This window comes from Thioalkalivibrio sp. ALMg3, from assembly GCF_000381225.1.
Classification (GTDB): Bacteria; Pseudomonadota; Gammaproteobacteria; order Ectothiorhodospirales; family Ectothiorhodospiraceae; genus Thioalkalivibrio; species Thioalkalivibrio versutus.
On sequence record NZ_KB906222.1, the window covers coordinates 20,001 to 134,340 of the forward strand.

Annotated in this window: 106 protein-coding genes, 1 tRNA gene and 2 pseudogenes (2 of these 109 only partly in view); 51 read left to right on the plus strand and 58 right to left on the minus strand. The window is 66.2% G+C overall.

Translation table 11 applies throughout. The annotated features are described in order from the left end of the window. Positions 1-551: the start of a tyrosine--tRNA ligase gene (tyrS, locus tag F622_RS0105615; RefSeq protein WP_018169066.1), read on the minus strand. It extends 655 nt beyond the left edge of the window; only the first 551 of its 1,206 coding nucleotides appear in the window; its start codon is at positions 549-551; its stop codon lies beyond the left edge, outside the window. 141 nt (positions 552-692) lie between these two features. Here tyrS and F622_RS0105620 point away from each other — a divergent pair, with 141 nt between their 5' ends. After that, positions 693-1,829 carry an anhydro-N-acetylmuramic acid kinase gene (locus F622_RS0105620; protein WP_018649668.1) on the plus strand — a complete coding sequence of 379 codons (1,137 nt, stop codon included), beginning with the start codon at positions 693-695 and terminating at the stop codon, positions 1,827-1,829. 77 nt (positions 1,830-1,906) lie between these two features. Here the strand turns inward: F622_RS0105620 and erpA are convergent, their stop codons facing one another. The 4 genes from erpA to argC all read right to left on the minus strand — a co-directional run bounded on the left by erpA (position 1,907) and on the right by argC (position 4,612). Continuing rightward, positions 1,907-2,281, minus strand: coding sequence for an iron-sulfur cluster insertion protein ErpA (gene erpA / locus F622_RS0105625; RefSeq protein WP_018145294.1), 375 nt, complete (start codon positions 2,279-2,281; stop codon positions 1,907-1,909). Between the two features lie 57 nt (positions 2,282-2,338). Next, positions 2,339-2,773 (minus strand): polymer-forming cytoskeletal protein, encoded by a 435-nt coding sequence (locus F622_RS0105630; protein ID WP_018145293.1) that lies wholly within the window; start codon positions 2,771-2,773, stop codon positions 2,339-2,341. Further along, the gene (locus tag F622_RS0105635; protein WP_018175875.1) at positions 2,770-3,432 is read right to left on the minus strand and encodes a DUF6776 family protein; all 663 of its coding nucleotides are present in this window, start codon (positions 3,430-3,432) and stop codon (positions 2,770-2,772) included. The genes F622_RS0105630 and F622_RS0105635 overlap by 4 nt, the downstream gene beginning before the upstream one ends. Positions 3,433-3,556: 124 nt before the next feature. Further along, positions 3,557-4,612, minus strand: coding sequence for an N-acetyl-gamma-glutamyl-phosphate reductase (gene argC / locus F622_RS0105640; RefSeq protein ID WP_019571473.1), 1,056 nt, complete (start codon positions 4,610-4,612; stop codon positions 3,557-3,559). A gap of 96 nt (positions 4,613-4,708) precedes the next feature. Between argC and F622_RS0105645 the strand changes: the two genes are divergently transcribed. Continuing rightward, positions 4,709-5,224, plus strand: a complete 516-nt coding sequence (locus F622_RS0105645) for a peroxiredoxin (protein WP_018145290.1) — start codon at positions 4,709-4,711, stop codon at positions 5,222-5,224. A gap of 46 nt (positions 5,225-5,270) precedes the next feature. Then, positions 5,271-5,783 carry a CopD family protein gene (locus F622_RS0105650; RefSeq protein WP_019571474.1) on the plus strand — a complete coding sequence of 171 codons (513 nt, stop codon included), beginning with the start codon at positions 5,271-5,273 and terminating at the stop codon, positions 5,781-5,783. 47 nt (positions 5,784-5,830) lie between these two features. Here F622_RS0105650 and ptsP read toward each other — a convergent pair whose 3' ends face one another. Together ptsP and F622_RS0105660 are read right to left on the minus strand one after the other, a co-directional pair. After that, a complete protein-coding gene (gene ptsP, locus F622_RS0105655) occupies positions 5,831-8,098 on the minus strand; it encodes a phosphoenolpyruvate--protein phosphotransferase (RefSeq protein WP_018145288.1) in 2,268 nt (755 codons plus the stop codon). 20 nt (positions 8,099-8,118) lie between these two features. Then, positions 8,119-8,679: an RNA pyrophosphohydrolase gene (locus tag F622_RS0105660; RefSeq protein WP_018169060.1), complete on the minus strand. Its 561-nt coding sequence runs from the start codon at positions 8,677-8,679 to the stop codon at positions 8,119-8,121. Between the two features lie 164 nt (positions 8,680-8,843). On the opposite strand from F622_RS0105660, the gene F622_RS0105665 reads away from it, so the two are divergent. Continuing rightward, entirely contained in the window at positions 8,844-9,509 is a 666-nt protein-coding gene (locus tag F622_RS0105665) for an HAD family phosphatase (protein ID WP_019571475.1), read from the plus strand. A 294-nt stretch (positions 9,510-9,803) separates the two neighbouring features. Here F622_RS0105665 and F622_RS0105670 read toward each other — a convergent pair whose 3' ends face one another. Then, positions 9,804-10,250 carry a hypothetical protein gene (locus F622_RS0105670; protein WP_019571476.1) on the minus strand — a complete coding sequence of 149 codons (447 nt, stop codon included), beginning with the start codon at positions 10,248-10,250 and terminating at the stop codon, positions 9,804-9,806. A gap of 83 nt (positions 10,251-10,333) precedes the next feature. On the opposite strand from F622_RS0105670, the gene thiD reads away from it, so the two are divergent. The 10 genes from thiD to F622_RS0105720 all read left to right on the plus strand — a co-directional run bounded on the left by thiD (position 10,334) and on the right by F622_RS0105720 (position 22,679). Continuing rightward, positions 10,334-11,122: a bifunctional hydroxymethylpyrimidine kinase/phosphomethylpyrimidine kinase gene (thiD, locus tag F622_RS0105675; RefSeq protein ID WP_019571477.1), complete on the plus strand. Its 789-nt coding sequence runs from the start codon at positions 10,334-10,336 to the stop codon at positions 11,120-11,122. After that, complete coding sequence (gene thiE / locus F622_RS0105680) at positions 11,112-11,774, plus strand: thiamine phosphate synthase (RefSeq protein ID WP_019571478.1); 663 nt, start codon at positions 11,112-11,114, stop codon at positions 11,772-11,774. Before thiD ends, thiE begins: the two co-directional genes overlap by 11 nt. Before the next feature lie 23 nt (positions 11,775-11,797). Next, positions 11,798-13,417, plus strand: a complete 1,620-nt coding sequence (locus tag F622_RS0105685) for a class I SAM-dependent DNA methyltransferase (protein ID WP_019571479.1) — start codon at positions 11,798-11,800, stop codon at positions 13,415-13,417. A gap of 85 nt (positions 13,418-13,502) precedes the next feature. Then, positions 13,503-14,708 (plus strand): restriction endonuclease subunit S, encoded by a 1,206-nt coding sequence (locus F622_RS0105690; protein WP_196799426.1) that lies wholly within the window; start codon positions 13,503-13,505, stop codon positions 14,706-14,708. Further along, positions 14,698-15,420, plus strand: a complete 723-nt coding sequence (locus F622_RS0105695; RefSeq protein WP_019571481.1) for an abortive infection family protein — start codon at positions 14,698-14,700, stop codon at positions 15,418-15,420. Before F622_RS0105690 ends, F622_RS0105695 begins: the two co-directional genes overlap by 11 nt. Positions 15,421-15,433: 13 nt before the next feature. Further along, complete coding sequence (locus F622_RS0105700; RefSeq protein ID WP_019571482.1) at positions 15,434-16,666, plus strand: AAA family ATPase; 1,233 nt, start codon at positions 15,434-15,436, stop codon at positions 16,664-16,666. Then, entirely contained in the window at positions 16,663-17,283 is a 621-nt protein-coding gene (locus F622_RS0105705) for a DUF4276 family protein (RefSeq protein ID WP_019571483.1), read from the plus strand. The genes F622_RS0105700 and F622_RS0105705 overlap by 4 nt, the downstream gene beginning before the upstream one ends. Next, entirely contained in the window at positions 17,280-20,342 is a 3,063-nt protein-coding gene (locus F622_RS0105710; protein ID WP_019571484.1) for a type I restriction endonuclease subunit R, read from the plus strand. The genes F622_RS0105705 and F622_RS0105710 overlap by 4 nt, the downstream gene beginning before the upstream one ends. A 148-nt stretch (positions 20,343-20,490) precedes the next feature. Continuing rightward, positions 20,491-21,768 carry a glutamate-1-semialdehyde 2,1-aminomutase gene (gene hemL / locus F622_RS0105715; protein WP_018145282.1) on the plus strand — a complete coding sequence of 426 codons (1,278 nt, stop codon included), beginning with the start codon at positions 20,491-20,493 and terminating at the stop codon, positions 21,766-21,768. Between the two features lie 92 nt (positions 21,769-21,860). Then, a complete protein-coding gene (locus tag F622_RS0105720) occupies positions 21,861-22,679 on the plus strand; it encodes a sulfite exporter TauE/SafE family protein (protein ID WP_019571485.1) in 819 nt (272 codons plus the stop codon). Between the two features lie 1,000 nt (positions 22,680-23,679). On the opposite strand, the gene F622_RS0105725 is transcribed toward F622_RS0105720, so the two are convergent. The 13 genes and pseudogenes from F622_RS0105725 to aceE form a co-directional block, all read right to left on the minus strand. Continuing rightward, on the minus strand, positions 23,680-24,621 hold the full coding sequence (locus tag F622_RS0105725; RefSeq protein ID WP_019571486.1) for an AEC family transporter: 942 nt from the start codon (positions 24,619-24,621) through the stop codon (positions 23,680-23,682). A gap of 184 nt (positions 24,622-24,805) precedes the next feature. Continuing rightward, the gene (gene trxA, locus F622_RS0105730; RefSeq protein WP_018145279.1) at positions 24,806-25,192 is read right to left on the minus strand and encodes a thioredoxin; all 387 of its coding nucleotides are present in this window, start codon (positions 25,190-25,192) and stop codon (positions 24,806-24,808) included. Positions 25,193-25,248: 56 nt separating this feature from the next. Beyond that, positions 25,249-25,851 (minus strand): LON peptidase substrate-binding domain-containing protein, encoded by a 603-nt coding sequence (locus F622_RS0105735; RefSeq protein ID WP_019567639.1) that lies wholly within the window; start codon positions 25,849-25,851, stop codon positions 25,249-25,251. Further along, on the minus strand, positions 25,848-26,483 hold the full coding sequence (locus F622_RS0105740) for a flavin prenyltransferase UbiX (protein WP_018169050.1): 636 nt from the start codon (positions 26,481-26,483) through the stop codon (positions 25,848-25,850). The genes F622_RS0105735 and F622_RS0105740 overlap by 4 nt, the downstream gene beginning before the upstream one ends. Further along, entirely contained in the window at positions 26,480-27,877 is a 1,398-nt protein-coding gene (gene mpl / locus F622_RS0105745) for a UDP-N-acetylmuramate:L-alanyl-gamma-D-glutamyl-meso-diaminopimelate ligase (RefSeq protein ID WP_019571487.1), read from the minus strand. The genes F622_RS0105740 and mpl overlap by 4 nt, the downstream gene beginning before the upstream one ends. Further along, a complete protein-coding gene (locus F622_RS0105750; protein ID WP_019567636.1) occupies positions 27,874-28,398 on the minus strand; it encodes a hypothetical protein in 525 nt (174 codons plus the stop codon). Before F622_RS0105750 ends, mpl begins: the two co-directional genes overlap by 4 nt. Then, complete coding sequence (locus F622_RS0105755; protein WP_038096156.1) at positions 28,395-29,183, minus strand: VacJ family lipoprotein; 789 nt, start codon at positions 29,181-29,183, stop codon at positions 28,395-28,397. The genes F622_RS0105750 and F622_RS0105755 overlap by 4 nt, the downstream gene beginning before the upstream one ends. A gap of 42 nt (positions 29,184-29,225) precedes the next feature. After that, on the minus strand, positions 29,226-31,181 hold the full coding sequence (locus tag F622_RS0105760) for a diguanylate cyclase (protein WP_019571489.1): 1,956 nt from the start codon (positions 31,179-31,181) through the stop codon (positions 29,226-29,228). A 70-nt stretch (positions 31,182-31,251) separates the two neighbouring features. Continuing rightward, positions 31,252-32,475: an argininosuccinate synthase gene (locus tag F622_RS0105765; RefSeq protein ID WP_018169045.1), complete on the minus strand. Its 1,224-nt coding sequence runs from the start codon at positions 32,473-32,475 to the stop codon at positions 31,252-31,254. Positions 32,476-32,532: 57 nt separating this feature from the next. After that, the gene (locus tag F622_RS0105770; RefSeq protein WP_019571490.1) at positions 32,533-33,456 is read right to left on the minus strand and encodes an OmpA family protein; all 924 of its coding nucleotides are present in this window, start codon (positions 33,454-33,456) and stop codon (positions 32,533-32,535) included. 48 nt (positions 33,457-33,504) lie between these two features. After that, entirely contained in the window at positions 33,505-35,292 is a 1,788-nt protein-coding gene (gene lpdA, locus F622_RS0105775; protein ID WP_019571491.1) for a dihydrolipoyl dehydrogenase, read from the minus strand. A gap of 24 nt (positions 35,293-35,316) precedes the next feature. Then, positions 35,317-36,687 (minus strand): annotated as a pseudogene (aceF, locus tag F622_RS0105780) (dihydrolipoyllysine-residue acetyltransferase); the annotation flags it as partial. After that, on the minus strand, positions 36,683-39,346 hold the full coding sequence (aceE, locus tag F622_RS0105785; protein ID WP_019571493.1) for a pyruvate dehydrogenase (acetyl-transferring), homodimeric type: 2,664 nt from the start codon (positions 39,344-39,346) through the stop codon (positions 36,683-36,685). The pseudogene aceF and the gene aceE, both read right to left, overlap by 5 nt. Positions 39,347-39,643: 297 nt before the next feature. On the opposite strand from aceE, the gene rnt reads away from it, so the two are divergent. Next, positions 39,644-40,330: a ribonuclease T gene (gene rnt, locus F622_RS0105790; RefSeq protein WP_018145268.1), complete on the plus strand. Its 687-nt coding sequence runs from the start codon at positions 39,644-39,646 to the stop codon at positions 40,328-40,330. A gap of 92 nt (positions 40,331-40,422) precedes the next feature. Here the strand turns inward: rnt and grxD are convergent, their stop codons facing one another. The 9 genes from grxD to F622_RS0105835 all read right to left on the minus strand — a co-directional run bounded on the left by grxD (position 40,423) and on the right by F622_RS0105835 (position 47,989). Then, positions 40,423-40,752 (minus strand): Grx4 family monothiol glutaredoxin, encoded by a 330-nt coding sequence (gene grxD, locus F622_RS0105795; protein WP_018145267.1) that lies wholly within the window; start codon positions 40,750-40,752, stop codon positions 40,423-40,425. Positions 40,753-40,835: 83 nt separating this feature from the next. After that, positions 40,836-41,930, minus strand: coding sequence for a redox-regulated ATPase YchF (gene ychF, locus F622_RS0105800; RefSeq protein ID WP_019571494.1), 1,095 nt, complete (start codon positions 41,928-41,930; stop codon positions 40,836-40,838). Then, positions 41,927-42,556 (minus strand): aminoacyl-tRNA hydrolase, encoded by a 630-nt coding sequence (gene pth, locus F622_RS0105805; RefSeq protein WP_019571495.1) that lies wholly within the window; start codon positions 42,554-42,556, stop codon positions 41,927-41,929. The genes ychF and pth overlap by 4 nt, the downstream gene beginning before the upstream one ends. Positions 42,557-42,580: 24 nt before the next feature. After that, the gene (locus F622_RS0105810; protein ID WP_018169038.1) at positions 42,581-43,282 is read right to left on the minus strand and encodes a 50S ribosomal protein L25/general stress protein Ctc; all 702 of its coding nucleotides are present in this window, start codon (positions 43,280-43,282) and stop codon (positions 42,581-42,583) included. 139 nt (positions 43,283-43,421) lie between these two features. Further along, positions 43,422-44,360 carry a ribose-phosphate diphosphokinase gene (locus tag F622_RS0105815; protein ID WP_196799408.1) on the minus strand — a complete coding sequence of 313 codons (939 nt, stop codon included), beginning with the start codon at positions 44,358-44,360 and terminating at the stop codon, positions 43,422-43,424. Between the two features lie 145 nt (positions 44,361-44,505). After that, positions 44,506-44,580, minus strand: a tRNA-Gln gene (locus F622_RS0105820). Between the two features lie 120 nt (positions 44,581-44,700). Next, a complete protein-coding gene (ispE, locus tag F622_RS0105825) occupies positions 44,701-45,555 on the minus strand; it encodes a 4-(cytidine 5'-diphospho)-2-C-methyl-D-erythritol kinase (RefSeq protein ID WP_051074770.1) in 855 nt (284 codons plus the stop codon). Positions 45,556-45,581: 26 nt separating this feature from the next. Then, entirely contained in the window at positions 45,582-46,247 is a 666-nt protein-coding gene (gene lolB / locus F622_RS0105830) for a lipoprotein insertase outer membrane protein LolB (RefSeq protein ID WP_019567628.1), read from the minus strand. Then, on the minus strand, positions 46,244-47,989 hold the full coding sequence (locus F622_RS0105835; RefSeq protein WP_019571496.1) for a tetratricopeptide repeat protein: 1,746 nt from the start codon (positions 47,987-47,989) through the stop codon (positions 46,244-46,246). The genes lolB and F622_RS0105835 overlap by 4 nt, the downstream gene beginning before the upstream one ends. A 170-nt stretch (positions 47,990-48,159) precedes the next feature. On the opposite strand from F622_RS0105835, the gene hemA reads away from it, so the two are divergent. From hemA to prmC, 3 genes are read left to right on the plus strand one after another with little or no spacing between them, the layout of a single operon-like run. Next, positions 48,160-49,458, plus strand: a complete 1,299-nt coding sequence (hemA, locus tag F622_RS0105840) for a glutamyl-tRNA reductase (RefSeq protein WP_019571497.1) — start codon at positions 48,160-48,162, stop codon at positions 49,456-49,458. Then, on the plus strand, positions 49,455-50,540 hold the full coding sequence (gene prfA / locus F622_RS0105845; RefSeq protein ID WP_019571498.1) for a peptide chain release factor 1: 1,086 nt from the start codon (positions 49,455-49,457) through the stop codon (positions 50,538-50,540). Before hemA ends, prfA begins: the two co-directional genes overlap by 4 nt. Then, on the plus strand, positions 50,540-51,412 hold the full coding sequence (gene prmC / locus F622_RS0105850) for a peptide chain release factor N(5)-glutamine methyltransferase (RefSeq protein WP_019571499.1): 873 nt from the start codon (positions 50,540-50,542) through the stop codon (positions 51,410-51,412). Before prfA ends, prmC begins: the two co-directional genes overlap by 1 nt. A 299-nt stretch (positions 51,413-51,711) precedes the next feature. Here prmC and F622_RS0105855 read toward each other — a convergent pair whose 3' ends face one another. Together F622_RS0105855 and F622_RS0105860 are read right to left on the minus strand one after the other, a co-directional pair. Next, the gene (locus tag F622_RS0105855; RefSeq protein ID WP_231365739.1) at positions 51,712-52,926 is read right to left on the minus strand and encodes a hypothetical protein; all 1,215 of its coding nucleotides are present in this window, start codon (positions 52,924-52,926) and stop codon (positions 51,712-51,714) included. Positions 52,927-53,173: 247 nt separating this feature from the next. Beyond that, positions 53,174-53,524: a hypothetical protein gene (locus tag F622_RS0105860; protein WP_018649649.1), complete on the minus strand. Its 351-nt coding sequence runs from the start codon at positions 53,522-53,524 to the stop codon at positions 53,174-53,176. Positions 53,525-53,692: 168 nt separating this feature from the next. Between F622_RS0105860 and F622_RS0105865 the strand changes: the two genes are divergently transcribed. Further along, entirely contained in the window at positions 53,693-54,448 is a 756-nt protein-coding gene (locus F622_RS0105865; RefSeq protein ID WP_018169030.1) for a molybdopterin-synthase adenylyltransferase MoeB, read from the plus strand. 20 nt (positions 54,449-54,468) lie between these two features. Here the strand turns inward: F622_RS0105865 and F622_RS0105870 are convergent, their stop codons facing one another. The 5 genes from F622_RS0105870 to gatC form a co-directional block, all read right to left on the minus strand. Beyond that, the gene (locus F622_RS0105870) at positions 54,469-54,885 is read right to left on the minus strand and encodes a hypothetical protein (protein WP_018145252.1); all 417 of its coding nucleotides are present in this window, start codon (positions 54,883-54,885) and stop codon (positions 54,469-54,471) included. Between the two features lie 166 nt (positions 54,886-55,051). After that, complete coding sequence (hslO, locus tag F622_RS0105875; protein ID WP_018145251.1) at positions 55,052-55,948, minus strand: Hsp33 family molecular chaperone HslO; 897 nt, start codon at positions 55,946-55,948, stop codon at positions 55,052-55,054. 30 nt (positions 55,949-55,978) lie between these two features. Then, positions 55,979-57,412, minus strand: coding sequence for an Asp-tRNA(Asn)/Glu-tRNA(Gln) amidotransferase subunit GatB (gatB, locus tag F622_RS0105880; protein ID WP_018169029.1), 1,434 nt, complete (start codon positions 57,410-57,412; stop codon positions 55,979-55,981). Between the two features lie 11 nt (positions 57,413-57,423). After that, positions 57,424-58,878, minus strand: a complete 1,455-nt coding sequence (gene gatA / locus F622_RS0105885; RefSeq protein ID WP_018169028.1) for an Asp-tRNA(Asn)/Glu-tRNA(Gln) amidotransferase subunit GatA — start codon at positions 58,876-58,878, stop codon at positions 57,424-57,426. A gap of 62 nt (positions 58,879-58,940) precedes the next feature. Beyond that, a complete protein-coding gene (gene gatC, locus F622_RS0105890) occupies positions 58,941-59,228 on the minus strand; it encodes an Asp-tRNA(Asn)/Glu-tRNA(Gln) amidotransferase subunit GatC (RefSeq protein ID WP_018169027.1) in 288 nt (95 codons plus the stop codon). Between the two features lie 141 nt (positions 59,229-59,369). Between gatC and F622_RS0105895 the strand changes: the two genes are divergently transcribed. The 5 genes from F622_RS0105895 to rnd all read left to right on the plus strand — a co-directional run bounded on the left by F622_RS0105895 (position 59,370) and on the right by rnd (position 63,488). Next, the gene (locus F622_RS0105895) at positions 59,370-60,416 is read left to right on the plus strand and encodes a rod shape-determining protein (RefSeq protein WP_018142132.1); all 1,047 of its coding nucleotides are present in this window, start codon (positions 59,370-59,372) and stop codon (positions 60,414-60,416) included. Positions 60,417-60,527: 111 nt separating this feature from the next. After that, positions 60,528-61,475 (plus strand): rod shape-determining protein MreC, encoded by a 948-nt coding sequence (gene mreC, locus F622_RS0105900; RefSeq protein WP_018169026.1) that lies wholly within the window; start codon positions 60,528-60,530, stop codon positions 61,473-61,475. Further along, complete coding sequence (gene mreD / locus F622_RS0105905) at positions 61,472-61,963, plus strand: rod shape-determining protein MreD (RefSeq protein ID WP_018169025.1); 492 nt, start codon at positions 61,472-61,474, stop codon at positions 61,961-61,963. Before mreC ends, mreD begins: the two co-directional genes overlap by 4 nt. An 81-nt stretch (positions 61,964-62,044) precedes the next feature. Continuing rightward, complete coding sequence (locus F622_RS0105910) at positions 62,045-62,347, plus strand: DUF1244 domain-containing protein (RefSeq protein WP_018169024.1); 303 nt, start codon at positions 62,045-62,047, stop codon at positions 62,345-62,347. Continuing rightward, on the plus strand, positions 62,340-63,488 hold the full coding sequence (gene rnd, locus F622_RS0105915) for a ribonuclease D (protein ID WP_018169023.1): 1,149 nt from the start codon (positions 62,340-62,342) through the stop codon (positions 63,486-63,488). Before F622_RS0105910 ends, rnd begins: the two co-directional genes overlap by 8 nt. A 31-nt stretch (positions 63,489-63,519) precedes the next feature. On the opposite strand, the gene F622_RS0105920 is transcribed toward rnd, so the two are convergent. After that, positions 63,520-63,960, minus strand: coding sequence for a hypothetical protein (locus F622_RS0105920; RefSeq protein WP_018145243.1), 441 nt, complete (start codon positions 63,958-63,960; stop codon positions 63,520-63,522). Between the two features lie 215 nt (positions 63,961-64,175). Here F622_RS0105920 and F622_RS13765 point away from each other — a divergent pair, with 215 nt between their 5' ends. Next, on the plus strand, positions 64,176-64,634 hold the full coding sequence (locus F622_RS13765) for a SprT-like domain-containing protein (protein WP_231365740.1): 459 nt from the start codon (positions 64,176-64,178) through the stop codon (positions 64,632-64,634). Here the strand turns inward: F622_RS13765 and F622_RS0105925 are convergent. Beyond that, positions 64,605-65,903, minus strand: coding sequence for a 3-deoxy-D-manno-octulosonic acid transferase (locus F622_RS0105925; protein WP_019571500.1), 1,299 nt, complete (start codon positions 65,901-65,903; stop codon positions 64,605-64,607). The two genes, F622_RS13765 and F622_RS0105925, sit on opposite strands and share 30 nt — an antisense overlap. A 20-nt stretch (positions 65,904-65,923) precedes the next feature. Here F622_RS0105925 and lpxL point away from each other — a divergent pair, with 20 nt between their 5' ends. Next, complete coding sequence (gene lpxL, locus F622_RS0105930; protein ID WP_019571501.1) at positions 65,924-66,853, plus strand: LpxL/LpxP family Kdo(2)-lipid IV(A) lauroyl/palmitoleoyl acyltransferase; 930 nt, start codon at positions 65,924-65,926, stop codon at positions 66,851-66,853. Positions 66,854-66,866: 13 nt separating this feature from the next. On the opposite strand, the gene F622_RS0105935 is transcribed toward lpxL, so the two are convergent. The 4 genes and pseudogenes from F622_RS0105935 to F622_RS0105945 form a co-directional block, all read right to left on the minus strand. Next, a complete protein-coding gene (locus F622_RS0105935; protein WP_026331541.1) occupies positions 66,867-67,829 on the minus strand; it encodes a mitochondrial fission ELM1 family protein in 963 nt (320 codons plus the stop codon). 147 nt (positions 67,830-67,976) lie between these two features. Further along, entirely contained in the window at positions 67,977-68,816 is an 840-nt protein-coding gene (locus tag F622_RS13385; protein ID WP_231365741.1) for a glycosyltransferase, read from the minus strand. A gap of 52 nt (positions 68,817-68,868) precedes the next feature. Then, positions 68,869-69,120 (minus strand): annotated as a pseudogene (locus tag F622_RS14200) (glycosyltransferase); the annotation flags it as partial. 21 nt (positions 69,121-69,141) lie between these two features. Continuing rightward, positions 69,142-69,813, minus strand: coding sequence for a 2OG-Fe(II) oxygenase (locus tag F622_RS0105945; RefSeq protein WP_019571504.1), 672 nt, complete (start codon positions 69,811-69,813; stop codon positions 69,142-69,144). Between the two features lie 149 nt (positions 69,814-69,962). Between F622_RS0105945 and F622_RS0105950 the strand changes: the two genes are divergently transcribed. Beyond that, a complete protein-coding gene (locus tag F622_RS0105950; protein ID WP_019571505.1) occupies positions 69,963-70,781 on the plus strand; it encodes an FkbM family methyltransferase in 819 nt (272 codons plus the stop codon). Between the two features lie 48 nt (positions 70,782-70,829). Next, the gene (locus F622_RS0105955; protein WP_019571506.1) at positions 70,830-71,939 is read left to right on the plus strand and encodes a glycosyltransferase family 4 protein; all 1,110 of its coding nucleotides are present in this window, start codon (positions 70,830-70,832) and stop codon (positions 71,937-71,939) included. Here F622_RS0105955 and F622_RS0105960 read toward each other — a convergent pair. Continuing rightward, positions 71,915-73,126 (minus strand): O-antigen ligase family protein, encoded by a 1,212-nt coding sequence (locus tag F622_RS0105960; protein WP_155997106.1) that lies wholly within the window; start codon positions 73,124-73,126, stop codon positions 71,915-71,917. The two genes, F622_RS0105955 and F622_RS0105960, sit on opposite strands and share 25 nt — an antisense overlap. A 291-nt stretch (positions 73,127-73,417) precedes the next feature. On the opposite strand from F622_RS0105960, the gene F622_RS0105965 reads away from it, so the two are divergent. Continuing rightward, entirely contained in the window at positions 73,418-74,242 is an 825-nt protein-coding gene (locus tag F622_RS0105965) for a hypothetical protein (RefSeq protein WP_019571508.1), read from the plus strand. A gap of 54 nt (positions 74,243-74,296) precedes the next feature. Here F622_RS0105965 and F622_RS0105970 read toward each other — a convergent pair whose 3' ends face one another. From F622_RS0105970 to glnE, 3 genes are read right to left on the minus strand one after another with little or no spacing between them, the layout of a single operon-like run. After that, positions 74,297-74,521: a zinc-finger domain-containing protein gene (locus F622_RS0105970; protein WP_019567612.1), complete on the minus strand. Its 225-nt coding sequence runs from the start codon at positions 74,519-74,521 to the stop codon at positions 74,297-74,299. Positions 74,522-74,559: 38 nt separating this feature from the next. After that, positions 74,560-75,480: a branched-chain amino acid transaminase gene (locus tag F622_RS0105975; protein ID WP_018168999.1), complete on the minus strand. Its 921-nt coding sequence runs from the start codon at positions 75,478-75,480 to the stop codon at positions 74,560-74,562. A gap of 12 nt (positions 75,481-75,492) precedes the next feature. Then, on the minus strand, positions 75,493-78,420 hold the full coding sequence (gene glnE, locus F622_RS0105980; RefSeq protein ID WP_019571509.1) for a bifunctional [glutamate--ammonia ligase]-adenylyl-L-tyrosine phosphorylase/[glutamate--ammonia-ligase] adenylyltransferase: 2,928 nt from the start codon (positions 78,418-78,420) through the stop codon (positions 75,493-75,495). 148 nt (positions 78,421-78,568) lie between these two features. Here glnE and F622_RS0105985 point away from each other — a divergent pair, with 148 nt between their 5' ends. The 5 genes from F622_RS0105985 to F622_RS0106005 all read left to right on the plus strand — a co-directional run bounded on the left by F622_RS0105985 (position 78,569) and on the right by F622_RS0106005 (position 88,729). Beyond that, positions 78,569-79,606: a Fe(3+) ABC transporter substrate-binding protein gene (locus F622_RS0105985; protein WP_019571510.1), complete on the plus strand. Its 1,038-nt coding sequence runs from the start codon at positions 78,569-78,571 to the stop codon at positions 79,604-79,606. A gap of 203 nt (positions 79,607-79,809) precedes the next feature. Then, positions 79,810-81,576 carry an iron ABC transporter permease gene (locus F622_RS0105990; RefSeq protein WP_018145217.1) on the plus strand — a complete coding sequence of 589 codons (1,767 nt, stop codon included), beginning with the start codon at positions 79,810-79,812 and terminating at the stop codon, positions 81,574-81,576. Next, positions 81,573-82,682, plus strand: coding sequence for an ABC transporter ATP-binding protein (locus tag F622_RS0105995; protein WP_018649635.1), 1,110 nt, complete (start codon positions 81,573-81,575; stop codon positions 82,680-82,682). Before F622_RS0105990 ends, F622_RS0105995 begins: the two co-directional genes overlap by 4 nt. A gap of 75 nt (positions 82,683-82,757) precedes the next feature. After that, positions 82,758-84,581 (plus strand): autotransporter assembly complex family protein, encoded by a 1,824-nt coding sequence (locus tag F622_RS0106000; RefSeq protein ID WP_019562763.1) that lies wholly within the window; start codon positions 82,758-82,760, stop codon positions 84,579-84,581. A gap of 8 nt (positions 84,582-84,589) precedes the next feature. Beyond that, positions 84,590-88,729 (plus strand): translocation/assembly module TamB domain-containing protein, encoded by a 4,140-nt coding sequence (locus F622_RS0106005; protein WP_019571511.1) that lies wholly within the window; start codon positions 84,590-84,592, stop codon positions 88,727-88,729. A 300-nt stretch (positions 88,730-89,029) separates the two neighbouring features. Here the strand turns inward: F622_RS0106005 and F622_RS0106010 are convergent, their stop codons facing one another. The 5 genes from F622_RS0106010 to F622_RS0106030 form a co-directional block, all read right to left on the minus strand. Continuing rightward, positions 89,030-89,539, minus strand: coding sequence for a thioredoxin fold domain-containing protein (locus tag F622_RS0106010; protein ID WP_019571512.1), 510 nt, complete (start codon positions 89,537-89,539; stop codon positions 89,030-89,032). Between the two features lie 201 nt (positions 89,540-89,740). Next, positions 89,741-90,382, minus strand: a complete 642-nt coding sequence (locus F622_RS0106015; RefSeq protein WP_018168992.1) for an OmpA family protein — start codon at positions 90,380-90,382, stop codon at positions 89,741-89,743. Positions 90,383-90,831: 449 nt separating this feature from the next. After that, the gene (gene groL / locus F622_RS0106020; protein ID WP_018175630.1) at positions 90,832-92,496 is read right to left on the minus strand and encodes a chaperonin GroEL; all 1,665 of its coding nucleotides are present in this window, start codon (positions 92,494-92,496) and stop codon (positions 90,832-90,834) included. 51 nt (positions 92,497-92,547) lie between these two features. Beyond that, entirely contained in the window at positions 92,548-92,838 is a 291-nt protein-coding gene (gene groES, locus F622_RS0106025) for a co-chaperone GroES (RefSeq protein WP_018145210.1), read from the minus strand. 152 nt (positions 92,839-92,990) lie between these two features. After that, a complete protein-coding gene (locus F622_RS0106030; RefSeq protein ID WP_018168990.1) occupies positions 92,991-93,473 on the minus strand; it encodes an FxsA family protein in 483 nt (160 codons plus the stop codon). A gap of 207 nt (positions 93,474-93,680) precedes the next feature. Between F622_RS0106030 and F622_RS0106035 the strand changes: the two genes are divergently transcribed. The 7 genes from F622_RS0106035 (at position 93,681) to ubiA (ending at position 100,640) form a co-directional block, all read left to right on the plus strand. Continuing rightward, entirely contained in the window at positions 93,681-94,220 is a 540-nt protein-coding gene (locus F622_RS0106035) for a thioredoxin family protein (protein ID WP_018145208.1), read from the plus strand. A 36-nt stretch (positions 94,221-94,256) separates the two neighbouring features. Next, complete coding sequence (locus F622_RS0106040; RefSeq protein WP_019571513.1) at positions 94,257-95,633, plus strand: TolC family protein; 1,377 nt, start codon at positions 94,257-94,259, stop codon at positions 95,631-95,633. 38 nt (positions 95,634-95,671) lie between these two features. Beyond that, on the plus strand, positions 95,672-96,469 hold the full coding sequence (locus F622_RS0106045) for an efflux RND transporter periplasmic adaptor subunit (RefSeq protein WP_019571514.1): 798 nt from the start codon (positions 95,672-95,674) through the stop codon (positions 96,467-96,469). 3 nt (positions 96,470-96,472) lie between these two features. Continuing rightward, on the plus strand, positions 96,473-96,814 hold the full coding sequence (gene cutA, locus F622_RS0106050; protein ID WP_019571515.1) for a divalent-cation tolerance protein CutA: 342 nt from the start codon (positions 96,473-96,475) through the stop codon (positions 96,812-96,814). After that, the gene (gene dsbD, locus F622_RS0106055) at positions 96,802-99,120 is read left to right on the plus strand and encodes a protein-disulfide reductase DsbD (RefSeq protein ID WP_019571516.1); all 2,319 of its coding nucleotides are present in this window, start codon (positions 96,802-96,804) and stop codon (positions 99,118-99,120) included. The genes cutA and dsbD overlap by 13 nt, the downstream gene beginning before the upstream one ends. After that, positions 99,117-99,683 carry a TlpA disulfide reductase family protein gene (locus F622_RS0106060; protein ID WP_019571517.1) on the plus strand — a complete coding sequence of 189 codons (567 nt, stop codon included), beginning with the start codon at positions 99,117-99,119 and terminating at the stop codon, positions 99,681-99,683. Before dsbD ends, F622_RS0106060 begins: the two co-directional genes overlap by 4 nt. A gap of 87 nt (positions 99,684-99,770) precedes the next feature. Next, positions 99,771-100,640, plus strand: coding sequence for a 4-hydroxybenzoate octaprenyltransferase (gene ubiA, locus F622_RS0106065; RefSeq protein WP_018175637.1), 870 nt, complete (start codon positions 99,771-99,773; stop codon positions 100,638-100,640). 19 nt (positions 100,641-100,659) lie between these two features. Here ubiA and F622_RS0106070 read toward each other — a convergent pair whose 3' ends face one another. Then, positions 100,660-101,214, minus strand: coding sequence for a ComF family protein (locus tag F622_RS0106070; RefSeq protein WP_018168984.1), 555 nt, complete (start codon positions 101,212-101,214; stop codon positions 100,660-100,662). 240 nt (positions 101,215-101,454) lie between these two features. On the opposite strand from F622_RS0106070, the gene F622_RS0106075 reads away from it, so the two are divergent. The 4 genes from F622_RS0106075 to bioF are packed head-to-tail and all read left to right on the plus strand — an operon-like array spanning position 101,455 to position 104,848. Beyond that, positions 101,455-101,913: a hypothetical protein gene (locus tag F622_RS0106075; RefSeq protein WP_024327561.1), complete on the plus strand. Its 459-nt coding sequence runs from the start codon at positions 101,455-101,457 to the stop codon at positions 101,911-101,913. After that, a complete protein-coding gene (gene bioB, locus F622_RS0106080) occupies positions 101,910-102,905 on the plus strand; it encodes a biotin synthase BioB (protein WP_018168982.1) in 996 nt (331 codons plus the stop codon). Before F622_RS0106075 ends, bioB begins: the two co-directional genes overlap by 4 nt. Before the next feature lie 12 nt (positions 102,906-102,917). Continuing rightward, a complete protein-coding gene (locus tag F622_RS0106085) occupies positions 102,918-103,670 on the plus strand; it encodes a class I SAM-dependent methyltransferase (protein WP_019571518.1) in 753 nt (250 codons plus the stop codon). Next, complete coding sequence (bioF, locus tag F622_RS0106090; protein WP_019571519.1) at positions 103,667-104,848, plus strand: 8-amino-7-oxononanoate synthase; 1,182 nt, start codon at positions 103,667-103,669, stop codon at positions 104,846-104,848. The genes F622_RS0106085 and bioF overlap by 4 nt, the downstream gene beginning before the upstream one ends. A gap of 193 nt (positions 104,849-105,041) precedes the next feature. Here the strand turns inward: bioF and radC are convergent, their stop codons facing one another. Continuing rightward, positions 105,042-105,713 (minus strand): DNA repair protein RadC, encoded by a 672-nt coding sequence (gene radC, locus F622_RS14035; protein ID WP_019571520.1) that lies wholly within the window; start codon positions 105,711-105,713, stop codon positions 105,042-105,044. A gap of 57 nt (positions 105,714-105,770) precedes the next feature. Then, on the minus strand, positions 105,771-107,624 hold the full coding sequence (ilvD, locus tag F622_RS0106100) for a dihydroxy-acid dehydratase (RefSeq protein ID WP_019571521.1): 1,854 nt from the start codon (positions 107,622-107,624) through the stop codon (positions 105,771-105,773). Positions 107,625-107,705: 81 nt separating this feature from the next. Here ilvD and F622_RS0106105 point away from each other — a divergent pair, with 81 nt between their 5' ends. From F622_RS0106105 to argA, 3 genes are all read left to right on the plus strand, one after another. Further along, on the plus strand, positions 107,706-107,978 hold the full coding sequence (locus tag F622_RS0106105) for a heavy-metal-associated domain-containing protein (RefSeq protein ID WP_018145194.1): 273 nt from the start codon (positions 107,706-107,708) through the stop codon (positions 107,976-107,978). Positions 107,979-107,980: 2 nt separating this feature from the next. Further along, positions 107,981-108,454, plus strand: a complete 474-nt coding sequence (locus F622_RS0106110) for a DUF192 domain-containing protein (RefSeq protein ID WP_019571522.1) — start codon at positions 107,981-107,983, stop codon at positions 108,452-108,454. Positions 108,455-108,591: 137 nt separating this feature from the next. After that, positions 108,592-109,959: an amino-acid N-acetyltransferase gene (gene argA / locus F622_RS0106115; RefSeq protein ID WP_019571523.1), complete on the plus strand. Its 1,368-nt coding sequence runs from the start codon at positions 108,592-108,594 to the stop codon at positions 109,957-109,959. A 17-nt stretch (positions 109,960-109,976) separates the two neighbouring features. Here the strand turns inward: argA and dksA are convergent, their stop codons facing one another. Then, the gene (gene dksA, locus F622_RS0106120) at positions 109,977-110,399 is read right to left on the minus strand and encodes an RNA polymerase-binding protein DksA (RefSeq protein ID WP_019571524.1); all 423 of its coding nucleotides are present in this window, start codon (positions 110,397-110,399) and stop codon (positions 109,977-109,979) included. A 163-nt stretch (positions 110,400-110,562) separates the two neighbouring features. Between dksA and F622_RS0106125 the strand changes: the two genes are divergently transcribed. From F622_RS0106125 to murU, 3 genes are read left to right on the plus strand one after another with little or no spacing between them, the layout of a single operon-like run. Further along, the gene (locus F622_RS0106125) at positions 110,563-111,342 is read left to right on the plus strand and encodes a metallophosphoesterase (protein WP_018175645.1); all 780 of its coding nucleotides are present in this window, start codon (positions 110,563-110,565) and stop codon (positions 111,340-111,342) included. Beyond that, positions 111,339-112,334 carry an aminoglycoside phosphotransferase family protein gene (locus tag F622_RS0106130; RefSeq protein WP_019571525.1) on the plus strand — a complete coding sequence of 332 codons (996 nt, stop codon included), beginning with the start codon at positions 111,339-111,341 and terminating at the stop codon, positions 112,332-112,334. Before F622_RS0106125 ends, F622_RS0106130 begins: the two co-directional genes overlap by 4 nt. Positions 112,335-112,337: 3 nt before the next feature. Next, positions 112,338-113,012: an N-acetylmuramate alpha-1-phosphate uridylyltransferase MurU gene (gene murU / locus F622_RS0106135; RefSeq protein ID WP_026331545.1), complete on the plus strand. Its 675-nt coding sequence runs from the start codon at positions 112,338-112,340 to the stop codon at positions 113,010-113,012. A gap of 33 nt (positions 113,013-113,045) precedes the next feature. Here the strand turns inward: murU and F622_RS0106140 are convergent, their stop codons facing one another. Next, positions 113,046-113,534 (minus strand): DsrE family protein, encoded by a 489-nt coding sequence (locus F622_RS0106140; RefSeq protein WP_019571527.1) that lies wholly within the window; start codon positions 113,532-113,534, stop codon positions 113,046-113,048. Positions 113,535-113,555: 21 nt separating this feature from the next. Further along, on the minus strand, positions 113,556-114,340 hold the 3' portion of the coding sequence (locus F622_RS0106145) for a hypothetical protein (protein ID WP_018175649.1). 43 nt of this gene lie beyond the right edge of the window; only the last 785 of its 828 coding nucleotides appear in the window; its start codon lies beyond the right edge, outside the window; its stop codon occupies positions 113,556-113,558.

Below are 114,340 nucleotides of genomic sequence, written 5' to 3' on the forward strand. Positions count from 1 at the left end.
TCGATATCGGCCTTCAGCGCCACCGAGTCGTAGCCCTGGATGAGTGGATAGAGGAATTCGTGGATCGCGATCGGCTGATGCTGGGTGTAACGCTTGTGAAAGTCGTCGCGCTCGAGCATGCGCGCCACGGTCTGGCGCGAGGCGAGCTGGACCATGCCTGCGGCCCCTAGCGGCTCCATCCAGGTGGAATTGAAGACGACCTCGGTCCGCTCAGGGTCAAGAATGCGGAATACCTGCTCGCGGTAGGTTGCGGCGTTGCGCTCGATATCCTCGGCGGACAGCGGCGGACGCGTGGCGTTCTTGCCCGAGGGATCACCAATACGGCCGGTGAAATCGCCAATCAGGAACAGGATGTGGTGCCCCAGGTCCTGGAGCTGGCGCAGCTTGTTGATCAGCACCGTGTGCCCCAGATGCAGGTCCGGGGCGGTGGGATCGAATCCCGCCTTCACCCGGAGGGGGCGGCCACTCTTGAGGCGCTCGACAAGATCGTCCTCGAGCAGGATTTCATCGGTGCCGCGACGAATAACGGCCAGCTGGTCTTCGAGTTCCATGACGCCCCTTGGTCGAGATCAGAGACCGGCCGGGCTGGCCGGTCGCGCGCAAGGATACCGCGACCCCCGAACGGACGCGAAATGCCGCGGTGGTCCAGAATGGACGCCGACCCATGTAATGCGCGCGCGAGGATCACCACTATGACGGAACGCTTTATCGGGCTGATGTCCGGCACCAGCCGGGACGGCGTGGACGCCGTGCTGACAGAGATCCGCGAGACCGGGCCGGTACGCGTGGTGGATCACTGCCAGCTGGGGTACCCCGACGACCTCGCCCAGGAGCTGGCGACGGCGGCCACCACTGAAACCCTGCGCTACCGGCACCTGGGCGCGCTGGATGCGCGGCTCGGCATGCTGTTCGCCCGTACCGTGCAAGCCCTGCTGGACCAGACCGGTCTGGCGCCGACCGCGATCCGGGCGATCGGCAGTCACGGCCAGACCGTACACCACGCCCCCGACGCCGATCCGCCCTTCACCTGGCAGATCGGCGATCCCTTCCGCATCGCAGAGGCCACCGGCATCGACACCGTGGCGCAGTTCCGGCCGCGCGATATTGCTGCCGGCGGCGAGGGGGCACCACTGGCCTGCGGCTTTCACGCGACGCAGTTCGGATCCACGGACGAGACCCGCGCAGTCCTCAATCTAGGCGGCATCGCCAACATCACCTGGCTGCAGCCGGGTCAGCCCGTGATCGGCTTCGACTGCGGCCCGGCGAATACGCTGATGGACGACTGGAATCGGCGTCACCATCAGACGCCGTTCGATCATGACGGCGCATGGGCCCGCAGCGGCACGCCCGACCCCGAACTGCTGACCCGGCTGCTCCAGGATTCGTTCTTCCAGCGCCCTCCGCCAAAAAGCACCGGGCCCGAATACTTTTCGCCGGCCTGGCTGCGTGCCGGGGCTGGCGACCGCCTGGACCGAGCCCGGCCCGAGGACATTCAGGCCACCCTGGCAGAACTGACCGTGGAGGGCGTGCGGCACGCGCTGGAGCATCTGCACATGCAGCCGCCCGCCCGCTTGCTGGTGTGCGGCGGCGGCGCGCACAACCGCCACCTGATGAAGCGCCTCGCCAAGGCCCTGCCCGCGACCCTGGTGGAGACCACCGAACGCCATGGGGTCCCCCCACAGCAGGTGGAGGGTGCCGCCTTTGCCTGGCTGGCCGCGCGAACCCTGGCCGGCGAACCCGGCAACCTGCCGGAAGTGACCGGCGCGCGCGGCCCACGCGTACTCGGCTGCATCATCCCCGGCGGTCCCCGGACACCCGGGGGCCATTAACCCCGACCCTGAACAAAAAAGGGCCCGATCCGGAATCCCCGGATCGGGCCCTTTCTTAACCGCTTGTCAGCGTCTCTCTAGACCGAGAAGCTGGAACCGCAGCCGCAGGTCGTGGTGGCATTCGGATTGCGGATCACGAACTGCGCGCCCTCAAGACCTTCGCTGTAGTCGATCTCGGCACCCGCCAGATACTGGAAGCTCATCGGGTCGATCAGCAGGGTCACCCCACCATTCTCCACGAGGGTGTCGCCATCGCCGACGGTCTCGTCGAAGGTGAAGCCGTACTGAAAGCCGGAACAACCGCCCCCGCTGACGAATACGCGCAGCTTGAGGTTGTCGTTGTTCTCTTCCTCGATCAGCCCCTTCACCTTGGTGGCCGCGGCATCGGTAAAGATCAACGGGCTGGGCATTTCGATGTCCAGTTCCGCTTCGGACGTCATGGGCTCGGACATTCGGGGCCTCCTGTAATAATCATTTTCATTCACGCTACGGAAGACTGAGCCCCGGAGTCAAGAATGCTCATCTTCCGTGGGATTGGTCAGGGCCTGGGTCTCGCCCGTCCCCTCCAGCTCGCCCTCGAGGGGATGCTCCACCCGCTTGAGCAAGCCGTCGATCTGCGCGCCCTCTGCCATTTGCAGCACGGTGTAGTAGAGGTTACCGGCCAGACGGGCCGTCTCGCCAAGCTCCACGTGCTCTCCCACATGGACATCGCCACGCACCTCGCCGTTCATCAGCAGGTGCGGAACCGCGACATGGCCCTCGACCACGCCCCCACCCGCGACTACCAGAACGGCCGACGAATCGGTCGCGGCCCGGATATCCCCGATCACGCGGCCTTCGATATGCAGCCCGCCTCCAAACTCGATATCCCCGTGGACCACTGTATGGCGCCCCACCAGGGTATCCACTTTCCGCGCGCGGCGGCCTCGTTTGCGTCCCATCATTGCGTACTCTCCAGCAGGCGATCCCAGTCGGCCCATTCCGAAACCGGTTCAAGATCCTCGTCGTTCGCGGCGCTCGCCCTCAGCGTCAACCCTACCGGCTCGAAGCCCTCCGGAAGATGGATCCGGGCGCGCTGATTGCGCAACAACCGAAACCCCTCGACCAGGCGATCGTTCTCCAGCCCCAGCGCATCGGTCTCCAGGGTGGACAGCGCCTCTTCCCCCGTCGCATAGCCTTCGACCTCCAGCGCCCAGCGCAAATCCACCGAACGACTCAACCCCGGGCGGTAGAGCTGGAACACGACATCAAACACGCCCGACTGCCCCGTGCGCTGCAACTGCAGCGACCGGATGCCCAGGGCATCTGCACCCGCGCCCTCCGCAAGCCGCCGATAAAACGCCAGCTCCTCGCGCAACTCCAGCAACTCGGCCTCCTGGCGCTCGATATCGCCGGAGAAGGCCGCAAGCTCCGCGGTCTTCATTTCCAGCTGCTGCTCGGCGTGGCGGCGCGCCTCCTCGGCAGCCTGGCGCGCGGCGAGCGCCTGCTCCAGGTCATCCCGCAGGCCCTCGATACCGCGTTGCGCATCGACCGTGTCCCGTATGTCCTCGCGCCAGTTCTCCACCAGCCAGGCTCCGCCCGCCACCAACACCAGGATCAGCATCAGCAGCCCCGCGCGCCACCACCCGCCGCGGCGTCCCGACCCGCTGCGCCGCCGCGCGGGAATGCGCGGAATCCGGGGCAGACGTGGACGCGGGACACCCGTAGTCATGTGGCAGGCCAGGACATCAGGGGAAAACCGACAGCCCGTCCAGACCGGCTGTCTCGGCCTGGCCGAACATCAGGTTCATGTTCTGCACGGCCTGCCCGGCCGCGCCCTTCACCAGGTTGTCGATCACCGACAGCACCATCAGCCGTCCGGAGTGCGGCGGTTGCGCCAGCGCAATGCGACAAAGATTGGTACCGCGCACGCTGGCCGTTTGCGGATGAGCCCCCGGCGGCATCACATCCACGAACGGCTCGTCGCAATAGCGCTGCTCGAAACAGGCCTGCCAGTCCGCGTCCGCCACCTGCGGGCGCAGATAGAGCGTCGCGTGAATCCCGCGCGTCATCGGCACCAGATGCGGCTGGAAGATCAGTCCTACCGACCGCCCGGCCACGCCACTGAGCGTCTGGTGGATCTCCGGCCAATGCCGATGCCCGCCACTGGCATAGGCACGAAAGTCCTCCTGCACCTCGGCGAAAAGCCCACCGATTTGCGCCTTGCGCCCGGCCCCGCTGACACCGCTCTTGGCATCCGCGATCACGTCCGCGGGATCGACCAGACCGGCCTCCAGCAGAGGCAGCACCGCCAGCGACACCGCCGTGGGATAGCAACCCGGCACCGCGATCAGTCGCGCATCACGGATCTGCGCCCGGTTCAGTTCGGGCAGGCCGTACACGGCCTCGCCCAGATACTGCGGCGCACCATGCGCCTGTCCGTACCACTGCGCCCACAACTCGGGATCACGGATACGGAAATCCGCCGACAGATCGATGATGCGCGCGCCCCGCTCAAGCAGCGGCGCAGCCAGTCCGTGGGCCACCCCGTGCGGGGTGGCGAAAAAGACCACGTCGCACTCGCCCAGGGTCGCCTCGTCCGGGGCCTGGAAGACGGCATCCACCGCGCCGCGCAGGCTGGGGAACAAATCCGCCACGGGCGTGCCCGCCTCGCCGCGCGAGGTCACCACCTGAAGATCGGCCGCGGGATGCCGCGCCAGCAGGCGCAGGAGTTCCACTCCGGTGTAGCCGGTGGCCCCGACAACCCCGATGCGGATGGGTTTGCTGTTGGTTGCATTCGTCATGCTGCGGCATGATACCGCCTTGGCCGGAACCACGGAACGCACGCGGTTTCGGCCAGTCCACAAATGCAGGCTATTCGATCAACGGATCACACCCCTATGAGCAAAGTCAGGATCGACCGCAAGGCCATCTTCGGAGGCATCTTCATCATCGCGCTGGTCGCCGTCGCCGCGACCATCTGGTTGACCGACGACGGCATGCGCCCGGCACCCGCCTTCGCCGCCACCACCCTGGACGGCGAGCCGGTGGCCCTGGAAGACTACGAGGGCCGGCCGGTGATGATCTCCTTCTGGGCAACCAACTGCCCGTCCTGCATCCGCGAGATCCCGGAACTGATCCACCTGCACGACACCTACGCCGACAAGGGCTTCGAGCTGCTGGCGGTCGCGCTGTCCTACGACCCGATCAACCGCGTGGAGGCCATGCGCGAGGACCGCGGGATGCCCTACAAGGTCATCCACGACAGCGACGACGCCTTTTCACAGGCCTATGGCGGCGTGCGCCTGACGCCGACTACCTTCCTGATCTCGCCAAACGGCCGCATCGTCTACCAGAAGCTGGGCGACCCGGACTTCGAACAGATCGAACGCCACCTGGAACGCTGGCTCTCCTGAGCCGCCCCGCGCAGCGACACCGCACCCGCTTCCGAGAAGGACCTCCATGCAAGCCTATAACTGGTTCCTCAGCCTGCACGTGATCTTCATGGTCACCTGGTTCGCCGGGCTGTTCTATCTACCGCGCCTGTTCGTCTATCACGCGATGACCGAGGACGCCCTCGGTCACGAGCGCTTCAAGGTGATGGAGCGCAAGCTGTTCTACGGGATCATGACCCCCGGCGCGCTGATCACCATCCTTTTCGGCGTGATCATGCTGGTGGATCGCTCGTTCTATCTGGCCGAGCCGTGGATGCACTTCAAGCTGACGCTGATTGCCGTCCTGGTGGCCTATCACGTCTGGTGCGGCAAGATCGTGCACGACTTCCGCGATGACCTGAACCGACGCGATCACACCTGGTATCGCTGGTTCAACGAGATCCCGGTCCCGATCCTGGTGGGCGTGGTCGTGCTGGTGGTCAACCGCTCCATCGTGGATGCGCTCATCGCCATCGGCGTGGTACTGGGGATCTTCCTGCTGAGTGCGCTGATCGCACAGTGGCGGGCACGCCGCACCTGAGCTGCGCCCCTTGCCCCCCCCCTGCCGGCCACGGGTGAGCGCCGCGGTCAGGTCTTGCCGGCGCGCACCAGCCCGCCCAGTCCGGCCTGGACCAGGGCATTGTTCAGCAGCGACCGGATCTGATCGGCGTTCTCCAGCAGCCGGCACTGCGCCAGCAAGGCCTCGGCGCGGTCGGTGGAGAAACTGCGGATCACCCACTTCACCCGCGGGATCGAGGACACGCTGACGCTCAGGCTGTCGATCCCCATCCCCAGCAGCAGGATCACCGCGGCCGGGTCGGCTGCCATTTCCCCGCAGACACTGACCGGCTTGCCCGCCCGGTGCGAGCCGTCGGTAATCGTCTCCAGCGCGTGGATGCAGGCCGGGTGCAGGGTGTCATAGAGATGCGCCACGCGGGCGTTGTTGCGGTCCACCGCCAGCAGGTACTGCACCAGGTCGTTGGTACCCACGGACAGGAAGTCCACCCGCCGCGCGAGCATCTCCGACATGTACACCGCCGCCGGCACCTCGACCATCACCCCGATGCGCGGCATCGGGATGCGGAAACCCTCGTCCAGCAACTCTTCGCGCGCCCGGTTGAGCAGGGTCATCGCCCCCTTCAGCTCGTCCAGCGCCGAGATCATCGGGAACAGGATCTGCAGGTTGTCGTGGGAGCGACTCGCCTTGAGCATCGCCCGCAACTGGGTCAGGAAGATCTCCGGGTGGTCCAGCGAGATACGGATCCCGCGCCAGCCGAGGAACGGGTTGTCCTCCTTCACCGGGAAATATGGCAGGGCCTTGTCGCCGCCGATATCCAGGGTGCGCAGGGTCACCGGCATCGGATCGAAAGATGCCAGCACCTGCTCGTAGAGCTGGACCTGCTCCTCCTCGCCGGGGAAGCGGTCGCGGATCATGAACGGGACCTCGGTGCGGTACAGCCCGACCCCCTCGGCCCCGGACTCCAGCGACGGCTTGATGTCCGCCAGCAACCCCGAGTTCGCGAGCACCGGCACCGCGACGCCATCGCGGGTCTCGGCCGGGTCCTTGGCCAGCGCACGCAGGTCCTCCGCCAGCTCGCGCTCCTCGCGCACCAGGCGCTCGAACTCCACGCGCAGCTCGGCGTTGGGGTTCACGAACAGCCGCCCGCGATAACCATCAACCAGGATCTCGCGCCCTTCCAGGCGCCCCACCGGGAGCTCGGACACGCCCATCACCGCCGGGATGTTGAGCGCCCGCGCCAGGATCGCGATGTGCGAAGAACCCGTGCCCTTGGCCGAGACCATGGCCCCCAACCGCTCGATCGGAACCTCCGCAAGATGCGAGGCGGTCAGGTCATCCCCGACCAGGATGCCGCCATCGGGAAACTCGTCCTGGCTGCGATCGGCCGGCAGCAGGTGCGACAGCACGCGGCGACCCAGATCGCGCACATCCGCCGCCCGCTCGCGCAGGTACGGGTCCTCCATATCCTCGAATACCCGCACGCTCTCACGCACCGTGTCGCGCAAAGCCGCCGGGGCCCACTGCCCATTACGAATGCGCGTCTGGGTCTTGTGCACCAGAGAGTCGGAACCCAGCAGCATCAGGTAGGCATCGAACAGCACCTGCTCGTCCGGCCCCAGGGCCTCGCCCATGCGCTGCTTCAGGTCCTCGATCTCGGTGCGGGTCTCCGCCACCGCCTGCCCGAAATGCTCCAGTTCGTGATCCACCCCGGCGCCTTCGCGATCCGGGATGGAGTCCATGTCCGCCAGGCGGTAGGCCACCACGGCCCGGCCAATGGCCACGCCCGGCGAGCCGGCAATGCCGGTGGCCTCGACGTTCACATGCCCGATCAGCGGGGTCTCGGAGGAGATCTCGTCGTTGAACTCGGCATAGGCGATCGCCCCGGCCAGCTGCGCCGCCAGGGTGATCAGGAAGGAGACATGCTCGTCATCAAACTTGCGCGCCTGGTGCTGCTGCACGACCAGTACGCCCAGCAGGCTGCGCTGGTGGATGATCGGGACCCCCAGAAACGCGAGGAAGTGTTCCTCGCCGGTCTCCGGGAAATAACGAAAACGCGGGTGGTCCTGAGCGCTGTCAAGGTTGACCGGCTCGGCCCGCGAGGCGACCAGACCCACCAGACCCTCCGACGGATCCATCTCGACCTGCCCGATGGACTCCTCGCGCAGACCCTCCGAGGCCATCAGCACCAGGCGCCCCGACTGCGGCGACTTCAGGTAGATCGAACAGACATCGATCTCCAGCGCCGCCTTCACCCGCGTAACGATGATATGCAGCGCTTCGAAGAAATCCGCGGCACCGTTCACTTCCTGCACCACACGGCGCAGGACCTCGAGCATCGAGGGCTGCTTCGGGACCGTCAACGCGAGGACACCGGCGAACGGGGCTGGGGCTGGGCCGGGCCACGGCGGCCAGAACGTCGCGCGCGCGCCTGTTCGAGTTCCGGGAACATCAGCGGCACCAGCTCGCACAGCGCACGGCGATAGACCTGGCGCTTGAAGTGCACGACCTCGCGTGCCGGACGCCAGTAGTCGATCCAGCGCCAATCATCGAATTCCGGGGTTTCCATCGCATCCAGCACCACGTCGCTCTCGTCTCCGACCATGCGCAGCAGGAACCAGCGCTGTTTCTGGCCGATACAGACCGGGCGTTGATGGCGCCGGACCATGCGCTCCGGCAGGCGGTAGCGCAGCCAATGGCGGGTACTGCCCAGCACCTCGACGTGCCGGGGGAACAGGCCCGTCTCCTCGTGCAGCTCGCGAAACATCGCCTCCTCGGGCGTTTCTTCCGCATGCACGCCCCCCTGGGGAAACTGCCAGGCCGCCTGCCCGACCCGCTTGCCCCAGAACAGCTGCTGTTCCGCGTTGCACAGGATGATGCCTACGTTTGCGCGATACCCGTCACAATCAATCACTTGCATCAGCCAGACGCTTCTCTATTACTGGCATTGTTCCACAGCCGGTGCCCCGGCGGCAAAGCCCCTACCATGCCTCCGGTGCCGGCCCCAAAAGGGGCCTGTGGCTGCAGCCGACGACGCCCGCCGGTACACTCGCGTCCGATCCAAGCCAACCCGAGAGCACCCTCATGGCCCTGGCCCTGTTCGACCTCGACAACACCCTGCTCGCCGGCGACAGCGATCACGCCTGGAACGAGTTCCTGGCAGAGGTGGGCGCCGTCCACCCGACCTGTCACGCCGAGACCAATGACCGCTTCTACCAGGAGTATGTGGCGGGCACCCTCGACATCCACGAATTCTGCCGCTTCGCCTTCAGCCCGCTGGCCGAACACCCGCGCGCGCAGCTCGAGGCCTGGAGGGAGCGCTTCATCGACACGCTGATCCGGCCAATGATCGCCCCCGGCGCCCCGCCCCTGCTGGCCCGACACCGCGAGGCCGGTGACGAGCTGGTCATCATCACCGCGACCAACCAGTTCGTCACCCAGCCGATTGCCGACCTGCTGGGCGTGGACCACCTGATCGCGACCCTGGCGGAGGAGGGCGAGGACCGAGAATTTACCGGCGAACTGACCGGGGTGCCCTGCTTCCAGGCAGGCAAGATCGAACGCCTGCGCCAGTACCTCGCGGATCATCCGGATCCCGAGGACAGCATCGCGCAGGCCAGTTTCTACAGCGACTCGCGCAACGACATCCCGCTACTGGAACGTGTGGGGCACCCCGTCGCAGTGGACCCGGACCCGACCCTTGCCGCGCACGCTCACAACCAAGGCTGGCCAGTCATCTCGTTGCGCTAGGGAGCCGCTGATCCATTTGCACGTCCGCGTTGGCGCCCCATTTTCCCGAGACAAGGTGCGGTGCGCAGTGCCGTAGCCACTCTACGGTCAAGCGGCGCAACGCTGGATCGGGGAAAATGGGGCGCCAACCCCTTGAGGGCTCGGCCACCTTTGCCTTCTGGATTCGGCCCCGCTGACGGCGTTGCGGCTCGCTCATGTAGCTCGGCTACACTTCGCTCACCGCGCCTTGTCAGCGAGTAAACTCGACTCGAGCGCGGACGTGCGAATGGATTAGCGTCTCCCTGGGCGACGGCGTCAGCTGAAGACGCTGGCGATCTGGGCAAGGCGCTGCCCCGCAGGGGTATCCGCCTTGCCGGCCGCCGCGACCGCATCGCGATAGCCGGCAACCAATTCCGGCACCACGGCCACCACCTGCTTACGGCGCAGGCGCGCGGCGCCGGTCACCGGCCAGGTCGCGCGGAAGTCGCAGTTATCCAGTGCATCGCAGACCCACAGGCTCCACTCGTGGCGGGTCACATCGATCTCGTGCTGACGAATGACCAGCCGATAGACATGCTCGGCCTGCATGTCCGCCATGCCCACGGCGGGGCCCACGTATTCCACCTGCAACTCGCCGGCGAGCCGGTTCAACTCCTGCTCCAGCGCGGCCAGGGCCTGATCGACCTCTGCGTTCAGCGTGCCACCCGCTTCGGCGGCGACGACCAGGGGACGGAGGGACTCGACTTCGAACTCGCTGCTCATGCTGCGTACACTCCCGGGATGCGGAACAAGAACGCCCCGGGGGTGCCGGGGCGCGCGCAACCTTAGCACGGGAGCCCCCATTCATGAATCATCCCCCGATCGCGCTGACCATTGCCGGCTCCGACCCCGGTGGCGGCGCCGGCCTGCAGGCCGATCTGACCACCTTTACCCGCCTCGGCGTACACGGGGGTACGGCCGTGACCGCGATCACCGTGCAGGACACCCGCAACGTGTTGGACTTCAGCGTGCTGTCTGCGGAACAGCTGCGCGCCCAGATCGAGGTCACCCTGGCCGATCTTGCCGTCGCCGCAATCAAGATCGGCATGCTGGGCTCAGTGGAAAACGTAAAAATTGTCGCGGCGCTGCTGGCCGAGCACCCGCACATCCCGGTGGTGCTGGACCCGGTGATGGTCGCCGGCGGCGGCGGGGCGCTCGCGACCGAAGCCGTGGTGGACGCGACCCGCGAGGCCCTGCTGCCACGCGCCACCCTGATCACGCCCAACGGACCGGAGGCCGCTCGCCTGGCCCGAACCGACGATGCCACCCAGTGGGGCCAACGGCTGCGCGAACGGGGCGCGCGCAACGTGCTGGTCACCGGCGGCCACGAAGGCGGCGATCAGGACCCCATCATCAACCGCCTGTACCGCGAGGACGGGCACATGCGCGCCTTCGAGCTGCCGCGCCATCCGGCCGGCTTCCACGGCTCCGGCTGCACCCTGGCTGCGGCGATCGCCGCCTTCCTGGCGCGCGGCCGTGACCTGGAGCCGGCGGTGATCGAGGCCCAGGCCTTCATGAACGACGCCGTCGCACGGGGCTACGCCCCCGGCCACGGCCAGCACGTCCCCAACCGGCTGTGCCCACATGGCGACTGAGCATACCCCCCGCCTGCGCGGGCTCTATTTCATCACCCCGGCGGTCCCGGAGGACGCGAACCCACGCGCCACACACCTCGCCAATGCCAAGGCTGCGCTGCGTGGCGGTGCGCGCCTGATCCAGTTCCGCGACAAGACCCTCGCAGGCACCGCACGCGAGACCATCGCCCGCGAACTGGTCGCCCTCGCGCATGCGCACGGCGCGCTGTGCATCATCAACGACGACACCGAGCTGGCCGCGGGCGTCGAGGCCGATGGCGTGCACCTCGGGCGTGACGACCCGGACCCGGTCGCGGCCCGCGCGCGGCTCGGCCCCGGCGCGGTGGTCGGCGTCTCGTGCTACAACGAACTCGAACGAGCCCGCTCGGCACAGTTGGCCGGCGCGAGCTATGTGGCCTTCGGTTCCGTGTTCCCCTCCCCGACCAAGCCCGACGCGGCACGCGCGGATCTCGAGCTGCTGCGCGAGGCACGCACCACACTGGAGCTGCCGATCTGTGCGATCGGCGGGATCACGGCGGCGAACGCCCCCGAGGTCGTCGCGGCCGGGGCAGACCTTCTCGCCGTGATCCAGGGCATCAGCGCCGCGCCCGACCCCGAGGCCGCCGCCCGGTGCATCAGCACCCTTTTGGGGCCACTAAACCAATACGAATAAGCAAACAATCACGGAGTCCCTGAGTGAGTAATAACCACGAAATTGGCGTTGATCCCGAAGCGCTCTGGCAGACGGCCGACAAGCTGCGCGGTTCTATCGATGCCGCCGAATACAAGCATGTGGTTCTGGGCCTAATCTTTCTCAAGTACATCTCCGATTCCTTCCAGGCCCGACGTGCGACACTGGAACAGGAGCTGGCCCAAGATGGCATCGAGGGCACGCAAGCGGATTCTCTGCTAGAAGAGCGAGACGAGTACACCGCTGAAGGCGTTTTCTGGGTGCCGAAAGAAGCGAGATGGGAGTCCATTCAGGCCCAGGGCAAGACGCCCAACATCGGCAAACTGATCGATGACGCCATGTATGCCATTGAGCAGGAAAACCCCAGGCTCAAGGGCAAGCTTCCGCGCGATTACGCCCGACGCGGCATTGCCCCGGAGCGGTTGGGCGGACTGATCGACCTGATTGGCTCCATGACCATCGGCTCGGACGAGGCCCGTGCCAAGGACGTACTTGGCCGCGTCTACGAATACTTCCTCGGCAAGTTCGCCGCCGCCGAAGGCAAGCTGGGCGGCGAGTTTTTCACTCCGCGCTCGGTGGTGCGGCTGCTGGTGGAAATGATCGAGCCCTACGAGGGCCGCGTCTATGACCCCTGCTGCGGCTCCGGCGGCATGTTCGTGCAATCGGAAAAGTTTACCGAGGCACACGGCGGCAGCCAGCGGGATATCTCCATATTCGGCCAGGAATCCAACCCCACGACCTGGCGGCTGGCGCACATGAACATGGCCATCCGTGGCATCGAGGCCAACCTGGGCGCGCAGCCCGCCGACAGTTTTACCCGTGACCTGCACCCGGATCTCAAGGCCGACTACATCCTCGCCAACCCGCCGTTCAACATCTCCGACTGGTCAGGCGAGCTGTTGCGCGAGGACGTACGGTGGAAATATGGTGTGCCGCCCACGGGCAACGCCAACTACGCCTGGATCCAGCACTTCATCCACCACCTAGCCCCGCCCAATGGCCGCGGCGGCGGGATCGCCGGCTTTGTCATGGCAAACGGCTCACTGTCATCCAACACCTCCGGCGAGGGCAACATCCGCAAGGCCATCATCGAGGCCGATCTGGTGGACTGCATCGTCGCCATGCCCGCCCAACTCTTCCTCACCACCGGCATCCCCGTCTGCCTGTGGTTCATCAGCCGCGACAAGACCGGCCGCAACATCCGCCACGGCGGCCGCGAACGTCGCGGCGAGACCTTGTTTATCGACGCCCGTCAGATGGGCACCCTGCAAACCCGGGTGTTGCGCGTGCTTTCCGGTGCCGACGCCGAGGGCGACCCGCCGCCGGACAGCGATATCGGGCGCATCGTCCGCACCTACCATGCCTGGCGGGGCGAAGAGGGTGCCGGCGAATATGCCGATCAGCCCGGCTTCTGTAGAGCAGCCACTCGGGAGGAAATCGTTAAACACGGCTACGTGCTTACCCCCGGCCGCTACGTCGGCGCCGCCACCGTCGAAGACGACGGGGAGCCCTTCCAGGACAAGATGCACCGGTTGACTGCCGACCTGCATGCCCAATTCGCCGAATCCGATGAGCTGGAAGCCCGGATCAAGGCCAATCTGGCGGGGTTGGGTTATGGGGAATGAGTGGGAAGAGCTGCCCTTCAGCGAGGCCGTCTCAATAAATCCGAAGGTCTCTCTCACAAGAGGCACTACGTATCCATTTGTAGACATGACTTCGGTCAATTCGGATTTTCGATGCGCATACGAGAGTGAGGAGCGCGAATTCAAAGGCGGCGGTAGCCGTTTTCAGTCCGGGGATACGTTGTTGGCGAGAATTACTCCCTGCCTAGAAAATGGAAAAATTTCCCGTTATTGCGCCCCTAGTGGCACGGTTGCGCATGGGTCTACCGAGTTCATCGTGATCCGTGGCCGAGAAGGAGTTAGCAACACTGCGTACGCGTATTATTTGACAAAATGGGAAGGCGTTCGTGGTTATGCCATAAGTCAGATGACCGGGACTTCGGGAAGACAACGCGTTCCCACGGCATCCCTTGCACATCTAGACGTACCTTTGCCGCCACTCAGTGAGCAGGTAAAAGTCGCAGAGATCCTCGGAACCCTCGACGACAAGATCGAACTCAACCGCCGAATGAATCGCACACTGGAGGTCATGGCGCGGGCCATTTTCAAAGCCTGGTTCGTGGACTTCGAGCCGATCAAGGCCAAGGCCGGCGGCGCCACCAGCTTCGGCGGCATGCCTCAGCACGTTTTCGGCCAGCTCCCCGATCGCTTCACCGACACCGAGCTGGGGCCGGTTCCGGCGGGTTGGGAGGTACGGCCTTTGTCTGATTTCGTCGAGCTTATTGGTGGTGGTACCCCAAAGCGCAAGATGGCGAATTACTGGGATGGCGACATCCCATGGTTCAGCGTGCGAGATGCACCAAATGATGGCGATGTTTGGGTCATCGACACAGAAGAGAAAATAACCCATGAGGGTGTGGAGAATAGCTCAGCTAAAATCCTGAAGCCAGGAACCTCGATTATCTCAGCACGTGGGACCGTTGGCCGCTTGGCTCTCACGGCCTTCCCCATGTCGATCAACCAGTCTTGCTATGGAGTGACCGGCAGAAATGGCGTGGGTGATTTCTTTGTGTATTTCACGCTTCACCATGCAGTGGTCGAGCTTCAGCAGCGGACCCATGGGTCGGTATTTGACACTATTACTCGTAAGACATTCGATGGATTGCATCGGGTCCTGCCTCAGCCGGAGTTGCTTGCGGCGTTTGAAGAAGCCGTGGGTCCGTACCTAATGATGGTTCGAGGAAACCTGTTCGAGAATGGACTACTTGCGAATACCCGCGACACCCTTCTCCCCAAACTAATCTCCGGCGAGCTGCGCGTCCCCGCCGCCGAAGGGGGCGCCGATGCCGTCTGAATACAGCGTCCCGGAATTTCAGCTCGCCGCTTGCCGGGAACTGCTGGACGCCCACCCGGAGTCGCTGCGCATCCGCGAGCAGGTGGAGGCTCTGGAGGAGGCCATGCCGGACCGACCCGGCATGGTGGTTTCGTTCTGCCGCACCATCATCGAGACCACCTGCAAAACTATACTCACGGACCGGGGCATGCCGGTGGATGCGGGCTGGGAAGCGCCGAAACTGGTGGCCGAGGCGATGAAATACTTGAACCTGGGGCCCAGTGAGGACGGCAGCGTGGATACGAAGCTGCGCAACGGGGCCGAGTCATTAGTGCGGGGGGTGAATCAACTCATCAGCGGGGTGGTGGAGATTCGCAATGCACACGGCTCGGCCGCCCATGGAGCTGATGCCTACGAGCCCCTGCTGGATAGTCGCTACGCGGAGATTCTGGCACGCTCCACCGATGCGGTGGTGGGCTTGCTGTTTCGCACCCATCTGCAATCGGCCAAGCGCGATCCGCTGTCGCGCTTCGCGTATGGTGAGCATCCCGATTTTGATGAATATATCGACAACGACTACGGGCCGTTTGAAGTTCTGGATATGCCATTGATCGCCAGCGAGGCGCTCTACCGCACGGACTTCCAGGCCTACCGTTCGGCGTTGGTGCAGTTCAAGCAAGAGGAGGCCGCTGGTGCGGCGGACTGTGTCGCCGGAAATGCCGGTGATGACTAAGCGGGAGCGATGAATGGACAGCGAACGAGACACCCAGCCGGCGAAGATCGAATACTTGAAGGTGCGCAACTTCCGTGCACTCAAGGACGTGGAGTTCAAGCAGCTCACTCCTCTTACGGTGCTGTTGGGACCGAATGGCAGCGGCAAAACCACAGTCTTTGATGTATTCGCATTTCTATCGGAGTGCTTCGAGTCCGGGCTTCGACGCGCCTGGGACAAGCGGGGACGTGCCAAGGAACTTAAAACGCGCGGTGGTGACGGACCGGTAACCATTGAGATCAAGTACCGGGAACCGGGCTATCCACTGATCACGTATCACTTGGCGGTCGATGAAAAGGATGGAGCACCGGTGGTGGTAGAAGAGTGGTTGCGGTGGAAGCGGGGAAGCCATGGCCAGCCCTTCCGGTTTCTGGATTACAAGGAGGGTATTGGCCGCGCCGTCAGTGGCGAACTCCCGGACAAGGAAGATCAACGCGTCGAAGTGCCGCTCAATTCGCCAGATTTGTTAGCTGTCAACGCCCTAGGGCAGTTTGCTGACCATCCGCGTGTTTCGGCATTGCGTAACTTTATAACGGGCTGGTACGTCTCGTACCTTTCGGCAGACAGTACGCGCGAGCAGCCAGAATCTGGCCCAGCCGAACGTCTTAGCAAGAGTGGGGATAATCTTGCAAACGTGATCCAGAATTTGTCTGAAAGGCATCCCGATCGACTGGAGCGCATCTTCGAAGTTCTGAGACAGCGCGTGCCGCGCGTTGAGCGCATCCTTTCGGAGACGATGCCGGACGGGCGCTTGTTGTTGCAGATCAAGGATGCACCGTTCAGCCATCCTGTGCTGGCCCGTTTCGCATCCGATGGCACACTCAAAATGCTGGCCTATCTCGTGCTTTTATATGATCCGGCACCTCCGCCATTCGTGGGTATCGAAGAACCGGAAAACTTTCTGCATCCTCGCCTGTTGCCTGAGCTTGCAGAGGAATGTAGGGGTGCTACAGAACGGACCCAGTTGCTGGCAACGACCCATTCTCCATTTTTCCTGAACGCGCTTCGTCCAGAAGAAGTGCGGGTTCTCTGGCGTGATGAAAACGGTTATACCCAGGTGCGCCGGTCGGCCGACCTTCCGGGTGTAAAGGAATTCGTGGCCGAAGGCGCCCTACTGGGGCATCTTTGGATGGAGGGACAGCTCGGTGTAGGAGATCCGTTGACGAATTATGGGGCACCCACGCGCCCGCTCGGAGGGCGCTCATGACGCCAGCCCAACATTTGGAACTGTTGGTGGAGGAACCCTCCATGGAGGCCTTTTTGAACGCATTCCTGCCGCGCCTCTTGCCGCAGGATCGGACCTTTCAGGCGCATGCATTCCAGGGCAAATCCGATTTGATGGGGAAACTGGAATCACGTCTGCGGGGTTATTCGGCGTGGTTGCCCGATGACTACCGGATCGTTGTCGTCGTGGACCGTGATGAAGAAGATGGTTGGCGGCTCAAGCAACGGCTAGAGACAATCTGCGTGAGTGCCGGCCTCACCAGCCGGTCCGCAGCGGGTGACGAACGGTGGCAGGTGGTGAACCGCGTCGCCATCGAGGAACTGGAGGCCTGGTATTTCGGTGACTGGGAAGCGGTTCGAACGGTGTACCCACGCGTCTCCGCCAACATCCCCAGCCAGCAGAGTTTCCGCGACCCAGATGCGATCAGGGGTGGGACCTGGGAAGCATTCGAGCGCATCCTTCAGCGTCGTCGTTATTTTTCGACTGGTCTACGCAAGGTAGAGGCGGCCCGTGCGATTGGTGCGCAGATTGTCCCGGAGCGATCGAGCTCCCGCAGCTTTTCGGCTTTCTGCGAAGCGATTGCAGGGGCCACGACATGAACGAAGATCGCGTCGAACGGGCTGCCCTGGGCTGGTTCGAGGCCCTCGGTTTCGACACCGCCCACGGAGCCGACCTCTCGCCCGACGCTGTGTCACCGCAGCGGGGCAGCTTCGAGCAGGTAGTGCTGGAGTCTCGGCTGCGCTCGATCCTGCGGCGGGTCAATCCTGAGCTGCCTGACGAAGCCATCGAGCAGGCGGTGCGGGTGGTGATGCGCCCGCCGGAGCCAACACTGGAACAGAACAACCGCTGGCTGCATCGGCTATTACGTGATGGCGTGGATGTCGAATACCGAACCGCCTCGGGGGAGACCCGTGGAGACAAAGCGCGGCTTCTGAACACCGAACACCCGGCAAACAACGATTGGCTGGCAGTGAATCAGTTCACGGTGCAGTGTGGCAATGCCACGCGGCGGCCGGATTTGGTGGTCTTTGTCAACGGCCTGCCGCTGGTGGTGGTCGAGCTCAAGGACCCGAGCAACGAGCAGGCGGACCTGTGGAGTGCCTACCGCCAGTTGCAGGACTACAAAGAGAAGATACCAACCCTCTTTACCTATAACGCGCTGCTGGCCATCAGCGACGGTGACCGTACGCGGGTAGGCTCGCTAACCGCTGATGCCGACCGTTTCGCGCCCTGGCGTGCCACCGACACTGACCGCATGCCGGGTGAGCCGACCCTGGAGACCTTCATCAAGGGCCTCTTCGAGCCGGGTGCCTGCGTCGATTACCTCCGCCACTGCATCACCTTTGAAGAAGACGAGCGCAGCGGCGCGATCATCAAGAAGGTGGCGGCCTACCATCAGTTCCGCGCCGTGCGGCGCGCGCGGGCCTCGGTCAAAAAGGCCCTGAAAGCCCCCGCCGGGCGGGGCGATGGACGTGGCGGCGTAATCTGGCATACCCAGGGTTCGGGGAAGAGCCTGACCATGCTGATGCTGGCCGGGGCACTGATCAGTGATGAACAATTGGCCAACCCGACCGTCGTCGTGGTGACCGACCGTAATGACCTGGATGGGCAACTCTTTGGCACTTTCGCTACAGGCCGTGCTCTGTTGCGTCAGGCCCCGGAGCAGGCCGAAAGCCGCGAAGATCTTTCTGCCAGACTCAATCGCGCGTCCGGTGGGGTGGTGTTCTCCACCATCCAGAAATTCGAGGAACGCGGCGCGGCGGTGAGCGACCGCGCCAATATCGTGGTGCTGGCGGACGAGGCTCACCGCAGCCAGTACGGCTTCCTTGAGGGCGGTGCACGCTGGATGCGCGATGCCATTCCCAACGCCACCTTTGTTGGCTTCACTGGGACCCCGCTGGAAGGCGACGACAAGAGCACGCCAGCGGTGTTTGGCGACTATGCCGACATTTACGACATCCGTCAGGCGATCAACGACAACGCCACGGTGCCGATCTTCTACGAGATGCAACTCGTGAAGCTGGTGCCGGACGAACAGGGGGTGCGAGAAGCAGAGGAAGAGCTTCAGGTGCGCCTCGCCGCAGAGGCCGACAAAGCGGGGCAGGAAGTTGCCCCGTATATACGGGTGCCACTTGAGCAACTGGTAGGCGCGCGAGAACGTTTGCGGCAAGTGGCGCAACAGATCGTCGAGCATTTCGAGCAGCGCCGCCAGGTGATCGAGGGCAAGGGCATGGCGGTGTGCATGAGCCGCACGATCTGCATGGACCTCTACGACCAGATCATCGCCTTGCGCCCCGACTGGCACGCCGATGACGACGAAGCCGGCTTTATCAAGGTGATTATGACGGGCTCTGCGACCGAGGGTGAACGGGTGATGCAGCATGCCCGCACCAAGGCACGACGCGAGGCCCTAGCGCGTCGCTACAAGGACCCGGACGACGATCTGCGCCTGGTGATTGTGTGTGATATGTGGCTGACCGGCTTCGATTGCCCTCCCATGCACACGATGTATCTGGACAAGCCGCTGGCCGGCCATAACCTGATGCAGGCGATCGCGCGGGTAAATCGGGTGTTTGGTGACAAACCCGGCGGCGTGGTGGTGGACTTTCTCGGTATTGCCGATCAATTGCGTGATGCTGTACAGACCTACACCCAAGCCGGCGGCGAAGGCAGACCGGTAGAAGACATCCAGAACGAGGCCGTGCCTCTGATGGAGCGCCAGTTCGAGGCGCTGAAGGATTTCTTCAATGGCCTGGACTATAGCGGCTTTGCCGATGGCAATGAGGCGGCGCAAATCCGGGCCGTGACCGCCGGCGCCGATTACATCTTCGAGCAGACCGATGGCAAACAGCGTTTCATGGACATGGTCACGAGCCTGTCCAAAGCCTTTTCACTGGCCGTGCCACGCCCGGAAACAGAAGCCATCCGCGACGACCTGGCCTATTTCCAGGCAGTGCGTGCAGCCATCCGCAAACGGCTGGCTGACGACGGCCCGCCACCGGGTTCGGACAACCGAGCGGCGGTGCGGCAGGTACTCTCGGGGGCCATTGCTTCAGACGGTGTGATTGACCTATTCCAGGCCGCCGGTCTCGGGGGGCAGGATGTGGGCATCCTCTCCGAGGAATTTCTCGGCCAGCTTGCGGGCATGCCGCAGAAGAACCTAGCGCTGGAGACTTTGCGCAAGTTGCTAAGTGACCAGATCCGCAGCCGCGAGCGGGTCAATATCGTGCAATCACAGGGATTTCGCGAATCCCTGGAGGCCGTGCTCACGCGATATACCAATCGCGCCATCACCACTGCCCAGGTAATCGAAGAGTTGATTGGCCTCGCTCGCACCATCCGTGATGCCGTACATCGCGGCGAGGAAACCGGCCTGTCGGAAGACGAACTGGCTTTTTACGACGCTCTGGCCAGCAACGAGTCCGCTCGTCAAGTGATTGCAGATGAAATCCTGCGCCAGATCGCCCATGAATTGTCTGATCGCATCAAGGCCAAGGCGACACTGGACTGGACCCAGCGCGATAGTGTGCGCGCGGACATGCGACGAACTGTTCGCCGGCTACTGGCTAAATATGGCTACCCGCCGGACGCGCAGGAGGCTGCAACTCAGCTCGTTATTCGACAAGCGGAGCTTTTGGCGGAGAATGCAGTGGCGTGAGGGGCAAGTGGCACAGTAACGCCACTCGCCGCACGCTCATCTTAAACGTGGCTACCAGCTAGCGTTCAATCGACCCCTTTGCACCGCCCGGCGGCCGCCGCTATGGTTGCCGGGCCTACCGATTTCATTGAACTACAGGGACACCGTCATGCAGGAAACCGAGCGTCTGTTCGAGGCCGCCAAGCAGCACATCCCCGGCGGCGTGAATTCCCCCGTGCGCGCCTTCAAGGGCGTCGGCGGGACCCCGATCTTCATGGACCGCGCCAACGGCGCCTACATGTGGGACGCCGACGGCCAGCGCTATATCGACTACATCGGTTCCTGGGGCCCGATGGTGGCCGGCCACGCCCACCCCGAGGTGATCGAGGCGGTGCGCGAGGCCTGCAACAACGGCCTGTCCTTCGGCTGCCCCACGCGGCTGGAGAACGACATGGCCGCGAAGGTCTGCGAGCTGGTGCCGTCGATGGATATGGTGCGCATGACCAACTCGGGCTCCGAGGCGACCATGAGCGCGATCCGCCTGGCGCGTGGCTATACCGGCCGCGATCGCATCGTGAAGTTCGAGGGCAACTACCACGGCCACGGCGACTCGCTCCTGGTGAAGGCCGGCTCCGGCGCCCTGACCCTCGGCCAGCCGAGTTCCCCGGGCGTGCCCAAGGAACTGGCCGCGCTGACCAGCACCCTGACCTACAACGACCCGGACGGCGTGCGCGCGTTCTTTGCCGAGAAGGGTGACGAGGTCGCCTGCATCATCGTCGAGCCCATCGCGGGCAACATGAACTGCATCCCGCCCGAGCCCGGATTCCTGGAGACCCTGCGCGAGGTCTGCGACCAGCACGGCGCGGTCTTGATCTTCGACGAGGTGATGACCGGCTTCCGCGTGTCGAAGAACTGCGCCCAGGGCTACCTGGGCGTAACCCCGGACCTGACCACGCTGGGCAAGATCATCGGCGGCGGCATGCCGGTCGGGGCCTTTGGCGGCAAGCACGCCATCATGGAACACCTCTCGCCGCTGGGACCGGTCTACCAGGCCGGCACCCTGTCGGGGAACCCGATCGCGATGACCGCCGGGCTGAAGACCCTGGAGATCCTGTCGCGCCCGGGCTTCCACGACGAGCTGGAGACGCGTACGAAGAAGGTCGTCGCGGGCTTCGAGGATGCCGCGCGCGAGGCCGGCGTGGCCGTGACCACCAACCAGGTGCCGGGCATGTTCGGGCTGTTTTTCTCGGAGCAGAAGGTCACCGACTTCGCCGGCGCCACGGCCTGCGATACCGCCGCCTTCGGCCGCTTCTTCCACGCGATGCTGGGCGAGGGGATCTACCTGGCTCCTAGCGCCTTCGAGGCCGGCTTCATGTCCAACGCCCATTCGGACGCCGACATCGACGCGACCATCGAGGCCGCCCGCAAGTCCTTCAAGGCGCTCTGAGCGCGCCCTCGCCTCTCCTGCGCAGTGAACCGGCGACCCCCACGGTCCGCCGGTCCGCTGCGCCCTGACCCGCTACTCGCCACTACGCACGAATGACCGAGACACTGATCCAGTCACCGCTGGCGCTGGGGCTCCTGTTTGTGGCGCTGGGCCTGGTCGCGGGCATCCCGGCTGGCATGTTCGGCATCGGCGGCGGGCTGATCCTGGTGCCAGTGTTCGTCGCCGTATTCAGTCTGCTGGCCTTCGATTCGGCCAGCCTGGTGCAGCTCGCGGTCGGCTCCTCGCTGGGCGCGATCATCCCCACGGCGATCCTGTCGGCGCGCGCCCACCACCGCCGGGGCGGCGTGGACGGCGCGGCGGTACGCCGTCTCCTGCCGGGCATCATCGTCGGCGCACTGATCGGCGCCTGGCTGGCCACGCGCATCGACTCCGACCACCTGGGGCGTATCTTCGGCGCCTTCGAGGTGGCGATCGGCATCTGGATGCTCCTGAACATCCAGATGCCGGAGGCCCCGGTACCCCGGCGCAGCGTCTGGCTGGGCGGCGGGGCATTGATCGGTGCGATCTCCTCGCTGATCGGCATCGGCGGCGGCACACTGACCACGCCGTTCCTGGTCAGTCAGGGGCTGGAGCTGCGCCGTGCGATCGGCTCGGCGGCGGCGCTGGGCGTGCCGATCTCCATCGGTGCCAGCCTGGTGTTCGCCCTGCCGCAATGGACCGACCCGGCCTACCAGGCGCCGGAATGGGCCCTCGGCTATCTCTACCTGCCGGCCATCCTCGGCGTCGTCATCGGCACATCCATCAGCGTACGCGGTGGCGTCTGGCTGACCCATCACCTGCCGGTCGCCCACCTACGCCGCGGCTTCGCTGGCGTCCTGATCATCGCCGGCCTCCTCATGCTCATCCGCTAGCACTTGCCCCCGCCGGCTCTTCCCCCGCTGTAGGATGCCGATGAGCGAAGCGAATCGCATCGGTCCGGCGATTGCCCCGCAGCTTGAGGCTGGTCCAGGTTCGTCCACTGTGTTTACGCCGGCTTCGGTCCACCACATGCCAGGTAGTGGCTGGCCCTGGTTCATCACCCGGTGTTTACGGTGGCTTCGGTCCGCATACTGCCCGGCGCTGACTCGCCAGCGCGCCGCGAGGTACTTCTTTGCTCGTGCAAAGAAGTACCCAAGAAACACGCCCGACTGCCGCGACCCCGGCCCGCTGCGCGGGCCGGGGTTTCCCTCGCTCCGAGGCTTTTCGCGGGCGGCGCTGAACTCGCTACGCCTTCGGCTTCGCTCAGACATCCAGCGCCCCGTGTCTATTTAGAATCGTCCCGCGAAAAGCCTCTCCACTCGGCGCGACGACAACGGGAGGCAGGTCAAGACAACGGCGATCCGAAGGCCTGTGCCATTGGATGGAGGGCGGGCTGTTCCGGCATCTGGGCACGCTCGGCCTGCGGCCATGGCGTGCCGCGCCCGCGTAGCGGGCGCCAGGGGGTAGGATGCGGATGAGCGTAGCGAATCGCATCAGGGTTTCGCACGGCGTGGGAGATGGTGCGTTTCGCTGCGCTCAACCGCACCCTACGGGATACCGCCTGTTTTGACCTTCTTCTCCCGTATGGACCCCCTCGTGGAGGGCGTGATGGGCCGGCCAGTTAAGAATGGACACGGGGCGCTGGATGTCTGAGCGAAGCCACAGGCGTAGCGAGTTCAGCGCCGCCGGCCCAGCGCGTCCGGAGCGAGGTTCCCGGGCGAAATCCGGGTGCGCCTCGAAGGGTACTTTCTTGGGCAAGCAAGAAAGTACCTCGCGGTGCGCTGGCGAGAGAGCGCGTGGCAGGTGGCCGGACGAAGGCACCGTAAACTCCAGACGATGAACCAGGGCCAGCCTAGCGGACATGCGAAAACCGACCGCACGGAGCCTCAATGGTTAGGCGATGAGGCGGGTGGCGAGAGCGAACCACAGGGGCAGGGTGACCAACGACAGCGCCGTGGTCAGCGTGACCGCGGCCGCGTAGAGCCCGGTATCCAGGCGGAAGCGATCGCAGAACACCAGACCCAGGACCATCGCCGGCATCGCCGCCTCCAGCACCGAGCCGACACCGGGCACACCCTCGAGGCCGGTCCACAGCACCAGGCCCAGCGCGAAGATGGGGGCCAGAATCAGCTGGACCACGGCCACCACCGCTAGAGGCCGGGCATCGCGTCCACGAAAGCGATTGAACACCAGCGCCAGACCCAGCGAGAACAGCATCAGCGGCGCCACGCTGTCCGCCAGGAACCCGAGAAAGACGTCCAGCCAGTCGAGCAATGGGACCCCGGCGAGATTCAGGGCCACGCCAACCACCGCCGCCCAGATCGACGGCACCGCCGCCAGCCCGCGCAGCGGGCTCCCGCCCCCGTACAGGCGTACCGACTCGGGATCGCCGTAGCGCCGCGCCAGCAACACGCCCAGCGTCAGTAGCAGCGGGAGGCAGGCAAACAGGTCGTACTGGATCGCCACCGCGCGGCCAGGCTCGCCGAACAGGCTGTCGAGCACCGGGAGACCGAGATAGGTGGCATTGGGCCAGGCAGCCGCCAGCAGCATCGCGCCGATCGCCGCACGCTCCGCCATGCAGACGCGACAGGCCAGCAACGTGACACCGACCATCGCCAGAACCGTGAGGCCCGCCACCAGGGCGATACGCAGGGAGTCGAGGCCCAGCGGGGCCACCCACAGCACCTGCAGGACCAGCGCCGGAAGCAACAGGTAGTAGACCAGAGTCGTAAGGACCCGGCGCGTCGTATCCGCATCCAGACCACCCGGCTGCAGGGCGCGCCAGACCACGCCCGCGACGATCAGCGCCCCCATCTGGGTCATCACGCTCAACATGGCAGGCGTCCGGCCTCGGGGAGCTGGGGCATGGTGACGGCATCCTTTCGCGCATGGCACAGGGGTTTGCGGTCATTCTACGATCCTGGCACGCGCCCCACACAAAAAAACCCGGCGGGGCGACGCCCCCGGCCGGGTTCGATCTCGCGGGCTGGGCCCGCGGGAAACCGTTGTCAGAGGCGGCTTACGCGCCCCCGGCCTGCTCCTGTTCCTGCTGCTGGCGCTCGACGTCGGCGCGCACCTGCTCCATATCCAGCTCGCGCACCTTGCCCAGCACCTCGTCCAGCTGACCGGCGGACAGCACGCCCGGCTGGGAGAACACGATGATCTGCTCGCGGAAGATCATCAGGGTCGGGATGGAACGGATCTGGAAGGCGCCGGCGATGGCCTGCTCCTCGTCGGTATTCACCTTGGCAAAGACCACGTCGGAGTGCTTGCCGGAGGCCTCCTCGAAGGTCGGGGCGAACTGCTGGCACGGCCCGCACCAGGGGGCCCAGAAGTCCATGATGACGATGTCATTCCCGGTAATAGTGGATTCGAAGGTGTCCTGCGTGAGTTCCTGAACGGCCATGATGGCGGGCTCCGGTTAAAAATGTACCGGAACCTTACCAGCCTCGACGCCGGCTTTCAGGATTTCGATGCTGCGAGCATGGCCGCTCGCAGGCGTTCCAGACGCTCGATCGGGTCGTCGGCCTCCAGCAATTGCTGCTTGATTTCGAGGTCGATCGGGAGCAGTTCGGTCAGCCGCGCGGCAACCCAGGTCGAGTCGTCGAAGCGCCGTTCCAGGTGCGACCAGGGCGTACCCAGCTGGTCCAGCAAGCGCTCCAGCAGATCGGCCAGCGAGGCATAATCCACCGGCAGGCTCACCTCGGGATACTCCGGCAAGGGCTCCACATCACCCAGCCACAGGCCGTCATCGGCGTGCCGGGCATTGTGGATGACCCGCCGGCCCTCGCCCTTGACCAGGATCCCCAGCAACCCGTCGGGACGCTGGTCCCAGTCCACAATGATCGCCTCGGTGCCGACACTGTAGAAACCCGCGGAGGGATCCGTCTCGGACGGGAGTTCACCGGATTCGCGTTCCGGTTCGGTCGCCACGATGACGAAGCGACCATCGCTGCGCAGGCAGCGCCGCACCATGTCCAGATAACGGGTCTCGAAGATCCGCAGCGGCAGCAACCCCTCGGGGAACAACACCGTGTTCAGCGGAAACAGCGGCAGCGTGGTCATGCATCCTCTCCCGGCTCCGGGGCCGCGCCCCAGCGCGGCACCAGGGCGTGCTCGACGTCGAGGTGATCCAGCACCCGCGCCACCATGAAGTCGATCAGGTCATCGATGGACTGCGGACGGTGATAGAAGGCCGGATTGGCCGGCATCACCACCGCACCCATGCGCGCCAGACGCAGCATGTTCTCCAGGTGGATCTCGGAGAACGGCGTCTCGCGCACCACCAGCAGGAGCTTGCGCCGCTCCTTGAGCACCACGTCGGCGGCGCGCTCGATCAGTCCGCGCGAGGCCCCGGTGGCGATGGCCGACACGGTGGCGGTGGTGCAGGGGCAAACCACCATGGCCTCCGGCACGGCCGAGCCGCTGGCGACCGGGGCGGTCCATTGCTCGGGCCCGTAACAATGGATCTGATCGGGGGCCGCCTGATAGCGGTCGGCGAAGTAGCGCGCAATCTCCACCGGGCGGCCGGGCAAATTCAGGTCCGTTTCCAGCCCGAGGACGACCTGCGCCGGCTTCGACAGCATCAGGTGCACCTGGACGCCGGACTCGACCAGGCACTGCAACAGGCGCAAACCATACGGCGCACCGGAGGCGCCGGTCAGGGCCAGAGAGATGCTGCGCGGGCGTTCGGTCATGCGGGCGTCCCCTGCAGGGCGTCAATCAGGCGCAGGTGCAACCCGTCGAAGCCTCCGTTGCTCATGATCACCAGCGTATCGCCGGATCGAACGGTGGCAAGAATCCCCTGCAGCAGGGATTCGATATCGCGCCCCACGGAGAGGTGCTCGCCGAGTTGCTGTTGCAGGCCCTCGGTGGACCAGTCGATCTCCGGAGCATGGTACAGATGCACTGCGTCGGCCTGTGCAAGCGCCGCACCCAGGGCCTCGGCGTGCACCCCCATGCGCATCGTGTTGGAACGCGGCTCGAGGATCGCCACCAGACGCCCACCCGGCGCCACCTGTCCGCGCAGCCCTTCGAGGGTCAGGCGGATCGCCGTGGGGTGGTGGGCGAAGTCGTCGATCACCCGGATGCCGTCGATCTCGGCGCGCAGCTCCTGACGCCGACGAACGCCGCGAAACGCCGGCATGGCGGCCAGGCCCGTAGCCAGCGGAACGCCGGCATGCCGAGCGGCGGCCAGGGCCGCCAGGGCATTCGCCAGGTTGTGACGCCCGGTCAGCGACCATTCCACCCGCCCCTGTGCCACGCCATCGGCCAGCACCTCGAAGACCGAGGCCTCGGGGTTCAGGGCGCGCGCGGCCAGCGCGGGGGTCGCATTTCCAGTGTCGCCTTCAGGGTCGGTCGCGAGGCGCTCCACCGGCGTCCAGCACCCCATCTCCAGCACCCTCTCCAGTGCGGCATCACCGGCCGGCATCAGGATACGCCCCTGCCCCGGCACCGTACGCACCAGGTGATGGAACTGGCGCTCGATCGCGGACAGGTCGGGGTAGATGTCGGCGTGGTCGAATTCGAGATTATTCAGGACCAGGGTGCGCGGGCGGTAATGGACGAACTTGGCGCGCTTGTCGAAGAACGCGCTGTCGTATTCGTCGGCCTCGATCACGAAAAACGGGGCATCCCCCAGGCGCGCACTGACCCCGAAATTGCCGGGGACCCCGCCGATCAGAAAGCCGGGGCTCATCCCCGCGTATTCAAGAATCCAGGCGAGCATGCTGGCGGTCGTGGTCTTGCCATGGGTACCGGCTACCGCCAGCACCCAGCGATCACGAAGGATGTGTTCGGCCAGCCACTGCGGGCCCGAGGTGTAGTCCAGCCCGCGATCCAGCAGGGCCTCGACGACGGGCATGCCGCGGCGCATTACATTACCGACCACGACGGGCCCCGCGTCGGGCAGCGTATCGGGGTCGTAGCCCTCGTGGTAGGCAATCCCGGCCTTTTCCAGCTGATCGCTCATGGGCGGGTACAGCTTCTGGTCGGAACCCGTGACCGCATACCCCTGCGCGCGCGCCAACTGGGCCAGTCCGCCCATGAAGGTCCCGCCAATCCCGAGGACGTGGAGCTGCCCGCCGGTCACTGGAACAGCCCGATCGCGGTCTGGGTGGCCACGCTGGAGACCACTATATAACCAAGCGCGATCAGCATTCCCACCAGACGGGAACCCAACCCCAGCGCCTGCTGCAGGATGTGACCAAAGACGAGCAGCAACCAGGCCAGGAGCACCAGCATGCCGAACACGACCCCGGTGGCGACCTCCTCCGGGTCGCGCGCCGGATCGGGTCCGCCCGCCAGCACCATCAGCAACGCCATCAACAAGCCCAGGACCGCGCCGGTCCCCGCCATCGCGGTGAAGGTCTGGCGCCAGCGATCCGCTACGCCCTGCATGCTCAGCAGGATGGCGACAAAGGCATACAGGACCACCAGGTCCATCACGTTCAGTGCCAGCGCCTGGCCGAAGCCGTACAGCGGGATCCCGATCACCATGCCGGCGATCAGGGCGATGCCGACCCAGAAGACCAGCGTGCCGTTATCCGCCGGCAGGTCCTGCGGCCCGGCGTGCAGGCGCAGGATGTTCAGCATCGCGGCAAGGCCGTTCAACGTTCGCTCTCCTCGGCCTCCATGGCCTCCATCGCCTCGAGCTCATCCAGTTCGTCCAGCATGGCATCGGCCTCGCCATCCGGCCTGCCGCCCCGCACCAGGAAGTCCCGGCGCTGCAGGTAACCCTGGCGCATCGCGATGTAGGGGTCGTCGGACAGTTGCGCCAGCATACGTTCGGTCGGGATCAAGCCGGCGCGCATGTCGACCACGTCCAGTGCGATCAGGCCGATCCACCACCCGGTGTGATCGTCGCGCAGGTTAGTGTGATAGAGCGGGCTGGTGTATCCATCCACCAGCCGCGCCGGGGCATCCCGTGCCGTGCTCGGTCCGAGGAAGGGCAGCTGGAGGTAGGGGCCTCGCGCCACGCCCCAGGCGCCCAGTGTCTGGCCGAAGTCCTCGTTGTTCTTGTCCAGCCCCATGGGCGAGGCGACGTCGATCAGCCCGAACAGCCCGAAGGTCGAATTGAACATGATTCGCCCGGTATCCGAGGCGGCGTTTTCCAGGTTGCCCTGCAACAAGTTGTTGAACAGGACCGTGAAGTCATTGAGGTTGGAAAAGAAGTTGCCCACCCCGGTCTGCACCGGTTGCGGCAGGCGCTGGTACTGCACTGCGGCCGGGCGCAGCAGCGACTCGTCGAAGTCCTGATTGATCTCGAACACCGCCCGGTTGTAGGACTCCCAGGGATCATCGGGGTGGCGGTCCTCGCTGGGCACCGTCGCGCAACCGGCCAGGCCAAGGAACATCAGGGCCAGCAGGCCCGGGCGCAAACAGGAGACAACAGACATGTGATTCCTTAATTTTTCGATCCGGCGCCGAGCCGGTTACGCTCAGGCCCCCGTGATCGGGTAGATGTCCGCCTTGCGGGCAACCCCGACCTGACCGCGGCCCTGATCCTTGGCTTGATAACAGGCGCGATCCGCTGCGACAAAGGCCTCGTCCACCCCCGGCACGTCCGGTCCCAGCTCGACCACGCCCACCGAGGCGCCAATGGTGACGTCCCGGGCCTCCACCTGCAACGGCCGGTCGGCAAGGGCCGAGCAGATCCGCTGACCAAGGATACGCCCATACTCCGCGTTCGTATCGCGCGCGATCACGGCGAACTCGTCACCCCCAATCCGGGCCACGGCATCGTGACCCCGGGTCAGCTGGCGCAGCACATGAGCAACCTGGCGCAGCAGTTCGTCGCCGACCCGATGGCCATGGCGGTCGTTCACGTCCTTGAAGTAGTCGAGGTCCACCAGCAGCAGGCTGGCCACCGCACGGTTGTCGCGGGCGGCATGCATGGCAATCTCCAGCTCGCGCTCGAAGGCGCGCCGGTTCAACAAGCCGGTGAGGCCATCGTGGCTCGCCTCGTGCACCAGCCGATCCACCAGCCTGCGTTCCTCGGAGACATCCGTCAGCACCAGCAGGGTCCGCACGGAACTACCGGCTACCGGGTCAAGCGCGGTACGGGCGATACGCACGATCAATTCGTGACCGTCACGCCGGACCAGGCGGGCATCCGAACGCTCGCCGAGGGCCTGGTTCAGCGCTTCGCCCCGGGCATCCGCCGGCAGCAGGGGGCGGCCGGTACCCAGTTCGCGCAAGTCGAGCAGTTGATCCAGGGAACAACCCAGAACCTGATCCCGGGTCAGCCCCGCCAGCTCGCGGGCCGCAGGGTTCACGTAGGAGATCCCGCCACGTGCATCCAGGGTGATCACCGCATCCGGGATCGCGTCCATGCTGCGCTCGAGGTTGCGCCCGGAGCGGCGCACCCGGGTGTGGACCCGCGAGACATACAGCAGCGCCAGGAGCGCGACCACTGCCAGCGCCGAGACCAGCCACAGGATGTTGTCACGCAGCCAGACCAGGATATCGAAGGGCTGCGGCGCATACAGGCCAACTCCCAGTTCGTACATCAGCCCGTGCACGTCCTCGTAGGACCGGGGTGCTGCCCAGCCGCCGATGCCGGCCGCCTGACTTGCCGGATGTTCCGCATCCAGCGACAGGGTCGCCAGCAGGATGGTATGCGCCAGCCCGGTATCCAGGTCACCACGCATCGCCAGCGGCCACTCGGGGTACAAACGGGTACTGGCGCGGTAAGTGAACGATGGGAAGGCGCGCTCGCCGACCACCCGAACCTGCTCCACCCGTGGATCGCCACGTGCCTCCAGGTCCTCCAGGATGCCGGTCCGGAAGGTCGCGGCATCGACCTCCCCCTGCAGCACCCAGTCGAGGCCGCGGCCGACCGGAAAGCCGGTAAATACCACCGACGCCAGATCACTCTCGACGTCCAGCCCGGCCGCCTGCAATTCGCGCCAGGTCATCCACCAGCCCCCAAAGGCATCAGGATGCACCGCGGACAAGCGCTGCCCCCGCAGATCGTCCAGCTCCACCAGGTCATCCCGATCGGCGCGGGCGATCACGACGGCCCCGAACCGGTCCTCGTCACGGCCCACCTGACGCGGCTGCATGGTCGCGATGCGCGATATCCCGTGCTGCTGCTCCAACATCACGTAGGAACCGCTGTTGGTCAGGATCAGATCGAAGCGCTTGTCTGCTACCGCCGCCTGCAACCCGTCGTTGTCCACCGGCTCCAGCACGAAACGGGCCCCGTCGATCTGCTCTGACAGGTACTCGACGAATGGCGTCCAGCGTTGGCGTGCCACATCGTCGCCGCGGTGGGCGAGCACCCCGAAGACCAGGCGCTGCTCGTCCACCGCCGCCGTTTCCTCCGCGAACAAGGGCGCCGAGGGATACAGCAACAGAAAACCCACCAGGAACACCGCCAGGCCACCAGACATCCACGCGTTTCCCGGGCGCCGGAGCGGGGCAACCCTCAATGAGGAGCGCTGGCGGCCCGCCCCGCTCATGTCATGTCGGCTTGCGGTTGCGGCTGGCGGCGATACGCAGGCGCAGCGCGTTCAGGCGGATGAAGCCCTCGGCGTCCTTCTGGTCGTAGGCGCCGGCGTCATCCTCGAAAGTGGCGATGGCATCGTCAAACAGGGTGTCCTCGGAGCGACGCCCCGCGACGATCACGTTGCCCTTGTACAGGCGCAGGCGCACCTCGCCGTTGACCACGCCCTGGGTGTCGTCGATCGCGGCCTGCAGCATGCGCCGCTCCGGGCTCCACCAGTAGCCGTTGTAGATGATGCTGGCGTAGCGCGGCATCAGCTCGTCCTTCAGGTGCGCGGCCTCGCGGTCCAGGGTGATGGATTCCAGCGCCCGGCGGGCACGCAAGAGGATCGTGCCACCCGGGGTCTCGTAGCAGCCGCGCGACTTCATGCCGACATAGCGGTTTTCGACGATATCCAGGCGGCCGACACCGTGGGCCCCGCCGCGCTCGTTGAGCTTCGCGAGCAACTCCGCCGCGCTCAGGCGCTCGCCGTTGATCGAGACCGGATCGCCCTTCTCGAAGCCGATGGTCAGGGTCTCGGATTCGTCCGGCGCGGCCTCCGGGGAGACCGACCAGCGCCACATGTCTTCCTCGGCCTCGGTCCACGGGTCCTCCAGCGGGCCACCTTCGTAGGAGATGTGCAGCAGGTTGGCATCCATGGAATACGGCGACTTGGTGCCCTGCTTCTTGTAGTCCACCGGGATGTTGTGCTGCTCGGCGTAGGCCATCAGGCGCTCGCGCGAGTTCAGGTCCCACTCGCGCCAGGGGGCGATCACCTTGATGCCCGGCTTCAGCGCATAGGCGCCCAGCTCGAAACGCACCTGGTCGTTGCCCTTGCCGGTGGCGCCGTGGGCGATGGCATCGGCCCCGGTTTCCTCGGCGATCTCGACCAGGCGGCGTGCGATCAGCGGGCGCGCGATGGAGGTACCCAGCAGGTACTCGCCCTCGTAGATCGTGTTGGCGCGAAACATCGGGAACACGTAATCGCGCACGAAGGTTTCACGCAGATCTTCGATGTAGATCTGCTTCACCCCCAGGGCCTCGGCCTTGGCGCGGGCCGGCTCGACCTCCTCGCCCTGGCCCAGATCGGCGGTGAAGGTGATGACCTCGCAGCCGTACTGATCCTCCAGCCATTTGAGGATGACCGAGGTATCCAGACCGCCGGAGTATGCAAGGACGACGCGCTTGATCGAGGAGCTCATAAGAATTTCTATCCTTTTCCTAAGGTAAAGATATAGTCGTTTTCGCGACCGGCGTCACTACCACGCCGGGGTCGCGGAGGGTGCGGCCGGATCCGGAACGGGGCCGGGGACGCGGCCCTCGGACCCTTCCGTGTCGGCGACGGGGGCGTCACCCGCGTCCGCATCGCCGCTGTCCAGCCACCAGATATCACTGCGCCGCGAGGCCTGGCGCGCGCCATCGGCGGCCGGGTCGACACCCGGGGCCTCGATCTCGACACCCGCAGCCGGGAGACCCGCCTCCACCAGTGCCTGACGTACCACCTCCGCACGATTGCGGCTGAGGGGACGGTTGATCTCCAACGGCCCGGCGGCATCCGTCCAGCCAACGACCCGAACGCGCGGGGTCTCCGTAGCCGTCAGGATGCGGGCCGCGCGCTCCAGAACCTCGCGTGCCTCGGGATCCAGACGATGGCTACCGGTTTCGAAGTAAACGCTCCAGCGATCCAGCGCGCCCCCGTCCGGGCTCGCGGCAGGCGCGTCCTGCCCGCCATAACAAGCGCGGAAATCGCGCGCACGGAGGGCAAAACGAATGCCGCGAAAGTGCACCGAGTCGTCACCATCGGGAAAATCGATGCGCACGTCATGGCCGGCCAGCAGGCGGGCCTTCAGGAGTTGGGCCGATCCCTGAGGCACCCGGAACAAGCGATCGTCACGGGCCTGCAGCCGCAGATCCAGGGGCGACTGGGTCGCCGGACGCAGCCATTCCGGCGCGCCGGTGCGCAGCCGCGGCGCGACGCCCGCCGGCATCGCGTAGGGGGACTGCCAGAAGACTGCGGTCAACAGGCCCGGCCGGGCCTCGAAACGCAGCGTACCGCCGTGACGCACCGTCTGCTGGATGCGACAGGTGGCTTCTTCCTCGGTCAGCTGCCAGTCACTACGCTCCAGCGGTTCGCTGTAGGGCGCAGCACCCGCCGTGGCCATACCCACCCCCAGCAGCACCATCCCCGGGAGTGCGCAACGCAGCCGCTGGCGCAAGCGGGCCACGACCCGCTAGCGCTTTTTCGGCGGCAGGATGTCGGTGATCGAGCCGTGCGCGACCTCGGCGGCGAAGGCCACCGTCTCGCTGAGCGTCGGGTGCGGGTGCACCGTCAGACCGATGTCTTCCATCTCGGCGCCCATCTCCAGCGCCAGCATCGCCTCGCCGATCAGGTCGCCCGCGGACGGGCCGACGATACCGGCTCCGATCACGCGGCCATCCGCATCGAACAGCAGTTTGGTCAGGCCGTCCTCGGCACCCAGCGCGATCGCCCGGCCGGAGGCAGCCCAGGGGAACACGCCCTTGGTGTATTCGATGCCGTCGGCCTTGGCCTGCTCCTCGGTCACGCCCATCCAGGCGACCTCGGGGTGGGTATAGGCCACCGACGGGATCGCGCGGGCGTCGAAGTGGACCTTGTGCCCGGCGATCACCTCGGCGGCAACCTTGCCCTCGTGAGTGGCCTTGTGCGCCAGCATCGGCTGGCCGACCACGTCGCCGATGGCGAAGATGTGCTCGACGTTGGTGCGCTGCTGGCTGTCGACCTCGATGAAGCCGCGCTCGCTCACCTGCACGCCGGCCGCCTCGGCCTTGATCTTCGCCCCGTTCGGGCTGCGGCCCACGGCGACCAGCACACGATCGAAGGTGTCTTCTTCCGGCAGGCCCTTGGCCTCGCCCTCGAACTGGCAGACGATCCCGGCCTTGGTGGCCTTGGCCTCGGACACCTTGCTCTTCAGGAAGATATTCTCGAAGCGCTTCTTCGCGCGCTTCTCGAACGGGCGCACGATGTCGCGATCCGCGCCCGGCATCAGGGTGTCCGAAAGCTCCACCACCGTGACCTTGGAGCCCAGAGACTCGTACACGCAGGCCATCTCCAGGCCGATGATGCCACCACCGACCACCAGCATGCGCTCGGGGATCTCGGCCAGGTCCAGCGCGTCGGTGGAATCCATCACCCGCTCGTCGTCCCAGGGGAAGCCGGGCAGCTTGATCGCCTGCGAACCGACCGCGATGATCGCGTGCTCGAAGCCGATCACCTCGCGGCCGTCATCGCCCTCCACTGCGATGCTGTTGGCGCCGGTGAATTCGCCGACGCCCTGGACCACGCGCACCTTGCGCTGTTTGCACAGCTGCTTGAGCCCGCCGGTCAGCTTCTTGACCGTGCCGCCCTTGTAGCCGCGCAGGCCCTCCAGATCGATCTCCGGTTCGCCGAACTTGATACCCAACGCGGCGAAACGCTCGGCCTCGTGCAGCACCTCGCCGGCATGCAGGAGCGCCTTGGACGGGATGCAGCCGACGTTCAGGCACACGCCGCCGATCTCCGGGTAGCGCTCGACCATCACCACGTCCAGGCCCAGATCCGCGGCGCGGAAGGCGGCGGTATAACCGCCGGGGCCGGAACCTAGAACCAGCACCTGGCACTGGCTGTCGGTGTTCGGGTCGGCGGCCGCCTTGGGGGCCGCCGCCTTTTTCGGCTCACTCGCGGCGCCGGACTCCGCCTTCGCGGATTCGGCTTTGGCATCACCGCCGGAGGCGCCCTGCTCCTCGGTGTCCGCAGCGTCGCTGCTGGCCTCGAGATCCAGGAGCTTGCTGCCCTTGGACACCTTGTCCCCGACCTTCACGTGCAGCTTCTTCACCGTGCCGGCCTCGGGGGCGGGCACGTCGATGGTCGCCTTGTCGGACTCCAGGGTGATCAACGGATCTTCCGGGGCGATCTCGCTGCCCGGCTGCACCAGGACCTCGATAATCTCGACGTCCTTGAAATCCCCGATGTCCGGGACCTCGATGGTCTTGGTCTGGCTCATCCAATCGCTCCGGTTCGAATTCGGTTACAGCAGCATGCGGCGCATGTCGGACAACAGCCCACTCAGCGTGGTAGCGAAGCGCGCGCCCAGGGCGCCGTCGATCACCCGGTGATCGTACGACAGCGCCAGCGGCAGGATCAGGCGCGGCTCGAACTCCTTGCCGTTCCAGACCGGCTTCATGCTGGAGCGCGACACGCCCAGGATCGCGACTTCGGGGGCATTCACGATCGGCGTGAACTGGGTGCCGCCGATCCCGCCGAGGCTGGAGATGGTCAGGCAGCCGCCCTGCATGTCCGCCGGTTTCAGCTTCTTGTCGCGGGCACGCTGGGACAGGTCCATCAGCTCGGAGGCGATATCGACCAGGCTCTTGCGGTCCACGTCGCGCACCACCGGGACGACCAGGCCGTCCGGGGTGTCCACCGCGATGCCGAGGTTGTAGTACTGCTTGATGATCAGGTTCTCGCCGGTCGCGTCCAGCGAGGCGTTGAAACGCGGGTACTGCTTGAGCGCGGAGACCACCGCCTTCATCAGGAACGGCAGGAAGGTGACCTTCACGCCCTTCTTTTCGTACTCGGCCTTCAGCGACTTGCGGAAGTCCTCGAGCTCGGTGATGTCGGCCTCGTCGAACTGGGTCACGTGCGGGACGGTGACCCAGTTGCGATGCAGGTTCTTGCCGGTGAGCTTGTTGATCTTCGACAGCGGCTGGGTCTCGGTCGGCCCAAACTCGGAGAAGTCGATCTCCGGCATCGGCTCGACCCCCAGCCCGCCACCAGCGCCCTGGCTCAAGGCGCGCTTGACGAAGCCCTGCACGTCCTCGCGCAGGATGCGCCCCTTGCGCCCGGATCCGTCGACCTTGCTCAGGTCGACGCCCAGCTCGCGCGCGAACTTGCGCACCACCGGCGAGGCATGCGCCTTGCGGAAGGCCGACTCGTCACGGATGTGCTCGGTGGGCGACGGGCGCGGGTCGGCCCGGTCGGCGGGCTTTGATGCCTCGGGCTGCTTCGGCTTCTCGGTGGCGGGGGCCGATTCACCCCCGGCATCCGAAGACGACGCCTCCTGCTTCGACGGCTCGTCTTGCCCGGCGTCGTCCTTCGCAGGGGCTGCTTCGGCCTCGCCCTCGTCGGAGGGTTCCAGCTCCAGGATCGGATCGCCCTCGTTGACACGGTCGCCGGCCTTTACCTTGACTGCTTTCACGGTCCCGCCCTGCGGGGCCGGGATCTCGATGGAGGCCTTGTCCGATTCCAGCGTGATCAGCGGATCCTCCGGGGCGATGGTGTCCCCCGGGCTCACGATCACCTCGATGATCTCGACGTCCTTAAAGTCACCGATGTCCGGTACGTGCACGGTAGTCGTGTTGCTCATGTCTGCTCCTGCCTCGGTACCGGCGGCCTCAGGCCTGCAAGGGGTTGGGCCGTTCGACGTCGATCTTGTACTTCTTGATCGCGTCGGTGACGGTCTTGGCCTCGACGGTCCCGGCGTCGGCCAGGGCCTTCAGGGCCGTGACCGCGATGTGGTAACGATCGACCTCGAAGTGCCGGCGCAGCGCCGCGCGGGTGTCCGAGCGGCCGAAGCCGTCGGTGCCCAGCACGCGATAGTCGGCCGGCACGAAGGCGCGGATCTGGTCGGCGTAGGCCTGGACGTAGTCGGTCGCGGCGATGACCGGGTCGTCCGAACCACCCAGGCACTCCTCCACCCAGGACTTGCGCGGCTTGGCCTCCGGATTCAGGCGCGCATGGCGGTCGGCATCGCGGCCGTCGCGGGCCAGTTCGTTGAAGCTGGTCGCGCTCCACACCTCGGCGGCCACGCCGAAGTCCTTGTCCAGCAGTTCGGCGGCGGCGATGGCCTCGCGCAGGATGGTGCCGGAGCCCAGCAGACGCACCTTCTTTTTCTTGCGCCCGCCCGCCTGGAAGCGATACAGCCCGCGGCGGATGCCTTCCTCGGCACCCTTCGGCATGGCCGGCTGCGGGTAGTTCTCGTTCATCACGGTGATGTAGTAGAAGACGCTTTGCTGCTCCGCGTACATGCGGCGCATGCCGTCCTGCACGATCACCGCCAGCTCGTAGGCGAAGGTCGGGTCGTAGGCGATGCAGTTGGGGACGTTGGCCGCCATCATCTGGCTGTGGCCGTCATCATGCTGCAGGCCTTCGCCGGCCAGCGTGGTGCGCCCGGCGGTCGCGCCCATCAGGAAGCCCCGGGCGCGCATGTCGCCGGCGGCCCAGATCAGGTCGCCGATACGCTGGAAGCCGAACATCGAGTAGAAGATGTAGAACGGCACCATCGCCACGCCGTGCGTGGAGTAGGAGGTCGCGGCCGCGATCCAGGAGGACATGGAACCGGCCTCGTTGATCCCTTCTTCCAGGATCTGGCCCTTCTTGTCCTCCTTGTAATACATCACCTGGTCCTTGTCCTGCGGCTCGTAGAGCTGACCGACCGAGGAGTAGATCCCCAGCTGACGGAACAACCCTTCCATGCCGAAGGTGCGGGCCTCGTCGGGCACGATCGGAACCACGTTCTTGCCGATCTTCTTGTCGCGGGCAAGCAGGGTCAGCAGGCGCACGAAGGCCATGGTGGTCGACATCTCGCGCTCGCCGGAGGCCTCCAGCAGGCCGTTAAACGCATCCAGCCCGGGCACTTCGAGCGGCGTGGCCAGCGGCCGGCGCACGGGCAGATGCCCGCCGAGGTCGTTGCGCCGCGCGTTCATGTACTTCATCTCTTCGGAGTCGGGGTCCGGCTTGATGTACTCGGCCTTCTCCACCTGCTCGTCGGACAGCGGGATATTGAAGCGGTCGCGGAACTGCTTCATGTCGTCCGAATCCATCTTCTTCTGGCTGTGGGTGCGGTTCTGGGCCTCGCCCGCCGCGCCCATGCCATAGCCCTTCACGGTGTGCGCGAGGATCACCGTCGGCTGCCCCGTGTGCTCGGCGGCCGCCTTGTAAGCCGCATAGACCTTGACCGGGTCGTGCCCGCCGCGATTCAGACGCCAGATGTCCTCGTCGGACATGTTGGCCACCATGCGCTGGAGTTCGGGATACTTGCCAAAGAAGTGTTCGCGCACGTAGGCGCCGTCGCGCGACTTGTAATTCTGATAGTCGCCATCGACCGCCTCCATCATGCGTTTTTGCAGCAGGCCGTCGGTGTCCTTGGCCAGCAGCGGATCCCAATAGCGGCCCCACAGGACCTTGACCACGTTCCAGCCGGCGCCGCGGAAGATGGCCTCCAGCTCCTGCACGATCTTGCCGTTGCCACGCACCGGGCCGTCCAGGCGCTGCAGGTTGCAGTTCACCACCCAGGTCAGGTTGTCCAGCTTCTCGCGCGAGGCGAGGGTGATCGCCCCCAGGGTCTCCGGCTCGTCCACCTCGCCGTCGCCGACAAAGCTCCACACGCGGCGGTTCTTGGTCTCCGCCAGGCCGCGATCCTGCAGGTAGCGCATGAAGCGCGCCTGGTAGATGCTCATGATCGGACCCAGGCCCATGGACACGGTCGGGAACTGCCAGAAGTCCGGCATCAGCCACGGGTGCGGATACGACGACAAGCCCTTGCCATCCACCTCGCGGCGGAAGTGGTCCAGCTGCTCCTCGCTCAGGCGTCCTTCCATGAACGCGCGGGCGTAGATGCCCGGCGAGGAATGCCCCTGGGCAAACAGCAAGTCACCGCCGTGGTCGTGCGCAGGGGCGTGCCAGAAGTGGTTGAAGCCGACGTCGTACAGCGTCGCGGCGGAGGCAAAGGTGGCGATATGCCCGCCCAGCTCGGCAGAGACCCGGTTGGCCTTCACCACCATCGCCATTGCGTTCCAGCGGATATAGGAACGAATGCGATGCTCCACCGCGCCATCGCCCGGATATTCCGGTTCGAGGTGGGTGGGGATCGTGTTCACATAGGCAGTGTTGGCGGAGTACGGGAGGTAGGCCCCGCTGCGGCGCGCCTTGTCGACCAGTCGCTCGAGGAGGGCATGGGCCCGCTCCGGGCCATCCGTCTCCAGCACGGAGGCCAGGGCGTCGATCCACTCCTGGGTCTCCTGCGGGTCGATATCGTGTTCGGTCGCGTTCGGGTCCATGCGCTCTACCCCTGAAAACGGGTTGGGAATCGGGTTGCCACTACGGGGCCGGGCCACCGGGCAGGCGGGCATTTGCTACCATGCGCCGGTGTTGGGCGGGCATAAAAGGCGCAAGTATCCCGACTGTCCCGCCAACAGGTCAAGCGAAAGCCCGCTATGGCGCCGATCGTCGGGGAAATCTGCGGGAACGTGCGCAAAGTGCGCGCAACCCGCCTAAACAGCCGGAACGCGGGACAATGCCCCGCCCGGCGCCGCCGACATCCCGAACCACCGCCGCACCCGAAACCGAGTACCTCAATGCCCGAAACTCTGCAGCTGGACCCCAATCACCGCCCGATGGCGAACCGCTTCCGCGGCTTCCTGCCGGTGGTCGTCGACGTGGAGACCGGCGGCTTCGACTGCCACCGACATGCCTTGCTGCAGATCGCTGCGGTGTTTCTGCGCCGCGACGCGAACGACCACCTGGTGCGCGACCGCACGGTCAGCGTGCATGTGCGGCCGTTCGAGGGTTCGGAAATGGACCCGAAGTCGCTGGAGGTCAACGGCATCGACCCCTACCACCCGCTGCGCGCGGCCTACCCCGAGGATCAGGCGATGGGCAAGGTGTTCAGCGAGGTGCGCCGGGAGGTGAAGGTCAACCACTGCAAGCGCGCGGTGCTGGTGGGGCATAACGCCCACTTCGACCTGGGCTTCGTGCACGCGACGGCCGAGCGCTGCGGCATCAAGCGCAACCCGTTCCACCCGTTCAGCAGCCTGGACACGGTATCCCTGGCGGCACTGGCCTTCGGCCAGACCGTGCTGGCGCGCGCGGCGGACGCCGCAGGACTGGGCTGGGACACCGAGTCGGCGCACAGCGCGGCCTTCGATGCGGAAAAGACGGCGGACATCTTCTGCCAGATCACCAACCGCTGGCAGGACGGGATCGGAGTGCCGCAAAACGCCCTGCGCCTGCCCGACCCGGAGGAGCTCCCGCCCGGGAGTTGAACGCAAAAAAACCCGCCGCCCGAGCCGCCATAAGGGCGCCCGGGTGACGGGTTATATGCCGGACGACCGTATGGCCGCCGGACCAGTTCAGCCTAGCTGGCCGCGCGCTTGGCGTGGGCCTCGTCGACCATCTTCTTCAGCTCGCCGCTCTCGAACATCTCGAGGGTGATGTCGCAGCCCCCGACCAGTTCGCCGTCGATATAGACCTGCGGAAAAGTTGGCCAGTCGGCGAAGCGCGGCAGATTCTGCATGACTTCCTGATCCGCGATCACGTTCACGTAGCCAAATTCCTGGTCGCAGCGCTTGAGCGCCTCCACCGCACGGCTGGAGAACCCACACATGGGGAACTGCGGGGTGCCCTTCATGAAGATCACCACCGGATTGTCTTCCACCTGCTGGCGGATGCGATCCATTACGTCCATTACTGTACTCCCGAAATTTGGTGCCAAAACAGGGCGCAGCCGCGCATCGCGGCACGCCCCAAACTTATTTCCTAGTATAACGCTCAGACATTGAAGCGGAAATGTACCACGTCGCCTTCTCTCAGCACGTATTCCTTGCCTTCGAGGCGCCATTTCCCCGCGTCCTTCGCGCCCTGCTCGCCGTTGTATCCGACGAAGTCGTCGTACCCCACCACCTCGGCACGGATGAAACCGCGCTCGAAATCCGTGTGGATCGCCCCCGCCCCCTGCGGCGCAGTGGAGCCCTGGCGAACGGTCCAGGCACGCACCTCCTTCTCGCCCGCGGTGAAGAAGGTCTGCAGGCTCAACAGGCGGTAGGCCGTCCGGATCACCCGGTCCAGCCCCGGCTCCTCGAGACCCAGGTCGGCCAGGAACTCGGTACGCTCCTCGGGATCCAGCACCGCGATCTCGGCCTCGATGGCGGCGCAGACACTGACCACCTCGGCGCCCTCCTCGGCCGCCTTCGCCTGCACGGCCTCGACCATGGCATTGCCAGCGGACAGCGAGGCCTCGTCCACATTGGCAATGTACATCGCCGGCTTGAGGGTCAGAAGGTGCAGGTCGTACAGGGCCCGCCGCTCGTCCTCGTCCAGACCCTGCGCCCGTGCCGGAATGCCCTGATCAAGGCCCGCCGATACCTTCTCGGCCGCCTGCAATTGGGCGATGGCGGTCTTGTCCTGCGACTTGGCCGCACGCGCCAGACGGGAAAGCGCCTTGTTCACCGTCTCGAGGTCCGCCAGCATCAGCTCAGTGCTGATGGTCTCGATATCCGCCAGCGGATCCACCTTGCCGGCGACATGCACGATGTCGTCATCCTCGAAACAACGCACCACCTGGGCGATCGCATCCGTCTCGCGGATATGCGCCAGGAACTGGTTGCCCAGCCCCTCGCCCTGGGCGGCGCCCGCGACCAGGCCGGCGATATCCACGAATTCGACCGTGGTCGGCAGCGTACGCTGGGGCTTCACGATCTCGGCGAGCCGCGTCAGCCGCGGATCCGGGACCTCCACCACGCCCACGTTCGGATCGATGGTGCAGAAGGGGTAGTTCTCCGCCGCGATGTCCGCGCGCGTGAGGGCATTGAACAGGGTGGACTTGCCGACATTCGGCAGGCCCACGATCCCGCATTTCAGACTCATCGGGCTTCCTCGGAGTTCTTGGGGCCGGCCGGCTTCGACCCACCCCCATGCAGATTGCGCACGGCCTCGTCCCAGCGCCCGGCCACCAGGGCCGGGATCTGGTCCAGGGCCGTATCGATGGCCTCCTCGATGGCCCGGGCATCATCCCGCCCAGGGCGATCGAGCACGAACGGCACCACGTCGTCGCGATGCCCCGGGTGGCCGATCCCGACCCGCAGCCGGGCGTAGTCCGGCCCGCCCATGTGGCGGTGCAGATCGCGCAGCCCGTTGTGTCCACCATGGCCGCCGCCCAGCTTCAGTCGCACTACGCCAGGATCGAGATCCAGCTCGTCATGCACGACCAGGATGGCCGAGGGCGGGATGCGGTAGAAATCCGCGCACTTGCGTACCGGCAGGCCACTCTTGTTCATGAAGCTCATGGGCTTGAGCAGCCAGCAGTCGCCGTCCGGCAGGGCCAGACGTGCCGCTTCACCATCGAAGCGACTCTCGGGGCGGAACTCCGTGCCATGGCGGCGGGCCAGGGTGTCCACAAACCAGAAACCCGCGTTATGCCGGGTTTCGGCATAACGCGGGCCCGGATTCCCCAGCCCGACCACGAGACGGATCGGTTCGGGTTGGATCGCCATCAGTCAGGCGGCAAGCCGCAAGGCTTACTCCTTGTCCCCGGACTCCGACTCGTCGCCGGAAGCGGCCTCGTCGCCACCCTCGGCTTCTGCGCCACCTTCGGCTTCCGCGGCTTCGCCTTCGAGCTCTTCCTCTTCCGCCTTCGCGGAACGCGGCAGCAGCACGCTGACCACGGCGTAGTCGTATTCCTCGCCGTGCATCAGGGCCACGCTCTGCACGCCCTCCGGCAGCTTCAGCTCGGAGATGTGCACGGTGTCACCGACATCCAGCTCGATCACGTCGAGATCGATAGACTCGGGCAGGTCGCCCGGCAGACACTCGACCTCGAGCTCGTTGATCATGCGGCTGACCATGCCACCGCCCAGCTTCACGCCCTTGCACTCTTCCTCGTTGTGGAAGTGCAGCGGCACGCTGACGCGGATCGGCTGATTGGCGCTCACGCGCATCAGGTCGACGTGGTAGATGGTCGGCTTGAACGGATGGCGCTGCACATCTCGCAGGATCGCCTTCTCGGTCTTGCCGCCCAGCTTCACGCTCAGGATATGCGAATAGAACGCATCTTCCTTGAGGTTGTGGACCATCGCATTGTGATCCAGCGTGATGGCCACGGCGTCCTTGTCCGCTCCGTACAGGATGGCGGGCAGCTTGCCAGCGCGACGCAGGCGGCGGCTCGCACTCGAACCCTGTTCGTCACGCTTTTCGGCTTCAATGGTAAAGCTCATGCTCATTGCTACGGTCTCCAAAATGAAAGGCGCTTCACCCGAAGCGCCTTGAACACACCCCGCCCGCGACCAGGCGGGGCGCTGAATGGGAGGCAAGCCTCCCGAAATCGGTTATCGCCGGTCCACAGCTCCAGCCCACACGGGCCTAGTCCATGAACAACGAGCTGACGGACTCCTCGAGGTTGATGCGGCGGATGGTCTCCGCAAGCATCTCCGCGACCGACAACTGACGAATCTTTTCGCAGGCCTGCGCATTGGGCTGCAGGGCCAGGGTGTCGGTCACCACCAGCTCGTCAAGCGCCGAACCGTTTATATTATCAATTGCCGCGCCGGAAAGCACGGGGTGCGTGGCATAGGCCATCACCGAGTGCGCCCCGTGTGCCTTCAGGGCCTTCGCGGCCTGGCACAGCGTACCGGCGGTATCCACCAGGTCGTCAATGATGATGCAGGACTTGCCGCGCACATCCCCGATGATATGCATTACCTCGGACTCGTTGGCACGCGGGCGGCGCTTGTCGATGATCGCCAGATCGGCGTCATCCAGCCGCTTCGCGATGGCGCGGGCACGCACCACCCCGCCGACATCCGGCGACACCACGGTCAGATCGCCCGAGACATGCCGCCAGACGTCGCCCAGCAGCACCGGCGAGGCATAGATGTTGTCCACCGGGACATTGAAGAAACCCTGAACCTGGTCGGCGTGCACGTCGATGGTCAGCACGCGATCCGCGCCCACCGCCTCGATCATGTTGGCGACCACCTTGGCCGAGATCGGCACCCGCGCCGAGCGCACACGACGGTCCTGGCGCGCATAACCGAAATACGGGATCACCGTGGTGATGCGTCCGGCCGAGGCGCGGCGCAGCGCATCCACCATGATCACCAGCTCCATGATGTTTTCGTTGGTCGGCTGCCCTGTCGGCTGGATCAGGAAGACGTCGCGGCCGCGCACGTTCTCCAGCAACTCGACCTGCACCTCGCCATCGCTGAAACGCCCCACGATGGCCTTGCCCATCGGCAGCCCCAGGTGTTCCGCAACGGCCTGGGCGAGACGCGGGTTGGCATTGCCCGCGAAGATCATCATGCGATTCTTGTCGACCACGGTTCGTCCCGGTCTGGATGGAGTGGAGCGAGCGCGCTAGAACGCCCGAGCTCCAAATTATAGACCCCGGATCGGGACCGGGGTCTTGATGGTTTTGCTTCGCGCCCTTCTGGCGCGAAGCGGTTGTTGGCTGGGCCGGCAGGATTCGAACCTGCGCATGGCGGGATCAAAACCCGCTGCCTTACCGCTTGGCTACGGCCCAATATCTCGCTGGACTCTAATTGTACTGCCTCGCCGGCACCGTGCCCGGCCTATCCCGCGGATCGGCGTTGCCGATCCGGGCCGGCAGGATGATGGCGCTACGCGCCACCCTTGCGTGGACTTATTCTTTTTCGCTGTTACCGCCGCACGGCGGTAACCAGGCCTGCAAGGGTGACGTGTTCTGCAACGTCGTCACCCAGCTTTTCCACGGGGCGGGCTGCGCGGACTGCGCAGCCCGGGCCGCCCCCTCATCGGGAAACATCCCGAACACACAGCCACCACTCCCGCTCAAATGCGCCCGGGGGCTTTGATCCGCCAGCCAGGCCAGCGCGTGATCGACCTCCGGATAGCGCGCCCGAACGACCGGTTCGAACACGTTCACGAACCGCTCGGCATCGATCGCGGACGAAATTGTCTCGGTGGCGCAGTCGCGTGTCAATTCCGCACACCCGAACATGGCCCCCGTGGCAACCGAAACGCCCGGATCAATCAGCAGAATCCAGCCGGTATCCGGGGCCACCGGCGCAAGCCGCTCACCCACCCCCTCGGCCCAGGCGGCATGTCCGGCGACGAACACCGGCACATCGGCGCCCAGCTCCAGCCCGATCGCCGCCAGTTGCTCGACTGGACACCCCAGATCGAACAGGTAGTTCAGGGCCACCAGCGTGGTGGCGGCATCGGAGCTGCCGCCACCCAGGCCGCCCCCCACCGGGATCCGCTTTTCGAGGTGGATGCGCACGCCGAAGGACTTGTCCGCCACCTCGGCCAGGCGCCGGGCCGCCCGCAGGCAGAGGTTGTCCTGCCCATCGATGGCCTCGCAGGCCATCTCGAAGCGCCCCTCGGGCAGGGGATCGAAGCGCAGGCGGTCTTCCAGCCCGAGGAACTGGAACACCGTCTGCAGCTCATGATAACCATCCGGCCGGCGGCCAGTGATGTGCAGGAAACGGTTGATCTTGGCCGGGGCCGGAAACGGCATCCCGAACCCCCCGCCCGTCGCCGCACTCACCACGTCTCGTCCGGCCCTAGCTGCCACCGGCCGATGCGCGCGCGCAACTCGACCTCGTCGCGTTCGAGGACCATGGCAACCGGCATCGAAACGCCGTCAACCTCCTCGAACTCGGTGTATTCGATGGCCCAGCCGGACTGCAGGATCTCCAAGGGGCGGCCGTCCGCATCAATATCCAGCTGGTAGGAGGCTTCCGGGTGCAGCAGGCCACGCACCCAGTAGATCATCCCGCTGACCGGGATGGATTCGCCCAGCACCCGGGCCACCAGGGTATCCGGGTCCTGCGCCTGGAAGCGCTCGCCGGACCGCGTGACCAGCAGCGCGCGCCCGTTATCCGAGAGCGTCAGACGCCCGCCGCCGCGCCCCATCGGGCCGGACAGGTCCAGCACATGCCGGCCTTCCTGCACCCGCCAGTTGAGCTGGGCCGACCAGTATTCCTCCCCGGAGGCCAGCCCCAGACGTGCCACCAGCCGCCAGCTGTCCAGTGCCGCCAGCTGCTCGGTGCGCTCCTCGAAGGCCGCCTCGGCCGCTGGCGAGGTGTCCGCCTCGGGCAGAGGGGCAGCACAGCCCGCGAGCAACAGCCCCCAGCCACCCACCAGCCCGGCCAGCCACCCCGCGCCCCGGATCCGCCGCGACTGTCGCGTCGTCCCGTGCCCGTTCATTCGATCAGATCGTTGCGCACGCGCTGCAGGCGCTCATGCCCGGGCTCGCGGTCCAGCGCGGCCTCGAGGACCTCCCGGGCTTCTTCACGCTCGCCACGCTCCCACAACACCACCGCCAGGTTGCTGGCGATCTCGCCGTCGTCCGACAGCGAATAGGCACGCCGCAGCTGGGTCTCGGCCTCTTCGAGACGGCCCAGGCGGTACAGGACCCAGCCATAGCTGTCGATGATCGCGGCGTCATCCGGCTCCCGCTCGTAGGCGCGCAGGATCAATTCGTAGGCCTCGTCATAGCGATCGGTTCGATCCGCCAGGGTGTACCCCAGGGCATTCAGCGCGGCGACATTCTCCGGATCGGACTCGAGGATCGTGCGGAAATCGGCCTCGGCCGCCGCGATGTCGTCCTCGCGCTCGTGCACCAGTCCGCGCAGGTACAACAACTGCGTATTCCCTGGAAACTGCACCAGGCCGCGGTTCAACCGGCTGCGGGCGTCGGCATACTCGCCCAGCTCGCGCAGGGCGTTCGCCTCGGCCAAATAGGCGCGCCGGGCCAGATCCTCATCCACGCCTTGCTGCATGGGGTCGAAAAGGTCACGAGCGGCCTCGGCCCCGTCGTGTTTGAGTGTCAGGCGCGCGCTGCGCAGGCGGGCATCCTTGGCATGGTCACCGGCCTCCACGCGGGCGTAGGCGCCCAGGGCGGCCTCCGGCTCGTCGGCCATCTCGTGCAAGCGCCCCAGGTAGTACGCGACGTCGTTCTCGCGCTCGCCCAGGGCATCCAGGCGTTCGAGGTAATCCCGCGCGGGCCCCAGCTGCTCCGCCTCGAGATTCATCAACGCCAGCGCCAGCAGGAGCTGCGTATCCTCCGGCGCCATCTCCACCAGACGGTCCATCTCTTCGCGGGCGAAGACGTCATCCTCCATCTCGGTCAGGACCCGCGCGTATCCCAGACGGGCCTCGCGATTGTCCGGGTGCGCCTCCACGGTCGCGCGCAGGGTCTCGACCGCCGCATCGTCATGCCCGGCCTCGCTCTGAGCCCGTGCATGCAGCAAACGCAGCTGGACCGATTCCGGGAAGCGCTCGGCGGCCCGCTCGGTCACCGCAAGCACCTCCTCACCTGGCTCGCCAAAGCGCAGCGCGGCCTCGGCCTGCACGCGATGCACGCCCACGTCGTCGCGGCGGCGCTCGGCCAGCAGGTGCATGGTCTCCATAGCCGCCTGCTGGTCCTGAGCCTGACCAATCACACCACCCAGGGTCGCGTAGGGGTCGCCGCCCTGCACCACGACGCGATTCATCAGCGAATCCAGCTGTTCGGCCGCCTGCTCGGCATCACCGGCGTTGATCCGCAGGACCGTCGAGACCTGGCTGGCATCGGTGCTCTCGGGGGCCAGACGCAGCCAACGGTCGGCCGAACGCTGTGCGTGTTCCGGCTCGCGCGCGAACAAGGCGATCCGGGTGGCACGCTCGGCGATGGCCGGATCGTCGCTCAGCAACGCCGCGGCTCCGTAATAGCGCGCCGCCTCGGCATGCTCGCCGGAGCGCACCGCGATCTCGGCGGCCAGGACGCTGAACATCAGCACAGCCTCCGGATCCTGGGTCTGCATCAAGGGCAGCACCTCGGGGCGATCCGACTCCGGCGGTTCGGAGGCGTCCAGCGGGGTATGCGCACAACCCACCAGGGAGAACACGGCGGTGAGCGCGAGCAGGCTTCGAATCATGTTGTGTCCAATCGGGATCATTGCGGCCATATCGGATGGGACGGGGCAGCGGCCCCCAGGGTTCCACAGCGCAGGTTCCACACAACGGGTATACGGAGACGTCCGGCCGGCGCGCGCCACCTCCTGCTAACCGTACAGCACAGTACACTATCGGGAAATTCGGCCACGCGCCCGCGTTTTCCGGCACAATACGCGCCAGCATGCTGTTCACTCTCGGGATCAATCACAAGACGGCTCCGGTCGCCATTCGCGAACGGCTCTCCGTCAACGAGCACGAACTCGGCGAGGCCCTGCACTCGCTGCGTTCCGGCGTGCTATTGCCGGAAACCGCGATCCTGTCCACCTGCAACCGCACCGAGGTGTACTTCCGCGAGGACGATCAGCAAAGCGAGCAGCGCGTCATCGACTGGATCGGCGGCTACCACGGCATCGACCGCGACGAACTGAAACCCTACCTCTACCTGCACCACGATGGCTCGGCCGTGCGTCACACTCTGCGCGTGGCCAGCGGGCTGGATTCCATGGTCCTCGGCGAACCGCAGATCCTGGGGCAGATGAAGACCGCCTACCAGCACGCCCACAACGCCGGTACGCTCGGGCGCTCGCTGGAGCGCCTGTTCCAGCACGCCTTCGCCACCGCCAAGGATGTGCGCACCCAGACCGCCATCGGCCAGAGCGCGGTCTCGGTCGCCTTCGCTGCGGTGTCACTGGCCCGCCAGATCTTCGGCGACCTGAAGCCGCTGACCGCCCTGGTGATCGGCGCCGGCGAGACCATCGAGCTGGCCCTGCAGCACCTCTCCGGGGGCGGCATCGGCAACGTGATCGTCGCCAACCGCACGGTGGAGCGCGCCCGCGCCGTGGCCGGACGCTTCGATGCCGAGGCCATCAGCCTCGACCAGCTCCCCGATCGCATGGCCGATGCCGACATCGTCATCTCCTCCACCGCCGCGCCCTTGCCGATCCTGGGCAAGGGCGCGGTGGAACGCGCGCTGCGCAAGCGGCGGCACAAACCGATGTTCATGGTCGACATCGCCGTGCCGCGCGACATCGAGCCCGAGGTCGGCCAGCTCGAGGACATCTACCTCTACACCGTGGACGACCTGCAGGAGGTCATCGACGAGAACATGGCCTCGCGCCAGGCCGCTGCCGAACAGGCCGAAGAGATCATCACCCAGCGCGCCGGCGAGTTCATGCGCTGGCTGCGTGCCCGCGACTCGGTGGACAGCATCCGCCAGCTGCGCCAGCGCGCCGACAGCGTGAAGGCCGAGGCGCTGGCCAAGGCCGAGGCCATGCTGCGCGCCGGCAAGTCGCCCGAGGAGGCCATGCAGCTGCTGGCGCACAACCTGACCAACAAGCTGATGCATGCCCCCTGCAAGTCGCTGAACACCGCCGCGCACGAGGGCGACGCCCGCCTGCTGGAGGCCGCGCACCGGCTGTTCCAGCTGCCCGCCCCGGAAGACGACCCCGGCGACGATTCCGACTCCGGCACCCGTTCGTGAAGGCCTCGTTCCGCACCAAGCTCGAGGGCCTGACTGAACGCCATGCCGAGATCGCGCAGCTGCTGGCCACCCCCGACGCCGCCGAGGACCCGGACCAGCTGCGCCGCCTGTCACAGGAATACAGCCAGCTGGAACCGGTGGCCGAGGCCTGGAAGGCCTGGCACGACAACCACGCGGCGCTGGAAGAGGCGCGCGCGATGCTCGAGGACGACGACGCCGATCTGCGCGCCATGGCCGAGGCCGAGATCGAATCCCTGACCGAACAGACCGAGGCGCTGGAGGCGGAGCTTTACCGCCACCTGATCCCGAGCGACCCGCACGACAACGCCAACGTGTTCCTGGAGATCCGCGCCGGGACCGGCGGTGACGAGGCCGCGATCTTCGCCGGCGACCTGCTACGCATGTACACCCGCTACGCCGAAAACCAGCGCTGGAAGCTGGAGATCCTCAGCGCCAGCGAGGGCGAGCATGGCGGCTACCGCGAGGTCATCGCCCGCCTGGCAGGGCAAGGCGCCTACTCGCGGCTCAAATTCGAATCCGGCGCCCATCGCGTGCAGCGCGTCCCCGAGACCGAATCCCAGGGCCGCATCCATACCTCCGCCGCAACGGTCGCCATCCTGCCGGAACTGGAGGAGGTCGAGATGCCGGAGATCAACCCGGCCGACCTGCGTGTGGACACCTTCCGCGCCTCCGGCGCCGGCGGACAGCACATCAACAAGACCGACTCCGCCGTGCGCCTGACCCACCTCCCTACCGGCATCGTGGTCGAGTGCCAGGAAGAACGCTCGCAACACAAGAACCGGGCCAAGGCGCTCACCTACCTGGCGGCGCGCATCTTCGAGACCGAGCGCGAGGCCCAGGCGGCCGCGCAGAGCGCCGAACGCAAGGGTCTGGTCGGCAGCGGCGACCGCTCCGAGCGCATCCGCACCTACAACTTCCCGCAGGGCCGGGTGACCGACCATCGCATTAACCTGACCCTGTACAAGCTGGAACAGGTGATGGCCGGTGACCTCGACCCGGTCATCGACCCGCTGATCCACGAATACCAGGCCGAGCAGCTCGCCACCCTCGCGGACGCGTAATGGAGGCCCCACTCACGCTGGATACCCTGTTGCAGGGCCTGCGCACCCGCCTTCAGGACGCCGGGATTGAAACCCCCGGCCTGGAAGCCCGCATGCTGCTGGGCGCCGCTACCGGTCGGGACACCGCGCAGCTGATCGCACACGGCACCGACCCGGCCACCCCCGAACAGGCCAGCCGCGTGGACGTGCTATGCCGGCGCCGCTGCGCCGGCGAACCGATGGCCCATATCCTCGGCCGGCGCAGCTTCTGGACGCTGGAGCTGGGGGTCTCCCCCGCCTGCCTGATCCCACGCCCCGAGACCGAACTGCTGGTCGAACATGCCCTCACGGCCATTAACGCCTGCAGCCGCGCGCACCCCCGAGTACTGGATCTTGGCACCGGCACTGGCGCGATCATCCTGGCGCTCAAGGCGGAACGCGCGGCCATCGAGGCCGTCGCCTCTGACCACAGCCTGGATGCCCTGCGCCAGGCTCGTGCCAACGCGGACGCCCTCGGGCTGGATGTAGCCTTCCTGCAGGGATCCTGGCTCGCCCCGCTCAAGCCACGGGACACGTTCGACGTGATCGTCAGCAACCCGCCCTACATCGCCCTGGACGACCCGCACCTGACCCGCGGCGACCTGCGCTTCGAGCCGCACTCCGCACTGGTCGCGGCCGATGTCGGCCTGGCGGATCTACGCACCATCATCCAGACCGCCGGCGAGCACCTGGCGCCCTCTGGCCACCTGCTTCTGGAACACGGCTTCGACCAAGCCTGCGCCGTACGCGCAATGCTGGAAGATGCGGGTTACACCGCCATCCGATCACACATCGACACCGCCGGACACGAGCGCATCACGGAGGGTCTCCTGGCACCCGAAGGACCGGCCTGAACGGCCGAGATCGGCAGCCCCAACACCCCTGTCGTGGACCCTAGGCTGAGGGGCCTGCAAGCCCGCCGGTGATAGCTTCGATGTGCACCGCGGACAGCAGCATGGAAGCTCCCTTTACGCGGGGTGAAGCGCACACAAACAAAAAGGCCCCGGCACAAAGCACCGGGGCCAATCGCGTTCAAATGAAAGGTCGCAAACCATCAAACCACTGACCACCAGCCCTCAGTGGCGGGGCCACTGGCACCCACCCGACTAAACGGTCGGGTCATCTACGGCAATCGCTGCGACCGCTGACGTCATCAGCCATCGTTCTTGTCGAAAGCCTCGAACGCGTCCGGGAGTTCATGGCTTCTGAAGGCCCAGCCTCCTGTCACCTTGACCCGTCCCGACGGATGCTGCTCGGCGTCCATGGACGCTATGCCCAGACCACGGCTGAAGGCTACCGCCTTCTCGCCAGTATCAAGGCGCGTTACTGCAATCCGTCGCAGCCCGGCTTCATGACTCACCGCAATCGGGCCCTGCTCGGTCCCAAACCAGTGCAGGCGCCAGAAATAGTGGCCTTCGTTACGACGCCCGGTTCGGGGGTCGTACAAGGATTCAAACGAGTGCATGTTCGCACATTCATTCACGATCGAATTGCGCTGTCGGCATTCAGAATGCACGCTCACCTGGCCACCTTCGGACGAGATGTTGATCGGAACGACCGATTGATCACGGTAGTTGATCAGCGCGTAATCTTCGGCCGAACTCCCTCCTAGCGCATCCCCGAGAGCACGCATCGTGCGCATCATCGACTCGCCACTGCTCCGAGCCCGATTGCGCTCGATCAAAATGTACCCGGTGGAGGCAATATCACCGTTCTGGTGAGCCGCTAGGTGGAAACCATCCGGTACTCCAAGCGTGCTAACACCCTCGCCCGGGGCATAGATAAAGGCGTTCTCGTCTCGCGCGACCGCAAAGCCGCGGGATGTCGGCATCAAGTGCGAACCCCTCAGCGTCTCTCCGGTCACCGTCCGGATGCTCCAGTTCGATCGCCCACGCTCCGCATGCGCAATCGTCACAGGCGCAAGACCATTGGAGGGATTCGCAGTTCTCACCTGGTATTCGCGATCCGCAACCGCCATCAGGTAGGTGACCGCCCCGGTCGTCGTATCGAATCCGTAAGAGGAAATCTCCCCCTGCGGTTCCACATATGCGACACCATCGATCAGGAAACCGTCACGCCGGCGTTCGAACCGAGCACCTTGGTTGTCAGGCGCCCACATAGGCTCCAATCGTTCAGCAACCTCCTCGGGGCCCATCTGCCCGAATCCCGCTACCGCCGCGCCCGATGGCTCCTGCGGATGCCGCTGCTGTGCCGCCCCCATCGCCTCGAGAAGCGCCATGGCACGTTCGTAATCGTCATTCGCGGACGACTCTGCCGGTTCCGCCGGCTGCACCGGACGGGGCTCGGGCGCAGCCAGACAACCTGCAAGCAATACCGAAGCCGCAAGGACACCTAGTCCTTTCTTCATTTGTTGTTCTCCCTGATTAATAAACTCTTCTATACGCACAAAAATACGGCCCCAAGCCGCTCGGAACAAATTGGTACGGAGGTATCGATACCGCCATGGGGAGCCACCCCAAAAAACCCCGCTCTATTGGCGGGGTCTTATATAGTAATGTTTACATAAAATTTGTCGATTTAAAAGGAAGGGCCCCCAACGCAAAAAAAGCCCCGGTGCGTGAGCGCCGGGGCCAACCGTGCGCTGTGGGTACCACCTACAATGGCAGACGCAGGTGCAAGTTGACCGAACCGGCGGGGGAAGACCGGTGGCGGTAGCGGCTCGAACGATGGTCGTAGTAGTGATAGTGATGATGCTCGTGACCACGTGAATGCTTTTGATGGCCACGCCCACGACTCTTCGCACGCTTCGCCTGCTTGTGCCCCCGCGCGCCGGGATGGCCACGGTAGTCCTTGTGCCCGCTCGAATGGCCGTGACGCACGTGCTGCAGGGCACCCGCATCGAAGGTCGAGGCACCCGCCGCCGCGACCGGATGGGCCGCATGCGTCGGGGCGGACAGGGCGAATGCCAGCAGCGCGGCCGGCGCCAGAATGGCGAGTCGTTTCATGATGGATCCCTCCTTCCATCCAGGCCGCCTTGAGAGAGCATCGACGGCCCGGGGTTGTGGCAGGATTGCCAGGATCAAGCGTATGCAGCGTTCCTGAATGGTTCCTAACTGAGCCCGTCCACGAGCGTGACGCCGGTTACAATTTCGGCCTTACCCGGAGATTGCCCCATGGATGACGACCAACTCCTGCGCTACAGCCGCCAGATCATGCTCCCCGGCGTGGGCATCGAAGGGCAGGAATCCCTGCAGCAGGCGCATGCAGTGATCATGGGGCTCGGCGGGCTGGGCTCACCGGTGGCGGCCTACCTGGCCGCAGCCGGGGTGGGCCGGCTGACGCTCGTCGACCCGGATCATGTGGAGGTGACCAACCTGCAGCGCCAGATCCTGCATACCGATGCGGACATCGGCCGCGACAAGGTGGCCTCGGCCGCCGATCGCGTGGCGGCCATGAACCCCCGCTGTCAGGTAGAGACGCGCGCCGAGCGCCTGGATGACGCGGCGATGACCCGGCTGTTCGCCAGCGCCAACGTCGTACTGGACGGGACGGACAACTTCGCCGCGCGCGGGGCCATCAGCCGCGCCGCACTGGCGGCCGGCACACCGCTGGTCTCCGGCGCGGTAATCCGCTTCGAGGGACAACTGACCACCTTCGACTACCGCGATCCGGAGGCGGCCTGCTACCACTGCCTGTACGGCGAGGGGGGCGGCGACGAGGACACCTGCGCCGCCAACGGCGTGCTGGCCAGCCTGCCCGGTGTGGTCGGCAGCCTGCAGGCGACCGAGGCCCTGAAGCTGCTCATGGGTCTGCCGATCCTGAGCGGCCGGCTGCTGATCCTCGACGGGCTCGCCATGCAGTTCCGCGAGATCCGGCTGCGCCGCGACCCCGCCTGCCCGGCGTGCAGCCACGGCCACGCCCCGGCCTGAAGCGAACGGATACGCGCGAATCAGGCGCAGGAGCGGGGATGAAAGGGCAGGACCTTGCCGGGTGATGACGGTGGAGCGACCTCGGAAATCGCCGCGTTCAGCTCCGCCTCCATCGCAGACAGCGTGCGGTTCATCACCATGCTGGCCATCGCATGGAACAGCAACAGCTCGCAGGCCACCGGGCGATGCAGGCTGCGCCGACCACGGGAATGGAAGGCCGTCCAGGCAACCACCGGCATATCGTTCAGCACCCGGTCCACGACGATCCAGGCATCACGCTGGAGGATCAGGTCCAGTTGTTTGAGCCCCGACGGGGACAGGCGGATCTCCGGTCCCAGCCGAGCCAGGGCGCGACGCACCTGGTTGAAATAGCGCGCCTCCACCAGCCAGCCGGGGCGGACATCCAGGGTCGGGATTTCGGTGTGCCGGGAATACATCGCGCCCTCGTCTGCAGACTGCTGCAAGGTCAGTCTGTTCTATAGCAAGGCCGGGGGATGATGGGGACCACGGGTCCCTGCGGCAGAGTTGCCGAAGGTCACGACAGGCTAACGAGGGGAGTCCGGGAAAGGCTTCGGGATCGGGGGGCACCCCGGAAAGCCCTGTCTACTGGCGGGTGTCCGGGATCGGCGGCTGGGCAACCTCGGGCGCACAAAGGGCCTCGGCGTCGACCGGATCGAAGTGGTAATGCGCGTTGCAGAACTCGCAGGTCACCTCCACCGCGCCCTGCTCCTCGATGATGCTGCGAATCTCGTCACGCCCCAGACTGCGCAGGGTTTCGGCGATGCGCTCGCGCGAGCAGGGGCAGTGGAAAGTCACCGGCGTGCCGTCGAACAGGCGCACCCGCTCTTCGGCGAACAGCCGGCCCAGCAGGGCACCAGCGTCCAGCTTCAGCAACTCGTCGGCGGTGGTGGTCTCGGCCAGGATCGTGGCGCGGTTCCACTCCTCCGAATCGCGCGTCACCGCATTGCCACCCTCGGCCGGCAGCGCCTGCAACAGCAGACCGGCGGCGGACTGCGCCCCGCTCGCCAGCCACAACCGGGTCGGCAGCTGTTCCGAGCGCTCGAAGTAGACGTTCATCGCCTCCGCCAGCGAGTCGCCCTCCAGCTCCACGACGCCCTGATAGCGCTCGCTGCCGTCGCCCGGGTCCAGCGTCAGCATCAGCCGTGCGTCCTCGCCGGCGCATTCGGCCAGTGTCGCGCCCTCCGGCGGGGTCTCGCGAAAGCGCGCCAGGCCACGCAGCCGCCCCTGGCCATCGGCCTGGGCGACGATCATGTGCACCGGCCCGGGGCCGGTGATCTGCAGGATCAGCGAGCCGTCGAACTTGAGCGTGGCGGCGGTCAGGGCAACGGCTGCATAGGCCTGGCCCAGCAAGTCGCGCACCACGGGCGGGTACTCGTGCAACTCCAGCAGGGCCTGCCAGGAGGCGTCCAGGTGCACCCACTCGCCGCGTACCCCGGCCTCCTCCAGCATGAAGCGGTGGAGGGTGTCGGTCTCACGCATGGTGGCAGGACTCCGAAATACGCAACTGCATCAACCGTCCAGCTTGGCCTTGAGGCGCTCGTTGACCTGGGCCGGATTGGCCTTGCCCTGGGTCGCCTTCATCACCTGGCCGACAAAGAAACCGAACAGCTTGTCCTTGCCGCCGCGATACTGCTCGAGCTGCTGCGGGTTGTTGGCCATGACCTCGTCGATGATGGTGTCGATCGCGCTGGTATCGGTGATCTGCTTGAGCCCCTTGGCCTCGATCACGGCGTCGGCGTCGCCTTCGCCGTTCCACATCGCCTCGAAGACTTCCTTGGCGATCTTGCCGGAGATGGTCTCGTCCTGGATGCGCGCGAGCAGGCCGGCCAGACCCTCGGCATTGACCGGGGCATCCGCCAGCTCGACCTCGGAGCGGTTCATCGCGGCGGAGAACTCGCCCATCACCCAGTTGGCGGCCAGCTTGGGCGCGCCGCAACCGGCAGCCACGACCTCGTAGAAATCGCCCATGTCGCGCGCAGCGGTCAGTACGCCGGCGTCGTAGTCGGACAGGCCGTACTGTTCGACGAAGCGCGCCCGCTTGGCGTCCGGCAGCTCGGGCAGTTTCTCGCGCACGGAGTCGATGAACGCGGTGTCCACGACCAGCGGCAGCAGGTCCGGATCAGGGAAGTAGCGGTAGTCGTTTGCCTCTTCCTTGCTGCGCATGGAGCGCGTCTCGTCACGGTCCGGGTCGTACAGGCGGGTCTCCTGCACCACCGAACCGCCGCCTTCGATCAGGTCGATCTGACGCTCGACCTCGAAGTTGATGGCGCGCTCGACGAAGCGGAAGGAGTTCAGATTCTTCAGCTCCGCGCGGGTGCCGAACTCGGTCTGGCCCTTGGGCCGCACCGAGACGTTGGCGTCACAGCGGAAGCTGCCTTCCTGCATGTTGCCGTCGCAGATATCCAGATAACGCACCAGCGAATGCATCTTCTTCATGTAGGCGACGGCCTCCTTCGCGGAGCGCAGCTCCGGTTCGGAGACGATCTCGATCAGCGGGGTGCCGGCGCGGTTAAGGTCGATACCGGTCATCGCCTCGAAGCCCTCGTGCAGGCTCTTGCCGGCGTCCTCCTCGAGGTGCGCGCGGGTCACGCCAACGCGCTTGATGGTGCCGTCTTCCAGTTCGATATCCAGATGCCCCAGGCCCACGATCGGCAGTTCGAACTGCGAAATCTGGTAACCCTTGGGGAGGTCCGGATAGAAGTAGTTCTTGCGCGCGAACACCGAGCGCGGGGTGATCTCGGCATTGATCGCCAGCCCCAGCATCACGGCCCGCTCCACCGCGCCCTGGTTCAGCACCGGCAGTACGCCGGGCATGCCCAGATCCACCGGGCAGGCCTGGCGGTTGGGCTCGGCGCCGTAGGCGGTGGGCGCCCCGGAGAAGATCTTGGAGACGGTATTGAGCTGGGCGTGAATCTCCAGCCCGATGACGGTTTCCCATTCCATGTGCAGGGCCCTCAGGCGAAGGCCGCCGGCACGCGGGCGTGCCAGTCGGTCTCTTGCTGATACTGGTGAGCAACGCCCAGCAGGCGCGCCTCGTCAAAGTAGTTGCCGATCAATTGCAGCCCGACCGGCAGGCCGTCGATCTCGCCGGCCGGCAGCGACATCGCCGGCAGCCCCGCGAGGTTCGCGGCGATGGTGTAGATGTCCGACAGGTACATGCTGACCGGGTCGGCCTTGGCACCCAGCGCGAACGGCAGCTCCGGGGTGGTCGGCGCGAGCAGCACGTCGACGTCCTCGAAGGCGCGACGGAAGTCGTCGGCGATGATGCGCCGGACCTTCTGCGCCTTCAGGTAGTAGGCGTCGTAGTACCCGGCGGACAGCACGTAGGTGCCGACCATGATGCGGCGCTTCACCTCGTCGCCAAAGCCCTCCCCGCGCGAGCGGGTGTAGAGGTCCATCAGGTCCTCGGGATTCTCGCAGCGGTAGCCGTAGCGAACGCCGTCGAAGCGCGCGAGGTTGGAGGAGCACTCGGCCGGGGCGACCACGTAATAGGCCGGCACCGACAGGTGGCTGTTCGGCAGGCTGACCTCGCGTACCTCGGCGCCGCGGCCCTTGAGCACCTCGATGGCGGCGTCGATCACGCCGCGCACGCGCTCGTCCAGACCGGCCTCGCCGAAGAATTCCGTCGGCAGGCCGATGCGCAGGCCCTTCAGGTCCTGCTCCAGTCCGGCGGTGAAATCCTCTTCCGGGCGCTCGACGCTGGTGGAGTCGCGTTCGTCGAAGCCGGCCATGGCATTCAGCATCCGCCCGCAGTCCTCGGCAGTCGCGGCCATCGGGCCACCCTGGTCGAGACTGGAGGCGAAGGCGATCATGCCGTAGCGCGAGACGCGGCCGTAGGTCGGCTTGAGCCCGGTGATGCCGCAGAATGCGGCCGGCTGGCGGATCGAACCACCGGTGTCGGTACCCGTGGCGCCCGGCACCAGGCGCGCCCCCACCGCGGCGGCAGAGCCACCGGAGGAACCACCCGGGACGCGTTCGGTATCCCAGGGGTTGCGAACGGGACCATAGAAACTCGTCTCGTTGGACGAGCCCATCGCGAATTCGTCCATGTTGGTCTTGCCCAGCATCACCGCACCGGCGGCATTCATGCGCTCGACGACGGTGGCGTTGTAGGGCGAGACGAACGGATCCAGCATGCGCGAGCCGCAGGAGGTGCGCACGCCCTCGGTGCAGAAGATGTCCTTCTGCGCGACCGGCACGCCCAACAGCGGGGTCTTTTCACCCTTCGCCAGGCGCGCATCGGCGGCATCGGCCTGCGCCAGCGCCTGCTCGGCGGTCACGGTGATGAAGCTGTTCAACTGCGGATCGAGACGCTCGATCCGGTCCAGATACAGCTGGGTCAATTCGCGCGAGCTGATCTCGCGGGCCTGGAGCTTGCGCACCCAGCCGGACAGGGTTTCCTGGGCCATGGTTTCGGGGACTCTTGCTGGCTAGAAGCGTGACGGGTTCAACAGAACGGCGACCGCGCGGATCATTCGATCACGCGCGGGACCAGGTACAGGCCACCCTCGACAGCCGGGGCGATGGCCTGGAAGACCTCGCGCCGATCCGGCTCGGTCACCGCATCCGGGCGCAGGCGCTGCTCGGCGTCCAGCGGGTGGGCCATCGGCTCGACACCCTCGATGGCCGCACCATCCAGTTGTTCGACAAAGTCAAAGATGTCGCTCAGCCCACCCGCGAAATCCCGGGCCTGGTCATCGTTCATGGCCAGACGGGAGAGATGGGCGATGCGCCGGACTTCGGAGGTATCGACGGACATGGCAGGGTGGGTCCTGTAGCGTTCGGATTCATTGGGCGAAACGGAGCGCAAACTTACCACAAAGCCGTTGTTGCCCAAACCCCGGGCGCTTGCTAGAGTCGACGGCTTTCCCGCCCGCCCACTCAAGCAGGTTTCTTCTTCATGTTCAAACGCCTTCTGGGGTTGTTCTCCAACGACATCTCCATCGATCTCGGCACCGCCAACACCCTCATCTATATGCGCGGCCAGGGCATTGTCCTGAACGAACCTTCCGTGGTCGCGATTCGTCAGGATCGCGGCCCGGGCGGCCCGCGCTCCATCGAGGCGGTGGGGATCGAGGCCAAGAAGATGCTCGGCCGCACGCCGGAGCACGTGGTGACGGTGCGTCCGATGAAGGATGGCGTCATCGCCGACTTCACCACTACCGAGAAGATGCTGCAGTACTTCATCAAGAAGGTGCACGAGCGGCGGATCTTCCGCCCCAGCCCGCGCGTATTGGTCTGCGTGCCCTGCGGCGCCACCCAGGTGGAACGCCGCGCGATCCGCGAATCCGCCTTCGGCGCCGGGGCACGCAAGGTCTACCTGTTGCAGGAACCCGTGGCCGCAGCCATCGGCGCCGGCATCCCGCTGGACGAGGCGGTCGGCTCCATGGTGCTGGATATCGGCGGCGGGACCTCCGAAGTCGCGGTGCTGTCGATGAACGGCATTGTCTATTCCGAATCCGTACGCATCGGCGGCGACACCTTCGACGAGGCGATCATGGCCTATGTACGCCGCAACTATGGCGTACTGATCGGCGAGGCCACCGCCGAACGCATCAAGCACACCGTCGGCTCGGCCTATCCGGGCAAGGAGCTGCTCGAGATCGAGGTCAAGGGCCGCAACCTGGCCGAGGGCGTGCCGCGCTCGTTCACCCTGAACTCGAACGAGATCCTGGAAGCCTTGCAGGATCCGCTGTACGGCATCGTCTCTGCCGTACGCACCGCCCTGGAGCAGACCCCGCCGGAACTCGGCGCGGACGTCGCCGAGCGCGGCATTGTGCTGACCGGCGGCTCCGCCCTGCTGCAGCAGCTGGACCGGTTGATCATGGAAGAGACCGGCATCCCGGTGGTCATCGCCGACGACCCGCTGACCTGCGTCGCCCGCGGCGGCGGCCGGGTGCTGGAGATGCTCGACGAGAAACGGGTCGACTTCCTCGCAATGGAATAGGGCCGGACCACCCCGCCCGCGTCGCCACGGCGCGGGTCTGGTTCGGGTTACACTCCGGGCCGCAACAGGTCGGCAAAGCCGCACGGGACGGGGTTCCGCAGCGGCTTTGCCTTGTCGACGCGATCCGGAACCGGAGGTCACGCCATCAGCAAGCCGCTGTTCAGACTGGGTGTCTCGCCCACTCTGCGCCTGCTCGCGGTGATCCTGCTGGGCCTGGCGCTGATGGCGCTGGATCACCGCGTCAACGAACTGCAGTTTGTCCGCGGCGCCCTGGCCACCGTCACCTACCCGCTGCAGGTCGCGGTGGACGCACCGGTCCGCGCGGTCAGCCGGGTGTTCGAGTCGTTCACCAGCCGCGAAGACCTGATCACCGAGAACCGCATCCTGCGCAGCGAGAATGCCGAGCTGCGCGCGCGTCAGCTGCGCTTCGAGGCCCTGCAGCTGGAGAACGACCGCCTGCGCGCCCTGCTGAATACCGCCGAGCAGGCCGAAGAGCGGGTCGAGATCGCCAAGCTGCTGGCCGTGGATCTCGACCCCTTTCGCCAGCAGATCGTGCTCAACAAGGGGCGCAATGACGATGTCTATGCCGGCCAGCCGGTCATCAATGCCGACGGCGTGATTGGCCAGGTCCTGTCGACCCGTCTGACCAGCTCGATCGCTCTGCTGATCTCCGACCCCAGCCACGCGCTGCCGGTACTGAGCGCGCGCACCGGGCTGCGCGGTCTGGTGGTCGGCACCGGCAACCCGCAACGCCTGGAGATGCGCCACGTCCCGCTGCAGGAGGATGTGGAGCCCGGCGACCTGCTGCTGACCTCCGGGCTGGGCGGCCGTTTCCCGGCCGACTACCCTGTGGCCCGGGTCACCTCGGTCGAGCGGCCGCAGGGCCAACCATTCCTGAGCATCGAGGCCGAACCGCTGGCGGCCCTGGACCGCTCCCGCGAGGTCCTGTTGCTGTGGACCGACGGCGCCGTTTCAGCGATCGCCCCGCTCAATCTGGACAACGACCTGGAGGCGGCTCCGAACGCGCTCGAATCAGAACCGGCCGAAGGGACACCGTGACCCGTGCCATCGGCATCCCCTGGCCGGTGGCGCTGACCCTGCTGGCAGCTCTGGCCCTCGCCATCGTGCCGGTCCCGGATATCCTGCGCCCGGCGCGCCCGGAGTGGCTGGCGCTCATCCTGATCTACTGGGCCATGGCCTTCCCGTCGCGCATCGGCATCCTGACCGCCTTCGTCGCCGGCCTGTTGCTGGACACCCTGCAGGGCCAGCTGCTGGGACAGAACGCCATCGCCCTGGCAGTGGTCATCTACATCGTGCTGCAGATCCACCCGCGCCTGCGGGTCTATCCGGTCTGGCAACAGATGATGGTGGTCGCCATCCTGATGGCCCTGTTCAAGCTTCTGGCCCTGTGGCCACAGGGCATCACCGGGTTTCCGCCGGGCAGCCTCTGGTACTGGGCGCCGGTCCTCACCAGCGCCCTGGTCTGGCCCCTGATCTTCTCCCTGCTGCGCGACCTGCGTCGGCGCTGGCTGCTGCACCTCACCTGAGGAAAACGCCGACCCCATCCCGGTCGAAGCAAACCGGGACTGTCACGCATACTGTGTCCGAACCGAAACAAGGAGCCTTGCATGGACCCGAACAAGCAAACCGAGATCGAAGCCGCCGTGTTGCGCCGCCTGCTGCAGCACCTGGACGAACGCAAGGACGTGCAGAACATTGACCTGATGAACCTGGCCGGCTTCTGCCGCAACTGCCTGTCCAAGTGGTACGTGGCCGCCGCCGAAGAACGCGGCGAGTCCATCGACTACGAGGGTGCCCGCGAGATCGTCTACGGCATGCCCTACAGCGAGTGGAAAGAGCGCTACCAGAAGGAGGCGACGCCGGAGCAGAAGGCCGCCTTCGAGGCCAGCCAGAAATCGCCCCATGCATGATCACGGCCTGATCGAGACCCCGGAGGCCCTGCAGGGCTTCCTCGACACCATCGCCGGGACCGACTGGATCGCGCTGGATACGGAGTTCATGCGCGAGAAGACCTACTACCCGCGCCTGTGCCTGATCCAGCTGGCAACTCTGGACCAGATCGCCTGCGTCGACCCGCTGCAACTCGACATCAAGCTGCTGGAACCCCTGCTGTTCGATGCCGGCGTAACCAAGGTCTTCCACTCGGCCTCGCAGGATCTCGAGGTGCTCTATCGCGAACTCGGACGCGTGCCCACCCCGGTGTTCGACACCCAGATCGCTGCCAGCATGCTCGGCCACGGCGAGCAGATCGGCTACGCCAACCTGGTCAAGGCGATCCTCGATCGCGACCTCGACAAGAGCCAGACCCGCACCGACTGGGCACGCCGCCCCCTGAGCAAGGAACAGATCCTTTACGCCGCCGATGACGTACGCTTCCTGGCCACCGTGTTCATGCGCCTACTGCACGAACTGGAAAGCCATGACCGCATGCACTGGCTGCGCCCGGAGATGGAGGCCCTGAGCGACCCGGCCCTGTACGAACCAAACCCCGAGGCGGCCTGGCAGCGGGTCTCCGGGGCCAAGCGGCTCAAGCCGCGCGAACGCGGCGTGCTCAAGGCCGTGGCCGCCTGGCGCGAACGCGCGGCGCAGGCGAGCGACCGCCCGCGCCGCTGGATCCTGGCCGACGACATCCTGATCGATATCGCCCGGCGCACGCCGGAGGACGCCGCCGCCCTGCACCAATTGCGCGGCTTCCCCGACGGCATGAAACCGCCACGTCAGGAAGAGCTGCTGGAGGCGATCCGCGAAGGCCAGGCCCTGCCCCGCGAGGAATGGCCACAACTGCCGGACAAGGCGAAGCTGACCGAGGCGGAAGAGGTCCTGGCGGACATCGGCATGGCCCTGCTGCGCGAGTGCGCGCGACGCAACCAGATCACCGCCGGCGCGATTGCGCAGCGCAAGGATGTCATCGAACTCCTGAAGGGCGACGGCACGAGCGGCCGCCTGGGCAGCGGCTGGCGTCACGAGATCGCCGGAAAGACCATCGCTCGCTGGTTTGCGGGCGATGGTGAACTGACACGTACGGAGGAAGGGCTGCAGATCCGCCCGTGATCGTCGCCCGGGCGGATCTGCAGCGGTAGCGTCAGGCGGCCTTGTAGATCCCGCGGCGCGGCGAGGTCAGGCGACCCTGGCGCTTCAGGTAGGCCAGGGTCTGGCTGATGTTCTTGGTATCCAGGCCGGCCTTCTCGGCCTGTGCCTTGATCTCCTTGATGCCCATCTCCGGCTGGGTGGCGACGATATCGCAAAGCTTCTGGCTGATGGACTCGCCACCGGCCCGGCGCCCGCGACGTCCGCCGCCCGCGGTACGACCCACGCGCCCGCCCAGTTCACGGATCTGGCGCTCGAGCTCGCCGAGTTCCTTGCGATGCCGTGCCACCATTTCCTTGCGCTTTTCCATCAGCTTCTCGCGCTTCTCGCGGCGTTCGGCTTCCTTGCCCTCGGCTTCTTCCTTTTCCCGCTGGCGCGCGAGGGCGTACAGTTCTTCGGCCGACAGATCGGAGGCCTTCTTGTTATCCATACTCATGCAGAACTCCCGGGTTCTTAAAACGGATGCGATTACAGGTTAAGACCAAAGGGTTTCCGGCTATTCAGTCTAGCCTCTAACATTTGATCACCATAGAATAGTACCACCCCATGGATAGATGCTGTAACGATCATAATAAGGTGCACACGGCACAAGAGCGACCACACGCACTTTCTGGCGAAAACCGCACACTCATACGAGAAGAGGTCGCCCGATTGTATAACCAGGCCGCGGGCACGCGCACATCCGATCCTCCCGCCGTTCACTTTGACTTGAAAGGCCGGGCGGCCGGCCAGTGGCGCCTGAGAAAGAATACGGAAACCCTGCGCTTCAATCCGGAAGCCTTCAGTCTGGACTGGAATCAACATTTCCCGGAAACAGTGGCACACGAAGTCGCCCACTCTCTGGTATATCGCACCTACGGCGCGCGCAGGGTTCGACCTCACGGCCCTGAATGGCGGGGGTTCATGCAGGCGATGGGGTTTCAAAAGCCCCGGGTCACACATGCGACCGCGCTGACCACACGCAAGATGCGCCAATATCACTACGAGTGCGCCTGCGGCCCTCAACTACTGAGCGCGCGACGGCACTTTCTTATTCGCAAACGCGGCTACCACTACCAGTGCCGCCAATGCGGCGAATGGCTAAAGCGCTCCGACGGCGGAGCGCCCTGAGGAGCCACCATCATTCCGGGGCGTGTGGCTGTTGATATAGTCAACCAGCCGCACGGTTGCCCCCTGATGCTCCGCAATAAAAGCGGCCGAGCGGCGCCGCAAGGCCTCACGCCCGGGTTCATCCATTACCAGCAATGCCCGAAGACGGGTAATGGCCTCGTCGGCGTCGGCGGCTCGCCCCAGCACATTCGCAGCCTGCATGCGCTCCACCAGGAGTTCGAAGTTGTCCACGTGCGGACCCATCACGACCGGGCAGTGCCACAACACCGCCTCCAGCGGATTGTGCCCGCCCACCGACACCAGCGACCCCCCTATGAAGGCCGCATCGGCCAGCCCGAAGAAGCGCTTCAGTTCCCCGAGGGTATCCAGGAGCCAGAAATGGGTGGCGGCGTCCGGCAGACCTTCACTGCGACGCACGAAGGTGTGGCCGGAACGCTCCAGCAAGTCCGCCACTGCGGGAAACCGCTGCGGATGGCGTGGCGCCACCACAACCAGGAGGCGCGGATACTCGGTGCGCAGTGCGCGCAGTCCCGAGAGCAACTGGGCCTCTTCGTCGGCATGGGTGCTGGCAAGAACGACTACCGGACGCCCATCAACCACCGGGCGCAGGGACTCGACTTCCTGACGATCGGTTTCCTCGACGCGGATATCGAACTTGATGTCGCCGTTGACCGTCACGCGATCAGGCACGGCCCCGAGCGCGACGAAACGCTCGCGGTCCAGCGGATTGCGACAGGCAATCCAGTCAAATCCGTTCAATGCTGGCGTGATCAGCCGCGGGAGCCGCACATAACGCCGGGCCGAGCGCCCGGACATACGGGCGTTCGCCAGCACGACCGGGATACCCATCCGTCGGGCCGCCGCCAGCATATTCGGCCAGATCTCGGTCTCCATCACCACGATGCACTGCGGCCGCAGCGCTCGCAGGAAGCGCCCCTGCAGCCAGGGCAGATCCAGTGGCATGAAGCGATGCATGACGCGGTCGCCGAGCCGCTCGGTCAGCATCGCGGCGCCGGTCGGCGTCGTCGTGGTTACCAGGATGCGCCGCGGGCCGGGCGCCAGGAGCTGGCGAATGAGCGGTTCCGCCGCCAGCACTTCACCGACCGAAACCGCATGGATCCAGATCTCCGCCGGCTCTGGCGGAGGGGCCCACCCCATCACCTCGCCCGGGCGCACACGCACCGATGCCCGACGACTGCGCAGTCCGTGGCGGATCAGCAGCAAGGGGGTCAGCAACGCAAGCAGCGCCGTGTAGACTACGCGGGTCATTCGCAGGGAGACTCCGATCCGTGACGGCCCGCCCCGAACATCCGAGCGCGACCGAACGCCCGCCCCGCGGCCCCGCCACCTGGCCCATGTGGGCGGTGATCGGCCTGGCTCGGCTGGTCATCCAGTTGCCCATCCGCTGGCAACAAGCGCTTGGGCGCGGCATTGGGCGGCTGTTCTACCGTTACGGCCGCAAGCGGCGCGCGATCGCCCGCACTAACCTCGAACTGTGTTTTCCCGGCCAGCCGCCGGAACGGCGCGAACAGTGGCTGCGCGAGCACTTCGAGGCGGCCGGAATGGGTGTCCTGGAAATAGCCATGGCCTGGTGGGGACGCGACGCGCAACTCAAGGGGCATTACACAATCCACGGGCTGGAACATCTGGACAAGGCACTGGAGCAAGGCAAGGGGGCCCTGCTGGTCAGCGCCCATTTCACCACACTCGAGCTTTGCGGGCGCCTGCTGGCGCTGCACCGGGAGTTTGCCGCGATGTACCGCCCCAGCGAACGCCCGCTGATCAACTACCTGTTCAGGGTCAATCGCAACCGCCACACGGCCGGCGTGATCGCACGCGACGACGTCAAGGGACTGCTGCGCACCCTGCGCGAGAACATGCCGGTGTGGTATGCACCCGACCAGGCCACCAGCGGGCGCCAGACCGAGCTGGTCCCGTTCTTCGGCGAACCCGCGAACACGCAGACCGCAACGCATCGCATCGCCCGGGTCAGCGGCGCCCCAGTCCTCCCCTTCTTCGGCTACCGGCGCGAAGACGGCCACTACGTCGTGACCATCCACCCCCCGGTAGAGGGCTTCCCCACCGAGGACGCCCACGCCGACACCCTGCGCATCAACCACATCATCGAAGAAGCCGTGATGGACGCCCCGGGGCAGTACTTCTGGACCCACAAGCGCTTCAAGAAACGCACGGGCCTGCCCGACCCCTACGCGAGCTGACTCTCGCGCATGATCAGTCTTCCAGACCCAGTTCGCGGCGGATATGTGCAGCCACCTTCGGCGTGTCATTCACTGGCGTGTAGACCCACTGGTCAAGCGCGCCGGCGAATGGCCGGGTTACCCCTTCCGCCTCCAGAGCGGAATGGAAAGCCTGCAGGCGACGACCGAGTGGCCCCAGGGCCACCGTGTACACCGGCACACCGGTCGCCGCCGCTTCCGAGACCATGGATACAGAATCGGCACTGACCACGATATGGTCGGCCGTTGCCAGCATCGCCATGAAGGGGTTCTCTCCCTGCCCGTCCCAGACAAACCCCGGGACATCCGCCAACCCCTCCACCAGTCGTCGGGTACTGGCCTCGCCCGTACGCCGCGAAGGGGTCACCAGCACGCTACCCCCGGAGGCTCCGGCCGCCGAACGCAGGTCACGGATCAGGGCATCCAACCGCTCCTGGCCCAGATCTCCCCGCTGGGTGGCACCCCCGATCAGCACCGCGATCCAGGGCCGGGGAAACGCAGCCCAGGCATCCCCCAGGTCCGCACGCGCCGACTCCAGCCGCTCGGCCGTCACCCGGTGCAGGGCGCCGCGCGTCGCGATCACGTTCGGGCCGGTCAGCCCATCGTGGCGGGGCGGCACCACCCAGTCGAAATGCCGCGGGGCGATCTGCGGATCCTGAATATGCACGGTCATGATGGCACCCCCGCTGGCGCGCCTGAGTGCCACGGCCACCGTGGCACTGCGGCGCCCGCAGGAGATCAAGAGGCGCGGCCAGGGCGGTGCCAGGGAATCGCTATCGGAGCTGAGCCCTCGCAACACGCCGGGGGCAAAGGAGCCGCGCATCCAGCGCCAGGGCGGACGCAGCCCCACCGTCTTGTGCTCATAGGGCAGCCCAACAGCCTCGGCCAGGCCACGGACCTGACTGGTCATCCCGGCTTCGCCGGTCGTCAGTGTCCAGCACTGCGGCGCGTCAGTCATAGCGTAAGGCTCGGAAGCGAATCAGGCAGCATCAATCTCTCTTTTGGCACTCATCTCTCGCACTAGTCTTCGGCTTTCCCAAGTCAGCGTCTCAACGCGGGCAAAAACCACTGTGTCCGCACCATCATCCCGCGAGCCGCACACTCTTCAAGGACTCGAAGGCTCTTTGCCACCATCCCGCCCGACGCTTGCAGCCACCAGCATATCGGCGTACAGCTCGACGACTCGCGGCAGCACGGATCCCTCGAAATAGTTCTCGCGATACTGGGTCAGTGCAGACCGGGCACGTCCCCTGGATTCAGCCGGCGACCCAGCTGCGCTTCGCATTGCCCGCATTAGGTCCTCCATGCTGTCGACTTCACACATAAAGGCATACGGTTCACCGAGAATCTCGAGCGGCCCTTTAGTTTTCGTCGAGACAATCGGGACACCGCACGCCATGGCCTCCAGAACGGCAATGCCGAATGGCTCATCACGAGATGGCAGCACGAAGACATCCGCCTGTTCAAGCAGGCCCCTGATGTCTGTCACCCACCCGGGGAACTCGACAGACCGTCCGATACCCAGATCCAGAGCCAGCGCTTTGAGCCGTTCTGCCTCTTCGCCGTCTCCAGCCAGAACTAATCGTGCGTCGGGATACTCAGTGAGCAAACCGGCAAAGGCCCGCAATAGCAGGTCAAACCCCTTCTTGGGGACAAAACGCCCAAAACTTGCCCAAATCTTTAGCTGAGAATCAGTCTTACCTTCTACACAATCCCTTGGTGGAAACGACGAGAAGTTCGGAATCACCCGAATGCGCTCCGGTTCGATCCCATGGCTCAGGAGGTAGTCACGCTGGCTGCGGGTGGTTACATTGAACCAGTCGATGTGTCGGTAATACTTGAGCTTTACATAATTGTGAAGCTTCGTGACGACAGGAAGGCCCAGCTGTCGTGCCGCACTTCCGCCCAGCCAGGCACCCCGAGCCATATGGGTATGCACCAGCATCCGGCCCAAAGCGGCCGACCGTCCGCCGAATCACTCGCCGGGCCAGTGGGTCCCAGGCGCCTAGAACACGAACGGGTTCGACGGCGATAGCCGCGTGCTTCGCCAGCTCGCCATGGGCGATCGATCCATTTCTGCAAACAGCAAGCACCGAATGGCCACGATCGGCGAGAGCTCGGCAAAGGTCCACGTAGTACCGTTCCGCTCCACCGAACCCCTGACTCAGCATCACCTGAGCGATCTTCATAGGCACGCCACCCCCACCAAAACAGGCGTCGACGGAGAACAAATCGCCGCCTTGAGCCATCCATCCAGTCTCAAAAAACGATCAAGCTGGTACAGCCCGCTGAACGGGGGTATCCGGCGAGGCCAGCTCGTGGCGATTGCGCCACTCTTCGGTCACGTAGTTGATGATCAACGAGCGTCGCACGCCTTCCAGGGGGCGAAGGTGGTAGCCATGCCAGGTGTTGTCCGCGGGCACGAATACCAGCGCACTGTTATACGTGCCTGGCGCCGTCTCGTAGTGCGTGTCCGCATCCACGTAGACGTCCGTGCCCCAGTTCTCGTAGCCGGGATCCGTGGACAGGTACAGCAGCATGGTGAATTTTTTCACGCCAAGATCGGTATGCGGTGCCAGCCAGAAACCCTCGGTATCCAGGCAATGCTCGATGCGCAGGTAGTTGCCGCTGACGTCCACGCCGCACACCTCGTAGATCGCATCCAGCACCTGCGGGCTCTCGAACGCCGCTGCAACGCTTTCGCACACATCGGAGGCCCGCCGGTTCTCGACGTCGAAGAAGCGCCGCGAGCTGTTGTGCGTCTCGCGCTTGCCCTCGGTATCGCCGATCGCGGGCGGCTCGAACGGCAGTGCCTCGACTGCACGCGCCGCCGCCTCGGGCAGCACCGCCTGTGGATACCAGCGCCGATATGGATATGCCTCCGATGACGCACGCCGCAGCGATGCCTCGACCTGCTCTGCTACCTCTGCGACCGGGCTCATGCCTTTCCTCGAAAAATTAGATATTTGGGTTTGCGATTGTAAAGCAACGGGCACAGCAGCCAAAACCTCCGGACGTCCGAACTGCTAGAATTCAGCGTCTTCATAAGCCGCCCACGCCGTGATGCGTGGCACCCCGGACAAGGCGATCCATGACATCCAGGCCCAACGCGAAGCCCTCCGCATTCGGCAACTATCGCCCCGAAAGGCGTGCGCTTCCATTCCTCTGGATCGTTCGCCTCGGACTCGCTCGCGGCAAACTTTCGCGCGGGTTACGCAAGTTGTGGATGCGCTGGTTCAACCATGTGGTAGACATCCAGGCGAGGGGGATCCGCTATCGCCTGAACATCGGCGACAACGTAACCGACGCCAAGATCCTTCTGTCTTCCAAAAAATACGACCAGACCGAACTCCAGCATCTTGCGCACGCATGCTCCGAGGGCACGTTCGTCGATATCGGCGCCAACACGGGCTACTACAGCCTGCAGGTTGCCGCCTCCGGGGCACGGCAGGTCCTTGCAATCGAGCCCAACCCGCCCACCTTCGAGCGCCTGGCGTTCAATATCGAATGCAATCCGTTCGCGAAGACAGTTCGCGCCCTCAAACTTGCCATCGGGCCCAAGGGGGTAGTAGACCTTCACCAGACGCAAACGCTCGGATCGGCCTCACTGATGAAGATGGATTTCCACGAAGCGGGCACCACCGAGGTCGAGTCCAGCCCGCTCCTCAATGTCCTCGGAGCCGAAGGCATCACCCAGATCGACGGGTTGAAGATCGACATCGAAGGATACGAATACCAGGCACTCGAGCCCTTCTTCAGGGACGCGCCCCGCTCACTGCACCCGCGCTGCATGGTCGTGGAAAAGTGCCACGGGCATGTCTGGGAGCAGGATGTCATCAAGCTACTCCAGACCCATGGCTACACTCTTACCGGACAGACACGCTCCAATGCGATCCTCCGCCGAGATTGAGGGACCGGCGGACCGAGCCACGCCCAGGAAGCACCGGGAAGTCGCACCATGACCACCATCCTTCAGGTCGTTCCCGCCCTCGAAGCGGGGGGCGTAGAGCGCGGCACACTCGAAGTCGGGCAGGCCCTGGTCGAAGCCGGACACCGCTCCCTGGTGATGTCGGCAGGGGGCCGCATGGTGCCCGAACTCGAGAGTCAGGGTAGTGAACACTTCACCTGGCCGATCGGGGAAAAATCCCTCTGGACCTTCCGGCTGGTGCGCCCACTACGGCGCTTCCTGCAACAACAACGCGTGGATGTGATTGATGTTCGCTCGCGCATGCCGGCCTGGGTCGTCTGGCGGGCCTGGTCGCGGATGCCCGCAGTCACCCGCCCCCGGCTGGTGACTTCGGTGCACGGATTCAATTCCGTTAACCGCTACAGCGAGATCCTCACCCGGGGCGAACGGGTCGTGACAGTATCCGAGACCCTCAAAACATTCCTGATCACCCAGTATCCACGGCTTGAGGCTGAGCGTATTGAAGTCATCCATCGCGGAATCGACACACGCGATTATCACCCCGGCTTTGAGCCCTCGCCATCCTGGGTCACCGAGTGGGAAAGCGCGTTTCCACAGCTTCAGGGGCGGTACCTCCTGACACTTCCGGGTCGTATTACTCGGCTGAAGGGACACTTCGACGCCCTGGACATACTGCAGGGCCTTCTCCAGCGGGGAATCCCCGCGCACCTGCTGATGGCAGGCGGCACCGATCCGCGCAAGCAGGCCTATCATCGCGAACTGGAAGGCCACCTCTCGCAACTCGGCCTTGAGCCCCGTGTGACCTTCACGGGCCAGCGTTCCGATCTACGCGAAATCCTGGCGGTTTCGGATGCAGTGTTATCCCTGTCCACCCAACCCGAGTCTTTCGGACGCACCACCCTGGAGGCGCTCAGCCTCGGGCGTCCTGTGCTCGGTTACGATCACGGCGGCGTGGGCGAACAACTCGCCAAACTACTGCCCGAAGGGCGCGTACCCCCTGGACAAACCTCGGCCGCTATTGAGCGTCTTGCCGACTGGGCGACAGGGAATGCCCCGGCACCTCGATGGCCCCACGCATGGGATCTGGACACCATGCGCCGCCGGACGATCGATCTCTACGAGACGCTGACCGGCCGCTGACCGGCTGGTCGGCCCTGGCGGGCCGCCGCCTCCCCTCGCACCAGAGGCGCCAGCGCAAGCGCGACCACCAGCCACAACACCGCTGTCGTGTAGGAACTGTAGATCGTCCAGTGGACATTGACAGGATTCAGTGCCACGAAGATCGCCACCCCACCAACGACATAGAGCGGAAGAAGGTCTCGCTCGCTTCTCCTCGCGCGTTGCCACAATGCCAGGAGGATCGCCAGCAACACCCCCAGGTAGGCCACCAGCCCGACAATCCCGGTCGAAACCAGCACATCGAGGAAATACAAATGGATGTGGGCAAAGGCCATATCCGTATAGCCGCGCGCTTCGGCCACAGGCTCGACACCGCGCACCCCCACACCCAGGATCGGCTCGTCCATCGCCACGCGCCAGGAAGCAAGCCAGATCGTCCCGCGCTTCGCCGTCGCCTCATCGATGGCTTCGATGCTGAGCTCAGAGGCCTTCGAGACGACCGCCAGACGATCCCGAGTCTCGGGCGACACCCACAGCGCCACAACAATGCCCAGTACGAAGATGCTCAGAAACGCGCTCACCGTACGCATGCGCAGGCGGTAATACCCGACAAGGAAAAGGCCGTAGGCAAACAGGACTATCAAGGTCGCCACCATGGCCGCCCGGGAACCCGAGAGGAGTATCGCGACGATCACGATCAGCGGCAACAGGACCGCCAGCCGATTGAAAGAGGCCAGGCGACGCGACGCCTCCAGGACGAACGGCAGGAAATGCGCCAGCACGATGCCCAGCCGCATGTTCGGATGAAACAGCCCATCAATGCGGCGTCCGTTGTACGGGTACCCCAATACGTTCGCGCCGGTGACAAACTGAAAAAACCCGTCAAGCGACCAAAACACGGCCAGCGCCAAGACTACGTAAAGTAACGGTGTCGCTACGTCACGATGCCGCGCGACCCAGAGCAGCGGGAGCATCGCCACAGCAAACAACGGGTAGGTCAGGGCGGTTCGCAATGCGCGATCAAAGTCCACAGCCACGGTCAACGCCAGTAGCTGCGGAAGCCATAGGGCCATCAAGAGAAACAGGGCCCAGCGGGTCCAGGACTCGCACCACAATTGACGCCAGCGAACGAACATCAGCGCAAGGCCGCCGAGAGAAAGCATTGCCAAGGGCAGGAAGACCCCCGTGCCAAATGGCAAGACAAACAAGGCCAGAGCCGCAAGCCCCACTACCAACCAATAGACGCGATAACCACCCGTTCGCCCGCTGATTTTCTGCAACCATCCTTCCGCAATCACACTCAAACCCGGCAACTGTCGAATCCAGCGCGGGATAGTACCTTACAGACAAGGCCCTGCGCGCAACGCGACCGATAGTCGACCTGACAGTTGCCGGACTTTGGGCGACAATCGGAAATGCGGAAAAGGCCCCTCTTCCCGAAGACCCACGGCAAGAAGGGGCCACAACCCTTTAGCGTAACTGACTAGGAAAAATCGCGAATGGAACAGAGCGAGCAAAGATCAGCCCACGACGGCGGCAGCAAACAAGTGATCTGCATGAAATGGGGCTCGCTCTACGGCCCGGAGTATGTCAACCGGCTATACGCCGCCGTACAACGCCAAACGACAGGACCTCTTCGATTCGTATGCCTTACGGACGACACGACCGGCCTGCGACCGGAAGTCGAGACGCACCCATGCCCGGAGATCAACATTCCGGAACCCTGGTGCAACACCGGCTGGCGGAAAATGGCTCTTTACCTTGATCCAGCCGCGCTCTCCGGTCTCGAGGGCGATTGGCTCTTCCTGGATTTAGACGTGGTCGTCACGGGCTCTCTGGACCCCTTCTTCGACTTTGAACCCAAGCATCCATTCGTCGTCATGCAGAACTGGACCCAACCCGGAAAAGGGATCGGTAACACATCGGTGTTCCGGTTCCGCATGGGTGTTCATGGCTATCTGCTCGAACGGCTAATGGGGGACTTCGACCGCTTCCGCAGGCAGTATCGCAACGAGCAAACCTACATCAGCCGCGAGATCGATTCCCTGCTGTTCTGGCCGGACGCGTGGTGCGCTTTGTTCAAGGTCCATTGCGTCCCGGCCTGGCCCGCTCGCCTCTGGCGCACGCCGGCGATACCCGACGGAGCCCGTGTGGTCGCATTCCCGGGATCGCCCAACCCTCCGGACGCCTTGGAGGGAAAGTGGCCGGAAAAACGCTGGCGGAAAAGGCTGTACAAGAAGATCCGCCCAACTCCCTGGATCGATACCTATTGGGCGCGAGCCGAAGAGGCCTTGGCAGAGGGAATAGCGAACTCCCGGGACTGACCGAGGTAACTGACAGGGACCGGATCTGGCCCGCGCCCCCCGGTCACGCGGAAATCAGTCGTCGTCTTTCAGGATGAACTGGGTGCCGCAGTAGGGGCACAGGTAGCGGCCGTCGGGGGCCTCGTCGATCGGGAGAAAGACGCGCGGGTGCGAGGACCACAGCGCCATCGTCGGCGTGGGGCAGTGCAACGGCAGGTCCTTGCGCGTGACGGTGATTTCGGTCTGCGCGTTCGCGGTCGGGTACTGATCCTGGTGGTGGGCGGTATCGGGGTTCACCATGGTTTTTCTCGCATCCGGTTGACGGAAAATTGGGCGTCTCAGACGAAGGTCAGCCAGCCCTCGTGGCGGCTGTCCCGGCCCTGTACCACATCGAAGTAGCGCGACTGCAGGCGCTCGGTGATGGGTCCGCGGGTGCCGGAGCCGATCGGGCGGTCGTCGACCTCGCGGATCGGAGTCACCTCGGCGGCGGTACCGGTAAAGAAGGCCTCGTCGGCGATGTACACCTCGTCGCGGGTGATGCGCTTCTCGATGACGTCCAGGCCCTCCTCGTGCGCCAGCTCGATGACCGTGCGGCGGGTGATGCCGTCCAGCGCGGAGGTCAGGTCCGGGGTGAACAGCACGCCGTCGCGCACGATAAAGATGTTCTCGCCGCTGCCTTCGGCCACGTAGCCCTCGGTATCCAGCAGCATGGCCTCGTCGTAGCCACAGCGGGTCGCCTCCTGCAGGGCCATCATGGAGTTCATGTAGTTGCCGTTGGCCTTGGCCTTGCACATGGTCACGTTGACGTGATGCCGGCTGAAAGAGGAGGTGCGAATGCGAATCCCCTTCTCGATGCCCTCGTCGCCCAGGTAGCTGCCCCAGTGCCAGGCCGCAACCATCGCATGCACCAGGAGATTGTCCGCGCGCAGGCCCATGCCTTCGGAACCGAGGAAGCACATCGGACGCAGGTAGGCGCTTTCCAGCCCGTTGTCGCGCACGGACGCGATCTGGGCATCGTTCAGCACCTCGGCGGTATAGGGGATGGTCATGCCGAGAATCTTGGCCGAGTTGAACAGCCGCCGGGTGTGGTCCTGCAGGCGGAAGATCGCGGGGCCGCGCTCGGTCTTGTACGCGCGCACACCCTCGAACACCCCCATGCCGTAATGCAGCGTGTGGGTGAGCACGTGGGTCTTCGCCTCGCGCCAGGGCACCATCTGCCCGTCCAGCCAGATCACCCCGTCGCGGTCGGCCATCGACATTGTCTTGTTCCTCTATGTGGGCTCGTTCGCGGCCGATTCCGGCTCGCCGAACAGGTCATTCCAGGCATCGATCACGCCATCGCGCACGGCGCAGAGCTCGTCGTCGGGCTTTTCGACCCGGGCGTCCAGGCCCGCCAGCGTCAGGCGGTGGATGCGGTTGCGCAGATCGCGGTAGGCATCCGCCAGCGCCTCGCTCAACGCCGCGTCGATCACGCCCTCGCGCCCCAGTGCATCCAGCGTGCGGATCTTGTCCGGCCAGTCACACACGGCGGGATGATCGTGAGCAGATACCAAAACCCAGTATTGAACCATGAATTCGATATCAGTGATACCGCCCCGGTCGCGCTTGAGATGGAAGCCGTGGCCCCGCTTCGAGGCGTGCTCGGCCAGCATGCGGTTGCGCATCTCGACCACCTCGGCGCGCAGTGCATCGGTATCCCTTTCACGAGTCAGCACCTCGCGACGCAGGGCATCGAACTGCTCGCCCAGTTCGGCATCCCCGGTCACGAAGCGCGCACGCACCAGCGCCTGATGCTCCCAGGTCCAGGCCGACTCGTCCTGGTAACGCCGGAACGCCTGCAAGCCGCTGACCAGCAGACCCGCGGTACCACTAGGGCGCAACCGGGTATCCACCTCGTACAAGCGGCCCGCCGGGGTAAAGGCCCCCAGCAGGTGCACCACCCGCTGGGCGACGCGGGCGAAGAATTCGGTGTTGTCGATCACCTTGGGCCCCGCGGTCTGCGCCTCGTCGCCCTCGCTGTCGTGCAGGAACACCACGTCCAGATCCGAACCATAGCCCAGCTCGAAGCCACCCAGCTTGCCGTACCCGATCACCGCAAAGCGCGCGACGCGGCGCGCATCCGTGGCCCCGCACTGCGGCTCGCCGTGGCGCTCCACCATCTTGTCCCAGGCCAGCTGCAGCACCCGCTCCAGAAGCACCTCGGCCAGCCAGGTCAGATGGTCGGAGATCTTCATCAGCGGCAGAAAGCCCATGATGTCGGCGGCCGCCACGCGCAGCGTCTGCACCTGCTTGAACTGGCGCAGCCGGTCCAGCATCTGCTCGTGGTCCTGCCCGGGGAACTGCGCCAGCTCGGCCTCCAGCTCCTCGCGCAGCCCGTCACGATCAGGTGGCGCGTACAGCGCGCGCGGGTCCAGTAGCTCGTCCAGCAGCACCGGGTGGCGGGTCAACTGCTCGTTGATCCACGGGCTGGCGGCCACCAGCTTGACCAGCTGCGACAGCGCCAGGGGGTTCTCCACCAGCAGCGACAGGTACACCGAGCGCCGGGCAATCGTGCGCACCATCTGCAGCGCCCGCGGCAATACCGCATCCGGCGCGTCCATCTCCGCGATCGCCCCGATCAGCAACGGCATCAGGCGGTCCAGGCGCTGGCGCCCGGTCACGCTCATCGCGCGCACGCCCGGACTCTCGCGCAGATCGGCGATCCCGCGCAGAGCCTCGTCCGCATCCTGAAAGTCCATCGCCTCCAGCACCGCCCGGGCATCCGCCTCCGGCAGCGAGCCCTGCCACAGACGATTGAGCTGCTGCTCGCGCCCGGTCTCGGGCGAGGCCTCCATGGCCTCCCCGTCCGCACGCTGCGGGGCACTGAATACCTGCTCGAAGTGAGCATGCACCCGCCGCTGCTCGCGCAACAGCGCCATCTCGAAGGCCGCCTCGTCGTCGAACCCCAGCGACAGCGCCAGTCGATGCCGGTCCTGGCCATTGGAGGGCAGACGGTGGGTCTGCTGGTCATTCAGCATCTGCAAACGATTTTCTACCCGACGCAGGAAGCGATAGGAACGTTCCAGCTGCTCGACGGCGTAGCCGGGCAGCAGGTCGCGCTCCTGCAATGCCGTCATCACGCCCAGCAGGTCACGCCGCTGTAGCCCCTGGTCGCGCCCCCCGCGGATCAACTGGAACGACTGCGCGATGAACTCGATCTCGCGGATCCCACCCTCGCCGTGCTTCACGTCCTCGAAGCGACCGCGCCGCGCCGACTCGTCGTTAATCATCTGCTTCAGCTCGCGCAGATTGGCCAGCGTGCCGTAGTCCAGATAGCGCCGGTAGATGAACGGGCGCAGCCGGCGCATCAGGCGCGCCCCGGCCTCCGGGTCGCCCGCCAGCGGACTCGCCTTGATCAAGGCGTAGCGCTCCCACTCGCGGCCGTGGGCCTGGTAGTAGTCCTCCATCGCGTCGAAGTGCATCACCAGCGGTCCGGAATCCCCGAACGGGCGCAGGCGCATGTCCACGCGATAGCAAAAGCCGTCCGCAGTCACGTCCGACAGCGCCGCAATCAGCTGGCGCCCCAGGCGCTGGAAGAATTCCTGATTCTCGATCACGCGCTTGCCATCGGTCTCCCCCGCCTCCTCGAAGGCGAAGATCAGATCGATATCCGAGGAGAAGTTGAGCTCGCTGCCACCCAGCTTGCCGAGCCCCAGGACCACCATGGACAGGGCCTCGCCCGCGGGGCTGCGCGGCTGGCCGTAACGCTCCTGCAAATGGCGGTCCAGCCATTGCAGGCCACCCTCGATAAGGGAGCGGGCCAGACGGCTCAGGTCGTGCATGACCTCGTCGAGGTCGGCGTGCCCGGCCAGGTCGCGCCAGGCGATGCGGATCATCTCGCGATGCCGCGTTTCGCGCAGCGCGTGACGCAGCCCGGCATCGTCGGTCACGGCCCCCAGGCGCGCCTGCAGCGTGCGCTCGAAGTCCGCATCGTCACAAGCCGGTATTTGGCCGTGTGGATCCAGCGCCTCGAGCAAGTACTCTGGATGCTGACGCACTGTCTGCACCAGGTAGTGACTGAAGGCGAACGGGGCCGGGGTCGACGCCAGGAAGGTGTCCGGCCAGGCGAGCTTTTCATCCAGCTCGGCCAGCAGATCGCGGACCTCCTGCTCCAGCGGCGGCGACAGGCGAGCGGGGGATTCGGGCAGGGGCTTGTCCATGTGCCAAGCGTATCAGCGTTGCGACCCGGGGAGGCCACCCCATGCCACGTACCGGTCGCGGGGTATTGACTTGGATGAGAACACAAATAACAATCGTTCTCGTCTACACGGCTATCCGCCGCATGAATCCACACGAGGATCGCTCGCCATGAACTTTCGCCCGTTTGCCTGGCTGATCGCCACGGCCGCCGCCATCGCCGTCAGCATGCCCCTGGTCGGCTGCAGCCCCGCCGACCAGGACGAGGTCAACCTCTATTCGGCGCGCCAGGAAAACCTGATCAAGCCGCTGCTGGACGACTTCACTGATCAGACCGGCATCCCGGTCAACCTGGTGACCGGCGGGGCGGACAGTCTGCTGCAGCGCCTGCGCCACGAGGGTCGCAACTCACCCGCCGATCTCTTCATCACCGTGGACGCGGCGCGTCTGCACCAGGCCAGCGAGGCCGGCGTGCTGCAGGCGGTCGAATCGGACGTGCTGCGTGAGAATATCCCGGAGCGCTACCGCGACCCGGACGGACAGTGGTTCGGCCTGTCGTCGCGCGCGCGCCCCATCCTCTACCACAAGGACCGCGTGGACCCGGCGGAACTCTCCACCTACGAGGCCCTGACCGATGCGCATTGGGAGGGCCGGATCTGCATCCGCTCCTCCAGCAACGTGTACAACCAGTCGCTGGTGGCCGCGATGATCGCCACCGAGGGCGCCGAGGCCGCCCAGGACTGGGCCGCCGGAATCGTGGCCAACATGGCGCGCCAGCCGCAGGGCGGTGACCGCGATCAGATCCGCGCCGTGGCCGACGGGGTCTGCGACGTCGCGATTGCCAACACCTACTACCTGGGCCTGATGCTGGACGGCGAGGGCCGTGATCGCGAGGTCGCCGGGCAGATCGGGGTGTTCTGGCCCAACCAGGACGGCCGCGGCACGCACGTCAATATCAGTGGCGCCGGCGTCACCGCGCATGCCCCGAACCGGGACAACGCGATTCGCCTGCTGGAATTCCTGTCCTCCACCGAGGCGCAGGAGTGGTACGCCGAGGTCAACCAGGAATACCCGATCCGCGACGACGTACCGGCCAGCGACATCCTCCAGAGTTTCGGCGAATTCCAGTCCGACGACATCGAGCTCTACCGTCTGGGCAACCACAACGCCGAGGCCGTACGCATCATGGACCGCGTCCGCTGGCGCTGATGCTCGTCCACGACACCCCACTCACTCTCGCCCCCGGTCCTCCGGGGGCGTTCTGTTTGGCACCACAGAACGCGCGCAGGGCACGGGGCCGTGCATGAGGCGCGGTGTAGCCACCGCGATCGCGGCACATGGCCACGACAATCCGCCAGTCACAAGGCGGCCATAGTGGTATTCGAAACAAGAACCTTTATTATTCGCAATCCATGACCGCCCAGACCACCAACCCGCCCGCGACGCCTGCGAATCCTGCGGTTCGCCAGCGCCTGCCGTTCAGCCCGTGGTCGGCAGTCGCCATCGTCGTAGCGCTGACGCTCGCCCTACCGATCCTGGTCATCTTCGGGCACGTGTTCATCCCCGCCGGCGAGGTCTGGACCCACCTGCGCGAGACAGTCCTCGCGGACTATGTCGTCAACTCCCTGGCCCTGCTGATTGGCGTCGGGATCGGGGTGCTGGTGATCGGGGTACCGGTTGCCTGGCTGGTCAGCGTGTGCGAGTTCCCCGGCCGTTCGATCTTCCAGTGGGCGCTGATGCTGCCGCTGGCCATGCCGGCCTACATCATTGCCTACACCTACACCGGCATGCTGGATTTCAGCGGCCCGGTACAAAGCCTGATCCGTGAACTCACGGGACTGGGTTACGGCGAGTACTACTTCCCCGAGATCCGCTCGCTGGGCGGCGCCATGGCCATGCTGACGCTGGTGCTTTACCCCTATGTCTACCTGCTCAGCCGCGCCGCCTTCCTCGAGCAGTCGGTCTGCGTACTGGAGGTCTCCCGCACCTTGGGCGCCGGTCCGTTCGGTGGCTTTCGCCGGGTCGCCCTGCCGCTCGCACGTCCGGCCATCATCGCCGGGTTGACCCTTGCGCTGATGGAAGTGCTGGCCGATTACGGCACGGTCGCTTACTTCGGCGTGAGCACCTTCACCACCGGCATCTTCCGCACCTGGTACGCCCTGGGCGACCCGGCCGCGGCGGCCCAGCTCGCGGCCGTGCTGCTGACCTTCGTATTCGTACTGATCGTGCTGGAACGCTGGTCGCGGGCCAAGGCGCGCTTCCATCACACCAGCCGCCGCTACTCGACCCTGCCGCGTTACCAGCTACGCGGCTGGAAGGCCACCGCGGCCTTCCTGGGCTGCCTGTTTCCGGTCCTGCTGGGCTTCCTGCTGCCGGCCCTCCAGCTCGGACTGTGGACCGTGCAGACCACCGAACAATGGATGAACCCGGCCTTCGGGCGACTGGTCTTCAACAGCTTCTGGCTGGCCATCGCCGCGGCCGTGATCGCGGTCGTCCTGGCCCTGGTCCTCGCCTATGCACGGCGCATGGAGGGCGGGCGTTTCACCGCGGCTGCCGTGCGCGTCGCCGGGATGGGCTACGCGGTACCCGGCATCGTGATCGCGATCGGCGTGATGATCCCGTTCGCCGCCTTCGACAACGCCCTGGACGGCTTCATGCGCGACACCTTCGGAGTGTCCACCGGCCTGTTGCTATCGGGCACGCTGTTCGCCCTGCTGTTCGCCTATGCCGTGCGCTTTCTCGCCGTCTCGCTGCAGACGGTCGAGGCCGGGCTGGGCAAGATCCAGCCGAGCATGGACGATGCCGCCCGCTCGCTGGGGATGCGTCCACTGCAGACCCTGACCCGGGTACACCTGCCGATCATGCGCGGCACCCTGCTGACGGCATTGCTGCTGGTATTCGTCGATGTCCTGAAGGAGCTTCCGGCGACGCTCATCCTGCGCCCGTTCGACTTCAACACCCTCGCGGTGCGCGCCTTCGAGCTGGCCAGTGACGAGCGCCTGGCCGAATCCTCCAGCGCCGCCCTGGCCATCGTGCTGGTCGGGCTGGTTCCCGTTATCCTGCTGTCGGTGACCATCGGCCGCTCGCGCCCCGGCCAGCAGGGCCCGACCCGCGCGGCGGACGAAGAATCGCCGCAAAAACCCCTCGCCATGCCCGCAGGCACGACGAATACGCCATGACCCAGCCCATCGAAACCACACTGCAGGTGCCCCATACCCCGCTGATCGCCCTCGATCGAGTGGATATCGGCTATGACGGTACCGCCGTGGTCCATCAGGTCTCCCTGGCCCTGCCCAAGGGCCAGATCGGCTGCCTGCTGGGCCCCTCCGGCTGCGGCAAGACCACATTGCTGCGGGCGATCGCCGGCTTCGAGCCCCTGATGGCGGGGAGCATCCAGCTGGACGGGCGCAGCGTCAGCGATGCCCGCAGCACGATCCCGCCGGAGAAGCGCGGGGTCGGCATGGTGTTCCAGGATTTCGCCCTGTTCCCGCACCTGAGCGTGGCCGACAACATTGGCTTCGGCATCCGCCACTGGAGCCGCAAGGATCGTGACGAGCGCATCCGCTCGCTCCTCAAGCTGGTGGGCTTGCCGGGCTATGGCGAGTCCTACCCGCACGCCCTGTCCGGTGGCCAGCAGCAACGCATCGCCCTGGCCCGGGCCCTGGCCCCGCGGCCCAAGCTGCTGTTGCTGGATGAGCCATTTTCCAGCATGGACGTGGAGCTACGCAGCGAACTGGCCCGCGAGGTCCGGCGCATCCTGCGCGCGGAGAACACCACCGCCATCCTCGTGACCCACGACCAGAACGAGGCCTTCGCCTTCGCCGATCGCATCGCGGTGATCCACCAGGGCCGCGTGGCCCAGTGGGACACTGCCTACAACCTCTACCATCGACCGGCGGATCGTTTCGTCGCAGACTTCGTCGGCGAGGGTACGCTGATCCCCGGCATGGTCTGCGCCGAACACGTGGTCGATACCGCCTTTGGCCAGATCGAGGGCACGCTGTCGGAACAGCTGCCGCCCGGCACCGCCGTGGACGTCCTCGTGCGTCCGGACGACATCGCGATCGACAACGAAGCGGGCACCATCCGCACCGAGATCCTCGACAAGGCCTTCCGCGGGGCGGACTTCCTCTACACCCTGCGCCTGCCGGACGGCCTCAGCGTGCTGTGCATGGCGCCCAGCCACGACAATTTCGTCATCGGCGAGCACGTGCGCCTGCGCCTCGACTTCACCCACCTGGTAGTGTTCTCGCGCGGCAGCGGGGTCGACTGCCCGGCCTCCTGACCCTGGCGCGCTCCGCAGCCCGCCAGGGTCGTTGGTGCAGGCCCAGCGGGAACTCGCGTGATTTCGCGCGTTCCGATGTCGACACGCTCCCCTTTCCGCAACCGCTATCATCGTTTCATGACCCACGCCCGCGCCCCTGTTGTCCGCCGCCCGGCCCGCACCGGGCTGGGCGTGGTTGCGATGCTGCTCGTCGCACTGGCGGGCATCCCGGGGGCGGCCGGTGCGCAGGATGGCTCCACCCCCGGCTTGCAGATCGAGGGGGGTACCGACGCTCAGCGCAGCAATATCCGCAACAGCATCAACCTGGCTCGCCACCCCTGCGACTTGCCCGGGTTTCGTGAGGGCCGCGTGTTGCGCGACACCGAGGCGCGCGCCACCGATGCCCTGCGGGCGATCGGTTTCTACGACCCCGAGCTGGATCTCGATTTCGAACGCCACGAGGCCTGCTGGGATATCCGCATCACCCTGGATCCCGGCCCGCCGACCACGGTGGAGCAGGTGGACCTGCAGATCACCGGCGAGGGAGCCGGTGATCTCGGCTTCGAGGCCGTGCTCAGCCAGACCGAGATCCGCGAGGGCGACACCCTGCGCCATGATCGCTACGAGGCCCTGCGCAACCGCATGACGCGGATCGCGTCGGATCGCGGCTATTTCGACGCCGATCTCCACACCCGACGCCTGGAAGTGGACCGCGACACCCGCAGCGCGACCATCCGCCTGCACATGGATACCGGCGATCGCTACCGCGTGGGGCGGGTCCACATCGACCAGGACATCCTCTCCGAGGACTTCGTCCAGCGCATGGTGCCGTTCGCGGCGGGTGACCCGTACAGCTCGGCGCAGATCATCGCGCTGCAGCGCAATCTGAACGACAGCGGCTACTTTGGCGGCGTCCGTGTGCGCCCGCAACGCGACGCGGCAGAGGGACTGCAGGTCCCGATCCTGGTCGAACTGGAGCCGCGCAAACGCCATAGCTACGAGGCCGGCATCGGCTACTCCACCGATATCGGCCCGCGTATCCGGCTGCGCTACGAACATCGCTACGCCAACCGGATCGGCCATCGCTACCAGGCCGAGATCGAGGCGTCGCCGGTGCGTTCCGGGATCGGCTACAACTACGAGATCCCGCTGCGCGACCCGCTGCGCGAACGCCTGAACCTGTTCACCACCTATCGCACGGAAGACACCGACACCCAGCAGTCCGATCGCTTCCAGGTCGGCGCCAACCGGGTCCTGCAGCGCCGCAGCGGCTGGCAGACCACCGAGGGGCTGCGCTACGAGTACGAGGACTACACCGCCGGCGAGGATGACAGCGGGCGCAGCAACCTGCTGATCCCGTCCTACCGGATCAGCCGCATGGAAGCGGACGAACCTATGACCCCGCGCCGCGGCTACCGCTTCGAGACCACCGTTCAGGGCGCGCGCGAAGAGATCCTGTCCAGCATCTCGTTCGCCCAGGTCCTGGCCAGCGGCAAGGTGGTCCGCGGCCTCGGCACCGGCCGGGTGCTGGCCCGCGTGGATGCCGGCTTCACCGACGTGGACTCGGTCAGCGACCTCCCCAGCTCTCTGCGCTTCTATGCCGGGGGCGATGCCAGCATCCGTGGCTACGGCTACCAGCGGGTCGGGCCACGCAACGACAGCGGCGACGTGATTGGTGGGCGCCACAAGGTAGTGGGCAGCCTCGAGTACGACTACCCGGTCGTCGGCAACTGGAGCGCCGCGGCCTTCGTCGACGCCGGCAACGTCGTCAACGAGTGGGACGAGTTCGACCCCGTCTACGGCGTCGGGGTCGGTGTGCGCTGGCGCTCCCCGGTCGGCCCGCTCCGCGTGGACCTGGCCCACGGGCCGGACTCGGACGATGACTTTCGCATCCACTTCTCCATGGGTCCGGACCTTTGAGACCCCTGTTGCGCGGCACACTGTGGGGGCTCTCCACGGTCCTTACCCTGGTGATCATCCTGCTGGGCACCCTCGGGGCCCTGCTCGCGACCGAATCGGGGACCCGCTGGCTGGTCGAACAGGGCGAGCGCCTGGCCCCCGTCGAATTCCGCATCGACCGGGTCGAGGGGACCTTGTTCACCGAGCTGCACCTGCACGGATTGCACCTCGCGCTGCCCGACGGCCCGGTGATCGACCTGCCCACCGGGCGCGTCGGGATCAGCGCCCGCAGCCTGCTCCGCGGCGAGCTTAACATCCGGATACTGGCCGCCACCGGGCTGCGCGTGGACCTGCCACCACCCGACCCGGATGCGCCACCCGCGGACGAACCCTTCGCCCTGCCCGATTCCTTCCGGCTGCCGCTGGCGGTGCGCCTGGGCCAGCTCCAGGTGGAGGACATGGAGATCCTGCTGGCGGGCGAACCCCTGGCCTCGATCACCCGCCTGACGGCCGATGCGCGGGCCAGCGGCTCGCGCATCGAGCTACACGCGCTGGAGCTGGACATGCCGGAGGTCCGGGCCCGACTGGCCGGATCGCTCGAGGCCGATGGCGACTACCCCGTGCACCTGCGGGGTCAGTGGCAGGCGCCCCTGCCCGTGGCCCTGGCCGAGGGCCTGGGCACGGACGAGGCGCGCGGCAAGCTGGAGATCACCGGGGCCTTGCGCGAACGTGTGCAGCTCGAACATGACCTGCGCGCCGGGATCGAGCTGAACCTGCAGGCCAACGCCCACGAACTGTTCACCACCCCTGCGCTGGAACTGGCGGCGCAGTGGCGACCCTTCACCTACCACCTCGATGCGGAGCAGGACATCGCCCTGGAGGGCGGCCGCCTCGACCTGCAGGGGACTCCGGAGGACTGGGCGCTCACTCTGCAGACCGCGGCCACCCTGACGCCCTGGCCACGGCTTGTGCTGAACACCCGGGCGCACGGGGACCTCGAATCGGTGGAGATCGAAGCCCTGGATATCGACTCCGAGGCCGGGCGGGTCACGCTCGCCGGGCCCATTCGCTTTGTCGACACCCTGGACTGGGACCTCACCCTGGAGGCCGAGGACCTGACCCCCGCCGGAATGGGTGTGGAGTTCGATGCTGGGGTCGAACGCCTGAAGGGACGGTTGCAGGGCACCCTGCCGCTGGGAACCGACACCCCGCCTCTGGCGGCCCTGGACGCGAGCGTCACCCTTGACGAGCTGACCGGGCACTACGAGGGGGAACCCATCACCGGCAGCCTGAACGCCTGGCTGGTCGACGGTCAGGCGCGGATCGAGGACACGCACCTGACGATCCGCGATACCGCGCAGCTGGACCTGAACGCTTCGGCCACGGGCCTCGCGGGCGACCTGAGCGACCCCGATCATCGCCTCGTCTTCGACCTCGGACTGGATCTGGAGGCCCCGGATCTGGCGCGCCTGCACTCGGAGCTGGACGGGCAGATCGAGCAACTGCGACTCGTGCTGGACGGCAACTACGCCCCCGCCAGCGGCGCCCTGAGCGCGCAGCTTGGCCTGGACCCATTGCGCGCCCGACTGCGCGGGATCGACATCACGGGCGATGCACTGATCGCGCTGACCGAGACGGGTGGCGAGATCGAGCGGCTGCACCTCGCCACCGACACAGGTGCCCGGCTCGCCCTGAATGGGGATCTCGACTGGTCCGAGGGCCTGCGCTGGGACCTCGCACTGGAAGGCGACGGGCTGGATCCGTCGCTGGTGGTCGCCGAGGCCCCCGGCCAGATCGCCCTCGCCCTGCTCAGCCAGGGGCACCTCGACGCCGACGGCACCCCCCACGTGCAGGCCCAACTCCAACGGCTGGAGGGTACGCTGCGCGACCAGCCCGTATCCGGTCAGGGCCAACTGCAGCTGGAGGGGGAGCATCTACGAGTGGACCAGCTGGACCTGGCGCTGGGCCGGAACACCCTGACCGCCCACGGCGAATGGACCGAGGCCCTGGACTTCGAGCTGCGCCTGGATGCCCCGGAGCTGGATCGGGTCTGGCCCGACCTCGCCGGCCGACTGGAGCTCGATGCACACATCACCGGAGAACCCGATCGGCCGCGCGTGGCGGCACGCGGAACCGGTGCGGGGTTGCGACTCGCGGATATCACCCTGGAGCAACTGGAGCTGGGGGCCGACGCCGGCCTCGAGGTCGCCGCCCCGGCCGAGATCGACCTGCGCCTGACCGGCCTCGGGCTGGCCGACGGCACACGCGTGGAGACCCTGCGCCTGGGGGCCTCCGGTCGTATCGACGGGCATCGCGTGACACTGGCGGCCGATGCCGGGGATCTGGGCTCGCTGGATCTGGCGCTGCAAGGCGAACTGAACCCCGACACCCTCCACTGGCGCGGCCAGATCGCACGGCTGGAGCTGGACCAACCCGCGGGGGGGCCCTGGCAACTGACCGAACCGGTCGCACTGGAAGGCGGGCCGGAAGATGCACGGCTGGAGCGCCTGTGCCTGGCACGCGACGACGGACGGCTGTGCGTCGAGGGGGATTGGGGTGCGGCGACAGGGGCCGAGTTCGCCGCCGATGCCCGGGCGGTGGACCTGGCCTGGCTGGAACCCTTCCTGCCGCCGGAACTCGCTATCGCGGGCCAGCTGAATGCCGACGCCAGCGGCCGTATGGAAGCCGATGGCACCGTTACGGCCGACCTGACCGTGACCCCGACCGATGGCCACCTGGTCGTGCGCGACGAGGACGGAGACCTGGAAGAGGTGCCCTACCGCGATGTGCGGCTGACCGCCCGGGTGCGCGATCGCGACGTGGACGCCTCCCTGCGGCTCGACTTCCTGGATGGCGGGACGGCGCGCAGCGACATCCAACTACGCCCGGACGGCGACGACCTGCGTATTGACGGCGACTTCGACGCGCACCTCGATAACCTGTCCTGGCTCGCGGCTCTGAGCCCCGAGATCCAGCGCCTGCGTGGCTCACTCAACGCCCGCCTCGACTTCGGCGGACGACTGGACGCGCCACTGGTGGAGGGCGAAGTGGCGTTCCGCGACGGCGGGGTCCTGATCCCCGAGGCCGGCATCGATATCGTCATTCCCGAGATCACGGCCCGGGTGGTCTCGGCCGAACAGCTGACCCTGACCGGCCGCCTGGAGTCCGGGGACGGCGGCATCGACCTCGACGGTCGCGTGGACCTCGGCGACGCCGGGCCCCGTGCCGAGCTGAACCTGACCGGCGAGGACTTCCTGGTGGTCAATCGGATCGACGCCGAGGCACGCATTACACCGGACCTGCAGCTGGTCTTTACCCCCGACGACGGTATTCGTGTGCGCGGCGAGGTCTTTCTGCCCTGGGCGCGCATCCGTCCGCCGGATCTGCCGCCCGGAGCGATCCGCGTCTCCGGCGACGAGATCATCCTCGGGGAGGAGATCACGGAGGCACAGGGACTCAAGACCGACATCCGCATTCGGATCCGTCTGGGGGATGACGTGCGCTTCGACGGCTTCGGCCTGACCGCACGCTTCGCCGGCGAGGTGGATGTCGAGGAGGTCACCGGGCAACCGACCCAACTGTTCGGCGAGATCACGATCCCCGAAGGCGAGTACAGCGATTACGGCCAGGACCTGCGGGTGGAACGCGGCAGCCTGGTCTTCCAGGGGCCGGCGGAGAACCCGGAACTGGACCTGCGCGCGGTACGCACCGTGCGCGAATACAACGTGACCGTCGGGCTGGAGATCCGCGGCACGCCGGACAACCTGAGCTCGCGGGTGATCTCGGACCCGCCGATGGACGAGACCGAGGCGATGTCCTACCTGCTGACTGGACGCCCCCTATCCGGCGCCTCGCAATCCGATGGCAACATGATCGCTGCTGCCGCAGCCGCCTACGGGCTGGAACAAGGGGCCGTGATTACCGAACGCATCGGCCGCGAACTGGGCCTGGACGAGGTGGAGCTGGACACCGAGGGCGGGCTGGACGAAAGCGCGCTGACACTGGGCCTGTACCTCTCGCCGCGCCTGCTGCTGCGCTACTCCATCGGGCTGTTCGACAACACATCGAAGGTCTTGCTGCGCTACGAACTGACCCGCAACCTGAGCGTCGAGACCGCCTCCGGGACGACGGAGCAGTCGGTAGACCTGATCTATCGATTCGAGCGCTAGGGAGACGCTGCGGACTAAGGATCAAAGGCCTTTTTCACCACGAAGCACACGAAGGTACGAAGAAAGATCCATGCCGGTTTAACCACAGAGGACACGGAGGCGCTCAAACCTGCTCTCGGTGGTGAAGTATCGCTTCACCTGGAAGCTCTTCGCAACGGTGGTGCTGAACCCCTCGTCATCGCGAGGAGCGAAGCGACGTGGCGATCTGCATGGAAGTCACCCGAGCGAGCCCTGGGCTTGGCGCTCTGAGCCGAAAGCGAAGGGGCTTATCGTTTTCTGCGGGCGCCTGGGATCGAGCGGCTAGCTCGAAGTATCGCGAGCGCCGTTGCGTGCGGCGTCGATGCGTACCCGGATCTGGCTGCGATAGAGCTGCTCGTTGGGGATGCCCACCAGGGGACGGCCGACCGGCTGGCCCTCGGCATCGAACGCCATGATCGTCGGCACCACCCGCACGCCGTAGGCACGACCCAGCTCACTCCCCAGCTTGGTCGTGCCATCGAAATCCCGCACCTCCTGGCGATCCAGCATGACCTTGCGGATGTTCACACCCTGGAGAGCCGGGTCCGCGGTCATCGGGCCGAGATAGCGCTGTTCGGCACGATCACAGTACGGGCAGCTACTCGACGCGAACATGATCACGGTCGCCTTGCCATCACCCTGGGCGCTCAGCGCCTGGAGGTCCGTTGAACGTTCGACGCCGCCCGCCGCGACCGCAGTGGCCAGCAGCATGCCGACCAAAAAGGCCCCGGAGCGCAGCAGCATCGGGCCGAACGGGGAGCGGGGAAGGTTCGTATTCAGGTTCATGGTCATCATGGATCCTTGGGTGTTTGGAACCAGTCTAGGGCTGCCACATTAACGCAGGCTGAAGGGCCAGCAATCGCGCCTCCGCGTCCGGCCGAGCCGAAGGTCCGCCGAATGGCGCCCGCGAGTTGCCCACAAAAAAGGCCCCGCCGGAGCGGGGCCTGATTCCAACGCGCCGGCGAACCGGCGGTCAGGGTCTTGCCGGCGACCTTAGTCGGCGCGCTTGCGCACGTCGGAGGTCACTTCCACGCGGCGGTTGGCTTCGCGGCCTTCCTGGGTGGAGTTGTCGGCGGTCGGACGGTCTTCACCGTAGCCGACGGTGCGGATGTCACTTTCACGCACGCCTTCGCTGGCCAGGAAGTCGGTGACTGCCTGGGCGCGACGCTCGGACAGGCCCTGGTTGTAGTCGGCCGGGCCGATGGTGCAGGTGTGGCCTTCGACCAGCACCGAGCTGTACTCGGCGTCGTCGGAGGTCAGGCTGCGGGCCAGATCACGCAGGGCGGAACGACCTTCGGAACGCAGGTCTGCGCTGTCAAAGTCGAACAGGGCCTGGGCGCTCAGCGTGGTGGTGGTGAATTCCGGCTCCGGCTCCGGCGCCGGGGCAGCCGCCGGCTCGGGCTCGGGGGCCTCGGCAACTTCTTCGATGTAGCCCGCGCAATGCGGGAACTTCACGTTTTCTTCCGTCCAGGAGCGCGTACGCACACATTCACCGGAGCGATCGACCACAACCTTGCCGCTACGGTCGGTCACGTTGGCGGCCGGCGGTTCCTGCGCCACAACCTGCCCGGCGGCGCCGAGCACCAGCGAGGCCACGGAAGCGGCCAGAAGATTCTTAACGAGCTTATGATTCATTGCAAAGCCTCCTTGTAAAAACAATAGACGTCGGACCCGGGTTGAACCGCGCGACCACCATGGTACGCGCCGCGACCGCAATCCAAAGCAGCGAGCTCCTTGCGCCAAGCCCCCTACAGTACCCTGATAGTGGCACACAAGTTCGGGTTTTGCACGCATCGGAACGCAAATTATGTGTCGACATCACAACATCGTCACATTCCGTAAATTTCCGAATATCCAGTGACTTTCGACTGCCCTGTTTCGATATTGCAACAGACAGAACCCGAATCGCACAGAGACATTCCGGCAAGCTGTACTCCGGAAGACACACAACCCTGCTAAGGGTTCCTGAAACCGCGGATTTGGCACCCGAACTCGGACCCCAGGAAACGGTACCGGTCAGACAAAAAGACCCCGCCGAAGCGGGGTCCCTAGGTACATCAACGATGCACGGGTAAAGCGGCGAATTACATCATGCCGCCCATGCCACCCATGCCGCCCATGCCACCCATACCGCCCATGTCGTCGCCACCGGCGCCGCCACCGTCATCCTTCTTCGGGATGTCGGCAATCATGGCCTCGGTGGTGATCAGCAGGGCAGCGACCGATGCGGCGTTCTGCAGCGCGGAACGGGTCACCTTGGTCGGGTCCAGGATGCCCATGTCGATCATGTCTCCGAACTCGCCGCTCGCGGCGTTGTAGCCGTAGTTGCCCTTGCCTTCCAGGACCTGGTTGAGGACCACGGACGGCTCGTCACCGGAGTTGTAGACGATCTGGCGCAGCGGCTCTTCCATCGCACGACGGCAGATGTTGATACCGGCGGTCTGCTCGTCGTTGTCACCCTTGAGCTTGGTGATCGCGGCGCAGGCACGCAGCAGGGCCACGCCACCGCCGGGGACCACGCCTTCTTCCACCGCCGCACGCGTGGCATGCAGGGCGTCTTCGACGCGGGCCTTCTTCTCTTTCATTTCGATCTCGGTGGCAGCACCGACCTTGATGACGGCCACACCGCCGGCCAGCTTGGCCACGCGTTCCTGCAGCTTTTCCTTGTCGTAGTCGGAGCTCGCTTCCTCGATCTGCGCACGGATCTGGTCAACGCGGCCCTTGATGTCCTTGTTGGACCCCATGCCGTCGATGATCGTGGTGTTCTCCTTGGTCACCTGCACCTTCTTGGCGCGGCCCAGGTCTTCCACCGTGGTCTTCTCCAGCGACAGGCCAACCTCTTCCGAGATCACCTGGCCACCGGTCAGCACGGCGATGTCCTGCAGCATGGCCTTGCGGCGATCACCGAAGCCCGGGGCCTTCACGGCGGCGACCTTGACGATGCCGCGCATGGAGTTGACGACCAGGGTCGCCAGGGCTTCGCCTTCGATGTCCTCGGCGATGATCAGCAGCGGCTTGTTGGCCTTGGCCACGCCTTCGAGGATCGGCAGCAGATCACGGATGTTCGCGATTTTCTTGTCGAACAGCAGGATGTAGGCATCCTCCAGCTCGGCACTCATGTTCTGCTGGTTGTTGATGAAGTAGGGCGACAGGTAGCCGCGATCGAACTGCATGCCTTCGACGACATCCAGCTCGTTTTCCAGCGAGGAGCCTTCCTCGACGGTGATCACGCCTTCCTTGCCGACCTTGTCCATCGCATCGGCAATGATCTCGCCGATCGCGGTGTCGGAGTTCGCGGAGATCGAGCCCACCTGGGCGATCGCCTTGTGCTCGGTGCACGGCTTGGAGAGCTTCTTCAGCTCTTCGGTGGCGGCCTTCACGGCCTTGTCGATGCCGCGCTTGAGGTCCATCGGGTTCATGCCGGCGGTGACCGCCTTCATGCCCTCGCGGACGATGGACTGGGCCAGCACGGTCGCGGTGGTGGTGCCGTCACCGGCGGTGTCGGAGGTCTGCGAGGAGACTTCCTTAACCAGCTGGGCGCCCATGTTCTCGAACTTGTCTTCCAGCTCGATTTCCTTGGCCACGGACACGCCGTCCTTGGTCACGGTCGGGGCACCAAAGGCCTTGTCCAGGACCACGTTGCGGCCCTTCGGACCGAGGGTGACCTTCACGGCGTTGGCCAGGGTGTTCACGCCCTTGGCCATGCGGGTACGGGCGTCGGTACCAAAGCGTACTTCTTTAGAGCTCATGATTCGTTCTACTCCTGAAAATTCGTGTTAGACGGTCGCGGTTCGGGGCGTTCAGCCCTCGATGACGGCCATGATGTCGTCTTCGCGCATCACGAGGACTTCGTTGCCATCGACCTTGACCTCGGTGCCGGAGTACTTGCCGAACAGGACCGTGTCACCAGCCTTCACGTCCAGGGGACGGGCTTCGCCGTTGTCCAGGATCTTGCCGTTGCCTACTGCAACCACTTCGCCACGGATCGGCTTCTCGGCCGCGGAATCCGGGATCACGATGCCGCCGGGGGTGGTGCGTTCTTCTTCCATACGCTTCACGATGACTCGATCGTGCAAAGGACGCAGGTTCATGGCGCGAACTCCTTAATAAAATGTCTCAAACAGGAAAATTGGTTTGTCGGGCAGGCACCCTGTTAGCACCCACCCCTGACGAGTGCTAATAATAGGGGCACACAAGGGCGAGTCAAGAGCGCGCGTTACGAAAGCGGGGCCAGAAACGTGAATCAGCGACGGTCGTCGTGGTCCAGCCGATCGTTCGGCGCCTCGGGGCGATCGTCGTGGTGGCGGAATTCGCCCTCGATGGTACCGCCGCCCGGCGGCCCACCAGGGCCGCCGGTGCGCGTGCGGACCATGCCGCGGCGCAGGATGCCGGCCGCCGCCCAGCGCCGCAGCGGCGGAATCAACAGCACGAAGCCGGCGGCATCGGTAAAGAACCCCGGCAGCAACAGCAACACGGCGGCCGACATCAGCAGCCAGCCCTCGACCAGCCCGCGCGCCGGAACCTCCCCCCGCGCCAGGCTTTGTTGCAGCCGCCGCCAATGGTAGAAGCCCTGCAATCGGAACAACATCAGCCCGGCCGCCGCCGTGACGATCACCAGCACCACCGTCATCAGGGCGCCCACGGCATCGCCCACCCAGGCGAAGCCGAAGATCTCGAGCAGCACCAGACCGAGAAAGACAAACAGGGGAAAGAGGGGGTTGCGCATCGAAGGGGTTCCGCAGATCAGGCCTGTTTATTGGAACATGCGCCCCGGGTGGTGTCGATTGGAACCCCGCTGATGCGCGGATACTCCGATATCCAGGCACTCGCGGGTAGCTCGCCCCTTTGTCCTTGCACGACAAAGGGAATTAAGCCAGTCTCCTGCACGTCATTGGTGCATACGGCTATCTACATATTCGGAGAGTGACGGCTCATGTTGCGTAATCCAATCCTGATGCTGGCCCTGCTGGCCTTCCTTGTCCCGGCTCTGGCAACCGCCGCGGTCGAAGACCCGCGCGATCCGACACACCACTTCTTCGACCCGACCTTCGGCGAGTTCCCCGAAGAGCTGGAAGACGCGCGCGCGGCCGGCAAGAAAGGCATCCTGATCTTTTTCGAGATGGCCGACTGCCCGTTCTGCCACCGCATGAAGAACCAGGTGCTGAACCAGCCCGAGGTCCAGGAATACTTCAGCGAGCACTTCCGGGTGTTCAGCGTCGATGTCGAGGGCGCCATCGAGATCGTCACCTTCGAGGGCGAGACCAAGACCCAGATGGACTGGGCCACCCGCGACTACCGGGTACGCGCCACGCCGGTGTTCCAGTTCTTCAACCTGGAGGGCGAACCCATCGCCCGCTTCACCGGGGCCACCCGCGACTCCCGCGAATTCCTGCAACTGGGCGAGTTTGTCGCCGAGGGGCATTACAAGGACCAGAACTTCACGCGCTTCAAGCGCGAGCAAGACGGCCGCTAAACCCCTCTTCTTGCCACTCCCGAGGATCGACGCCTGATGTCGCCGATGCACCCCCGCTCGTCCTGCACCGGACGCCGGCGGCCCCTGGCTCGCCTGCTACTGGCCATTCTGCTCCTGTGGCCCCTGGCCGGGCCGGCGACTGCGCAGGAAGCCGGCGGCGCGACCGGCCTCGGCCCGCTGCCCAACCCAATGCGGGTGGGTGACGCCCTGGAGCGGGTCGACGCCCTGCACCCCCGGGTGCGTCAGGCGCGCGCCGACCGCGAACAGGCCCGCGCCGCCCTGGAGGCGACTCGGGCCGAGCGCGATGTGCGCGTGGACGCGCGGCTCGAGGCCCGCTGGATCGAGCCCAACGACTTGATTGCCGACCGCAGCCGCAACGACTCCCGCGCCTCCATCGTCGCACGCAAGCTGCTGAGCGATTTCGGGCAGTCGCATGCGCGCGAATCCGCAGGCGAACAGCGACTCGAGGCCGCCCGCCAGCAAGAGGAACTGACCCACGCCCGTCACCGCATCCACGTCCTCGAGCGCTACTTCGAGGTGCTGCTGGCAGATCTCGCCTTCGCCCGCGACACCGAGGCCATGGCCGCCGCCTACGTATCCAAGGAACGGGCCGAGGAGCGCAACCAGCGCGGTCAGGTCTCGGACATCGAGGTCTTCCGCCTGGAATCCGAGTACCAGACCCTGCGCGTGCAACGTACCCGCGCCCTGCAGGACCAGGCCCGCACCCGGGCCGCGCTGGCCGAAGCCCTGAACCGCCCGGACCGGCGCGTGCGTACCGTACTCGCCCCCATGCTGCCCCTGGATCTGCCCGAACTGCCCGAACTGGATGCGCTGCTCGCCGAACTGGATAACACCAGTCCGCGCCTGATGGCCGAGCGCCGCCACGTCGAGGCCGCCAGCCGCGAGGTGGCGGCCTCGCGCGCGCAGCGGCGCCCGCGCCTGTATGCCGAGGCCGAATCCGGCTGGTGGCACCGCGACCTGGGCGGCAGCGATCGCAACCCGTTCGCCGCCGGCCTGGTCCTGGAAATCCCGCTGTACGAAGGCCGCCGCCACGACAGTCGGGTCGGGCAGGCCGTCGCCGCCCGCCATCGAGCCGAGGCCGAGCTGGGCGAGGCCCGCATCGAGGCGCGCAACCGCCTGCGCGAGCTGTACGACGAGATCCGCGCACTACGAACCCAGCGCGACGAGGCCGCCTGGCGCATGGACTACCGCGAGCTGTACATCGACCGCGCGCGCTACCTGTACGACATCGAGGACCAGGCCGACCTGGGCGACTCGATGGTCCAGCAAAGCGCCGCGGCGCACTTCAATGCAAGCACCGAATTCCAACTGGCCCTGGCCTACGAGCGCCTGGCCCTGCTGAGCGGGCGCGACGAGCTGAGCCCGTTCCGCGCCACGGACGAAAACCCTTGAGCCGCCCAACCGCCGGCGACCGGACGGGAGACCTGACCATGCCCCGCGTATTCCATGTCCCATCCCTGCTGACCACCGGCGGCCTGCTGGCCCTGCTCGCCCTGGCACCCATGCCTCTACTGGCCGAGGAAGGCTTCGCGGCCCAACTCGACTGGGGTGAGCGCCACCGCATTACTGCCCCGATCGCGGGCCGCATCGAGGCAATCGAAGCCCGCGCCGGCGACCGGGTCGAGGCCGACGATGTCCTGTTCCGGCTGGATACCCGGCGCAGCGATGCCGACCTGCGCGCCGCCCGCGCGACCATGGAACGCCTGCAGATGGAGCTGGACGAAGCCGAGTGCGAGCGCGACAAGGCCGAGGATCTCTACGACCAGACCCTGATCGCCGCCCGCGAACTGGAGTTGGCACGTATCGATTACGCGACCGTCGCGGCCCGCCTGGCCGAGGCCCGCGCCCAGCGCGACCGCATCCGCGCCGATCTCGAGGACGCGACCATCCGCGCCCCGGCCAGCGGGCGCCTGGTGCGCCTCGACGCCAACACGGGGCAGTACGTCAATCCGGCGTTGCTGCCGCCGGTCCTGGCGATCCTTGGCACCATCGACCCGATGCGCGCCGTGGCCACCGTCCCGGCCGCCACCGCCGCCGACCTGGAACCCGGGGAGACCGTTACGGTCGTAGTCGGCGACCAGCGTCTTTCCGGCACCATTGCGACCATCGGCTGGGAGCCGACCGGCGACGAGCCCGAGCGGGGTTACCGCGTCGAGGTCGAATTCTCTCCGATGGACGACACTCCACTGCGCCCGGGTCAGCCCGCACGGATCGAACGGGACTCCTGATACATGAGCAATGAGCAATCGCCATCCAGCGCCCGCGCCTGGCTGGTCATTACCACACTCGACGACCCGGACACGGCTGAGACCCTGGCCGGCGCCCTGGTGAAACAGGGTCTGGCCGCGTGCGTGCATATCCTCCCGCCCGGACGCTCGGTCTACATGTGGAAAGGGAATATCGAAACCGACTCCGAAGTCACTCTACTGATCAAGACCTCGCCCGCGCGCCTGAACGATCTTCAGACCCAGCTGGCTGAACAACACCCCTACGACACACCCGAGATCATCGCCCTGCCGATTGAACGCGGGCTGCCCGATTACCTGGACTGGATAACGCAATGCACCTCATGAATCCGCGCACCTGGCTGGCAACCCTGCTGGTCGCACTCCTGCTGGCCCCGGGACTCACGCATGCCCTCTTCGAGGACGACCTGCTGGACCCAGATGACGCCTTCGCCCTGAGCGCCGAGGCGATCGACGCCGACACGGTACGGCTGACCTGGGACATCGCGGACGAGTACTACATGTACCGCGAGCAGTTCGACTTCACCCCCGAAAGCGACGGGCTGGAACTGGGCGAGGCCGAGATCCCGGATGGCGAGGTCAAGGAGGACGAATTCTTCGGGCGCGTCGAGACCTATCGCGGCCAGGTGCAGGTGGAGCTGCCGATCAAGGCGGCCGACAGCACCAGCATCGAGCTGACCGCGCGCTCGCAGGGCTGCGCGGACCTGGGCGTGTGCTACCCGCCGCACTTCCAGACCGTGTCCATCGAGCTGCCTGGCCTGCCCAGCGGCAATGGCGAGACCCGCGCGGACGAAGATGCCGGGGAAGAACGCAGCGCGCTGGGCGACCTGGGCAACCTGTCCGGCGACCTCGGCGCCGCCGATGACCTGCTGGAACCGGAGAAGGCCTTTGCCGCCTCGCTGGAGGCGATCAGCCAGAACGCGGCGATCCTGCGCTTCGACATTGCCGAGGGCTACTATCTCTACCGTGAGCAGCTGGATGTGCGCATCGCCGAGGGCGATGGCATCGAGCTGGGGCCGGTCAACCCACCGGACGGCGAGCTCCAGGAAGACGAGTTCTTTGGCGAGAGCCAGGTCTACCGGGGCCAGGTCGAGATCCTGGTTCCGGTCCTGCGCGACGCGGATGACGTCTCCGAGATCACGCTGGCGATCGACTACCAGGGCTGCGCCGACGCCGGCGTGTGCTACCCGCCACTGACCCAGGAGGTCTCGGTCTCCTTTGCTGCCGATCTGGCCGCCGAGGCCGACACCGACGCCCTGCCGGAAACCGGCGACGGGGCTGCGGAAGACGACGAGGCCGCGGCACCGGTCACCCAGCAGGACCGCATCGCGGCCCAGCTGGCAGACGGCCAGATCTGGCTGGTGGCCCTGGCCTTCTTCGGCTTCGGGCTGCTGCTGACCTTCACCCCCTGCGTGTTCCCGATGATCCCGATCCTGTCGAACATCATCATCGGGCAGAAGAACCTGACCACACGCAAGGCATTCCTGATCTCGCTGGTGTTCGTGCTGGCCATGGCGCTGACCTACACCATTGCCGGCGTATTCGCGGGCCTGGCGGGTGCCAACCTGCAGGCGGCCTTCCAGAACCCCTGGATTATCGGGACCTTCGTGGCCATCTTCATCGCGCTGGCGATGTCGATGTTCGGCTTCTACGAGCTGCAGATGCCGGCCGGCGTGCAGAGCAAACTTTCGCAGATCAGCAACAAGCAGGAAGGCGGCACCTACGTCGGCGCCGGCATCATGGGCTTCCTTTCCGCCCTGATCGTCGGCCCCTGCGTGACCGCACCGCTGATCGGGGCGCTGCTCTACATCAGCCACACTGGCGATGCGGTGCTGGGCGGGATCGCGCTGTTCGCGCTGAGCATGGGCATGGGTGCGCCGCTGCTGGTCATCGGCACCTCCGCCGGTCGCCTGCTACCGAAGGCCGGTCCCTGGATGGATACCATCAAGGCGGTGTTCGGGGTCGGCCTGCTGGCCATCGGCATCTGGCTGCTCGAACGGGTGATCCCGGGCGAGGTCGCGATGTTCCTGTGGGCGATCCTGCTGATCGTGACCGCCGTCTACATGGGCGCACTAAGGACCCTGCCGGACAATGCCTCCGGCTGGTACAGCCTGTGGAAGGGCCTGGGTGTGGTGATCCTGATCTACGGCGTGCTGCTGATGCTCGGCGCGGCGACCGGCGGCAAGGACATCTTCCGCCCGCTGGCCACGTTCAACCAGCCCGCGGTGACGGCCACGGGCGAGCAGTCCGGGCCGACCGAGATGGAGTTCACCTACATCGACAGCCTGGAGGACGTGGAGCGCGAAGTCGCACGGGCCCGCGAAAACGGTCAGCCCGTGTTCCTCGACTTCTACGCCGACTGGTGCGTGGACTGCGTGCGTCTGGACCGCACCACCTTCCAGGACCCGCGCGTGCTCCGAGCGATGGGCGACGTGCACCTCCTGAAGGCCGACGTGACCGACAACACCTCCGAGCACCGCGACCTGATGCGTCACTTCAACCTGTTCGGGCCGCCGGCCATGATCTTCTATGACACCGACGGCAACGAGCTGCGCAACTACCGCAATGTCGGCTATCTGAATGCCGACCGCTTCCTGGCACACGTGGAAAGCGCCATCGGGGTGACGCCATGAAACACCGCAAGCACGCACTCGCAGGGGTGGTGGTCGCCACGGCCAGCGCCCTGATCCTGACCGCCTGTGGTGACCCGGAACCCGAGATGGACGCCGAAGCAACCTCTGCCAACGCGGCCACCGAGGTCGCCGCCGAGGAGACCCAGGGCAATCAGCGCATCGACTTCACCCTGCCCGACCTCGCCGGTGAAGAACGCCAGTTCAGTGAGTGGGACGGCGACCTGGTCGTGCTGAACTTCTGGGCCACCTGGTGCCCGCCCTGCAAGAAGGAGATGCCGCTGTTCCAGCACACCTTTGATGCCAACCGCGAGGATGGCTTTACCATCGTCGCGGTCGCCGTGGACGAACAGACAGCCACGCAGCATTTCGTCGACGATTTCGGCATCGAATTCCCGGTACTGATCGGCCAGGACGACGCGGTCGCGATCGGCCGGGAATACGGCAACCGCATCGGCGCCCTGCCCTACACCGTCCTGATCGACCGTGACGGCACCATCCTCGACACCCATCGTGGCGAGGTGGAGCCCGCTGACCTGGATGGCTGGCTGGAGGCGCACCTGTAACGCCCCCACAAGGACGCCAAGGGAGACGCTGATCAACTCGCACGGCCGCAGGCCCCTTCCGCAACAAGGCTGGTAAGCTTGGCCGCCATGACCGAGCGCGAACGCCTGTGGGAACTCGCCCGCCTGATCCGGCTGGATCGCCCGGTGGGCATCTACCTGTTGCTGTGGCCCACCTTCTGGGCCCTGTGGGTGGCGGCCGAGGGCTGGCCGCCGGCCTACCTGATCTTCATTTTTGCCGCCGGCGTGGTGCTGATGCGCTCGGCGGGCTGCGCGATCAACGACTACGCCGACCGCGACTTCGACAGCCATGTGGCGCGCACCCGCGACCGACCGCTGGCGCTCGGCACCATCACCCCACGCGAGGCGCTGGGTACCTTCGTGGCCCTCAGCGTGGTCGCCTTCGTCCTGGTGCTGTTCACCAATGGGCTGACCATCCTGTATTCCCTGGTGGCGGTGGCACTGGCCGGCACCTACCCGTTCTCCAAGCGTTTCCACCACTTCCCGCAGGTCCATCTCGGCGCCGCCTTTGCCTGGGCCGTGCCGATGGCGTTCACCGCCGTCACCGGCGAGCACCCGCCCGAAGTGGCCTGGCTGTTGTTCGTAACCGTGCTGGCGTGGACGGTGGTGTATGACACCTTCTATGGCATGGTGGATCGCGAAGACGACCTGAAGATCGGGGTGAAATCCACGGCCATCGCCTTCGGCGAACTCGACCGCCTGATCACCGGCGGGCTGCAGGTTCTCGTGTGGCTGGGGCTTTATCTCGTCGGCCAGCACGCCGATTTCGGTGGCTACTACACCGCCGGGCTCGTGGTGGTGGCAATGCTGATGTTCTACCAGCAGTTCCTGATCTTCGAACGCGAACCCGCCGACTGTCTGCGCGCCTTCAAAAACAACCACTACCTGGGCGCCGTCATCCTTCTGGCGATGATCGCCGACCACCACCTGGGGGCCTGAATTCCGCGCCCGCACACCCTCAGGCGCGCGCGAGGACCAGTCCCTCCACCCGTGCGGCACCCTCGCGGCGCAGCACTTCGGCCAGTGCGGCCAGCGTCGCGCCCGTGGTCGCCACGTCATCCACCACCAGCACATGCTGCCCGGCGAGGCTCGAACCGTCCCAGGCAAACGCACCGTGGACATTGCGCCGCCGCGCCTTGCGACCCAGCGCCTGCTGCGACTCGGTCGCGCGGATGCGCCGCAGTCCGCGGGTATCCAGCGGGACATCCAGCACCCCCGCCACACGCCGCGCCAGGTAGTCCGACTGATTGAAACCTCGCTCGCGCAGCCGCCTGCCATGCAGCGGCACGGGGAGCACTAGATCGGGCAGATCGCCGTTCTCGCCCACCAGACGGCCCGCCACCTGCTCCGCCAGGGCCGCGAGGATGCGTTCGGCCCGTGCATTGGCGCCGTGCTTGTAGGCCAGGATCAGCTGATCCAGCGGCCAGGCATAGGCCCAGCCGGCATGCAGTGCATCCAGGACCGGCGCTCGGCGGATGCAAGCCGGGCACACTCCGGCGACCGGCAGGGGCAACGCACAGGTGGGGCAGGGGTGCTCGAGCGGCGCAAGATCCGCCCGGCAATCCGCGCAGATCGCCGGGCCGGGGGCCAGGCACAGTCCGCACTGACCGGGGTACAGGGCCTCCCCCAGCCAGTCGACGCAGGCCGCAGCCCGGGCCCTCAAACGCGCGGCCGGAGACCGCCTGGAAACGGGTCGCAATGAAGGGTCCGGGGCCATAATGGTATGCTCTGCTTTTTGCATGCAGGGTAGACCATGGCCACCAGGACCGTCTCCGGACGCAGCTCGCGGCGCGCCGCGTCGATGTTCGATATCGGCAACCTGATCAGCGTGTCGATTGCCGGCATCCCGCTGTTCCTGGTGAGCAGCGAGGGCGTCGGGGTCGGTTTCATCATCGCCGCGATCATGGGTATCGTCCCGCTGGTACTGTGGTTTGGCGGCTCGATGCTGGTCTACGCCCTGAACAAGCACCACCCCGATCCCCGCGTCGGCCACTTCACGCAGTGGGCCGCCTATCGCTACTACGCCCTGATGGGCCTGCTGATCGGGGTCGCCACCTTCTTTCCGCCGGATCTGAACTACTACCGCGCCTACTGGGCAATCGCCGCGGCCATCCTGCTGCCGTGGACGATCTACGCCCTGTTCAATATCTATCGCGAGCCCTGGACGGACGTCGAGATCCCCGCCGAAGCCGACAAGGAACATCATCTATGAGCACGCCCCGCCACGACTGGAACACCGACGAGGTCGAGGCCCTGCTCGACCTGCCGCTGAATGACCTGATCTTCCGCGCGCAGACCGTCCACCGCGAGCACTTCGACCCGAACGCGGTCCAGGTGAGCACGCTGCTGTCGATCAAGACCGGGGCCTGCCCCGAGGACTGCGCCTACTGCCCGCAAAGCGCGCACCACGAGGTCGAGATCGAGCGCGAACGCCTGCTGCCGCTGGACGAGGTGCTGGAGGCGGCCCGCAACGCCCGCGCCCAGGGCGCGACCCGCTTCTGCATGGGCGCGGCCTGGCGCAACCCCACCGACAAGAACCTGGAGCGCGTGATCGAGATGGTCCGCGCGGTGAAGGACGAGGGCCTCGAGACCTGCATGACCCTCGGCATGCTGAAGGCCGAGCAGGCCAAACGCTTGTCCGAGGCGGGACTGGACTACTACAACCACAACCTCGACACCTCGCCGGAGTTCTACGGTCACATCATCAGCACGCGCACCTACGACGATCGCCTCGAAACCCTGGAGCACGTACGCGAGGCGGGCATGAACGTCTGTTGCGGCGGCATCCTCGGCATGGGCGAGTCGCGCCGCGATCGCGCCCGGCTGCTGCAGCAGATGGCCAACCTGCCAAAACACCCGGAGTCGGTGCCGATCAACCAGCTGATCCAGGTCGAGGGCACGCCACTGCACGGCATCGAGCACCTCGACCCGCTGGAGTTCGTGCGTACCATCGCGGCCACCCGCATCCTGATGCCGGCCTCCTACGTGCGCCTGTCCGCCGGGCGCACCGAGATGTCCGACGAGATGCAGGCCCTGTGCTTCCTCGCCGGTGCCAACTCGCTGTTCTACGGCGACACCCTGCTGACCACGCCAAACCCCGGCGAGAACCACGACCTCGCGCTGTTCGAGCGCCTGGGCCTGCGCCCGGAGACTGGCCCGGAAGCCCCTGCGAAATCGGACCAGTCAGCCTCCGCCTCGGCCTGAGCCAGACCGGCGGTGAGCGGCGGCTTCCCCGACCATTTCTCGGCGGTGGCTAACGCTTACGGCCGCCACCGCCCGGACTACCCGGCCGAGCTGTTTGACTGGCTGGCGGCGCACACTCCGCACCACGAGCGCGCCTGGGACTGTGCCAGCGGCAACGGCCAGGCCGCGCGGGGCCTGGCGCCCCACTTCTCGCAGGTCTTCGCCACGGACGCCGCCCCATCGCTGCTGGCCACACTGCCGGATCACTCCTGGATCGACCGCGTCGCCTGTGCCGCCGAGGCCTGTGCCCTGGCCGATGGCTCGGTCGACCTCGCCTGTGTCGCCCAGGCCGCGCACTGGTTCCGCCACCCCGAGTTCCACGACGAGGTCGCCCGCGTCCTGCGCCCGGGCGGACTCTTGGCGATCTGGGGCTACGGCGTGCTGCGGGCCGAGGACCCCGCACTGGACCGCCTACTGATCGACTTCCACGACACCACCCTTGCGCCCTGGTGGCCGGAAGAGCGCCAGCACATCCGCAACCACTACCGCGACCTGCCGTTTCCCTGGCCCGAGATCGAGGCGCCCGAGTTTCGCATCACGCGCGAATGGGATCGCGCCACCCTGCTGGGCTATCTCGGTACCTGGTCCGCGATCCGCCGCGCCCGCGCCGCCGGCCAGGACCCGCTGGCCGCGCTGGCACCGGCCCTGCAAGCCCTGTGGTCCAACCCGAGCATGCCGGCACGGGTGCACTGGCCGATCTTCCTGCGTGCGGGCCTGCGCCCATGAGCGACTCACTCGATCACTACCTGGAGCAACGCCTGAGCACTGTGCGCGACGCCGGGCTATGGCGCCGCACCCGCATGCTCGACGGCCCACAGCGGCCCGAACAGGTTATCGACGGCCACCGCGTGATTGCCTTCTGCTCGAACGACTACCTGGGCCTGGCCGGTGACCCGGCGGTCGCCGCCGCCGCCCGCAAGGCGCTGGATCAGTACGGCGTCGGTGCGGGGGCCGCCCATTTGATCAACGGTCACAGCCGCGCCCACGACGAGCTGGAACAGGCCCTGGCCCGCTTCACCGGGCGCGCTCGGGCACTCGTCTTCTCCACCGGCTACATGGCCAACCTGGCCCTGGTCCAGACCCTGGTCGGGCGCCACGACACCGTCTTCGAGGACCGCCTGAACCACGCCTCGCTGATCGATGCCGTGCGCCTGTCGGGCGCGCGCAGCCAGCGCTACCGCCACGCCGAGCCCGAACACCTGCGCGAGCGCCTGGAGAAGGCGCCCGCGACCGGCCAGCGCCTGATCATCACCGACGGCGTGTTCTCCATGGACGGCGATATCGCCCCGCTTCCGGAACTCGCCGCCCTGGCGCGCGAATATAATGCCTGGCTGATGGTGGACGACGCCCACGGCCTGTCAGTGCTGGGCGACACCGGCGGCGGCACCTGCCAGCACTTCGGTCTCGGCGGCGACGACGTACCGGTCCTGATGGGGACGCTGGGCAAGGGCTTCGGCACCGCCGGGGCCTTCGTGGCCGGCTCCGAACGGCTGATCGAGACCCTGATCCAGACCGCGCGCCCCTACCTCTACACCACCGCGATGCCGGCCGCCCTGGCCGCCGCCACCCTGGCCTCGGTGCAAATCGCCGCGTCCGCCCACGACCGCCGCGCGCACCTGCAGAACCTGTTGCGACGCTTGGGCGACGGGCTGGATCGCCTCGGCCTGCCACACCCACCGCCCCTCACACCCATCCAGCCTGTCACCCTGGGCACCGCCACTCGCGCGAGCGCCGTCGCCGAGCGACTGTTCGAGGCCGGCTTCCTGGTCCCCGCGATCCGCCCCCCGACCGTCCCGGAAGGCGAGGCCCGCCTGCGCATCACCCTGTCCGCCGCCCACACCCAAACGCAGGTCGACACACTGCTGCAGGCGCTGGAAAAGGCTCTCAAGGACACACCGGCGTGACACCGCGCGCAAGCTTCTAGCCGTCATTGCGAGGAGCAAAGCGACGAAGCAATCGCCATCCGGATGCCCCCGGGCAGAATATTGGCAGATTGCCTGCCCCGGCAGATTGCTTCGTCGCCTTCGGCTCCTCGCAATGACGACTTGGTCGTCTCACCGCGTTGCAACGCAGACGTGCGACTGGGTCAGCCTCCCCCTACAGCTCGCCGCGTTCGGCGAGGGAGACGGCCTCGTCGGCGACGATCACGTGATCGAGGACGCGGATGTCGACCAGCCCCAGGGCGTCGGTCAGGCGGCGGGTGATGGCGACATCCGAACGCGACGGCTCGGCCACGCCCGAGGGGTGGTTATGGGCCAGGATCACAGCCGCCGCGTTGTGGTGCAGCGCGCGCCGCACAACCTCGCGCGGGTGCACGGAGGCACCGTCGATGGTGCCGCGAAAGAGCTCCTCAAAGGCGATCACGCGGTGGCGGTTATCGAGGAACAGCACGCCGAAGACCTCAAAGGGATAGTCACGCAGGCGCGCCGCCAGGAACTGCCGGGTGGTCGCGGGCGAGGTCAGTGCATCGCCGTGCTCCAGATCGGCCGCCAGGTGGCGGCGCCCCATCTCCAGCACGGCCTGGAGCTGGGCGTACTTGGCATCCCCCAGCCCCGGGGCGGCGCAAAACCCCGCCTGATCCGCCTGTAATAAAGGCCGCAGCCCGCCGAAGCGGCTGAGCAGGTCCCGCGCGACATCCACCGCGCTCTTGCCGGCCACGCCGGTGCGCAGAAAGATTGCCAGCAACTCCGCATCCGAAAGCGCGGCCGCGCCGCGTTCGATCAGCCTCTCCCGCGGGCGCTCGGCCGCGGGCCAGTCGGTAATCGCCATCACCACCTCCCTGTGGTTGCGTTACATGCGTCCGCTTTTTTCGGTTTGGGCCCTGGGCTAGTCCTCGAAGCGCGAGATGTCGCGCACCGCGCCGTAGGCGGCGGAGGTCGTCATCAGGGCGTAGGCGCGCAAGGCCTGGGTGACGGCCCGCTCCCGCGACTCGGGCTTCCAGGCCTTCGCGCCACGGGCCTCCATGGCCTCGCGCCGTGCGGCCAGCGTGGCGTCGTCGACGTCGATGCGGATCTCGCGACCGGGGATGTCGATCACGATGGTGTCGCCTTCCTCGATCAGGCCGATCGCACCACCCTGCGCCGCCTCCGGCGAGACGTGACCGATCGACAGCCCGGAGGTGCCGCCGGAGAAGCGCCCGTCGGTGACCAGCGCACATCCCTTGCCCAGGCCCTTGGACTTGAGATACGACGTCGGGTAGAGCATTTCCTGCATGCCCGGGCCGCCCTTGGGGCCCTCGTAGCGGATGATCACCACGTCGCCCGCCTGGATCTGGTCACCAAGAATGGCCTCCACCGTCGCATCCTGACTCTCGAAGACCCGGGCCGGACCCGAGAATTTCAGGATGCTGTCGTCCACCCCGGCGGTCTTCACGATACAGCCATCCGGGGCCATGTTGCCGTAGAGCACGGCCAGGCCACCGTCCTTCGAGTAGGCATGCTCGATGTCGCGGATGCAGCCGTTCTCGCGGTCGATGTCCAGGCTGTCCCAGGTCTTGTCCTGGCTGAACGCGACCTGGGTAGGCACACCGCCCGGGGCGGCCTGGTAAAGCGTCTCGGCCTCGGCGGCGTGGCGCATCACGTCCCACTGTTCCAGGGCCTGGCCCATGGTGTCGGCATGCACGGTGGGAATGTCGCGGTGGAGCAGCCCGCCGCGGTCCAGCTCCGCGAGGATGCCGACCACGCCACCGGCGCGGTGGACATCTTCCATGTGGTAGAGCTGGGTGGCCGGGGCGACCTTGCACAGGTTCGGCACCTTGCGCGACAGGCGGTCGATGTCGGCCATGGTGAAGTCGACCTCGCCCTCGCGCGCGGCCGCCAGCAGGTGCAGCACCGTGTTGGTGGAGCCGCCCATCGCGATATCCAGGCTCATCGCGTTCTCGAACGCCTCGAAGGTGGCGATGGAACGCGGCAAAGCAGATTCATCGTCCTGCTCGTAGTAACGCTTGGCCAGTTCGACCACGCGCCGGCCGGCCTGCTCGAACAGGCTCTTGCGCCCGGCGTGGGTGGCCAGCAGCGAGCCGTTGCCCGGCAGCGACAGCCCCAGCGCCTCGGTCAGGCAGTTCATCGAATTGGCGGTGAACATGCCGGAGCAGGACCCGCAGGTCGGGCAGGCGGAGCGCTCGATGGCCTCCACTTCTTCATCACTGGCACTGGAGTCGGCGGCCTTGACCATCGCGTCCACCAAGTCCAGGTGGATCACCTTGTCGCTGCCCGGGGCCTGCACCTTGCCGGCCTCCATCGGACCGCCGGAGACGAACACCACCGGGATGTTCAGGCGCATCGCGGCCATCAGCATGCCAGGGGTGATCTTGTCGCAGTTGGAGATGCAGACCAGGGCATCGGCGCAGTGCGCGTTGACCATGTACTCGACCGAGTCGGCGATGATCTCGCGCGAGGGCAGCGAATAGAGCATCCCGCCGTGGCCCATCGCGATCCCGTCGTCCACCGCGATGGTGTTGAACTCCTTGGCCACGCCGCCGGCCTTTTCCACCTCGCCGGCCACCAGCTGGCCCAGGTCCTTCAGATGCACGTGCCCGGGCACGAACTGGGTGAAGGAGTTGGCAATGGCAATGATCGGCTTGCCGAAGTCGCCATCCTTCATGCCGGTGGCGCGCCACAGGGCGCGGGCACCCGCCATGTTGCGGCCGTGGGTAGTGGTGCGGGAACGATAGGCGGGCATGTATATTCTCGTGAACGATTACGGTGAACGCAGATCGTACATAATGAGTCGTTCAAACCCCAGTACCCCGGAGCACCTGCAATGAAAATCGAAGTCGAGAACATCAAGTGTGGCGGCTGTGCCAGCTCCATCCGCAAGGGCCTGCTGCAGGTCGAGGGCGTCACCGACGCCGAGGTGGACGTGGAAGGCGGTGCGGTTGATATCGAGGCGCCCGACAGCGCCCGCGAGGCGGTCGCCGCCAAGCTCGCCAGCATGGGTTACCCCGAGGTCGGTTCGGTCTCCGGCCTGCGCTCCGCCAGCGCCAAGGCCAAGTCGTTTGCCAGCTGCGCCGTGGGGCGCATGAGCGGCGAATAGGCTTGATCAATACGTCGCGGTGGCGCGCGCAGCCCGGCCTTGCCGGGCTGGTGCTGCTGTTCGTCCTGGGCACGGGGCTGGCGCAGGCCGAAAGCGGGCTGCCGACCGCCGAACTGCAACTCGGCGAACAAGCCCTGACGATCGAGATCGCCGCGACCGACCGTAGCCGCCGGATCGGGCTGATGCACCGCGACCACCTGCCCGCCGACCACGGCATGCTGTTCATCTGGCCACGACCGGCGCACTACGGCATGTGGATGCAAAACACCCGCATCCCGCTGGACGTGGCCTTCATCGATGCCGACTTCACCATTACCAACATCGCCAGCATGACGCCCCACTCCACCCGCATACACGAGGCGAAACGGCCGGTGCGCTACGCCCTGGAGGTCAATGCCGGGTGGTTCAAGGAGCACGGCATCGCGCCCGGCGCCTCCGTCCCGGACCTCGAACGCCTCGTGGGCGAGACCGACTAGGGAAACACGGATCAATGTTTCCCTAACACCCCTTCCCGCAGGATCGGGCCAGCAGGCCTGACTGATCCCACGTGTACATTGATCCGTGATTCCCTAGACTGTCTGCTCAAGGACATCACCAGGAAACGGACACGCCCGTGACCGCCACATCCAACCCAGCCGCCCGCAATCACGCGCCCTCACGCCGAGCCCCGCAGCCCGGGGAGCTCGCCTGGTTCCGTGATGCGGTGCCGTACATCGCCGCCCACCGCGGGCGCACCATGGTGATCGCGCTCGCAGGCGAGGCCGCTCAGGCGCCGGAGTTTCCGGCACTGATGCGCGATATCGCCAAGCTCAATGCCCTGGGTATCCGGGTCGTTCTGGTCTACGGGGCGCGCCCGCAAATCGAGGCCCGGATGAGCGAGCGCGGACTGACCCCGGCCTACGCCAACGGGTTGCGCGTAACGGATGGCGCAGCGCTGGAAGCCGTGCTGGATGCGGTCGGTCGGCTGCGCCTGCAGATCGAGGGCCTGCTCTCGCGCAGCCTCGGCCAGCCGGGTACCGGCAACGCACGCCTGCGCGTGGCCAGTGGCAACTTCGTCACCGCACGGCCACTGGGCGTACGCGACGGCGTGGACTTCCACTACACCGGCGAGGTGCGCGGGGTGGACACCACCGCACTCGCGGCCCTGCTGGACCGCGAGCAGGTGGCCCTGGTCTCCCCGCTCGGCTACTCCCCCACCGGCGAGGTGTTCAACCTCTCCGGCGAGGATGTCGCCACCCAGGTCGCGATCGCGCTGAATGCCGACAAGCTAATCTTTCTCACCGAGGCCGGGGTGTTGCGTGATCCCGAACACGGCGTGCTGGACCAGCTCACCGTGCCGGCCGCCCAGAAGCTGCTGGAGACCGCCACCGACCTGCCGCAGGAACTGGCCAACCATCTGAAGAGCGCGCTCGACGCCTGTCGCCAGCGCGAGATCCGGGTGCACCTGATCGACCGTCGGGACGACGGTGGGCTTCTGACCGAACTGTTCACCCGTCTGGGAATCGGCACACTGGTCTCGCGCGAGCCACTGGAACGGCTGCGCCCGGCCACACTCGACGATGTCGGCGGCATCCATGCACTACTGGAACCACTGGAGGCCGAGGGCATCCTGGTGCATCGCGCGCGGGAGCACCTGGAGCTGGAGATCGACCGCTTCCAGGTGCTGGAGGCCGACGGCCTGATCATCGGGACCGCCGCGCTCTACCCGTTCGAGGCGGATGCCGCGGAGATCGCCTGCCTGGCCCTGCACGCGGATTACCGCGGGAGCGGCCGCGGCGACCGTTTGCTGCAGGCGATGGAACACCTGGCGCAGGAACAGGGAATCCGGCGGGTATTCGTGCTCACCACACGGACCGCCCAGTGGTTCCAGGAACGCGGTTACACGCCAGGCAAGGTGGACGATCTGCCCGTCAGCCGGCAGACCCGCTACAACCAGGCGCGCAACTCGCGGGTGTTTACCCGCGCGCTGGCCGGCGAGTAACCCGGACCAGACAGGCCCTATTCATAGCGGGCCTCGTCGCGCTCATGGGCCTCCTGGGCCACCACGCTCAGCGTGGCAATCGGGCGCGCCTCAAGCCGAGCGATGCCGATCGGTTCACCGGTCTCCTCGCAATAGCCGTATTCGCCCTGCTCGATGCGCGCCAGCGCCGCGTCAATCTTGTTCAGGAGCTTGCGGTACCGATCCCGGGTTCGCAGCTCCAGGCCGGCATCGGTCTCGTGGCTGGCGCGGTCATTCGGGTCCGGCTCCTGCCAGCTCTCGCTGCGCAGGTGCTCCAGAGTCTGCTCCGATTCCTCGATCAGCTCGGCACGCCAGGCCTCGAGCTTGGCGCGAAAGTAGTCCAGTTGACGCGGATTCATGTAGGGTTCGTCCTCGGACGGACGGTACCCGGAATCCGGGCGGGTCTTGGCTTCTTGGCTCATCTTGGACCCCTCGCCAGGCCCCCTCTCGCCCCATGCGGGAAGGCCCCGGCGCATTGCACGGTACACCCGATCGAGTATAGGGCAATAACCCTGCCGGGCGGCAAACACGAAAGCGCGCCCGAACGCACACAACCGGCACCATACGGAAGACGACACCGGCCGCATGCAGCACATCCTTCAGATCAGCGACACCCACCTCGGCCGGGAGCCGGGCCCCATTCGACCGGGTTATCCCGACAGCGACCGCCAGCTCGCCCGCGTGCTCGAGGCCCTGCGCCGGAACGAGGCCCGGCCGGACCTGCTATGGCTCACGGGCGACCTGGCCGAAGATCCGGATCCGGCGGCCTACACGCGACTCCTCGCAATGCTCGACGAACACGTGAAAGGCTGGCCGCTCGCCGGCCTGGCGGGCAACCACGATGACTGGACCCTGCTGCACCGCGCCTTCACGGGCGCCGGACACGCCCTGGACGGCCACCGGCTGCTCGGCGACTGGCTGCTGGTCGGGATCAATTCGGCGGTTGCGGGGCAGGCGTCCGGGCGCATCGAGCCGGCCGAGTTGTCGCGCCTGGATCAAGTACTGACCGCACACCCCGATCACTGGGGCATGGTCGCCGTTCACCACCCGGTCGTGCCCGTCGGCAGCGCATGGATGGACCGGATCGGCCTGACCAATCCCGACGACCTGTTCGCGATCCTGGATCACCACCCGCGCGTACGCGCCTGCCTGTTCGGCCACATCCATCAGGATTTCCGCGCCGAGCGCCAGGGCGTCGAACTGCTGGGCTGCCCCTCCACCTGCGTCCAGTTCGCCCCCGGCTCCGAACAGTTCGCGCTGGATACCGAACATGCCGGCTACCGCGTTCTGGCACTGCATGCCGATGGCCGCATCGATACCCGCGTCGAGCGTCTATCCGACGAATTTCCCGAGGCCCGCGCATGATCCCGGACGATCGCCGCAGCGAGCAGCTCCAGGCCTGGCTGAAGGGCCAGCCGGGCAGGTTTACCGACCTGGCACTCCTGCGTGCAGATGCCAGTTTTCGGCGCTATTTTCGCCTGTGCCGCGACGACCAACCGGTGGTGCTGATGGATGCGCCACCCGAGCGCGAGGCCACCGAGCCGTTCGTGGAGATTGCGCGACTGCTGGAATCGCTGGGGCTACGCCCGCCGCGCATCCTTGCGCACGATCCAGCCACCGGCTTCGTGCTGCTCGAGGACCTCGGCGACCGAACCTTCACCCGGGCCCTCGCCGAGGGGGCCGCGGAAGGCCCGTTGTACGACCGCGCCATCGACACCCTGATCCAGCTGCATCGCGCCTGGCCAGCGCAGGCCGCGAAGGCCCCGGACGTCCCCGCCTACGACACCCCGCGCCTGCTGGACGAGGCCGCGCTGTTTGCCGACTGGTACTGGCCGGAACAACACGGCACCCCGATGAGCGCCTCCCTGCGCAACGGATTTCTCGCAGCCTGGCGGGAGGCGCTGGAAGGCCTGCCCGTCCTGCCCGGGACACTGGTGCTACGCGACTTCCACGTGGACAACCTGATGCTGCCACCCGGCGAGGATGGCGATTGTGCCGTCCTGGATTTCCAGGATGCCGTGATCGGCAGCCCCGCCTACGATGTCGTCTCGCTGCTGGAAGACGCCCGGCGCGAGGTGTCACCCGCCACCGTGGAGCGGGCATTGAAGCGTTATGCCGCGGGAACGGCCTGGGACCCCGAGATCTTCATGCAGCACTACCGCGTCCTCGGCGTCCAGCGCAGCACCAAGATCCTCGGGATCTTCGTACGCCTGGCACGCCGGGATGCCAAACCGCGCTACCTGGAACACCTGCCGCGCCTGCATCGACTCCTTGCGCAGGGGCTGTCACAGCCGGCGCTGGCACCGGTGGCCGATTGGTTCCGCACCCACATGCCCGAACGGATGCGGGAGGATTAAGCCGTGCACGCAATGATCCTGGCCGCCGGGCGCGGCGAACGCATGCGCCCGCTGACCGACCACTGCCCCAAGCCGCTGCTGCCGGTCGGTGGCCGGCCGCTGATCGGCTACACGCTGGATCGTCTGGCGACCGCCGGGTACCGCGAGGTAGTCATCAACCTCGCGCATCTGGGCGAACAGATCCGCGCCACCCTGGGTGAACGCCAGTCAGGCCTCGCGATTCGCTACTCACCGGAGCCCACGGGTGCCCTGGAGACCGCGGGCGGGATCCGCCAGGCCCTTCCTCTTCTGGGGGAGGAACCGTTTCTGGTGGTCAATGGCGATGTCTGGTGCGACCACCCGCTGACACCCCCGGCGACGATGAACACAGCCGCCGACCGACCGCTCGCGCACCTCGTACTGGTCGCCAACCCCGACCATCACACGCAGGGCGATTTCGCCCTGGACGGGGAGCGGGTGGCCCTGGAGGGGAACGAGTTGCTGACCTTCAGCGGCATCGGCTGGTACGACCCGGCGCTGTTTCGTGATCTGCCACCGGGGCGCCGGGCCCTCGGCCCCTTGCTGCGTCAAGCCATCGAGGCCGGCCGGGTGACCGGCGAACACTACACCGGCGCCTGGCGCGACATCGGCACACCGGAGCGCCTGGCGGCGCTGGACACCGAGCTTGAGGGGCGCTGATCACCCAACGCAGGGGGGATGCGGCCGGTCCGGTCAGGGCTTGATGTAGGTGTAACCGGAGCGTTGCAGGCGGGTCAGTTCCACGATGCCACTGGGGACCACGTCCCTGTCCGACACCTCATGCAGATCGCTGCGTTCGAGCCCGCGCGATTCCAGCGAGTTGCCACACACCAAAAAGCGCACATCCTGCAGCTTAAGGGTGTTCACGGTACTGCGCAGGTCCGGATCGGTACGGGCGTGCTGCAGCAGACTGATGCCGCTGCCATGAGTCAACACCTTGATCCTGAGCGAAACATCATCGGGGCTACCGTCGATATGGTTCTGCAGGTTGCGCAGGGCGTTCAGGTGGAGCTCCAGGTCATCGGTGTTGATGTGATAGACCACCCGCAGCGGCTCTTCGGCCGCCGGCGCCTTGGCGACGGCGGCCATCAATACAGCGGTCGCGCCGCCTGCCGCCAGCATCAACAAGAGCGCCCCGGCCAGGAACCAGCCGGGGCGCAGCACTTGTGGGTCGACTTGCATCGAGACTCCGGCCGTGCCGAATCAGACCTTGATGTAGATCCAGCCTTCCGCCTGACGGCGGGCCGCCTCGGCGACGCCGGAATCGATCAGTTCAGCCTGTGGCAAAATGTCCACCTTCTGGCCTTCCTCGCGCGCCAGGCGGTTGAGGGTCTGGGCACAGGCGGTAAAGCGCAGCGTGGGGTACGCCTCCGCCATGCTCGCGACGCGTTCAGGATAGGGTGCGCTGTCGGTTCGCAGCATGCCCATCGCGTTGTTGTGCACCACCACCTGCACGTTCAGGTCGCGCCCGACCGTGGCCGCCTCGCGATACATGCTCTCGATGTCGTCCAGCAACTCGGCCATCGCACGGGTATCCGCCTCGTTGATGTGCAGCAGAATCTGATCGGTTTCGGTTGCCGAAAACACCTGCTGCGGGGCCGCGGCCCCGCCGGGCGCGTTATCGCTGGCAGCCATTTGCGCCAGGGCCCCGGACTCCTGGCCGGCCGCAGCAGCATGGTCGCCCCCGAAGAAACCGGCATCGCGAGTGATCTCGTATCCACCCAGCGAACCCACGACCAGCGCGAGCACGCCGGCCGCCACCGACGGGAACCAGGCCGAACGTCCACCACGCGATAACCGGCAACGGCCACCGGTGGTGCCGGCCGCGCGCCCGGCCGGGACGTCTTCGTAGGCCATGTTCACCAGCTCCTTGAGCTGGTGCATGTCGCAGACTTCGCGACTCAGATGCTCACTGGAGGCGATCGTCTTCAACGTAAACAGACGATCCTCCGGCGAGAACTCGCCGTCCACGAAGGCATTGAGAATCT

Bases quoted from the DNA above. Each gene is read 5' to 3' on its own strand.
- F622_RS0105620 (WP_018649668.1), top strand. From the start codon at position 693: ATGACGGAACGCTTTATCGGGCTGATGTCCGGCACCAGCCGGGACGGC.
- erpA (WP_018145294.1), bottom strand. From the start codon at position 2,281: ATGTCCGAGCCCATGACGTCCGAAGCGGAACTGGACATCGAAATGCCC.
- F622_RS0105630 (WP_018145293.1), bottom strand. From the start codon at position 2,773: ATGATGGGACGCAAACGAGGCCGCCGCGCGCGGAAAGTGGATACCCTG.
- F622_RS0105635 (WP_018175875.1), bottom strand. From the start codon at position 3,432: ATGCTGATCCTGGTGTTGGTGGCGGGCGGAGCCTGGCTGGTGGAGAAC.
- argC (WP_019571473.1), bottom strand. From the start codon at position 4,612: ATGACGAATGCAACCAACAGCAAACCCATCCGCATCGGGGTTGTCGGG.
- F622_RS0105645 (WP_018145290.1), top strand. From the start codon at position 4,709: ATGAGCAAAGTCAGGATCGACCGCAAGGCCATCTTCGGAGGCATCTTC.
- F622_RS0105650 (WP_019571474.1), top strand. From the start codon at position 5,271: ATGCAAGCCTATAACTGGTTCCTCAGCCTGCACGTGATCTTCATGGTC.
- ptsP (WP_018145288.1), bottom strand. From the start codon at position 8,098: ATGCTCGAGGTCCTGCGCCGTGTGGTGCAGGAAGTGAACGGTGCCGCG.
- F622_RS0105660 (WP_018169060.1), bottom strand. From the start codon at position 8,679: ATGCAAGTGATTGATTGTGACGGGTATCGCGCAAACGTAGGCATCATC.
- F622_RS0105665 (WP_019571475.1), top strand. From the start codon at position 8,844: ATGGCCCTGGCCCTGTTCGACCTCGACAACACCCTGCTCGCCGGCGAC.
- F622_RS0105670 (WP_019571476.1), bottom strand. From the start codon at position 10,250: ATGAGCAGCGAGTTCGAAGTCGAGTCCCTCCGTCCCCTGGTCGTCGCC.
- thiD (WP_019571477.1), top strand. From the start codon at position 10,334: ATGAATCATCCCCCGATCGCGCTGACCATTGCCGGCTCCGACCCCGGT.
- thiE (WP_019571478.1), top strand. From the start codon at position 11,112: ATGGCGACTGAGCATACCCCCCGCCTGCGCGGGCTCTATTTCATCACC.
- F622_RS0105690 (WP_196799426.1), top strand. From the start codon at position 13,503: ATGACTTCGGTCAATTCGGATTTTCGATGCGCATACGAGAGTGAGGAG.
- F622_RS0105695 (WP_019571481.1), top strand. From the start codon at position 14,698: ATGCCGTCTGAATACAGCGTCCCGGAATTTCAGCTCGCCGCTTGCCGG.
- F622_RS0105700 (WP_019571482.1), top strand. From the start codon at position 15,434: ATGGACAGCGAACGAGACACCCAGCCGGCGAAGATCGAATACTTGAAG.
- F622_RS0105705 (WP_019571483.1), top strand. From the start codon at position 16,663: ATGACGCCAGCCCAACATTTGGAACTGTTGGTGGAGGAACCCTCCATG.
- F622_RS0105710 (WP_019571484.1), top strand. From the start codon at position 17,280: ATGAACGAAGATCGCGTCGAACGGGCTGCCCTGGGCTGGTTCGAGGCC.
- hemL (WP_018145282.1), top strand. From the start codon at position 20,491: ATGCAGGAAACCGAGCGTCTGTTCGAGGCCGCCAAGCAGCACATCCCC.
- F622_RS0105720 (WP_019571485.1), top strand. From the start codon at position 21,861: ATGACCGAGACACTGATCCAGTCACCGCTGGCGCTGGGGCTCCTGTTT.
- F622_RS0105725 (WP_019571486.1), bottom strand. From the start codon at position 24,621: ATGTTGAGCGTGATGACCCAGATGGGGGCGCTGATCGTCGCGGGCGTG.
- trxA (WP_018145279.1), bottom strand. From the start codon at position 25,192: ATGGCCGTTCAGGAACTCACGCAGGACACCTTCGAATCCACTATTACC.
- F622_RS0105735 (WP_019567639.1), bottom strand. From the start codon at position 25,851: ATGACCACGCTGCCGCTGTTTCCGCTGAACACGGTGTTGTTCCCCGAG.
- F622_RS0105740 (WP_018169050.1), bottom strand. From the start codon at position 26,483: ATGACCGAACGCCCGCGCAGCATCTCTCTGGCCCTGACCGGCGCCTCC.
- F622_RS0105755 (WP_038096156.1), bottom strand. From the start codon at position 29,183: ATGTCTGTTGTCTCCTGTTTGCGCCCGGGCCTGCTGGCCCTGATGTTC.
- F622_RS0105760 (WP_019571489.1), bottom strand. From the start codon at position 31,181: ATGTCTGGTGGCCTGGCGGTGTTCCTGGTGGGTTTTCTGTTGCTGTAT.
- F622_RS0105765 (WP_018169045.1), bottom strand. From the start codon at position 32,475: ATGAGCTCCTCGATCAAGCGCGTCGTCCTTGCATACTCCGGCGGTCTG.
- F622_RS0105770 (WP_019571490.1), bottom strand. From the start codon at position 33,456: ATGGTGCTGCTGGGGGTGGGTATGGCCACGGCGGGTGCTGCGCCCTAC.
- lpdA (WP_019571491.1), bottom strand. From the start codon at position 35,292: ATGAGCCAGACCAAGACCATCGAGGTCCCGGACATCGGGGATTTCAAG.
- aceE (WP_019571493.1), bottom strand. From the start codon at position 39,346: ATGGACCCGAACGCGACCGAACACGATATCGACCCGCAGGAGACCCAG.
- rnt (WP_018145268.1), top strand. From the start codon at position 39,644: ATGCCCGAAACTCTGCAGCTGGACCCCAATCACCGCCCGATGGCGAAC.
- grxD (WP_018145267.1), bottom strand. From the start codon at position 40,752: ATGGACGTAATGGATCGCATCCGCCAGCAGGTGGAAGACAATCCGGTG.
- ychF (WP_019571494.1), bottom strand. From the start codon at position 41,930: ATGAGTCTGAAATGCGGGATCGTGGGCCTGCCGAATGTCGGCAAGTCC.
- pth (WP_019571495.1), bottom strand. From the start codon at position 42,556: ATGGCGATCCAACCCGAACCGATCCGTCTCGTGGTCGGGCTGGGGAAT.
- F622_RS0105810 (WP_018169038.1), bottom strand. From the start codon at position 43,282: ATGAGCATGAGCTTTACCATTGAAGCCGAAAAGCGTGACGAACAGGGT.
- F622_RS0105815 (WP_196799408.1), bottom strand. From the start codon at position 44,360: ATGATGATCTTCGCGGGCAATGCCAACCCGCGTCTCGCCCAGGCCGTT.
- ispE (WP_051074770.1), bottom strand. From the start codon at position 45,555: ATGCCGTTTCCGGCCCCGGCCAAGATCAACCGTTTCCTGCACATCACT.
- lolB (WP_019567628.1), bottom strand. From the start codon at position 46,247: ATGAACGGGCACGGGACGACGCGACAGTCGCGGCGGATCCGGGGCGCG.
- F622_RS0105835 (WP_019571496.1), bottom strand. From the start codon at position 47,989: ATGGCCGCAATGATCCCGATTGGACACAACATGATTCGAAGCCTGCTC.
- hemA (WP_019571497.1), top strand. From the start codon at position 48,160: ATGCTGTTCACTCTCGGGATCAATCACAAGACGGCTCCGGTCGCCATT.
- prmC (WP_019571499.1), top strand. From the start codon at position 50,540: ATGGAGGCCCCACTCACGCTGGATACCCTGTTGCAGGGCCTGCGCACC.
- F622_RS0105855 (WP_231365739.1), bottom strand. From the start codon at position 52,926: ATGAAGAAAGGACTAGGTGTCCTTGCGGCTTCGGTATTGCTTGCAGGT.
- F622_RS0105860 (WP_018649649.1), bottom strand. From the start codon at position 53,524: ATGAAACGACTCGCCATTCTGGCGCCGGCCGCGCTGCTGGCATTCGCC.
- F622_RS0105865 (WP_018169030.1), top strand. From the start codon at position 53,693: ATGGATGACGACCAACTCCTGCGCTACAGCCGCCAGATCATGCTCCCC.
- F622_RS0105870 (WP_018145252.1), bottom strand. From the start codon at position 54,885: ATGTATTCCCGGCACACCGAAATCCCGACCCTGGATGTCCGCCCCGGC.
- hslO (WP_018145251.1), bottom strand. From the start codon at position 55,948: ATGCGTGAGACCGACACCCTCCACCGCTTCATGCTGGAGGAGGCCGGG.
- gatB (WP_018169029.1), bottom strand. From the start codon at position 57,412: ATGGAATGGGAAACCGTCATCGGGCTGGAGATTCACGCCCAGCTCAAT.
- gatA (WP_018169028.1), bottom strand. From the start codon at position 58,878: ATGGCCCAGGAAACCCTGTCCGGCTGGGTGCGCAAGCTCCAGGCCCGC.
- gatC (WP_018169027.1), bottom strand. From the start codon at position 59,228: ATGTCCGTCGATACCTCCGAAGTCCGGCGCATCGCCCATCTCTCCCGT.
- F622_RS0105895 (WP_018142132.1), top strand. From the start codon at position 59,370: ATGTTCAAACGCCTTCTGGGGTTGTTCTCCAACGACATCTCCATCGAT.
- F622_RS0105910 (WP_018169024.1), top strand. From the start codon at position 62,045: ATGGACCCGAACAAGCAAACCGAGATCGAAGCCGCCGTGTTGCGCCGC.
- rnd (WP_018169023.1), top strand. From the start codon at position 62,340: ATGCATGATCACGGCCTGATCGAGACCCCGGAGGCCCTGCAGGGCTTC.
- F622_RS0105920 (WP_018145243.1), bottom strand. From the start codon at position 63,960: ATGAGTATGGATAACAAGAAGGCCTCCGATCTGTCGGCCGAAGAACTG.
- F622_RS0105925 (WP_019571500.1), bottom strand. From the start codon at position 65,903: ATGACCCGCGTAGTCTACACGGCGCTGCTTGCGTTGCTGACCCCCTTG.
- F622_RS0105935 (WP_026331541.1), bottom strand. From the start codon at position 67,829: ATGACTGACGCGCCGCAGTGCTGGACACTGACGACCGGCGAAGCCGGG.
- F622_RS13385 (WP_231365741.1), bottom strand. From the start codon at position 68,816: ATGCTGGTGCATACCCATATGGCTCGGGGTGCCTGGCTGGGCGGAAGT.
- F622_RS0105945 (WP_019571504.1), bottom strand. From the start codon at position 69,813: ATGAGCCCGGTCGCAGAGGTAGCAGAGCAGGTCGAGGCATCGCTGCGG.
- F622_RS0105950 (WP_019571505.1), top strand. From the start codon at position 69,963: ATGACATCCAGGCCCAACGCGAAGCCCTCCGCATTCGGCAACTATCGC.
- F622_RS0105955 (WP_019571506.1), top strand. From the start codon at position 70,830: ATGACCACCATCCTTCAGGTCGTTCCCGCCCTCGAAGCGGGGGGCGTA.
- F622_RS0105965 (WP_019571508.1), top strand. From the start codon at position 73,418: ATGGAACAGAGCGAGCAAAGATCAGCCCACGACGGCGGCAGCAAACAA.
- F622_RS0105970 (WP_019567612.1), bottom strand. From the start codon at position 74,521: ATGGTGAACCCCGATACCGCCCACCACCAGGATCAGTACCCGACCGCG.
- F622_RS0105975 (WP_018168999.1), bottom strand. From the start codon at position 75,480: ATGTCGATGGCCGACCGCGACGGGGTGATCTGGCTGGACGGGCAGATG.
- glnE (WP_019571509.1), bottom strand. From the start codon at position 78,420: ATGGACAAGCCCCTGCCCGAATCCCCCGCTCGCCTGTCGCCGCCGCTG.
- F622_RS0105985 (WP_019571510.1), top strand. From the start codon at position 78,569: ATGAACTTTCGCCCGTTTGCCTGGCTGATCGCCACGGCCGCCGCCATC.
- F622_RS0105990 (WP_018145217.1), top strand. From the start codon at position 79,810: ATGACCGCCCAGACCACCAACCCGCCCGCGACGCCTGCGAATCCTGCG.
- F622_RS0105995 (WP_018649635.1), top strand. From the start codon at position 81,573: ATGACCCAGCCCATCGAAACCACACTGCAGGTGCCCCATACCCCGCTG.
- F622_RS0106000 (WP_019562763.1), top strand. From the start codon at position 82,758: ATGTCGACACGCTCCCCTTTCCGCAACCGCTATCATCGTTTCATGACC.
- F622_RS0106010 (WP_019571512.1), bottom strand. From the start codon at position 89,539: ATGACCATGAACCTGAATACGAACCTTCCCCGCTCCCCGTTCGGCCCG.
- F622_RS0106015 (WP_018168992.1), bottom strand. From the start codon at position 90,382: ATGAATCATAAGCTCGTTAAGAATCTTCTGGCCGCTTCCGTGGCCTCG.
- groL (WP_018175630.1), bottom strand. From the start codon at position 92,496: ATGAGCTCTAAAGAAGTACGCTTTGGTACCGACGCCCGTACCCGCATG.
- groES (WP_018145210.1), bottom strand. From the start codon at position 92,838: ATGAACCTGCGTCCTTTGCACGATCGAGTCATCGTGAAGCGTATGGAA.
- F622_RS0106030 (WP_018168990.1), bottom strand. From the start codon at position 93,473: ATGCGCAACCCCCTCTTTCCCCTGTTTGTCTTTCTCGGTCTGGTGCTG.
- F622_RS0106035 (WP_018145208.1), top strand. From the start codon at position 93,681: ATGTTGCGTAATCCAATCCTGATGCTGGCCCTGCTGGCCTTCCTTGTC.
- F622_RS0106040 (WP_019571513.1), top strand. From the start codon at position 94,257: ATGTCGCCGATGCACCCCCGCTCGTCCTGCACCGGACGCCGGCGGCCC.
- F622_RS0106045 (WP_019571514.1), top strand. From the start codon at position 95,672: ATGCCCCGCGTATTCCATGTCCCATCCCTGCTGACCACCGGCGGCCTG.
- cutA (WP_019571515.1), top strand. From the start codon at position 96,473: ATGAGCAATGAGCAATCGCCATCCAGCGCCCGCGCCTGGCTGGTCATT.
- dsbD (WP_019571516.1), top strand. From the start codon at position 96,802: ATGCACCTCATGAATCCGCGCACCTGGCTGGCAACCCTGCTGGTCGCA.
- F622_RS0106060 (WP_019571517.1), top strand. From the start codon at position 99,117: ATGAAACACCGCAAGCACGCACTCGCAGGGGTGGTGGTCGCCACGGCC.
- ubiA (WP_018175637.1), top strand. From the start codon at position 99,771: ATGACCGAGCGCGAACGCCTGTGGGAACTCGCCCGCCTGATCCGGCTG.
- F622_RS0106075 (WP_024327561.1), top strand. From the start codon at position 101,455: ATGGCCACCAGGACCGTCTCCGGACGCAGCTCGCGGCGCGCCGCGTCG.
- bioB (WP_018168982.1), top strand. From the start codon at position 101,910: ATGAGCACGCCCCGCCACGACTGGAACACCGACGAGGTCGAGGCCCTG.
- bioF (WP_019571519.1), top strand. From the start codon at position 103,667: ATGAGCGACTCACTCGATCACTACCTGGAGCAACGCCTGAGCACTGTG.
- radC (WP_019571520.1), bottom strand. From the start codon at position 105,713: ATGGCGATTACCGACTGGCCCGCGGCCGAGCGCCCGCGGGAGAGGCTG.
- ilvD (WP_019571521.1), bottom strand. From the start codon at position 107,624: ATGCCCGCCTATCGTTCCCGCACCACTACCCACGGCCGCAACATGGCG.
- F622_RS0106105 (WP_018145194.1), top strand. From the start codon at position 107,706: ATGAAAATCGAAGTCGAGAACATCAAGTGTGGCGGCTGTGCCAGCTCC.
- dksA (WP_019571524.1), bottom strand. From the start codon at position 110,399: ATGAGCCAAGAAGCCAAGACCCGCCCGGATTCCGGGTACCGTCCGTCC.
- F622_RS0106125 (WP_018175645.1), top strand. From the start codon at position 110,563: ATGCAGCACATCCTTCAGATCAGCGACACCCACCTCGGCCGGGAGCCG.
- F622_RS0106130 (WP_019571525.1), top strand. From the start codon at position 111,339: ATGATCCCGGACGATCGCCGCAGCGAGCAGCTCCAGGCCTGGCTGAAG.
- F622_RS0106140 (WP_019571527.1), bottom strand. From the start codon at position 113,534: ATGCAAGTCGACCCACAAGTGCTGCGCCCCGGCTGGTTCCTGGCCGGG.